Source organism: Shimia sp. R11_0 (assembly GCF_017744035.1).
Lineage (GTDB): Bacteria > Pseudomonadota > Alphaproteobacteria > Rhodobacterales > Rhodobacteraceae > Shimia > Shimia marina.
Genome location: NZ_JAGHQY010000010.1, coordinates 1 through 115343, shown reverse-complemented (window position 1 = coordinate 115343; position 115343 = coordinate 1). Strand labels below are relative to the sequence as shown.

103 protein-coding genes and 1 pseudogene (1 of these 104 running past the window's edge) are annotated in these 115343 nt (G+C 55.3%); 64 read left to right on the top strand and 40 right to left on the bottom strand.

The window, feature by feature from the left end; genetic code table 11:
- On the top strand, positions 1-1579 hold the 3' portion of the coding sequence (locus J7382_RS17915) for a TonB-dependent receptor (protein WP_209070356.1). It extends 410 nt beyond the left edge of the window; the window shows 1579 of its 1989 coding nt (coding positions 411-1989); its start codon lies beyond the left edge, outside the window; the stop codon is at positions 1577-1579.
- Positions 1580-1682: 103 nt separating this feature from the next.
- On the opposite strand, the gene J7382_RS17910 is transcribed toward J7382_RS17915, so the two are convergent.
- Positions 1683-2174, bottom strand: coding sequence for a MarR family winged helix-turn-helix transcriptional regulator (locus tag J7382_RS17910; protein ID WP_209070355.1), 492 nt, complete (start codon positions 2172-2174; stop codon positions 1683-1685).
- 306 nt (positions 2175-2480) lie between these two features.
- On the opposite strand from J7382_RS17910, the gene J7382_RS17905 reads away from it, so the two are divergent.
- The 4 genes from J7382_RS17905 to J7382_RS17890 are packed head-to-tail and all read left to right on the top strand — an operon-like array spanning position 2481 to position 6016.
- Positions 2481-3365: a siderophore ABC transporter substrate-binding protein gene (locus J7382_RS17905; RefSeq protein ID WP_209070354.1), complete on the top strand. Its 885-nt coding sequence runs from the start codon at positions 2481-2483 to the stop codon at positions 3363-3365.
- Between the two features lie 5 nt (positions 3366-3370).
- A complete protein-coding gene (locus J7382_RS17900; protein WP_209070380.1) occupies positions 3371-4333 on the top strand; it encodes an iron chelate uptake ABC transporter family permease subunit in 963 nt (320 codons plus the stop codon).
- The gene (locus J7382_RS17895; protein ID WP_209070353.1) at positions 4323-5267 is read left to right on the top strand and encodes an iron chelate uptake ABC transporter family permease subunit; all 945 of its coding nucleotides are present in this window, start codon (positions 4323-4325) and stop codon (positions 5265-5267) included. Before J7382_RS17900 ends, J7382_RS17895 begins: the two co-directional genes overlap by 11 nt.
- Positions 5264-6016: an ATP-binding cassette domain-containing protein gene (locus J7382_RS17890; protein ID WP_209070352.1), complete on the top strand. Its 753-nt coding sequence runs from the start codon at positions 5264-5266 to the stop codon at positions 6014-6016. Before J7382_RS17895 ends, J7382_RS17890 begins: the two co-directional genes overlap by 4 nt.
- Before the next feature lie 74 nt (positions 6017-6090).
- Here J7382_RS17890 and J7382_RS17885 read toward each other — a convergent pair whose 3' ends face one another.
- Entirely contained in the window at positions 6091-7032 is a 942-nt protein-coding gene (locus J7382_RS17885) for an AraC family transcriptional regulator (protein WP_209070351.1), read from the bottom strand.
- Positions 7033-7194: 162 nt separating this feature from the next.
- Here J7382_RS17885 and J7382_RS17880 point away from each other — a divergent pair, with 162 nt between their 5' ends.
- The 4 genes from J7382_RS17880 to bfr all read left to right on the top strand — a co-directional run bounded on the left by J7382_RS17880 (position 7195) and on the right by bfr (position 10469).
- Complete coding sequence (locus J7382_RS17880) at positions 7195-9165, top strand: TonB-dependent receptor (RefSeq protein ID WP_209070350.1); 1971 nt, start codon at positions 7195-7197, stop codon at positions 9163-9165.
- A gap of 407 nt (positions 9166-9572) precedes the next feature.
- On the top strand, positions 9573-9728 hold the full coding sequence (gene hemP, locus J7382_RS17875) for a hemin uptake protein HemP (RefSeq protein WP_083498985.1): 156 nt from the start codon (positions 9573-9575) through the stop codon (positions 9726-9728).
- 14 nt (positions 9729-9742) lie between these two features.
- Positions 9743-10009, top strand: a complete 267-nt coding sequence (locus J7382_RS17870; protein ID WP_209070349.1) for a (2Fe-2S)-binding protein — start codon at positions 9743-9745, stop codon at positions 10007-10009.
- Positions 9984-10469 (top strand): bacterioferritin, encoded by a 486-nt coding sequence (gene bfr / locus J7382_RS17865; RefSeq protein WP_058239368.1) that lies wholly within the window; start codon positions 9984-9986, stop codon positions 10467-10469. Before J7382_RS17870 ends, bfr begins: the two co-directional genes overlap by 26 nt.
- Before the next feature lie 62 nt (positions 10470-10531).
- Here the strand turns inward: bfr and J7382_RS17860 are convergent, their stop codons facing one another.
- Entirely contained in the window at positions 10532-11221 is a 690-nt protein-coding gene (locus tag J7382_RS17860) for a sulfotransferase family 2 domain-containing protein (RefSeq protein WP_058239367.1), read from the bottom strand.
- A gap of 747 nt (positions 11222-11968) precedes the next feature.
- Between J7382_RS17860 and J7382_RS17855 the strand changes: the two genes are divergently transcribed.
- The 11 genes from J7382_RS17855 (at position 11969) to J7382_RS17805 (ending at position 25576) form a co-directional block, all read left to right on the top strand.
- Positions 11969-13231: a capsular biosynthesis protein gene (locus tag J7382_RS17855; RefSeq protein ID WP_209070348.1), complete on the top strand. Its 1263-nt coding sequence runs from the start codon at positions 11969-11971 to the stop codon at positions 13229-13231.
- Positions 13232-13343: 112 nt separating this feature from the next.
- A complete protein-coding gene (locus J7382_RS17850; protein WP_209070347.1) occupies positions 13344-14360 on the top strand; it encodes a polysaccharide biosynthesis/export family protein in 1017 nt (338 codons plus the stop codon).
- A gap of 3 nt (positions 14361-14363) precedes the next feature.
- Positions 14364-15326: a KpsF/GutQ family sugar-phosphate isomerase gene (locus J7382_RS17845; protein ID WP_209070346.1), complete on the top strand. Its 963-nt coding sequence runs from the start codon at positions 14364-14366 to the stop codon at positions 15324-15326.
- 10 nt (positions 15327-15336) lie between these two features.
- Positions 15337-16119: a 3-deoxy-manno-octulosonate cytidylyltransferase gene (locus J7382_RS17840; protein WP_209070345.1), complete on the top strand. Its 783-nt coding sequence runs from the start codon at positions 15337-15339 to the stop codon at positions 16117-16119.
- Positions 16116-16937: a 3-deoxy-8-phosphooctulonate synthase gene (gene kdsA / locus J7382_RS17835; protein WP_209070344.1), complete on the top strand. Its 822-nt coding sequence runs from the start codon at positions 16116-16118 to the stop codon at positions 16935-16937. The genes J7382_RS17840 and kdsA overlap by 4 nt, the downstream gene beginning before the upstream one ends.
- Positions 16938-16951: 14 nt before the next feature.
- Positions 16952-20218 (top strand): HAD family hydrolase, encoded by a 3267-nt coding sequence (locus J7382_RS17830; RefSeq protein WP_209070343.1) that lies wholly within the window; start codon positions 16952-16954, stop codon positions 20216-20218.
- A gap of 9 nt (positions 20219-20227) precedes the next feature.
- The gene (locus tag J7382_RS17825; protein ID WP_209070342.1) at positions 20228-20998 is read left to right on the top strand and encodes a CatB-related O-acetyltransferase; all 771 of its coding nucleotides are present in this window, start codon (positions 20228-20230) and stop codon (positions 20996-20998) included.
- Positions 20998-22953, top strand: coding sequence for a capsular polysaccharide biosynthesis protein (locus tag J7382_RS17820; protein WP_209070341.1), 1956 nt, complete (start codon positions 20998-21000; stop codon positions 22951-22953). Before J7382_RS17825 ends, J7382_RS17820 begins: the two co-directional genes overlap by 1 nt.
- The gene (locus tag J7382_RS17815; protein WP_209070340.1) at positions 22950-24134 is read left to right on the top strand and encodes a hypothetical protein; all 1185 of its coding nucleotides are present in this window, start codon (positions 22950-22952) and stop codon (positions 24132-24134) included. The genes J7382_RS17820 and J7382_RS17815 overlap by 4 nt, the downstream gene beginning before the upstream one ends.
- 18 nt (positions 24135-24152) lie before the next feature.
- Positions 24153-24923, top strand: a complete 771-nt coding sequence (locus J7382_RS17810) for an ABC transporter permease (RefSeq protein WP_209070339.1) — start codon at positions 24153-24155, stop codon at positions 24921-24923.
- Complete coding sequence (locus tag J7382_RS17805; RefSeq protein WP_209070338.1) at positions 24920-25576, top strand: ABC transporter ATP-binding protein; 657 nt, start codon at positions 24920-24922, stop codon at positions 25574-25576. Before J7382_RS17810 ends, J7382_RS17805 begins: the two co-directional genes overlap by 4 nt.
- A gap of 52 nt (positions 25577-25628) precedes the next feature.
- Here J7382_RS17805 and J7382_RS17800 read toward each other — a convergent pair whose 3' ends face one another.
- Positions 25629-26528, bottom strand: coding sequence for a LysR family transcriptional regulator (locus J7382_RS17800; RefSeq protein ID WP_209070337.1), 900 nt, complete (start codon positions 26526-26528; stop codon positions 25629-25631).
- A 117-nt stretch (positions 26529-26645) separates the two neighbouring features.
- Here J7382_RS17800 and J7382_RS17795 point away from each other — a divergent pair, with 117 nt between their 5' ends.
- The 5 genes from J7382_RS17795 to J7382_RS17775 all read left to right on the top strand — a co-directional run bounded on the left by J7382_RS17795 (position 26646) and on the right by J7382_RS17775 (position 30913).
- Positions 26646-27266 carry a glutathione S-transferase gene (locus J7382_RS17795; RefSeq protein WP_209070336.1) on the top strand — a complete coding sequence of 207 codons (621 nt, stop codon included), beginning with the start codon at positions 26646-26648 and terminating at the stop codon, positions 27264-27266.
- A gap of 75 nt (positions 27267-27341) precedes the next feature.
- Positions 27342-28961, top strand: a complete 1620-nt coding sequence (locus J7382_RS17790; protein WP_209070335.1) for a pyridoxamine 5'-phosphate oxidase family protein — start codon at positions 27342-27344, stop codon at positions 28959-28961.
- Positions 28962-29081: 120 nt separating this feature from the next.
- Complete coding sequence (locus J7382_RS17785) at positions 29082-29594, top strand: YHS domain-containing (seleno)protein (protein ID WP_209070334.1); 513 nt, start codon at positions 29082-29084, stop codon at positions 29592-29594.
- 9 nt (positions 29595-29603) lie between these two features.
- Complete coding sequence (locus J7382_RS17780) at positions 29604-30068, top strand: rhodanese-like domain-containing protein (RefSeq protein WP_209070333.1); 465 nt, start codon at positions 29604-29606, stop codon at positions 30066-30068.
- Positions 30069-30073: 5 nt separating this feature from the next.
- Positions 30074-30913, top strand: a complete 840-nt coding sequence (locus J7382_RS17775; RefSeq protein WP_209070332.1) for a prolyl oligopeptidase family serine peptidase — start codon at positions 30074-30076, stop codon at positions 30911-30913.
- 17 nt (positions 30914-30930) lie between these two features.
- Here the strand turns inward: J7382_RS17775 and mdoH are convergent, their stop codons facing one another.
- The 7 genes from mdoH to J7382_RS17740 all read right to left on the bottom strand — a co-directional run bounded on the left by mdoH (position 30931) and on the right by J7382_RS17740 (position 41029).
- Complete coding sequence (gene mdoH, locus J7382_RS17770) at positions 30931-32808, bottom strand: glucans biosynthesis glucosyltransferase MdoH (RefSeq protein WP_209070331.1); 1878 nt, start codon at positions 32806-32808, stop codon at positions 30931-30933.
- Positions 32808-34313, bottom strand: coding sequence for a glucan biosynthesis protein G (locus tag J7382_RS17765; RefSeq protein WP_209070330.1), 1506 nt, complete (start codon positions 34311-34313; stop codon positions 32808-32810). Before J7382_RS17765 ends, mdoH begins: the two co-directional genes overlap by 1 nt.
- Positions 34300-35529: an OpgC domain-containing protein gene (locus J7382_RS17760; protein WP_209070329.1), complete on the bottom strand. Its 1230-nt coding sequence runs from the start codon at positions 35527-35529 to the stop codon at positions 34300-34302. Before J7382_RS17760 ends, J7382_RS17765 begins: the two co-directional genes overlap by 14 nt.
- Positions 35530-35655: 126 nt before the next feature.
- Positions 35656-37014 (bottom strand): tetratricopeptide repeat protein, encoded by a 1359-nt coding sequence (locus tag J7382_RS17755; RefSeq protein WP_348540048.1) that lies wholly within the window; start codon positions 37012-37014, stop codon positions 35656-35658.
- Between the two features lie 157 nt (positions 37015-37171).
- Complete coding sequence (locus J7382_RS17750; RefSeq protein WP_209070328.1) at positions 37172-38368, bottom strand: CoA transferase; 1197 nt, start codon at positions 38366-38368, stop codon at positions 37172-37174.
- On the bottom strand, positions 38355-39974 hold the full coding sequence (locus tag J7382_RS17745) for a thiamine pyrophosphate-binding protein (protein WP_247745094.1): 1620 nt from the start codon (positions 39972-39974) through the stop codon (positions 38355-38357). The genes J7382_RS17750 and J7382_RS17745 overlap by 14 nt, the downstream gene beginning before the upstream one ends.
- 143 nt (positions 39975-40117) lie before the next feature.
- Positions 40118-41029: a LysR substrate-binding domain-containing protein gene (locus J7382_RS17740; RefSeq protein ID WP_209070327.1), complete on the bottom strand. Its 912-nt coding sequence runs from the start codon at positions 41027-41029 to the stop codon at positions 40118-40120.
- A 76-nt stretch (positions 41030-41105) separates the two neighbouring features.
- Between J7382_RS17740 and J7382_RS17735 the strand changes: the two genes are divergently transcribed.
- From J7382_RS17735 to J7382_RS17725, 3 genes are read left to right on the top strand one after another with little or no spacing between them, the layout of a single operon-like run.
- A complete protein-coding gene (locus tag J7382_RS17735; RefSeq protein ID WP_247745093.1) occupies positions 41106-42641 on the top strand; it encodes a trimethylamine methyltransferase family protein in 1536 nt (511 codons plus the stop codon).
- Entirely contained in the window at positions 42628-43803 is a 1176-nt protein-coding gene (locus tag J7382_RS17730; protein ID WP_209070326.1) for a mandelate racemase/muconate lactonizing enzyme family protein, read from the top strand. The genes J7382_RS17735 and J7382_RS17730 overlap by 14 nt, the downstream gene beginning before the upstream one ends.
- A 9-nt stretch (positions 43804-43812) precedes the next feature.
- Positions 43813-46281, top strand: a complete 2469-nt coding sequence (locus J7382_RS17725) for an FAD-dependent oxidoreductase (RefSeq protein ID WP_209070325.1) — start codon at positions 43813-43815, stop codon at positions 46279-46281.
- Between the two features lie 180 nt (positions 46282-46461).
- Here J7382_RS17725 and J7382_RS17720 read toward each other — a convergent pair whose 3' ends face one another.
- From J7382_RS17720 to J7382_RS17700, 5 genes are read right to left on the bottom strand one after another with little or no spacing between them, the layout of a single operon-like run.
- Positions 46462-47925: an aldehyde dehydrogenase gene (locus J7382_RS17720; protein ID WP_209070324.1), complete on the bottom strand. Its 1464-nt coding sequence runs from the start codon at positions 47923-47925 to the stop codon at positions 46462-46464.
- A gap of 17 nt (positions 47926-47942) precedes the next feature.
- The gene (locus tag J7382_RS17715) at positions 47943-48980 is read right to left on the bottom strand and encodes an LLM class flavin-dependent oxidoreductase (protein WP_209070323.1); all 1038 of its coding nucleotides are present in this window, start codon (positions 48978-48980) and stop codon (positions 47943-47945) included.
- 3 nt (positions 48981-48983) lie between these two features.
- On the bottom strand, positions 48984-49898 hold the full coding sequence (locus tag J7382_RS20150) for a flavin reductase (RefSeq protein ID WP_209070322.1): 915 nt from the start codon (positions 49896-49898) through the stop codon (positions 48984-48986).
- The gene (locus tag J7382_RS17705) at positions 49891-50703 is read right to left on the bottom strand and encodes an alpha/beta hydrolase (RefSeq protein ID WP_209070321.1); all 813 of its coding nucleotides are present in this window, start codon (positions 50701-50703) and stop codon (positions 49891-49893) included. The genes J7382_RS20150 and J7382_RS17705 overlap by 8 nt, the downstream gene beginning before the upstream one ends.
- The gene (locus J7382_RS17700; protein WP_209070320.1) at positions 50675-51277 is read right to left on the bottom strand and encodes an amino acid synthesis family protein; all 603 of its coding nucleotides are present in this window, start codon (positions 51275-51277) and stop codon (positions 50675-50677) included. The genes J7382_RS17705 and J7382_RS17700 overlap by 29 nt, the downstream gene beginning before the upstream one ends.
- Before the next feature lie 106 nt (positions 51278-51383).
- Between J7382_RS17700 and J7382_RS17695 the strand changes: the two genes are divergently transcribed.
- The 3 genes from J7382_RS17695 to J7382_RS17685 are packed head-to-tail and all read left to right on the top strand — an operon-like array spanning position 51384 to position 52763.
- Positions 51384-52067 carry a GntR family transcriptional regulator gene (locus tag J7382_RS17695; protein WP_209070319.1) on the top strand — a complete coding sequence of 228 codons (684 nt, stop codon included), beginning with the start codon at positions 51384-51386 and terminating at the stop codon, positions 52065-52067.
- A gap of 1 nt (position 52068) precedes the next feature.
- Positions 52069-52356: a DUF1330 domain-containing protein gene (locus J7382_RS17690; protein WP_209070318.1), complete on the top strand. Its 288-nt coding sequence runs from the start codon at positions 52069-52071 to the stop codon at positions 52354-52356.
- A gap of 11 nt (positions 52357-52367) precedes the next feature.
- Positions 52368-52763, top strand: coding sequence for a carboxymuconolactone decarboxylase family protein (locus J7382_RS17685; RefSeq protein WP_209070317.1), 396 nt, complete (start codon positions 52368-52370; stop codon positions 52761-52763).
- Positions 52764-52884: 121 nt separating this feature from the next.
- Here J7382_RS17685 and iolG read toward each other — a convergent pair whose 3' ends face one another.
- A complete protein-coding gene (gene iolG / locus J7382_RS17680; RefSeq protein WP_209070316.1) occupies positions 52885-53874 on the bottom strand; it encodes an inositol 2-dehydrogenase in 990 nt (329 codons plus the stop codon).
- Between the two features lie 5 nt (positions 53875-53879).
- Positions 53880-55007, bottom strand: coding sequence for a Gfo/Idh/MocA family oxidoreductase (locus tag J7382_RS17675; protein ID WP_209070315.1), 1128 nt, complete (start codon positions 55005-55007; stop codon positions 53880-53882).
- Positions 55008-55098: 91 nt separating this feature from the next.
- Here J7382_RS17675 and J7382_RS17670 point away from each other — a divergent pair, with 91 nt between their 5' ends.
- The 8 genes from J7382_RS17670 (at position 55099) to iolB (ending at position 64516) form a co-directional block, all read left to right on the top strand.
- Complete coding sequence (locus J7382_RS17670; protein WP_209070314.1) at positions 55099-55914, top strand: MurR/RpiR family transcriptional regulator; 816 nt, start codon at positions 55099-55101, stop codon at positions 55912-55914.
- A 128-nt stretch (positions 55915-56042) separates the two neighbouring features.
- A complete protein-coding gene (locus J7382_RS17665; RefSeq protein WP_209070313.1) occupies positions 56043-56984 on the top strand; it encodes a sugar ABC transporter substrate-binding protein in 942 nt (313 codons plus the stop codon).
- Positions 56985-57077: 93 nt separating this feature from the next.
- Positions 57078-58199, top strand: coding sequence for an ABC transporter permease (locus tag J7382_RS17660; protein WP_058239342.1), 1122 nt, complete (start codon positions 57078-57080; stop codon positions 58197-58199).
- 12 nt (positions 58200-58211) lie between these two features.
- A complete protein-coding gene (locus J7382_RS17655) occupies positions 58212-59030 on the top strand; it encodes an ATP-binding cassette domain-containing protein (protein WP_209070312.1) in 819 nt (272 codons plus the stop codon).
- A gap of 10 nt (positions 59031-59040) precedes the next feature.
- Complete coding sequence (gene iolC, locus J7382_RS17650; protein WP_209070311.1) at positions 59041-60966, top strand: 5-dehydro-2-deoxygluconokinase; 1926 nt, start codon at positions 59041-59043, stop codon at positions 60964-60966.
- Positions 60963-62804: a 3D-(3,5/4)-trihydroxycyclohexane-1,2-dione acylhydrolase (decyclizing) gene (gene iolD / locus J7382_RS17645; RefSeq protein WP_209070310.1), complete on the top strand. Its 1842-nt coding sequence runs from the start codon at positions 60963-60965 to the stop codon at positions 62802-62804. The genes iolC and iolD overlap by 4 nt, the downstream gene beginning before the upstream one ends.
- 9 nt (positions 62805-62813) lie before the next feature.
- Positions 62814-63713, top strand: a complete 900-nt coding sequence (gene iolE / locus J7382_RS17640) for a myo-inosose-2 dehydratase (protein ID WP_209070309.1) — start codon at positions 62814-62816, stop codon at positions 63711-63713.
- Positions 63710-64516, top strand: a complete 807-nt coding sequence (gene iolB / locus J7382_RS17635) for a 5-deoxy-glucuronate isomerase (protein ID WP_209070308.1) — start codon at positions 63710-63712, stop codon at positions 64514-64516. Before iolE ends, iolB begins: the two co-directional genes overlap by 4 nt.
- A gap of 90 nt (positions 64517-64606) precedes the next feature.
- Here the strand turns inward: iolB and J7382_RS17630 are convergent, their stop codons facing one another.
- The 8 genes and pseudogenes from J7382_RS17630 to J7382_RS17590 all read right to left on the bottom strand — a co-directional run bounded on the left by J7382_RS17630 (position 64607) and on the right by J7382_RS17590 (position 71681).
- Positions 64607-65047, bottom strand: coding sequence for an SRPBCC family protein (locus J7382_RS17630; protein WP_209070307.1), 441 nt, complete (start codon positions 65045-65047; stop codon positions 64607-64609).
- Positions 65044-65907, bottom strand: a complete 864-nt coding sequence (locus tag J7382_RS17625) for a phosphoenolpyruvate hydrolase family protein (protein ID WP_209070306.1) — start codon at positions 65905-65907, stop codon at positions 65044-65046. Before J7382_RS17625 ends, J7382_RS17630 begins: the two co-directional genes overlap by 4 nt.
- 1 nt (position 65908) lies before the next feature.
- The gene (locus J7382_RS17620; protein ID WP_209070305.1) at positions 65909-67117 is read right to left on the bottom strand and encodes a Tm-1-like ATP-binding domain-containing protein; all 1209 of its coding nucleotides are present in this window, start codon (positions 67115-67117) and stop codon (positions 65909-65911) included.
- A gap of 11 nt (positions 67118-67128) precedes the next feature.
- The gene (locus J7382_RS17615) at positions 67129-67848 is read right to left on the bottom strand and encodes an ABC transporter ATP-binding protein (RefSeq protein ID WP_209070304.1); all 720 of its coding nucleotides are present in this window, start codon (positions 67846-67848) and stop codon (positions 67129-67131) included.
- Positions 67838-68611, bottom strand: a complete 774-nt coding sequence (locus tag J7382_RS17610) for an ABC transporter ATP-binding protein (protein ID WP_209070303.1) — start codon at positions 68609-68611, stop codon at positions 67838-67840. Before J7382_RS17610 ends, J7382_RS17615 begins: the two co-directional genes overlap by 11 nt.
- Positions 68602-69840 carry an ABC transporter substrate-binding protein gene (locus J7382_RS17605; RefSeq protein WP_209070302.1) on the bottom strand — a complete coding sequence of 413 codons (1239 nt, stop codon included), beginning with the start codon at positions 69838-69840 and terminating at the stop codon, positions 68602-68604. The genes J7382_RS17610 and J7382_RS17605 overlap by 10 nt, the downstream gene beginning before the upstream one ends.
- 13 nt (positions 69841-69853) lie before the next feature.
- Positions 69854-70716 (bottom strand): annotated as a pseudogene (locus tag J7382_RS20005) (branched-chain amino acid ABC transporter permease).
- A gap of 98 nt (positions 70717-70814) precedes the next feature.
- Complete coding sequence (locus J7382_RS17590) at positions 70815-71681, bottom strand: branched-chain amino acid ABC transporter permease (RefSeq protein WP_209070300.1); 867 nt, start codon at positions 71679-71681, stop codon at positions 70815-70817.
- Between the two features lie 189 nt (positions 71682-71870).
- Between J7382_RS17590 and J7382_RS17585 the strand changes: the two genes are divergently transcribed.
- A complete protein-coding gene (locus J7382_RS17585) occupies positions 71871-72512 on the top strand; it encodes a phosphoenolpyruvate hydrolase family protein (protein ID WP_209070299.1) in 642 nt (213 codons plus the stop codon).
- Positions 72509-74230 carry a phosphoenolpyruvate hydrolase family protein gene (locus J7382_RS17580; protein WP_209070298.1) on the top strand — a complete coding sequence of 574 codons (1722 nt, stop codon included), beginning with the start codon at positions 72509-72511 and terminating at the stop codon, positions 74228-74230. The genes J7382_RS17585 and J7382_RS17580 overlap by 4 nt, the downstream gene beginning before the upstream one ends.
- Before the next feature lie 258 nt (positions 74231-74488).
- On the opposite strand, the gene J7382_RS17575 is transcribed toward J7382_RS17580, so the two are convergent.
- On the bottom strand, positions 74489-75496 hold the full coding sequence (locus J7382_RS17575; protein WP_209070297.1) for an ester cyclase: 1008 nt from the start codon (positions 75494-75496) through the stop codon (positions 74489-74491).
- A gap of 183 nt (positions 75497-75679) precedes the next feature.
- On the opposite strand from J7382_RS17575, the gene J7382_RS17570 reads away from it, so the two are divergent.
- The 21 genes from J7382_RS17570 to J7382_RS17470 all read left to right on the top strand — a co-directional run bounded on the left by J7382_RS17570 (position 75680) and on the right by J7382_RS17470 (position 97358).
- Entirely contained in the window at positions 75680-76729 is a 1050-nt protein-coding gene (locus J7382_RS17570) for an ABC transporter ATP-binding protein (RefSeq protein ID WP_209070296.1), read from the top strand.
- A gap of 84 nt (positions 76730-76813) precedes the next feature.
- Positions 76814-78049: an extracellular solute-binding protein gene (locus J7382_RS17565; protein ID WP_209070295.1), complete on the top strand. Its 1236-nt coding sequence runs from the start codon at positions 76814-76816 to the stop codon at positions 78047-78049.
- 79 nt (positions 78050-78128) lie between these two features.
- Positions 78129-79157, top strand: coding sequence for a sugar ABC transporter permease (locus tag J7382_RS17560; RefSeq protein ID WP_209070294.1), 1029 nt, complete (start codon positions 78129-78131; stop codon positions 79155-79157).
- Positions 79157-80041 carry a carbohydrate ABC transporter permease gene (locus tag J7382_RS17555; RefSeq protein WP_209070293.1) on the top strand — a complete coding sequence of 295 codons (885 nt, stop codon included), beginning with the start codon at positions 79157-79159 and terminating at the stop codon, positions 80039-80041. Before J7382_RS17560 ends, J7382_RS17555 begins: the two co-directional genes overlap by 1 nt.
- 126 nt (positions 80042-80167) lie before the next feature.
- Positions 80168-80701, top strand: coding sequence for an ester cyclase (locus J7382_RS17550; protein WP_058239333.1), 534 nt, complete (start codon positions 80168-80170; stop codon positions 80699-80701).
- A gap of 78 nt (positions 80702-80779) precedes the next feature.
- Positions 80780-82111: a histidinol dehydrogenase gene (hisD, locus tag J7382_RS17545; RefSeq protein ID WP_209070292.1), complete on the top strand. Its 1332-nt coding sequence runs from the start codon at positions 80780-80782 to the stop codon at positions 82109-82111.
- 63 nt (positions 82112-82174) lie between these two features.
- Positions 82175-83224 (top strand): ester cyclase, encoded by a 1050-nt coding sequence (locus tag J7382_RS17540; RefSeq protein ID WP_209070291.1) that lies wholly within the window; start codon positions 82175-82177, stop codon positions 83222-83224.
- Positions 83224-83988, top strand: a complete 765-nt coding sequence (locus tag J7382_RS17535; RefSeq protein ID WP_209070290.1) for an SDR family oxidoreductase — start codon at positions 83224-83226, stop codon at positions 83986-83988. The genes J7382_RS17540 and J7382_RS17535 overlap by 1 nt, the downstream gene beginning before the upstream one ends.
- Positions 83985-85031, top strand: a complete 1047-nt coding sequence (locus tag J7382_RS17530) for a LacI family DNA-binding transcriptional regulator (RefSeq protein ID WP_247745097.1) — start codon at positions 83985-83987, stop codon at positions 85029-85031. The genes J7382_RS17535 and J7382_RS17530 overlap by 4 nt, the downstream gene beginning before the upstream one ends.
- Complete coding sequence (locus J7382_RS17525; protein WP_209070376.1) at positions 85031-86020, top strand: ester cyclase; 990 nt, start codon at positions 85031-85033, stop codon at positions 86018-86020. The genes J7382_RS17530 and J7382_RS17525 overlap by 1 nt, the downstream gene beginning before the upstream one ends.
- 216 nt (positions 86021-86236) lie before the next feature.
- Positions 86237-87196, top strand: coding sequence for a cupin (locus tag J7382_RS17520; RefSeq protein ID WP_209070288.1), 960 nt, complete (start codon positions 86237-86239; stop codon positions 87194-87196).
- A 184-nt stretch (positions 87197-87380) separates the two neighbouring features.
- Entirely contained in the window at positions 87381-88076 is a 696-nt protein-coding gene (locus tag J7382_RS17515) for an alpha/beta hydrolase (RefSeq protein ID WP_209070287.1), read from the top strand.
- Complete coding sequence (locus J7382_RS17510) at positions 88073-88768, top strand: RraA family protein (protein ID WP_209070286.1); 696 nt, start codon at positions 88073-88075, stop codon at positions 88766-88768. Before J7382_RS17515 ends, J7382_RS17510 begins: the two co-directional genes overlap by 4 nt.
- A 131-nt stretch (positions 88769-88899) precedes the next feature.
- Positions 88900-90054 (top strand): ABC transporter substrate-binding protein, encoded by a 1155-nt coding sequence (locus tag J7382_RS17505; protein ID WP_209070285.1) that lies wholly within the window; start codon positions 88900-88902, stop codon positions 90052-90054.
- A gap of 57 nt (positions 90055-90111) precedes the next feature.
- On the top strand, positions 90112-91173 hold the full coding sequence (locus J7382_RS17500) for an iron ABC transporter permease (protein WP_209070284.1): 1062 nt from the start codon (positions 90112-90114) through the stop codon (positions 91171-91173).
- Positions 91170-91943, top strand: coding sequence for an ABC transporter ATP-binding protein (locus J7382_RS17495; protein WP_209070283.1), 774 nt, complete (start codon positions 91170-91172; stop codon positions 91941-91943). Before J7382_RS17500 ends, J7382_RS17495 begins: the two co-directional genes overlap by 4 nt.
- Positions 91944-92336: 393 nt before the next feature.
- Positions 92337-93452 (top strand): ABC transporter ATP-binding protein, encoded by a 1116-nt coding sequence (locus J7382_RS17490; protein ID WP_209070282.1) that lies wholly within the window; start codon positions 92337-92339, stop codon positions 93450-93452.
- A complete protein-coding gene (locus J7382_RS17485; RefSeq protein WP_209070281.1) occupies positions 93452-94381 on the top strand; it encodes an ABC transporter permease in 930 nt (309 codons plus the stop codon). The genes J7382_RS17490 and J7382_RS17485 overlap by 1 nt, the downstream gene beginning before the upstream one ends.
- A 3-nt stretch (positions 94382-94384) precedes the next feature.
- Positions 94385-95194, top strand: a complete 810-nt coding sequence (locus J7382_RS17480; RefSeq protein WP_209070280.1) for an ABC transporter permease — start codon at positions 94385-94387, stop codon at positions 95192-95194.
- Positions 95195-95213: 19 nt separating this feature from the next.
- Complete coding sequence (locus J7382_RS17475) at positions 95214-96251, top strand: extracellular solute-binding protein (protein WP_209070279.1); 1038 nt, start codon at positions 95214-95216, stop codon at positions 96249-96251.
- 72 nt (positions 96252-96323) lie between these two features.
- The gene (locus J7382_RS17470) at positions 96324-97358 is read left to right on the top strand and encodes a histone deacetylase family protein (RefSeq protein ID WP_209070278.1); all 1035 of its coding nucleotides are present in this window, start codon (positions 96324-96326) and stop codon (positions 97356-97358) included.
- Here the strand turns inward: J7382_RS17470 and argE are convergent.
- The 7 genes from argE to J7382_RS17435 form a co-directional block, all read right to left on the bottom strand.
- The gene (argE, locus tag J7382_RS17465) at positions 97348-98496 is read right to left on the bottom strand and encodes an acetylornithine deacetylase (RefSeq protein ID WP_209070277.1); all 1149 of its coding nucleotides are present in this window, start codon (positions 98494-98496) and stop codon (positions 97348-97350) included. The two genes, J7382_RS17470 and argE, sit on opposite strands and share 11 nt — an antisense overlap.
- Before the next feature lie 123 nt (positions 98497-98619).
- On the bottom strand, positions 98620-99564 hold the full coding sequence (locus J7382_RS17460; RefSeq protein ID WP_209070276.1) for a LysR family transcriptional regulator: 945 nt from the start codon (positions 99562-99564) through the stop codon (positions 98620-98622).
- 24 nt (positions 99565-99588) lie between these two features.
- Positions 99589-101085, bottom strand: a complete 1497-nt coding sequence (locus J7382_RS17455) for an aldehyde dehydrogenase (protein ID WP_209070275.1) — start codon at positions 101083-101085, stop codon at positions 99589-99591.
- A gap of 15 nt (positions 101086-101100) precedes the next feature.
- Positions 101101-101775, bottom strand: coding sequence for a DUF1028 domain-containing protein (locus J7382_RS17450; protein WP_209070274.1), 675 nt, complete (start codon positions 101773-101775; stop codon positions 101101-101103).
- An 89-nt stretch (positions 101776-101864) separates the two neighbouring features.
- Positions 101865-102281, bottom strand: a complete 417-nt coding sequence (locus J7382_RS17445; protein WP_209070273.1) for a RidA family protein — start codon at positions 102279-102281, stop codon at positions 101865-101867.
- A 17-nt stretch (positions 102282-102298) separates the two neighbouring features.
- Positions 102299-103579, bottom strand: a complete 1281-nt coding sequence (locus tag J7382_RS17440; RefSeq protein WP_209070272.1) for an NAD(P)/FAD-dependent oxidoreductase — start codon at positions 103577-103579, stop codon at positions 102299-102301.
- 306 nt (positions 103580-103885) lie between these two features.
- Entirely contained in the window at positions 103886-104695 is an 810-nt protein-coding gene (locus J7382_RS17435; RefSeq protein ID WP_247745092.1) for a helix-turn-helix transcriptional regulator, read from the bottom strand.
- Between the two features lie 150 nt (positions 104696-104845).
- Between J7382_RS17435 and J7382_RS17430 the strand changes: the two genes are divergently transcribed.
- Positions 104846-106198, top strand: a complete 1353-nt coding sequence (locus J7382_RS17430) for an aminotransferase class III-fold pyridoxal phosphate-dependent enzyme (RefSeq protein WP_209070271.1) — start codon at positions 104846-104848, stop codon at positions 106196-106198.
- Between the two features lie 1718 nt (positions 106199-107916).
- Here J7382_RS17430 and J7382_RS17425 read toward each other — a convergent pair.
- The 3 genes from J7382_RS17425 to J7382_RS17415 all read right to left on the bottom strand — a co-directional run bounded on the left by J7382_RS17425 (position 107917) and on the right by J7382_RS17415 (position 110469).
- Complete coding sequence (locus J7382_RS17425) at positions 107917-108822, bottom strand: LysR family transcriptional regulator (RefSeq protein WP_209070270.1); 906 nt, start codon at positions 108820-108822, stop codon at positions 107917-107919.
- Between the two features lie 494 nt (positions 108823-109316).
- Entirely contained in the window at positions 109317-109694 is a 378-nt protein-coding gene (locus J7382_RS17420) for a hypothetical protein (RefSeq protein WP_209070269.1), read from the bottom strand.
- 361 nt (positions 109695-110055) lie between these two features.
- Positions 110056-110469 (bottom strand): hypothetical protein, encoded by a 414-nt coding sequence (locus J7382_RS17415; RefSeq protein WP_209070268.1) that lies wholly within the window; start codon positions 110467-110469, stop codon positions 110056-110058.
- Between the two features lie 336 nt (positions 110470-110805).
- Here J7382_RS17415 and J7382_RS20000 point away from each other — a divergent pair, with 336 nt between their 5' ends.
- Positions 110806-112491 carry a Hint domain-containing protein gene (locus tag J7382_RS20000; protein WP_247745091.1) on the top strand — a complete coding sequence of 562 codons (1686 nt, stop codon included), beginning with the start codon at positions 110806-110808 and terminating at the stop codon, positions 112489-112491.
- 310 nt (positions 112492-112801) lie between these two features.
- On the opposite strand, the gene J7382_RS17405 is transcribed toward J7382_RS20000, so the two are convergent.
- The 3 genes from J7382_RS17405 to J7382_RS17395 form a co-directional block, all read right to left on the bottom strand.
- A complete protein-coding gene (locus J7382_RS17405; protein ID WP_209070267.1) occupies positions 112802-113944 on the bottom strand; it encodes a Hint domain-containing protein in 1143 nt (380 codons plus the stop codon).
- A 313-nt stretch (positions 113945-114257) separates the two neighbouring features.
- Positions 114258-114662: a transposase gene (locus J7382_RS17400; RefSeq protein ID WP_247745090.1), complete on the bottom strand. Its 405-nt coding sequence runs from the start codon at positions 114660-114662 to the stop codon at positions 114258-114260.
- A 555-nt stretch (positions 114663-115217) separates the two neighbouring features.
- Positions 115218-115331, bottom strand: a complete 114-nt coding sequence (locus J7382_RS17395; protein WP_247745096.1) for a glutathionylspermidine synthase family protein — start codon at positions 115329-115331, stop codon at positions 115218-115220.
- Positions 115332-115343 lie beyond the last annotated feature (12 nt).

Sequence of the window (115343 nt, the reverse complement as noted above, 5' to 3'; positions counted from 1 at the left end):
CCGTGTGGATCCCGGTGTCGCTGCGGCAGACACCGGCCCCAATGCCGTCGCTGGCGCTGTGGTTATGGAAACTAAAGATGCGACAGATGTTGTCGCCGAGGGGCAAACTTTTGGCGGCGATCTGCGCTTGGGCTATGCAGACAACGGAAAAACATTCAATCGCGCCCTCACAGTAGGTGCCGTAGAGAACGGTTGGGAATTTTTGCTCTATGGCCGCTCTGCCACGGGGGAAAATTACGAGGACGGCTCTGGCACTGAAGTCACAGGATCAGAAGCCGATTTGCAAACTGGCCTCATAAAAATGGCCTACGAGAGCGACACAGGACATCGCATTGAAGCCTCAGCACAAGTTCTAAAGGACGACGCGCTCCGCAACAGATTGGCCAACTTTGGAAATGATGGCAGGGGCCTGGTTCGCTACAAGACAAAACGCAAGAATTACTCCGTTTCTTACTCGAGAGCAGATGGCCATGGTCTGTGGGATCCCGAAGCTGTTGTGGGCTATTCGGAGAGCTTCATCAATGCTCCGGTAAACGGCGATAGTGAAACGACATCTGGCACCTTGTCCGGCAAGCTACAGAACACTTTCCACCTTTCAGACACAGACACGATTGTGGTTGGATTAGACTTCTATGATCGCACAGGTGAGTTTAAATCTCCCCTATTGCCTCAACTTGGCTTGAACACTCTGGAAGAAAGCTCTCGAAACATCGGCTTGTTCGCACAGGCGCGTTTGGAACCATCTGACCGCTGGACAGTCTCCACGGGTGTTAGAGCCGACTTCCAGAGCTTCGAAAACAATGTCGGCTTCGAAGAAGACTTCAACGGCTTAAGCGGCAATGTGTCGGCCATATTTGCTGTGAATGACAATCTGGCTTTGCGTGGCGGGTACTCTAACGTCTTTGGCGGACTGCAAATCGAGGATGGGTATCAATTCTTCAATATGGTTCGAAATCCCTTTGTCCCTGTGCCTTGGGATTATTCAAACCTGGACGCATCTCGATCACAAAACGTCAACCTTGGCTTGGATTGGACCGCAGGAAGCTTCACAACTGGCGGTGAGCTTTTCTACACCGAAGTTACAGATGCGCGCGATCTTGATGAAAACTTCGACTTCTCCACTCAGGGCATCAACCTCTATGCATCATACAACTGGGACATGGGCGGCTTGCGTTTCACCTATTCCCATTCCGAAGCCGAGCGCGATGGCAACCAAGCACCCAGTGGGAATTTGACAGACTACGCGACGCCTCTCGGATCCATCATGGCGCTTGAAGTTCAGCATCGCCTGCCACAAGCCAACCTGCTTATTGGAGGTAGCCTAGACGTGGCACTCGACTATACGCCGGACTACACAAGCAACAATGGCGTCAAGAAACTTGACGGATATGAAGTGGTCAACTTGTTCGCTGAGTATTCACCTCCTGCTTGGGAAAACGTCACACTGCGCGGAGAAATCTTGAACCTCTTTGATCAAGACTACGCAGACCGGGCCACATATGGCGGTGACTACGAAGGGTTCAACCAACTCAAAGAACCAGGTCGGACGCTGGTTTTGCAAGCGGTCGCAAAATTCTAAGAAACGAAGAAACACCCCGCCTTCTTGGGCGGGGTGTTATTCTCAGCTGAAACCAAATCTTTGCAATTAAGCCAGTAAATACTTTACTGATAGCGCCAATGGATTACGGCAATAGGCGTAGAAGGGATCGCGCCAGATCATAGGCCTCATCCGTGTCCAATAAGGCCCCCATCTCTCTTTCAAGCGTGTCGATATACACCGGCCAAACCGCCTCCAACCGCGCAACACCCTCAGGTGTAAGAAACAAGACTTGCTTACGTCGACCGTCCGCAATGTATGTACGCCTCACCAACCCCGCCTTATCCATACGCGCAACCAATCGTGAAAGGGTGTACTGCGGCAATTGCAAAGCCGCTTCAATTTCGCCCATCAACTTGCCCGCTTCGCCGGCTTGGTGAATCTCCAGCAAAACTTCATACCAAACCGGAGCATCAAGCCCCTCAGCTTTCATCGCATGCGACAGTTTGAGGAGAAACTTTCGTTGGCTTTTGAGGAGGTAGAACCAAACACGGCTGTAGGCAACATTGGGAGATTCTTCCCCAAAAAACGCCTCATTGGACAATGATTGAAATTCCTCTGAGGACATACGGCTCATAATCCTAACGTCGCTGATTTTGAATTCTCGACTGGCTCTGTCAACGTCCATGAATTTCAGAAAACAAACAAAACCTCAACCACTGACAAGCGCGATAGATTGGGCGCCACTTCAGTCTCTCCAATACACTAACCACCTGTCCCAAAATAAACTATTTAGAACGCGCACCCAGACAGACCAACATTACGCATGCTCTTATGAAAAAGGGCAAATATGCTGGACTTAAGCAATGTCTCTCAGTAAGCAATCGATAAACATCTGCCCAGCCAATTCCAGCCAAGCAGCACATTTCAAAGGAGCATTTCTATGTTTCAGAAATTTGCAGCGGCGCTCTTGCTTAGCACATCCATGGCTCACGCCGCGGAAATAGAAACCTTCGCAGGCCCAGTTTCAACACCAGACAACCCTTCCACAATCGCGGTTTTGGATATCGCTGCAGTAGACACGCTCACAGCTTTGGGCGTCTCAATTGAGGGCGTCCCTGCAAATGTCTATGTGGACTATTTGAAAGAGCCGACCAAAGATGCCGCGCCGATCGGTAGCCTTTTCGAACCCGATTTCGAAGCAATCCACGCACTTCAGCCAGATCTGGTCATTGTTGGCGGCCGCTCATCACGACAGCGCGCGGCCGTTTCCGAATTGGCTCCCACCATTGATATGACGATCTGGGAAGATACTGTTGGGCAAGGCCTGGATCGCCTGAAAGCCTATGGCGACCTCTTTGGCAAAGAAGAGCAGGCCGCACAGCTTCGCACCGATTTTGAAGCAAAGCTTGCAGAGACCAAAGCCGCTCTCGACGGTCAGGGCAAAGCCCTCATTGTTTTGACGAATGGCCCCAAAGTTTCTGCATATGGTTCCGAAGGGCGTTTTGGCTGGCTTCACTCTGCACTGGACCTGCCAGAAGCTGTACAACAGGTTGAAAAAGCCACCCACGGTGAAGCGGTTTCCTTCGAGTTCATTCGTGATGCGAACCCGGATATTTTGATTGTCCTCGATCGCCTGGCCGCCATCGGTCAACCCGGCGAGAGTGCGGCAACCACGCTCGACAATCCATTGGTTGCAGAAACCAATGCATGGAAGAACGGCAAGGTAATCTACTTAAACTCTGGGGACATCTATATCGCGGGTGGGGGCATTCAATCGATGACACGCTCATTGGATTTGATCTTGGAAGCAATGAACCAAGGTTAAGATCGTTGCCAAGCAAACTAGCAATTTTGGCCCTGGCGGCTGGGACAATCGTTCTGGCCGTCACGTCTCTGTTTGTCGGCGTAATCTCCATGACGCCTTCAGAAGTTTGGAAAGACACAGACGCGCTGAAGTTGTTACTGGACAGTCGCTTCCCACGAACGGTCGCTGCCTTAATTGTGGGAGCGTCTTTATCCGTCTGCGGCCTGATTATGCAAATGCTCGTCAGGAACAGATTTGTCGAACCGATGACAACCGGAACAGGGCAAGGTGCTGCATTGGGCGTATTGGCCGCCACAGTGTTTTGGCCATCCGCGCCCATCATTGTCCAAATGTCGATCGCAACTATGACCGCGCTCGCAACCAGCGCGTTATTTCTGACAATTGTGCGCAGCCTTCCTCCGACACAACCGCTCTTAGTGCCACTGGTTGGAATGATATTTGGCGGGATCCTCGGCGCAGGTGTGACGTTTGTTGCATTTCAGAACGATATGCTTCAGTTCATCGATATTTGGCTCAATGGCGACTTTAGCGGAGTTCTCAGAGGGCGCTACGAACTGCTTTGGATCGCGGGCATTGTAGCCGCATTAGCATATCTGATTGCAGATCAGTTCGCTATCGTCGGGCTTGGGCGCGATGCAAGCGTAAACCTCGGCCTCAACTACGAACAAGTCATGACACTTGGCCTTATCATCATCGCCATCGTATCTGCACTGACTGTCATCACAATTGGCGCCATCCCCTTTGTGGGTCTCGTGGTACCCAATATCGTCAGCCGGAGGTTTGGCGACAACTTACGTGCCACCCTGCCAGTAACAGCTCTGGCCGGTGGCGCACTCGTTTTGTCAGCCGATATCATCGGACGCGTTGTGCGCTATCCGTTTGAAATTCCAGTAGGCACTATTTTAGGTGTGATCGGATCAGTCGTGTTCTTGTGGCTTTTGTACGCAGGGCCAAAACATGAAACATAGAGCCCTGCTCGTCTCTCTCTGCCTGCTCCTTCTCTGCGCTGTTCTGTTCATGACAATAGGCGCACGTGGAAACTGGGATTTTGTCCTGTGGTTTCGAGGACGAAAGCTTCTCGCGCTGCTTGTAGTCGGCACCGCTGTATCCACGTCTACCCTCCTTTTTCAAACAATCTCCCGAAATCACATTTTGACGCCTTCCATCATGGGCTTTGATGCACTGTTTGTCTTCATCCTGACCATTGCCGTCTTTGGTCTGGGGAGCGTCGGCTACAATGCGCTTCCGGCTGAACTGATCTTTTTGATCAATCTCTCTTTGATGATAGCTGCTTCAATGCTGTTGTTTGGCACCCTCCTAGGCCAACAGCGAGCTGATCTCATGAGACTGGTGCTCACCGGCATTATCTTCGGCGTACTTTTTCGCTCAATCACCTCACTTTTGACGCGCTTGATTGACCCCAATGAGTTTTTCACAATCCAAGTGAACTCCTTCGCTCGCTTCAATCACATCAATGTTTCCCTCCTTACCGTGGCTCTCGTTCTGACCTCTGCAACGCTTTTGGGATGCTGGAAGCTGCGCCGATCCATGGACGTTATGGCATTGGGTCATGAAATTGCGACGAGCCTCGGTGAGCCCGTAGCACGTCGTCAAAAACAAACGCTTGTACTTATTGCAGTGCTCGTTTCGGTCAGCACGGCATTTGTGGGTCCGATTGCCTTCTTGGGCTTGTTGGTAACGTCTCTTGCCAGATTGGTCGCACCGGACGAAAGCCACACAACGCTACTGCCACTTGCCGCGGCAATATCGGGCATCGTTCTGGTCGGTGGACAAACCATTCTCGAACGCGTTTTGGGCCTGTCCACACCGCTTTCCGTCATCATCGATTTTGTGGGCGGGCTACTGTTTCTCACCATGCTGCTCCGAAAGGGCTGGTCATGATTTCCATAAACAACTTGAACTACACAATCGGCTCCAGCCAAGTTCTCACCGACATCTCAGTTCGTATTCCCAAAGGCGGCATGACGGCGCTGATTGGTCCAAATGGCGCAGGAAAATCTACCCTATTGTCGCATATCGCACGACTGCTCCCTATTCAAAGGGGCCAGATCGAAGTGGACGATCTTGAAGTGGGCAAATGTGACGAACGCACACTTGCAAAACGTTTGGCCATCCTGCCGCAACAGGTGCATTTCGCAACACGCCTGACAGTACGCGATATGGTGACTTTTGGGCGGTATCCCCATAGTCAGGGACGCGTTACGGAAAGCGACAGAAAAATCGTCGCGCAGGCCTTGGAAGTTTTCGGTCTAACAGATTTGGAAGACAGGTTTTTAGACACGCTTTCCGGAGGTCAACGACACAAAGCGCATGTGGCTATGACTTATGCGCAGGATACGGATTATCTGCTGCTTGATGAACCGCTCAACAATTTGGACATAGCCGCTGCCCGCAACCTGATGACCCTGCTGAAAAACCTCGCAGATCATCGTGGCAAAACAATTGTCATCGTACTCCACGACATTAACTTTGCAGCACAATACGCGGATCATCTACTGGTCATGCAGAATGGGACGGTGGCTCAAGAGGGTCGACCAACCAACTTGATAACCGAAACGTTGCTTAAAGACGTTTTCGGCACCGACGCGCGCGTGGCACTGGTGGATGACACACCGGTGGTTCTGCCCTGAAACCTCTTTATAGGGCGTGTACACTGTTGCCTTGCTCGTCTTGCAACAGACTTGGCACCTGCGCCTATACGCGACTAGCTTTTACGAACCTCTGAAGGGGATAGAGCGAATGCTCTCCGAAAGGCTGTTGCAAAGTTTTCAGGGCTGGAAAATCCAGCCATGTCTGCGGCTTGAGCAACTGTAATACGTCCGTCGCACAGCGCATCATGTGCAACCTCCAATCGCAGACGTCGTAAATGCGCAAGCGGCGCGCACCCTCTGGCCTTGCGGATCAAACGCCTCAAGGTAGAAAGGCTAACCCCGCCAACCTGTGCAAACGCAGCCAAATCAGGCATGGGTCCAGGTTCGCGAGCCAACTCCTCAATTCGAAGTAATTGAGCCATCTCACGCTGCGTCAAAGCGGCCTCAAAACCTTGATCCGCGAGATGCTCAAATGCGCTGGCCACCAGCTCAAGAGCGGCAGCCTCCGTTTTCAAACGTTCAAAAGGTCGCCCAAAGCCACGACTGCCTGCTAACTTCTCCAACAACCCAATATCTTGCAAACCTGCGGTCCATTCTAATCGCTGCAGAACACCATTCATGAGATATCCTGTATTAGGCAATTTCAAACCATTAGAATCCAACCACGACTTGGAGAGCTGCACGCTCACCTTCCGTACATACTCCCCCGGGACAGACCGCCTTACGAAGCTCAATGGTTCTTCGGTCGAAGTCAAAACCATCTTCACAGGAAGTATTCCTGTGCGCCCCAATTCCATCGGCTGACCCGACAGCCATGCTTGCGTGCTACCTTCCAGAAAGCAGTGCAACACAGCACAGGGAACACGTTCCGTTTGGGTTTCAAACTCACCAATCGCTTTCGCGTTCAAGGTGTGTAACCCAAACCCATCTTGAAACTCGACGGCAGTTACCAACCCATCAAACACTTGTGCCGCAGGCCTGTCGACACGTCGAAACCACTCAAGTTTGTCGGCCACTTCAACACCATTGACCGTTGCTCTTCTCGCGTGCTGCATCTCAAGGCTCTTCTTGCAAAACATTCCGAGGAGCTCGCCCGACATCAAACTTGAACATTTGCCAAAGAGTTTTGGCTGTTGTGCAAAGGCCGCCGACTGGCATGGAAACAGACAGGAGTCTATTAATCCGAGTTAAATAGTCAACATAAAAGGGGCAATACCATGACATCGATGCCGATGCGTGCACTTCTGCTTGCGGGGACCGCGCTCGTGACGCCGCTGTTTTCCCAGACAGCTTTCGCTCAGGATATAGAAGATGACTTCAATCTTGGAGAAATCAGGATTGAGCAAGACGCAGCGCAGGAAGCTTTAGGCAATCTAACAATATCCGAAGAGGAAATTGAGCGCCGAAACCCTGCGAGCATACAAGATGTTTTTGATGGAGAGTCTGCTATCAACGCCAGTGGTGGACCTGCTATTGCCAAGAAAGTCTTCGTAAATGGTATCGAGGAAAGTCTTCTCAACGTAACGATTGATGGAGCGCGGCAAAACAAATCGGCATTCCACCATACGGGCAACGTGCTGATCGACCCCGGCCTACTAAAAGCTGTCGAGGTTTCATCAGGACTTGCCCCAGCAGATATCGGCCCCGGAGGCCTTGGCGGCACGCTTTCATACACGACGAAAGACCCAAGTGACCTGCTTGACGCGGACAAAAATTTTGGAGGCCGAATCTCCATTTCGGGAGGCGACAATGGCTTTGGCTTGCGCTCGACACTGTCTCTCTATGGCCAAACCGGAGGCTTTGAATACCTCCTGCACGGAGCCAGCCAAAACGGTTCCGACTACGCGGATGGGAATGGGAATAGCATTTTGGGAACAGGTGCCGACATCACAGATGTGATGGCGAAGGTCGCCTATACCACGAAAGGTGGACACCGCCTCTCTTTCACAGCTTCTGAAACCAAAGACACAGGAGACCGCTTGGGGCAGCAAGGTCCCGGACCGCTGTTTTTCATTCGTCCAGATTTCGGCGGGTTGAATGGCTTAAACAGCGTTCTTTTGCCAGCAGAGGCTCGGCGTACGTCCTACTCTGCGACTTATACAATCGAGGACGCCCAAGGGTGGTTCACCCCCTTCGTTCAACTCGCCTACAATGAACAAGAGATCACTGCGGGCAGCGGTACAGGCAAAAACACAAGCTTGAGCGGAACATTCAAGAATACCTTCCAACTCGGCAACGGCACATTGTCGGCCGGGCTCGACTTTTTTGACGAATCTGCGGAGGGCAGCACGGGCCCATACGGAGGGAAAGAAACAAACCGAAACGTCGGTCTTTTTGCCCAAGCTCGTCAAGACCTCTCCGCGCGCACCTCACTATCCTATGGCGCACGCATCGACATTCAGGACTTTGAGGGTGCGGATGGATCAACCTTCTCTGAAACAGGCATCAGCGCCAATGCCTCTGTGGATTACATTCTCACGGAGTCTTGGAGCCTCAACGCAGGTATTGCCTCAACCTTTGGCGGTTTCGCCCTTGGTGAGGCCATGATCATCAACCTATTCGAAGATCAGCCCTTTGGCGCTCCATGGGAATATTCAGGGTTCAAACCCGCTCGCAGCAACAGTGCCCGCCTCGGAGCGCGCTTTGAAAGAGGGGCCTGGGTCGCAAGTGGCGCAGTGTTCTATACAGAGATCAACGATCTCGCGGCAGTTTTGCCTAGCCGTGGAGCCCGAGGGGCACTCACGGACATCAAGACACAGGGTCTGGACGGCTCATTGGCCTATGTCTGGGACACAGGGTTTGCTCGGATGAACTATACTTATGCTGATGTCTCAGAACAGGGCGATACGATTTCATCGACAGCATACTATCGTGGACGGCCATTGGGTCATCTTGTTGCGCTCGAAACAGCGTGGCACCCCCGGAAGGAGTGGACCATTGGCGGGACCGCTGAAATTGCTCCTAAATACAGTGATGCAAACATGGAGAGTTACTCCGTCTTCAATGCCTATGCCGAATACATCCCACCTAGCATGGAGAACTTCCGTGTAAGGTTTGACGTGCGCAACTTGTTTGATGAAACCTATGTTGCCCGCACAAACGACTCAGCCGGGGACAGCGCAGGACGCCCGATCCCGTTAAATGAGCCGGGACGAACCCTTGCAATAACGGCGACCCTCTCGTTCTAAAACCAAAGCCATACCAAAATGAACGCTCACCAACGGTGAGCGTTCTCCAACGACCAGATGGACACAAGCGCTCTGCAAAGATCTGGTGCCCCGCCAAAAGAAACGCATTCTAAGTGTACAGCGGATCAAGCGTCGAAAGACACGCTACTCACCGCAAACGAACAACTTTGATGCGGCCAGGATCCTTTTTCACCAGATAATCCTGATCAAGGCTGAGCACTTCCTTTTGAGAAAATTTGCGCGCGGCGAAGTCGACAAAAAAACTCTGATTGACATATCTGACTATTTAAATCAGATAAATCTCATCCTTTCCGGCCGCATAGATAGAACGAGTCAGAATCACCCTTCGGGAAACCGCGCTCACGACAAGCAAGAAGGGTGTGACAGCAACCAAAACGGACACCACAATGACAGATCGCCCTTCCTCACCCTCTTCCAATGAGCCTCCTGTGCATGTCGCAGAGGAGCTTACCAATGGTGGCAATCTGGCACGCATCCGGCTTGATGAAGCGGAATACACTTTGAGGATAACCCGCCAAGGAAAGTTGATTTTGACCAAGTAAAAAAGGGCCGGGAAATGATCGTTTGCCATTGCACAAACATTACAGATCATGAAATCCACGCTGCGGTCGATTGGATGCGAGCGTCTGATCCCGCAGTGTTGATTACGCCTGGAAAAATCTATCACGCCCTTGGCAAAGCCGCTGACTGCGGCGGCTGCGTACCGTTGTTTCTCGACACGATGCGCAAAAATGCTAACCTCCCTGTGCCAGCGCAATTACAGAACCTGCGCAAGCAACAGAGTGAGGAGACACCCATTGAAAGGCGATCCACAGGTCATTGAGTACCTTAACAAATCTCTCAGACATGAGCTAACTGCCGTCAGTCAATATTGGCTACATTACCGACTTCAGGAAGACTGGGGTTTGGTGCATATGGCCAAGAAAAGTCGGGAAGAATCCATTGAAGAAATGGAGCATGCCGATAAGCTGATTGAGCGCATCATTTTTTTAGGTGGACACCCCAACCTTCAAAAGCTCGACCCATTGCGTATTGGCCAAACCCCCAAAGAGACGCTTGAATGCGATTTGGCTGCGGAGGAAAGCGCACGCGCTCTCTACATGGAAGCACGCAAATGCTGTCATGACGCAGGCGATTTTGTGTCCATGAAGCTTTTTGAAGATCTACTTGCGGATGAGGAAGGGCATATCGACTTCCTCGAGACGCAACTGGAGCTGTATGATCGTCTCGGCGCCGAGAACTACGCACAGCTCAATGCTGCCAAGATGGACGAAGCAGAGTAACCTCAGTTTTTTTGATCGGGGCCGCTTATCCATCGGCCCCGATCTTGTATACGCGAGCGACGTTAACCTGCCATTTTCGACCGTGTGACATCTGTATAGGGCGTCACATAGTCAAAGAGACGAACGTCGCGGGAAAATCTCTGAGCAACAATTTCATTGAATTCGCGAAGTTCAACCTCAGCGCGCAGCGGATCGGGGCTCAGAAAGTCGCCTATGTTGTCAGACACAACTTTGTTCACGTTCACCTTCTCGATTTTTCTCTGGGCCTCCGGGACATGTGCTTGAAACAGCGCCTGCGCCTTTCCCATCTCAGAAATGTCAAAGACATGCCGAGGCAGCAGCTTACCGTCACGGTAGATAAACCAGGATTGTTCACGTAGATGCACATCGAGATCGCGGTCTTTGTGTTGATCTATAAAGCGCACAAACTCGAGGAGCGTCGTATCTTTGGAAAGTCCTGCTTTCTCTAGCGGACCATGCAGGCGTCTGGAAATTTTATCTCTGTATACCGAGAACACTCTTTCCCAGGGGTTTCGAACCACCGTGAAGGTCAGGTAGCCAGACGTATTGAGCTTCAGAAATTCCTGATGCTTGATATACGGCCAAGTTACCTCTTGATGGATATTTCGATAAGCCTCCTTGGCCTCACTGGTCACAAAGGGCGCCAGAAATGTTTTGACCGAGGTGTTGCCGGACTTTGGTATCGCAAAATAGACAACCTTTTGTTTTTTCAGATGAACGATTTGAGTCATTCGACATTTTCCCAGCGAGATGAAGCGGCTCCAACGAAGTGCGATCTTACACAAAGCCAAATCCGCATTGGCAGATAATTTTACAGGACCAAGCCAAGCTAGAAGCGTCCATTATGAGGCAGTGCCTACGTCTGGACGCACTTGTTTTGATCGTCGTTGCCCACAAGTTATGGATCAATCTTAACCAACACGTTTACCCAACCAGATTCTTGCGAAATTGCCCGGAAAAAATGACTTCAATTTAGAGAAAAATCTTAAACATGCATTCACCAATAGCTAAAGCTTTTTAATTTCAATGGCTTTGCCATCAAGACTGCCCAACGCCAGGCCCAATTCTCCAAATAAAACAGCTCTAAATTTACCTAAACTGCATACTTTTTCTACGTTTTCGAACACGTTTAAGTTTTGCGCATCTTGCGCTGTAGTGGCTCACCCCCACCCAACAATCCATCGTAAGCATCTATAAACAATAAAGCTTCTGCCACCATGTGATTGCTAGCATGCAAAGGTCGCGCAATTGTTCTCCCTCCCAAGCGGGCGAGATAAGGGCCGCGCTGCAAGTGCACCCTTAACCGAAAATTATTGTGACTCACCCCTAAAACAGGTGTCGCCTCGTTCAGTGGCGCATCCTCGCTCTCCGCTCAAATCGTTTGGCACGGAAGCAAATCATACCTCGTCAGCAGGTAAGCTGGCGTGCCCTAGATTTGCGCAATTCGTTGACTCGGTTCAGAAGAAAAGACTGCAAAAGTGAAAGAATTCAACGCTGCAACATGGGCTGTAAAGCCCCCCCGGCTTCTCTTGCTGCAGGGACCAGTGGGACCTTTCTTTAAGGAACTTGCGCTGGAGCTGGAAAACCAGGGCGCCGAAGTTCAGCATATGGTTTTTGGACCACATGACAGCGCCTATACGGCCAGGTCCTGTGCTGTTGCTGCGGTATCTGACCTTACCGGTTTTCAAAAAGAGCTTACTCAAATCCTTAAGACCGGCATCGATGTCGTAGTCCTTTTTGGTTCAGAACGGCCCGCACACAAGATCGCGCGTCACATCGCAGACCTGACCAACACCCCTGTCGTGTGTTTTGAAGAGGGCTATATACGCCCCGGCTTCATCACATGTGAGTTTGGAGGCAACAACGCGTCTTCCCCGATTGCCAAATGGGATCTTTCAGAACTGGACCGGAGCCAAACGTCTCGCCGAAAAGGCACAAATTTTAAAGGGTTTTGGCCCATGGTCTGGTACGGTTTCAACGTCTATTTGCGCAGAGGTCTGTTCGCCAATCGGAGACAGCGCGAATATTTCCACCGGGAACTCCCTCTGACCTCGGAAGCCTTTCATTGGAGTCGAAACGTCTTTCGAAAATATGTGATCGGGCCAAGGCATCACGCTGTCCTCAGGTCTCTAACGCAAAAGCACTCTGGTAACATTTTTGTTGTCGCTTTGCAGGTCCCCTCCGATGCAAACATCCTCAAGGCGGCCAAAGGATGGAACACACCAAAACTGGTGGAACGCTCGATCGGCTCCTTTGCTCGGCACGCTCCCGCCACTGCGCAATTGGTTTTCAAGATACATCCAATGGCACGCGGGCACTCAAATGACCAAGAGTTGATCAACAAAACCGCACGTAAGCACGGCATTCAAGATCGCGTCAAAGTTGTGCACGAAGGCTCGATCGCTGAGTTGATGGGGCACACTTCCGGCATGCTGACCATCAATTCCACATCGGGCCTCAGTGCGCTGCACCACGGTGTGCCTGTTTTAGTGTTTGGGCAATCCATCTTTACCCATTCTCAACTGGTCTCCCTTTACCAATCAAATGAAGACATCGACCGATTCTGGACGGCAGGATTCACAGCGCCCGCTGAAGTGCGACAAGCGTTCCTGCACAAAATAGAGGAGAATTCTCTTGTGCCAGGCGACTTCTACGCTGCGAATGGACGGAAGCAAGCCGTCCTTCACTCAGCTAAGAAAATTCTCGAATCTGCACGCGTTCCGGAATTGGTTGGGGACTGAGCGCTGGTCTTACGCCGCCGCCTGCCTATTGCTTGGCACAACATTGACCGCATGTTCGACGCTTCCATCTGAAGGGCCGCACAACCGAGCGTTTGATACAGAAACCGGCTTTGTGGAAAACACGGCAAGCCCGATTTCTTTGGTCAACATCGATCAAAATGTTGTCGCCAAACTCGGTACCGCACCGGCATCTTCGGTCTACTCAAGATTGAACGTCACGAGCACAAAGCCATCCGTCCTTGCACGCGTTGGCGATGCAATTGCCATTCGCATCTGGGAAGCGCATCCCGACGGGTTGTTTTCCGCCTCTGGGGAAGATTCCAACATCATTGCTGCCACGGTGTCTCGCGACGGGGACATTTTTGTCCCCTATGCTGGCGACATTGGCGTCACCGGCTTGAGCGAAAAGCAAATCCGCGCGCGCATCTTGGATGAACTGAGCGGCAAAGCAAGCGACCCTCAAATCCAAGTCAATATCAAATCATCGCCTGCGAACTCCGTATCCATTACAGGCGGTGTGTCCAGACCGGGGCAGTATCCACTACAATCAGGAGAGCTGGAACTCTTGGATGCGATCTCCGTTGCCGGTGGCACCCACACGCCAAAACATGAAACCCGGATCTCCCTGCTGCGAAACGGCAAGACATACGAGCTGATGCTTTCAGATGTTTTTGCAGATCCGCGCAACAATGTTCCGATCCGCCCGGGGGATGTGCTCGAACTGAGCCACCTGCCCCGCACATACACCACATTTGGTGCCGTTCGCACCTCCGGCCAAGTCGAATTTCCGGCGGAGACTGTGACGTTGGAACAGGCACTGGCGCGTGCGGGCGGTCTCAATGGGATCACCGCAAACAACAAAAGCGTGTTTCTGTTCCGTTTTGAAAGCAGCAACCGTCTTGCCTCTGCGGGTCAAAAACACACCCAATCCAAAACCACACCGGCGATCTACCGCATAGATATGTCATCCCCGTCCGCCTTCTTCTGGGCGCGCGGCTTCGAAATTCAGGACAACGACGTTCTCTACGTCGCCACAGCGCCAGCTGCTGAACTGTCGAAATTCCTGTCCATGATCGTCAACCCACTCCTCGGCAACGCCGCATCTGTCAACGTCATCGCATCTGAGTAAACCATGAAATACGATAAACGCCTGCACGAAAAGTCGCTCTCACAAATCACCAATGATGTTCTGCGCAAAGAGGGCAATGCGCTCCTGCACTTTGCTACGACGCAAGATGACGCCATCGTCGAAGCCATTGATCTCATCTTGAGAAACGCAGGTCCGGTCATTGTCTCCGGGGTCGGCAAGAGTGGGCACATTGGCCAAAAAATTGCTGCGACCTTGAGATCGCTTGGGAAACCGGCCGCATTTCTGCATGCCTCTGAGGCCAGTCATGGCGATCTCGGCATCATTCAAAAAGACTCCACCGTGATGATTTTGTCCAACTCCGGCGAAACAACTGAGCTGTCCGATTTGATGCTCTATTGCCGTGCGTACAATCTTCCCGTGATCTCCATGACCTCCAACTGCAAAAGCACTTTGGCGAATTTCTCAGATGTGACGATCTGCTACGGCAAAACGCAAGAAGCCTGCATGAATGGTCTGGCTCCGACAACAAGCACCACCCTGTGCTTGGCGATCGGCGATGCGATTGCCGTAGGCGTGAGCTTCCGTCTGGGCATCGCACCGGAAGATTTCCGCCGCTGGCATCCCGGCGGCAAACTCGGCGCACGTATCAGCTTGGTATCCGACGTCATGCGCAAAGGCGCAGACATGCCTCTGGTCAATCCTGATGCCACAATCATGGAGTCACTGCTGGTTATGGCTGAAAAATCGGTTGGCAGCGTGATCATCTGCGAAGGCAACGATGTGCTCGGCATTGCAACAGATGGGGATGTGCGTCGCAACTTCGAAAAGCCCGCGACCAGTCATATTCGCGAAATTGCGACCGCATCGCCTGTGTACATTTCCAAGGATCTGACAGCCACAGAGGCCGCAGAGCATATGTCGCAACGTGGCATCACCTCCTGTATCGTGGGCACCTCGGGCGCCAATGTAGAGGGCTACCTGCACATCCACGACTGTATCTCTTGAGGCCAGCACGATGAAAACCTGCATCCTCATTCCAGCCCGCTATGCCTCAACGCGCTATCCAGGCAAACCTCTTGTCGCACTCACAGGCAAAGACGGCACATCTAAAACCTTGGTCCAGCGCAGTTGGGAACGGGCCTGCGCCGTCTCAGACGTTGAAGCGGTTTTTGTCACCACCGATGATGATCGCATTCGTGATCATGCACAGACCTTTGGTGCAGAGGTCATCATGACGTCAGAAAGCTGCGAAAACGGAACGGAACGCTGCGCTGAAGCCTATCAAAACCTCGGCCAATCGTTCGATCTGGTCGTGAATTTTCAGGGCGATGCCCCAATGACACCGGCATGGTTTGTAGAAGATCTGATCGCCGCAATGGCCACGCGCAGCGATGTGGATGTCGCAACCCCCGTTCTGCAATGCGATGCGGAAACCTACGCGCATTTCGTGCAAGATCGCAAAGAAGGGCGCGTCGGCGGCACCACTGCGGTCTTCGCAACCGACAAAACCGCGCTCTACTTCTCAAAAGAGGTGGTGCCCTACGCGGATGCAGACAAAGTCCAATCTCCGCATAGCTCCGTCTATCACCACGTTGGGCTCTACGCCTATCGCCCCTCAGCCCTCTTGAACTACCCGACCCTCACGCGCGGGCCGCTTGAAAGCCTCGAAGGCCTTGAGCAGCTTCGTTTTTTGGAGAACCGAAACACGATCCTATGCGTTCCAGTCGACAGCCACGGGCAGCTGTTCTGGGAACTCAACAATCCGATCGATGTACAGCGTATGGAAGAACATCTATGACCCCCTCAACCTTTGACATTGCTGGCATCCCTGTTGGCGGTTCAAATCCCTTCTTTGCAATCATCGGCCCTTGCCAGATCGAAAGCCTGGACCATGCTCTCTATACGGCAGAGCACATTGCCAAGATTTCGGAACGCGCTGGCGTGCCGTTCATCTATAAATCCAGCTTTGATAAGGCCAACCGCTCCTCATACAAAACCGCGCGAGGCGTGGGCCTCGAAGAAGGGCTGCGCATTCTTGAAACCGTGGGTAAAACCTTCAACTGTGGCCTTCTGACAGACGTTCATGATGCAACGCAATGTGCGACAGTAGCCGAGGTTGTGGACGTCTTACAAATCCCAGCCTTTCTGTGCCGCCAAACAGACCTCCTGCTGGCGGCAGGGAACACCGGAGCGGCCATTAACGTGAAAAAAGGTCAGTTCCTAGCGCCCTGGGACATGGGCAATGTCGCAGAGAAACTGAAATCCACCGGCAACAAGCGCGTGATGCTTTGCGACCGCGGCACGTCGTTTGGCTACAACACGCTGGTATCGGACTTCCGCGGTTTGCCAATCATGGCCGAAACCGGCTGCCCTGTTGTGTTTGATGCAACTCATTCCGTGCAACAACCCGGGGGGCAAGGCACCACATCCGGCGGGGAGCGCCGTTTTGTACCCGCACTGGCACGCGCGGCAGTCGCAGTTGGGATCAATGGCCTCTTCATCGAAGCCCATGAAGATCCAGACAACGCGCCCTCTGACGGCCCCAACATGGTGCCTCTGAGCGAGCTTGAGGAGCTGCTCAAAACCCTTGTCCGTATTCAAGACGCTGTAAATTAACCGGAGGCCATCACATGACAACCAAATCCCGCATTCTGGTCTGCAGCGACCCACTGATGACCAAATCCTCCGAACAAGCCTCCAACAATCGTTGGCTGCTTGATCTTCTGCAGCGTCCAATTGAACGTGCAACAGGGATCAAACCACAGAGTTTCCTTTCGCAGGATACGGAAGGCGACGGTCTCATCCGAACGAAGTTTTTCGATCTGAGTGGCATTGAGAGCGATTCAGCGGCGACCCAATTCTGGTTCAATTCGGAAGCGGTCACCCAGAAGTCTTTGGACTATCTGGGACAACACTTGAAACAAAGCGATTTGGTTGTCGGCTACGAACTCTCAGAACAGACACGTGCACTGCTGAACCGGTTAAGCGTACCCTATGTTGACATGTGGCTACACCAGATCCGTTTCATGGATGACGTTCTGTTTGGCTTCAACTCCAACAATCCTGGCATCCGTGGCAAACTCTTCAATTTCGATCTGCCAGAAGACCAAATGTATCTCTACGCAGATCGCGTGCGCATTCAGACCTACCGCGGCTGGCGTCGTGTGGAAGCCGACCTGCTGGAAAACTCTGCACTCTTCGTTGGGCAGATGCTGAACGACAAATCGGTCTGTGCCAACGGTAAGATGCTGAACCTGCTCGACTTCAAAGAGCGCGTAGAAGACGTCGCTCAGAAATACTCGCGCATCTACTATGCCCGCCATCCCTATCTGAGCGAAGGTGATGAAGAAATCCTGCGGTTCGTCGAACGGCACCCAAATATCGAACTTACCGATATTCCGTCGTATCGGATGCTCTCCAATCCGAACCTCGCCCATGTGTTTGGTGTGTCTTCCTCCGTGATCCAGGAAGCAAAGTACTTCGGCAAAAGCACAGAGTATCTTTTCAAACCGGCGCTCACCTACGGTGACAAGGCGGCCCCAGAAAGCTACGCCACCGTCTTTCAGGAGTTTGTCTCACCACATTTCTGGGCGGATATCCTGTCTCCAATCATGCTGACACAGGACAGCCCCAAAGTTCTGTTTCAGGATCCAAAAGATAAGATCCGCGATATGCTCGGGTTCTATTGGTCGTATGCGGACATCGACAAAACGGAACATACCCGCCAACGCGTAAACCACTCCCTCCGTCCGGCATCACCAAAAAAGCCACAGCACTTGGTACAGCCTGCAAAAACATGGAAAGCTCCAGAGGGCTTCTATCAAACCGACGCTCAAATCGACGCTTTGAATGCCAAGATCGATGCGCATTCAGTTATCTCATTTGACATCTTTGATACGCTGATCGAACGGACGGTGAATTGGCCGGGTGATCTGCACCCCATCATGGCGCTGCAGACACCGCAAATCACCGGTGGAAAAATCGAAGATTTCCTCGCAGCACGTCGCGAAGCGCGCAATCTGGCATTGGACAAAGCCAATGGCGAAGAAGTCCTGCTCAAAGACCGCTATCAAGCCATGGCCCACCACTACGGCCTGACACCAGAACAGGGCGAAGAGCTGCACCAGCTTGAACTGAAACTAGAACTTGAGGTCTGCAAACCTCGCTTCGCAGGCGTTCAGGCACTGGAACGGGCTGTAAAATCCGGAAAGCGCGTGATCCTGGTTTCGGACATCTTCTTTGAACGGGATTTCATTCTCGCACTGCTCAAGAGCTGCGGCATCACGGGCTATGATCGCATCTACCTCTCTTCTGAGGAGGGCGTTTTGAAACAAACCGGGCGCCTGTTTGATGTGGTTCTCAAAGAAGAAGGCGTGAAGCCTAAGAAAATCCTGCACCTCGGCGACAATGTGAAGTCTGACATTGAAATGGGCCTGACCCGCGATCTGTCCGTCTTTCACCTGCCTGAAAAACGCGTCATCGCCGAACGGTCCAGCCCTGCCATCTGTGCGATGAAACATATCTCTGATGCGGATACGCGCAGCCTCGTGACAGGGCTCGCATCCCGGCGTTTCACCCAATCAGCCCTGCCTGAATTCCCCGGCAACAGCGGTGGCAAGACCGACTTCCTCGGCTACGGAATCGCAGGACCAATGTTCTGGGGATTTGCCCGCTGGATTGCTGAAAATGCCCGATCTCAAGGTTTGACCGACCTCTACTTCCTGGCCCGAGACGGCGACATCGCCAAACGCTGCTATGACATCATCACCCAAGATGATCCCAATGCACCTCGGTCACACTATGTGCTGGCCTCCCGCCGTGCCGTCAACGTTGCGCGCATCCACAGCAAAGAGGACATTCTCCACAATCTGGAAACGAACTTCACGCCCTGCTCTTTTGAGACACTTCTGATGAACCGTTTTGGTGTTGAAGCAGAGCTGATTGATGAGGCCGTATTTAAGCGGTTTGGCTATGACAGCATGCATGACAAAGCCAATCGCAACACTCATCGCGACCGCGTTCTGGGGCTTGTGACATCTGATGAGGTCAGCGCGCTGATCCTCAAAAATGCTGCCAAAGAGCGGGAGCTTTTGATGGCAAACTACCGTGCACATGGTCTGGATGATCCAACGCGGAAAATCGGCTTCATCGACATTGGCCATTCCGGCACATTGCAATCTGCGATTTGCAAGATCATGGGCATTGCCAATTCCGTTGGCTACTACTTCGCCACCAAGGATGACATTGACGCAAACCTTGGTCCAAATCACAACTCCCATGGCTACGTCGTTGACCGCATCGATCACAAGGACGCAGGCCACCCCTATCAGAAGCACATTCTGATGTTCGAGCTGCTGTTTCAGAACAAGGATGGCTCCTTCCTCTGCTTCTCCGATGACACAGGCCGCGTTGTGCCCCAATTTATCGACTTGCCAAGCGAACAGCCCCGCATCGAGTTCATCAAGACTGTGCATGCCGGTGTCTTGGAGTTTGTACGCGACATGGAAAAGGCCTGCGCCGCGCTCTCACTCAAACCTCAGCTTACGGGCTCTGAAGCCATCCTACCCTACAGCCAGATGCTCAAGGCCCCATGGCCCGCAGATGTGGCCCTCTTTGATCAGATCGGGTTTGAAAACAAATACAGCGCGCGTGACATTCGCTGGATCATTGCACCAGAAGGGGACGACAGTGCGCCATCACTTTGGGTGGAAGGCGGCGAAGCCATTCGCAAACCTCTGCCCCCTCGCGCAAGCTCCGCCATTTCCATCCCGGTTGAGTTCATCACGCCTTTCATTCGTTCCGAACGCCTCAACAGAAAACTGCGCCGTGACCCGGAAGCTTTCTTTGCAGACAGCAAAAAGCCACTGGTCCGCATGGTCGGTAAATTTGTTTCCTAAGGCCCTGCCATGCTGATGCACCAAAAAAAAGCACTTGAAGAAATCGGTGCCACCATGAAATCCCCCAATGCCGAAATACACTTCGGCGTTGGGAAGATGTCCGAAATTCGCTTTGAATACGGCGCTTCCCTCAGCGCAGGTCGGTTCGACGTTCAGGAAATAGGGGCCTATTCCTATGCTGGCGGCGGCACAACCATAATGCGCAACGTCGGTCGCATCGGGCGCTTCTGCTCAATCGCACCAAATCTGACAACCGGCGTTGAAGAGCGCCCAACGGATTTCATCTCCAGTCATCGCGTGCTGCAAGGACTCGCGGTCAACCATCTCGACGAAGCAAAAGACTTTCTGGAACGCAACGCTGCCGCATTGGAAAAATCCCAAACCCTCTACAAAGAGCGCTTGGGCGATGACGCCAATAAAATCACAATCGGCAATGATGTCTGGATTGGCGAGGGCGCGTTCATTCGGCGCGGAGTGACGATCGGCGATGGGGCAATCATCGCGGGCCGCAGCGTTGTTGTGGGCGATGTCGCACCTTATGAAATCGTCGGCGGTGTCGCTGCAAAACCAATCCGCACGCGCTTTGCCCCCGCAATAGTCAGCAAACTGATCGAGCTTAAGTGGTGGCTCTACGGCCTGCCTGCTTTGGAAGGCACAGACTTCACTGATATCGAGACCGCCTGTGACCAGATTGCGCATAACATCACTTCCAACAACCTGCCCCTGTGGCGGCCGGCGGCAAAAACCGTCCTGACAGATGGCACGATGGTGGACAGCTAATGACCTCCCGCAGACAGCTTCTGAACACGTATTTCCCCGAACATACAGGGAAGATTGCTGGCTGGGGCGCAAAGCCCTCTGCGACACGTGCACGTTTTTTTGCCGCCCTCACCAAACGGCAAGCTGTCTTTCTCGAGGACGGTTTTCTTCGGTCCTTCGGACGTGATGACGCACCGCTTTCCCTTCTGTGTGATACCTGTGGCATCTACTATGATGCGCGCCGCCCAAGTACCCTTGAAAAGCTGATTGCCCAAACGCTGACAGATTCTGAGCGTGCCCGCGCCGAACGGGTGGCCCGGCTGTGGCGCCAACATGACGTGTCAAAATACAACCACCTGCCAGAGTGGGAGCACCGCAGCACCGCACCCTATGTGTTGTTGTTTGATCAGGTCGCAGGCGACAAATCCATCTCTTGTGGCCTCGCCTCGCCAGCGTCCTTCCGGAAGATGTTCGAAGACGCCCAGCGCGAACATCCGGGCAAACAACTCCTCATCAAGACCCACCCTGATGTGGTCAGCAAAAGCAAAAAAGGTCATTTTGACCTCGACGCGCTCGCTCTGCTGGAAAACGTCACCGTCATCGCCGACGCGGTCCACCCCGTTGCCATGATCAAAGGTGCTGATGCCGTCTATACTGTGACCTCCCAAACGGGATTTGAGGCTTTGCTGCATGGTGTCCCGGTGCGCACCTATGGCCTGCCTTTTTATGCGGGCTGGGGCCTCACCGAAGATCGGGCCTCACAGGATACCCCAGATGTGGCAGAGGCCCTGTCGCGGCGTCAGCCGGTCCCCTTCGCCTCACTCGTGCACGCCGCGCTGATTGCCTATCCCGCCTACCGTGATCCAACGTCTGGGCAGGTCATCAGCCCCGAAGAGGCGATCTCTCAGGTGGGGGCCGCGCGCAAACGCGTCGCCATGCGTGGTACAGCCGTCCACGCACTAGGGTTTTCACTTTGGAAAAAACCCATTTTGCGCCGCTTCATGCATCCTGCACAGGTCACATTTCACGAGACAGCAGCCACTGTACCAGAGGGAGCAAAAGTGGTGCTTTGGGGCGCGCATGACGCTTCCAGCCTGCCGTCCAATACCCGTATCATGCGACTGGAAGACGGTTTCATTCGGTCCAAAGGACTGGGGGCTGATCTCAACGCACCCGGCTCGTGGATCCTTGATGATCTGGGGATCTATTTCGACAGCACACAGCCGTCGCGTCTTGAGCACATATTGCAGCATCAATGCGTGTCGCCTGATGACATCACAGAGGCCCGCGCCGTACGAGATAAGGTCCTGAGCAAGGGCATCACCAAATACAATCTGCATGGACGAGAGTGGCAGCGTCCCTCTACGGCAAAACGCGTCCTGCTTGTACCCGGGCAAGTGGAAAGCGATGCCTCAATCCGGCTGGGCTCACCTGTCATCAAAAGCAATCTCGCACTCGTCAAAGCCGTGCGTGCGGCCAACCCTGATGCCTATGTGCTCTATAAACCGCATCCTGATGTGGAAAGTGGCCACCGCAGTCGCGGCGCCTCAGAAGACGACATTCCGGCATTTTGTGATGAGATCCTGACGCAAGGCAGCATTGCAGCCCTCTTTGATCAGGTGGATGAAGTGCACACGATGACGTCCCTTTCTGGCTTTGAGGCCCTCATGAGAGGGCTCAAAGTCACTTGTTATGGGCAACCCTTCTATTCTGGCTGGGGCTTGACCACAGACATTCATCCGCAAAGTCGGCGCACACGAACCCGCAACTTAGATGAACTGGTCTATGCCGCGCTGATCGCCTACCCGGATTACATGAGCCTGAAATCAGGCACCCCCACCTCGGCGCAGAACGCGATCGAGGAAATCGCCAGCTACAAACCCAGTCGGCTCCGCAGCAACCCGCTGCGGCGCAAACTGACGCGCGCGCTGGCACTTCTCGCTGAAAAAAAGCGAACGAAAGGTTGGGCCACATGAAAATGGACAAAGAGCCGCTGAAACCGGCACAGCTCAAACCAGAAGACATCCTCAAGGGGCGCGAACTTCCGGCCTCCATGACCCCAAAGCGCAAGCGCCCAATTGGCGTCCTTGTGTCCTTTGTGTTGCTGGCCGTCCTACCGGGCTTGTTGGCAATCTATTATTTTGCAGCTGTGGCATCTGATCGCTATGCAGCCGGTGCAGGGTTTTCCGTGCGTTCCATGGAACAGCAAGGGGGTCTTGACGTTTTGGGCGGGCTGACCGGCATGGCCGCGAGTGGCTCAACAATGGCAGACACCTATGTGGTGATCTCTTTCCTCACCAGCCGCAGCCTTGTGGAAAAACTAGAGGCCGATGTCGGTCTGCGGGCACTTTACGCCAGCGACCTGGCAGATCCGATTTACCGCATTGATCCTGCGATCTCCATTGAAGGCCTTGTGGATCACTGGGAACGCCGCATCACCGTCAACCATGATACGAGCTCGGGCATCGTTGAATTTGAAATTGATGCCTACACCGCTGAGGATGCCAAGGTCCTTGCAGACCGCGTGCTGTTTTACGTGGCACAGCTGGTCAATGAACTCTCCGAAAAGGCCCGTGGCGATGCGCTGTTCTCAGCACGCAATGAAGCTGAACGCGCTGAAGAAAAGCTCGCAGAGCTTATGCTCAAACTGCAGTCTTTCCGCAGCACAAACGGCGACATCGACCCAGCCAGTACCGCCGGCGCCCATGTAGAACTGATCGCGGCCTTGGAAGGCGAACTTGCTTCCGTGAACGCGCGTATTGACGTGGCACTGCGCGACATGAATGAGAATGCACCTTCGGTCCTGCGCCTCAAAAGTCAGGCCGACGCCCTTCAGGCGCAGATAGACGCACGCAACAACCTCAACTCTGGCGCACTCGATATTCGCTCGCGCGTGCTCAGTGAGTACGAAACGCTGCAGGTCGAAAAGACCTTCGCTCAGCAGGCCTATGCCTCCGCTATGACATCGCTTGAAACGGCGCGCATGAATGCGGACGCGCGTCAGCGTTACCTCGCCACCTTTGATGCCCCCTTCCTGCCCCAAGAAGCCATCTATCCCCAGCGGGTGATGAACAGCATCCTGTTTTGCATTGGCTTTATGGTACTCTGGGCGATTTCAACCCTGTTGTTCTACACCGTCCGCGATCATGTTCAGTAAAGTCAGCGGTCCCTATTCATGAAGACTCTGCTGCTCCATATCCGAATTCTGGCAACCTTGGTGCTAAGAGAGACACGCGCATCTTTCGGCACCTCCAGCGTTGGCTATCTCTGGGCCATCGTCACACCCGCCATGTCTGTCGGGCTTCTGGTATTCATCTTTTCACTCGTCGATCGGCAACCCCCGTTTGGCACCTCTTTGGCGGTCTTCTTCGCCACTGGCATCCTAACCATTGAGTTCTTCAACAAGCTCTCAAACACTTTGCTGACCTCCTTTTCCGCCAATCGCGCTTTGTTGAATTATCCGCTGATCAAAGAGGCCGATACGCTCTATGCGCGCACGCTCCTGATCTCCGCAACATATGTGATGATCATGCTGATCTTCTTCGGCTCCCTGTTCTTCGCCGATGCCGGGGTCATGCCGCAGAACCCGCATATGGTGTTTCAGGCATTTGCCGCCACGATGCTTCTGGGATTTGCCATTGGCACACTGAATGCCGTGATCGCATCGCTTTGGCACAGCTGGCCACAAATTGAGAAAGTGCTCACAAGGCCGCTGATCTTTGTGTCCGGGGTCTTCTACCTGCCAAGCCGCCTTCCGACCGAAGCGCAAAACGTGCTCTACTGGAACCCGGTACTGCACTGCGTGGAATGGTTCCGCGAAGGCTTCTACGGCAACTACAACTCTGCGATTTTTGATCCCAACTACCCAATCGCCGTCTCTCTGGGCATCCTGCTCTTTGGTCTTGCCGGTGAACGTTTCACGCGCAAATCGCGGAGCATGGCATGATTGAACTGAACTGCGTCTCCAAAGGTTACAAACTCAAAGGCGTGCGTAAGCAAATTCTGGACAAGGCCAGCATTCGTATTCCCCGCGATCAAAACATCGCCATTCTGGGCCGCAACGGCGCAGGCAAGTCCACGCTCATGCGCGTCATCGCAGGCGTCGAACTTCCGGATAGCGGGCAAGTCATTCGCTCATCGAAAGTCTCATGGCCTCTGGGTTTTAAAGGCGGCTTCAACAGCACCATGACAGGCGTGGAAAACATCAAATTTGTGTCCCGCCTCTATGGGCACGACTCCCGAGCAGTCATTGACTATGTTGCCGATTTTTCCGAACTCGGGAAATCTCTGAAACTCCCAGTGAAAACCTATTCCAACGGCATGAAGGCACGCTTGGCATTCGGCCTGTCCATGGCAATCGATTTTGACACATATCTGATAGACGAAATAACGGCCGTAGGCGATCAGAGCTTCAAGCGCAAAAGCAAAGCGGTGTTTGATGAAAAGCTCTCCGGCCGCCAGATCATCATGATCTCTCATTCCATGCAGACCATTCGTAAGTATTGCTCCGCTGGCCTCTTCCTGGAGGGAGGAAAACTCTACTACTACGACAACATCGAAGAGATCATTCGAGACTATAAACTGATGTTGGCCCAGTAGCAGATCCGGCGCTGCTCTGCGCCTAAGCAGCACCGCCCGAAAACCAAAGCCGTCATTCACCTGCGTTCCCGATGTCCGGATCCTGCGCAAGGTGATCAATCAGGGCACGCACCCGTGTGGTAAGCCGCCGATTTTGCGGAAACAACGCGGCCACGACATAGGGTGTCACACGGTTTTCTGCAAAGAGTTCCACCAACGCGCCCGACCGCAACGCTTCACTGATCGTGTAGGCAGGACATCGTGCGATGCCCGCGCCCGCCCGCGCCAATTGCGCCGAAGCTGCGGGCGCATTTGCGTGAAACCGCCCCGTGATCGGCACAGAAACGTCTTCTCCGTCAAGTTTGAAGGTCCAACTGCTGGGCTCTCGCAATCCCCCGTGCAGAATGCACTCATGCGCGGTCAGCGCACGCGGTGACTCCGGCTGCCCTTGTCTCGCCAAATATGCAGGCGACGCGCAGACAATCAACGGCATCTTCCCAAGCTGACGTATCTTAAGCGCGCTGTCCCGCATCGGGCCGATACGGACCGCAAGATCAAATCCTTCTTCCACAATAGAGACACGCCGATCCGAGAGGCTGAGATCAATTTCCACCTCCGGATGTTTCAGCCCGAACTCTGCCAAAGAGGGCGCAAGTCGCGACGCGCCAAACCCGGTGGGCGCAGAAACACGGATGGCACCACTCAAGGATGTTTGCGTTCTGCGGATGACCTCTTCCATCTCATCAAAACCATCCAGAAGAGGTTCGCACATCGCGAGATAAGTCGCCCCTGCATCCGTCAAAACAACGCTGCGCGTGGTGCGGTTGAGCAGCTGAACCCCTAAGGCCTCCTCAAGGTCCGCTACATATTTGCTCACCAGCCGCGCCGATTTTCCCAGCCGTTCACCCGCCCGCGTAAAAGAGGCATTTTGCGCCACCAAGGCAAATGCCCGCATTCGATCAATTTTATCCATGAGATAATTACGCCCCCTGAGGGCTTAGTGTTTCCTCAAATACGTTAATTATCACAAGTCTCTGCAGGACGTAAATATCGGCGCAGATCGAAACCTAAACATTGCAGGAGCCCTTTCATGTCTCAACCCGTCCGCATTCATCACTTCCCCAAATCAGGCCACGCGCATCGTGCTTTGGTCTTCGCCAAACTCGCAGGCGTCCCGCATGAAACCGTGTATGTTGATCTGGCTGCCGGGGCGCATAAGACCCCAGAATTTCTGAAACTTAATCCCAACGGTCAGGTCCCGGTTCTGGAAGATGGCGACATTGTCATCGCAGATTCAAACGCCATTCTGGTCTACCTCGCCCGCACATACGCCCCGCAATGGCTGCCAGGCGACGCCGTCAGCGAGGCCAAAGTTCAACAGTGGCTGACACTGGCTGCAGGGGAAATTGCCTTTGGATCCGCCGCCGCACGACTAATCACCGTATTTGGTGCGCCGCTGGACACAGACTTCACGGCAACGGTTGCAACCAAAGCGATGCAAAAACTCGAACGAGGTCTGGAAGGGCACAATTGGCTTGTCGATGACCAGCCCACAATTGCCGATGTGGCCGCCTATTCCTACACCGCCCACGCGCCCGAGGGGAACATCTCGCTCGACCCCTATCCAAATATTCGCGCATGGATCGCACGGTTTGAAGCTCTTGATGGCTTCGAGGCCATGCCCTCCACCCCAGTCGGCCTCCTCGCCTAACCACATTTTATCGGAAACGCAGGGCCGTCTGCGTTTCCACACGCTTTGCCATTCCCCCAATAGGAACACAGGTCCATGTCACATGTTGAAATGCCATTTCATACGGGCGAGCTGACGGCTCAGCAACGTGCAGGCGCAGGCAATGTCGCTGAGTGGGCCGCGCCATACATCCGCGACCATATGCCGGATCAGCACCGCACGTTTTATCAGGATCAACCCTTTTTGGTCGCCGCTTCCAGTGATGCAGACGGCCACATCTGGACAACTATCATCGAAGGCCAAGATGGCTTCATCCAATCCCCAGACGCCCAAACGCTCCTGCTCAATGCTGAATTGAGCCGCCATGACCCTTTGGCACAGGCCCTGTCTGAACAGGCCGATATCGGAGTGGTTGGAATTGAGCTGGCCACGAGACGACGCAACAGGCTCAGCGGCCGAACCCAAAAAACGGCGCAGGGCTTGGAAATTAAAATCCGCCAATCCTTCGGAAACTGTCCCCAATACATCAGCGCGCGCGATTGGTGGCGTGCGCCCCAGAATAATGAAGGCGCACCACTTCGCACCCCGCACCTCAACGCAGACCAAATTGCGCGCATCGCAGTCGCAGACACGCTTTTCATTGGCTCCGGTCAACGCGGGGCGCAGGAACATGCCTCCAATGGGTTTGACGCCTCTCATCGCGGCGGCGCTCCCGGGTTCACGCGGATTGTCAGCCCAAGCCACCTGCGTATCCCGGATTATTCCGGCAATAATTTCTTCAACACGATTGGCAATATTCTCAAAAACCCCAAGATTGGCCTGCTGTTTGTCGATTTTGCAACAGGAGGGCTGCTGCACGTAACTGGGCGCGCCAAAATTGATTGGTCCCCCGATGACACATGGGGCTCCGACGTGCTGCGCATCATTGATGTCACCATCGAGCAGGTCATTGACCGCCCCTCAACTCTCGCGTTGAGATGGTCCAAACATCCGGAGCAGGCACGCCAGCTAAAAGTGGCCCAAAAGGTGGAAGAAGCCGCAGGCGTGACATCTTTCTACCTGTCAGCAACAGATCAGCAGCCCCTCCCAGATTTCAAAGCAGGACAACATCTCCCCATCTCTGTCGCCATTCCCTCACAAGGTGCCAAATTGCACCGTACATACTCCCTGTCAGGCAAATCAGGCGCAGATCAGTTTAGGATTACGGTCAAGAGAGAGCCCAATGGCCTCGTCTCACGGCATCTGCATGATGTAATCACTGTAGGCGATATACTCGAAGCGCGGCTTCCTTCCGGCGATTTCATCGCACCGGAGGGGGCAACACCATTGGTCCTTGTCAGCGCCGGCGTCGGCCTGACCCCCATGCTCTCCATGCTGCATGACGCCACAAGTCATCCTACCGCACGCCCTGTCTGGTTTGTACATGGCACACGCAATGGCCAACATCATGCACTGCGCCAAGACGTCGACAGGCTGATCACAACGGCACCCCAAGCCACCAAACAGATTTTCTACAGCGCCCCATCGCCTTTGGACCAACAGGGCCGAGACTTCGACATTAAAGGCAGGATCACAGCAACGCACCTTCTGGCTCTCAATGCCGGACCAAGGGCAGATTATATGCTCTGCGGCCCTGTTGAATTTATGTCGGAATTGACGTCAGGTCTGAAAGCCGCAGGCATTGCTGAAAAGCACATTCACTTTGAAACGTTTTAGCCGGCTCACTTGCCCCTCGGTAAGTTACATTTCGTTCACTACTTTTTGCATTTCGGTGAAAAGACAAAACACGCGATGGCATGATAGCGTAATCGAGACATTTAACAGCAGGACAACACCATGAAATCATATGTTTTCGCCGCCGCTTTGGCATTGATGGGCTCCCCTTTGTTGGCTGGCCCTCAGTTTGTAGACAAAAACGACTTCGCCGTTTCAGGCTATGACGTCGTGGCATACCGTTCGCTGGATCAAGCTCCTGTGGGACAGTCTCAGCCCGCCGCGATCCCGGGCCGCGCCGATATCACAGCCGAGTACAATGGCGCCGTGTTTGCCTTTGCAACTGAGAAAAATAAGAAGAAATTTCTCAAAGATCCGGCATACTACGCACCGCAATATGATGGGCACTGCGCTTACGGTGTTGCCAAGGGCGGCAAAGTTCCGGGAAACCCAAATCTGTGGCGGATTGTTGACGACAAACTCTACCTCAACATCACCAAAAACGTCGTTGGCTTCTGGGAAGAGGACATTCCCGGCAACCTGACACTGTCCGAGAAAAACTGGATCTCCATCGAATCCAACGCGGCATCGACCAATGCCATCCCCGGCTTCAGCACGCCAGCGCCACTCAAGTAAGGCCATAAAGTGAATACGTCCAACACGCGCCGGGTCCTCACCCGGCGCAACTTTTTGACACTTGGCGGCGCGGCTGCAGTGACAGCCACAGCCGTTTTCCTCGCTTGGCCAACTGAGGCCACAAGCCAGCGCCTCACGGTGGAAGACACCCACCAAAAAGCCGCAAAGGGTGAGATTGTTCTGATTGATATCCGCCGTCCCGACGAATGGGCGCGCAGCGGTGTTCCCGAACATGCCATCCCAATTGACATGCGGCGCAAAGACTTCTTTGAAGCCGCGACAGCTGCGGCGAAAGGCAAACCCATCGCATTGATCTGCGCACGCGGGGTCCGATCCCGGCGCGTCTATCAGAATTTTCACGCGTCCGGTCTGACAAACGTTTTTGACGTGCCCGAAGGCATGTTAGGCTCTTCCGCCGGGCCGGGCTGGCTGAGCAAGGGCCTGCCAACTGTGACATACGACATAGATAGGTGACCACAGTGATAAAACGCTTGCTCGCCGTCAGCGCAATTGGCGTTCTTGGGGCCTCTCCCGTTTTGGCAGGCTGCGGTGCAGATAGCGCGGCCTGCACCCTCAATGACCGTATTTATGACATCGAACTCCCGGAAACTCCGGCTGCGGGCAACCCGGCGGTGATTTTCATGCATGGCTATGGCGGATCTGGGAAAGGCCTCACGCAAAACCGCGCGCTCGTAAAAAGTGTATTGGAACGCGGCTATGCCTTTGTGGCCCCGACTGGCTTGCCCATGGGCGAAGGTCGGCGCGGATTCCGATGGGCTTTCCGAGGCCCGGAGCAAGCCCAAGAAATCAACTTCCTCAAGACCCTGAAACAAGACCTCGCTGATCGATTTGACATCTCAAGCGACCAGGTTCTTCTCTCCGGCTTTTCCAATGGTGCCTTCATGACCGTCTATACGGCCTGCGAGACACCTGATGCTTTCGCCGCCTATGCCGCAGTCGCTGGAGGCTTCTGGCGACCTCACCCACAACGCTGCGCTGCGCCGGTCAATCTTCATATGACACACGGCTGGGTGGATCCTGTTGTCCCACTTGAAGGCCGCATTCTTCGTGGCATATCACGCGATGACCCCAATGCCCTTATTCAAGGAGACATTTTCCAAACACTGGAAATCTTTCGCGAAGCAGGAGAGTGCACCCGCAACCGGCCTGATGAATTTTCGGTATCCGGCAGCTATCAAATTCGCGGTTGGACAGAGTGTAGCGCTGACACCACAATTCAATTTGCCCTGCACCCCGGAGGCCATCGGGTGCCATCCGGTTGGGCCGATCTCGCAATCGACTGGTTTGAAACGCGCTGAACAGTGCGGCTACGTGCCTACTCTGCCGCCGCAACCGGGGCTTGCTTCAACTGCTTCTCCACCTCCGAACGCGCTTCCTGTGCACGTGCCCAAATCGGCGGCACGTGGAGCGATTGCGGCGTGTTCAGGCGTCCGGACTTAAAGCGCAGCTGACTGATATTGAGCCCGCTCAAGGCAGAAAGCGGCACAGAAAAGGCCAGGCTGATCGCGATAGGTGACAACCAGACAGAAATGCCCCCCCCAAGAATACCCACAGCGAGCAAAATTCCGAGTACGGTTTCAATCCAGTGAAACCGCAACAGGGAGCGCAGAGCAAACCGTTTCGCCGTCCTGCGCTGGGGTGCCCACGTGACAGGCCGCCCTAACAAGATGCGCGCAACCGCCATGCTTTGCTGAATCATCATGATGGGCGCATAAAGCACAGATGCCACGACCTCCAACAACACGCCTCCTAACAGGGCCCGAGATCCCCCAAACCGGCGCCTGATCCGGCGCACCGACATAATCATGGTGGTGGCAACGAGCTTCGGAAGCAGCAAAATCCCGTACATAAACAATAAGAAAGACACCGCCTGCGAGGTATTCATCTCAGGCCACAAAGGATAGAGCGGATTTTGCTCCGAAAAGTATCCTTCCGGTGTCATGTCGGTCAGTCCCAAAGCCGACCAAACCACCAACAGAAACAACCAAGCCGGGGACATCAGATAGCCCAGCGCACCAAAGAACAAATGCAGCCGCGACACCGGATGAAACCCTTTGGTCCGCAACAGCTTCAGATGTTGCATATTGCCCTGACACCAGCGCCTGTCCCGAATAATGTAGTCCACAAGCGTGGCTGGCGTTTCTTCAAAGCTCCCTCTCACAGGCAGAAACCGCACCGCCCACCCGGCACGGCGCAACAATCCAGCTTCGACAAAATCATGTGACAGGATCATCTGCTCACGTCCGCGCCAGGTCTTGAGATAGGGCAAGCCAGCAGAACCCGCAAATGCTCTTGTACGGATGATCGCATTATGGCCCCAATAGTTGGCTTCATTTTCCGTCCAAAGAGCCAACCCTTCGGCCAAAAGCCACCCATAAGTAGCCGAGGAAAATTGCTGTACACGCCCATAAAAGCTTTCCGCACCAATCAACGAAGGGAAAGATTGAATAAGCCCGGCAGACGAGTCACGGCGCAGCGCTTCTGTGAGTTCTATGATCGCGCGCCCACTCATCAGACTGTCCGCATCCAGAACAAGCATCGCATCATAGCCCGCCCCCCAGCCGCGAATCCACTGGGCCAGATTCCCAGTCTTCTTATCGACGTTTTCAGCACGGCGGCGATAGTGCAGACCAACATTTTCGGGGCACACACTGCGCAACCATTGAAACGCACGCCACTCTTGTTCCGCGATCTCTTCTCCTCTGGAATCAGAGAGAATAAACAATGAAAACCTGTTGTCAGAATGCAAGCGACTGATGTCCGCCAACATGGCGGCTGCATTGCCAAAAACATCCTTCGGGCTTTCATTATAAATCGGCACCAACAGCGCGGTCGTGAGTGCAGGCGCGTCCGTTGATTGGTTTTGCACCAGCCCATTGCCGCGTGCCCTGCGCATGACCGCCGCAGCCACCGAGGCCACATTTAAGGCAATCCACGCAAAGGTCGCCCCGATGATGACCAGCAAAACAAGCTCAAGCCAATGCATCCCATTTTGCGCAAAAAAGCCGGAGAGCAGCAGGATCAGGCACAGAGTGCCTGCCATCGTTCCCCCAAACACCATCACGCGCCAAAAGAGAGGTGAGCGAAAATCCGCAGACGTCTCTGCGTGAAGCGCCGCCCGCAAGTCCTGTATATGAAAATCCAGAGGTGCCGGGGCGGGCATATCCCTGCGCTGCTCGGTTTGATCCAACATCACTTGGTCCACCGATAGAGCCATGTTTCCGAAAGAGGCTCAGTCCCTGACCGAAGCTGAACACGGAACTCCGCGACCGTGGCGTCGCCGGGCTCAAAGGTGAAGGCCAAACGGGGGCCACCGGTGTCCGGGTTGCGTTGCACAACCCCCTGCGTCACCTCTCCCGCACTGCTGCGGACAATCCGGTCGATTGTGCCAAAGTCTTCTGGGAAGCGTGCGTCCGCCTCAAAATCAATGGCAAAGACAATGCCGCGCTCAAATCCCTTCCCCGCGCGCGTGTTCAGAACTTTTGGAAGGTCCGGTACACCCGGCGTTGTCTCAGGCCCCCAATAGAGGTCGTAAGAAAACACCGGTGCATCCCCCGGTTTCAAAGGGGTGGCGGGCCGCCAATAGGCTACAATATTGTCATAGATCTCTCGATCCGTGGGGATTTCAACCAGCGCTACGTGGCCACGCCCCCAATCCTCACGCGGTTTCACCCAAAGACCGGGGCGCCGATGATAGAGCGCCTCAAGGTCGTGGAAATCGGAAAATCTGTCGGCCCGCTGCATAAGGCCAAAACCACGCGGATTGTTGTCCTGAAAGCCACTCACCTGAAGCGCTTTGGGATTGGCCAGCGGACGCCAAATCGTTTCCCCTGCCCCATTGAGCATCAGGAGGCCATCGCTGTCATGCACCGCAGGGCGAAAATCCGAAAACCGATCACGGTTGGTTTCATCAAATTGAAACATGGACGTCAGCGGGGCAATGCCCACATGCTGCATCTCTTGGCGGGGGAACAAACGGGCAGTCACCCCCATATGCAGCGTCTCACCCGGCGTGATCTCAAACGTGTAAAGCCCCGCAACCGAGGGGCTGTCCATTTGAGCATGCACCAATGTCGTATTCTGCCCCGGTTCTGGAGCTTGCACCCAAAACGCACGAAAATCCGGAAACTCTTCCCCAGAAGGCTCTGCCGTATCAATGGCCAGCCCACGTGCGGAAAGGCCATAGATCTGCCCGGTGCCGATCGCGCGAAAATAACTTGCCCCTTGGAAGACAGCAAATTCCGTATGAATATCCGCCCGCTCCAAAGGCCCGCGCAATCTCAGACCGGAATACCCCATGCCAGCGGTTGGCAAGTCTGGAAAATCATCCGTACGATCAAAGGCTTCAATCTCAAACGGAACCCGCTGTGCAATATTGTCCTTTACAACATGCACATCTACGGGCCGCGGAAAATACAGACCCGCCGGAAAGACATCCAACCGCAGTGGCACATCGGTGCCTTCCCAAACAGCGTTGCGCGGATCAAACCAAATTTTCCGGTACTCATCATACGACAGTGTCTGCCAGGCGTCCGGCACAGCTGGCATAGGCGTATAAGCCGCCTCGGCCAGCGCCTTGGTTTGCGCAATCAGCTCTGCCAAATCAAAAGGCTTGGATGCCCCCAAAGACAACGGATCGGCCCATGCTGGGCTTGCGGCAAGCGCGGCAAGGCCCGTCAGAAACTCACGCCGACGCATGCTGCACCTCTTTGGCTTTTTTGACTTTCCAAGGGTGCGTTTTGAACCATCCCGCACCATAAGCAACAGCGACGATCAAAGTCGCTCCCAACAAGTTAACCCACAACATGGTCCACGGCGTCCGCCCAATAACATCCAACATCATTCCCAAAACCCGCGCAATCAGCATTGACGCGGTAAACACTGCAAGGCTCTGCTGGCCTACTTTCATAATGATCGCCAGCATGACGGTCCAGACACGAGCGAGGAAACCGGCCTGTTGCGGCGGTAAAATGCGCACGCCACGTTCCCCCACCGCGACCCATGCAAGATAGGCGGTTGCCAAGAAATGCACGTACCGCAGCGCGCCAAAATCGGATTTGTTGATCAAAACGGCCCAATCACTGCGCCACGCTTGAATCTCCGGGCTCACACCAATGATACGGAAGTAGGCAAATGGGAGCGTTACCAGCACAACCGCCACAGCGATCACGATCAACCACCGATGAACGGGCGGCTTTGGAAGCCAGCCTGCCATCAAGGCAAAGCCGGTAAAGAAGATCAGCTGCCAGCCGAAGGGATTAAAAAACCATTGCCGATCCGACCAGGGCTCGGCGCCAAACCCAAAATCCCAAATCTGCGTACAAAACCAGAGCGCAACAGAAGCTGCCATCGCAAGCGCCACATGCACATTTTTCAACGCAATGATCACAGGCATCATCAACAACACGACCATATACATGGGCAAAATATCGAAATAATTTGGCACCCAGCGCAATGTCATGAAACTCAGTAGGACATTGGGGTTACTCCACTTTTCGCTCTCTGCAAAAAGCGCCCAAAGGTTCAGTTGCCCCCAGTAATTGCGCGTCGTGACATCCAGTTCGGTCATGTAAATTGTCACCGCAAGAGTGGCAAAGAACAGACCAATATGCGCCCAATAAACTTGCCAAACGCGGAAAAGCACACGTGCCGTTCCCAGCAACCATCCGGCCCGATCAAAGGTCGCGCCAAAGGCAATGGCAGAGGCCATTCCAGAACAAAACACAAATGTCTCTGTCGCATCAGAGAAACCAAACCGCGCAGGAATCCAAAGGGTCAACCAGTTTCCGGGTGTGTGTGCGATCAAGATAATGAACATTGCGATGCCGCGAAAAAAGTCGAGGCGTGGATCACGTTGTCCTGGTTGTCTTTGGACAGCTGGCGCAGAAGATAGGGCGATATCGGCAGTGGTCATATGTTCATCTTTAAGGTTTGCGATCTGTGCTTTGGGTCTTACCTGTCGTAGGGCAAAGCTGAAACGATGACGCTTGGTATACTGTTCCGCCCGAACCCTCCATATGACCTTGTTCAGCCACGTCTTTTATTGTGCAGGCACTTTCATGGTGTCGCCCATCTCAGAGATCTGCAGATACCGGGTTTCCGCAAAACGGTCTTGCTTGCCGCCACGCAAAGCGGTGCGCTCGTCAAGAATACGGCGTACTTTCTCCACATGGCCTGCGCGCAGGCCTGCGTCGATTGTAATCCGCTCAAAAACATCACGCTGCGCATGGGACCCCCCAATCAGCGCCATCCGCGGGCGCGCCGCTTCCAGATTGCGGAAGGCCGTTTCATACCGACCTTCCCCGAAAGCCGCCAAACCACTGGCTGCCGCGGTACCTGGATCCACAACAATCGCATCCGCTTCATTGCCCTGAGTGTCTTGTGTATTGCGCATGCGCCCAATCATACGTCCGCGCGCAGTGTCCCGGCTTTCCCCAGCGAGTGCGAGCATGTAGTGGAGATCAGCAAAAACAAGACATCCGTCTTCCGTCCGATTTTCGGCCAGTTCAGCAATCTCTTCCCAGCGATTGCCCACCGTATGGCCTTCCAGCTCAAGACGCATGAGCAGAGAGGTGGCATTGGAGATGTCGCGATAGTCATCCGTGCGGTCAATACGCACTTTCTGGTCGTAGAGCGCAAGCGCCTCATCGGGCTGCCCAAGATCAAGATGCAAAAGCGCCTTGTGCCACCACACATGATATCTGAAGTTGTTACAATGTGCCCAACCGGCCTCATTCTCGGACAAAAGCTTGATACCGCGCGCGCTGTCCGCCGTCATATCGTAGACATGCGCAACCGCATGCAGCCCCCATGCATCGTCTGATGCCAGCGACAACCCCTCAAGTCCTGCGGCCTCGGCCTGCTGATAGGCCCCTGTTTCTTCCATTGCGAAGGACAAACAGCCAAGCAGGTACCCCCGCAGCGGATGGTCAGCGCCATGCGCTGGCAGCACACGCTCGATAGAGCGCCGCATGCCTTGGCTATCGCCCAACATGAAGCGAATGCCGTGCCCAAGCTTTGCAGTGAGCGTATCTTCGGGGGAGTGCGCCAAAACACCTTCAAGAATCTGTACCGATTGTGAAGGACGCCCAGACAACCACAAGCCCAATGCCTTCACCCACGCCTGCTCCCGCGCTGAAACCGGGCGTGCCTGAATGGATGCAACCGCATCACGATGGGCCTCATGTGCGATGTCAACCAACTCCCGTCGCGCCAACATCAGCAACGCGAAACCTTTCACCGCCAGCGCCATGGCGCACTGAGGGTCTTTTGCGAGGACAGTATTTAGATGCTCGGGCGTAGATGCACCATGTGCCAGAAAGCCGAGAATAACACCATTCCAGTCCTCCAATGCAGATGGGTCCGATAGGGTTATATCTCCAAAACACAGGTCTTTCACGGGCGACACCTCTTCCAAAAGTTACTCGATACATACCAAGAATTTCGGCCCCATGAAGCCGAACAGAGATGAGCCAACAAGAACGTGAAGCGGACAAACTATTCCGTGATATCAACGGCTCTAATGTTTCAAACCCTGCTGGATTTTCTACTTTTCGTCAGAGATCAGGCAAGAAATCGCGCGTGACCTGTAACGTGTGCTGCCCAAAATGTGGAGGCGCCTTCCGATACTGCACTGGCGTGCGCGAAAATTTCAAGGGGTTGCCCAACACCGGCACTCTGCTCGCCTGCGAATCTGCATCAGGAATATGCACAACCGCCCCACGCGCCTGCGCCTGATCCGATCCCAGCGCCTGCCGCACGGTCTGAATAGGCCCTGCTGGCACCTTTGCAGCGGCCATTTTCTCAAGCAGGTCATCACGCTTCATCTTTGCCAACAGGGGATCAATCTTGGTTTTGAGCAGCTCTCGATGCTCCAAGCGACTTTGATTGGTGGTAAACCGGGGGTCCTCTGACAGCTCTGACGCACCAATAATCTCGGCAAAGCGCCCGAACTGGCTGTCATTGCCCACGGCGATAATCGCATGCCCATCTGATAAGGTCACAACATCATAAGGCACGATGTTGGGGTGTGCATTACCACGACGGGCCGGGTCCTTGCCGGACACGAGAAAATTCGTGCCTTCATTGATCAACCAGGCCATTTGCGCGTCCACAAGGCTCAGGTCTATATGCTGACCCTCGCCGGTTTTGTCCCGATGACGCAAAGCGGCCAGGATGCCAATCGTGGCGTACATTCCACACATGACATCTGCGATCCCAACACCGACCTTCATTGGGCGCCCATCCGGCTCTCCGGTCAGCGACATGATGCCGCCATAGCCCTGCGCCATCAAATCATAGCCCGGCACGTCCCGATTGGGGCCATTCTGTCCAAAACCCGAAATCGAACAATAGACCAGATCAGGCCGATCCTTCAGTACAGTCGCATGGTCGAGACCAAATTTCTCCAAACCGCCCGGTTTATAGTTTTCGATCACAACGTCTGCTTTTGCCGCGAGCGCTTTGACCAGTCGCACACCTTCCTCGGTCGCAAGGTCCGCAGCAACCGACATCTTGTTGCGATTGGCCGCCACAAAATAGGCCGAGAGATCTGTCTCCCCCCCCTTTGTGTCCTTCACATAGTTCGGCCCCCAGCTGCGCGTGTCATCCCCACCGGTTTTTGGGTTTTCAATCTTGTAGATCGTTGCGCCTAGATCTCCAAGCATCTGAGTGGCGGTAGGGCCGGCCAAAATCCTGCTCAGATCCAAAACGACCAATCCCGCAAGGGCCTGCGGCGTATCAGAGGCGTCCATCATAGGCCCCCTTTTCAATAACAGCGGCAATCACAGTGAACCGATCTGACGTGACCGCATCCTGCAGCGCTGCGCGCAGGGCGTCGCGATCCCTCACCGTCACACCGCCCCCCCCAAGTGCGCGCCCCAGCGCCGCAAAATCATGCTGCACAAAATCCACGCCTGCATTGGACAGCTGCCGCTCGCGCTGTTTCTTTTCAATCAACGCAAGCGAGGCGTCGACAAAGACGACAAAAATAGTCTTGAGCTTCAGTTCCGCAGCTGTTGCAAGTTCCCCAGCAACCATCAAAAAGCCAGCATCTCCGGAGAAGGACACCGAAACACGCTCAGGCTCCGCCAGTGACATGCCCATGGCCAGCGGCACCGCGCATCCCATCGTACAAAGCCCGGAAGATTGCACCAGACCGCGCGGCTCATAACACTCCCACATTTGGCTCAGCAAAATACGATGTGCCCCGCTGTCCGCACTCGCCACGGTATCGCGTGGCAAGACTTGCCGGCAGGTATCCATCACCGCAGCAGGCCCCCAGTTTTCACCCCGTGGGAAGGCCGCATCCAAAGCCGCTTTTGCGGCGTCAATTTCTCCACCAGCCCAGCGCAGGGCATGATCAGAAGGCGACACCGCCGCGAGAGCCTCCAGCGCAGCAGCAATATCCACCAACGCGGTTTGCGTCGCATGGTGCATGTAATGCGTATTTGCCACCGTGGTCAGCTCGATGACCTTCTGCGCGACAGGATCCCAAGGGTTTTTCCACCCAACCCGCATCTCAATCGGATCATACCCCACAGCCAAAACCACATCCGCCTGATGCAGGATAGGCAAAAGCAAAGCGTCGGCCTTTGGCGAAAGCCCAGCGCCCCCAAGTGCCAAAGGATGATCTTCCGGCACCACTCCTTTTGCCTTGTAAGTTGTGATGACGGGAATGTTCTGCTGCTCGGCAAAACGCTTTACGGCCTGCGCAGCGCGCGCCTCGATCGCATCAACGCCCACCACCATCACAGGACGCTGCGCAGCACTCAAGTCTGTGGCCATCTGCTTCAAAACCGCCGCCGCAGGCACAACCGGATCATGGGCCGCCCGCAAGGGGGCACCCCGCGTCTCCACCAGAGTATCCGCCGCGCTGATCGGGACATCAATGTGAACAGGGCCGGGCTGCGGATCCATGGCCAGATTGACCGCCTTATCGGCAATCACCTGCGCCGCATCGGGCACGAAGGTAAAACTGTGTTTGGTAATCGGGCGGAAGACCTGCGGTTGATCGAGCACCTGATGGGTATAGGTCTCCGCTTCGCCGGCATCCACGGCACCGGTCAAGACAATCAATGGCACACGATCTTGTCGTGCATTCTCAACAACATTGATACCGTTCAGCGCGCCAGGGCCCACAGTGGCAACAAGAATACCCGGCACGCCTGTGCGGTGGTAAACGCCTTCTGCCATAAATCCTGCAGCGTTCTCGTGCTTGGCCAAAACAAACGTAATGCCCGCTTTTTCGAGCGCATCCACCAAGGTGAGCACCTCGCCTCCCGGCATACCAAAAGCATGGCGACACCCCGCAGCATAAAGCCGCTGTGCCAATACATCTGCTGCACGAACCTGAGCCAAAGAACTACCTCCTGTTAAGTCACGCCAGCCATACGGGCTGCACTCATCGTACTCAATCGCACTCAATGTAACCCGCGTCACATTTTCGCGAGAGTGTCCTCAATGCTTGTGTTTGATCGAAGAAAAATACACGTAGCATCCACTCAATATACGTGACCGGCATTGTCCAAAACCCAATCCCTGACTTTTTGAGCATCGGCTGAAAGTGGCTTTTTTTTCGACCAGACAAGATAAAATCCCTTGCCTGTGGTCCATGACCATTCCTGCCGGGCAGCCAAAATACCCTGACCAACAAGCCGATCCGTCAAATGCTTCCAACCAAAAGCAATCCCTTCGCCCGCCATGGCCGCTTGCAGAACCAATGCATAGTCATTCAGACGCAAGCCCGTTTTAGGCACTCCAGATTTGACTGAGAAATTCTCAAACCAATCGGTCCAACTGGGACGTTGCCGTATGGGTTCTTCCAAATGCACGAACCTTTGGCCAAGAAGAGCGGAGACGTCACCACAAGTCGAAACTTCTTTCATGACCCCTGGTGATGCCACCGGATAAATAACTTCTCTAGAAATAAAAGCGCTCTCGTATTCCGGCCAGACTCCATTCCCCAAACGCACCGCAAGGCTTATGTTTTCCGCATCTATGTCAGGTTCGCGATCACTGGATTGCAATCGCAAATCAACTCCGGGGTGGTGTTTCTGCAATTCAGCCAGGCGCGGCATAATCCAATAATTGTTAAAAGCCGTCGACGCACTTAGCGTGACATATCCGGCCTGACTGAGTTGTTGAATAGATGCAACCGACAGGGCGAGATGTTCAAAACTGCGCGTTACATCAGACAAAAGCCGCTGCCCCGCGCCCGTCAGCACAACTTGCCGATGCTTGCGCGTAAAAAGCGCAGTCCCCAACCCTTCTTCAAGGCGTCGGATAGACACGCTCACAGCCGGTTGCTGCACGTTTAGTTCCTGCGCAGCCTTGGTAAAGGACTGCAGTCTTGCAGCCGCCTCAAAGACAACCAAATGTCTGGGCGAGCCAAGTTGTTTCCAGAGCTCTTGCATAAATTCAGATTATGCAAAGCATATATATTTTCAAGCGTCACAGGCAAATTTTGAATCGTTAGTAATGAAGCTCAATATGGAGAAGAGCATCATGGCGCGGCGCACACGAAAGTCTCGATCACGCGATTCAGAAACCAGTCGAATCCTTACATCCCCGTACATTCAGCGCAAACTGGCATTTTTCGACCCACTCAACGAAGAAGACCTTGTGCGTCTGGAGGCGCAAGTTGATTGGCTTCTGCAAGATGTCGGCATTGCTTTTCGCGATGACGCCGAAGCGCTAAACTTGTGGCGGCGAGAAGGTGCACGCGTAGAGGGCGATCTCGTGCGTGCTGATGCCAAGTGGATACGCTCTTTGTGCACAAAAGCCCCCCGCGAATTTACGCAAATTGCGCGGAATCCAGACCGTTCTGTCACCATCGGGGGCACCAATCAGGTCTTTGCGCCTGTCTATGGATCACCGTTTGTCCGCGATCTAGAACGGGGACGCCGTTACGGTGACATGGCTTCGTTCGAAGAACTGGTGAAACTCACCTACATGCATCCAAACCTGCACCATGGCGGCTTTGTCACCTGTGAGCCCACCGACGTGCCTGTGTCCAAGCGCCATTTTGACATGCTGATGGCACATATCACGCTCAGTGACAAACCGCACTTGGGCGCCATAACGGAAATGAGCCGCGCTCAAGACAGTATGGACATGATGGACATCATTTTTGGTAGCGATTTTGTGGATGCAAATTGCGTGATAATGGCCAATATCAATACCAACTCTCCACTCTTGGTGGACCGCGTGGTGACAGAGGCCATTCGCGTATACGCAGCACGTGGACAAGGTGTCATCACGGTTCCCTTCATTCTGACAGGCGCCATGGGGCCTGTATCTACAGCGGCGGCCGTTGCTCAGGCCATGGCCGAAGTCATGATCGTCTGTGCCTATACACAGCTGATACGGCCGGGCGCCCCTTTCGTGATGGGCAACTTCCTATCGTCAATGTCTCTGAAAACCGGCGCGCCAACTTTTGGCATGCCGGAACCCGTCATCTCAAACTACGCAATCGGACAGTTGGCGCGCCGGATCGGACTACCCTTGAGGTGCGGAGGCTCACTCACGGCTTCAAAAATAGAAGACAGCCAGTCTGCCTATGAAAGCGCCGACTCTATGCATTCCACGATGTTGGCAGGGGCGAACTATGTTCTGCACGCTGCGGGTTGGCTCGAAGGTGGCTTGGTGACTGGCTACGAAAAGCTTGTCATGGACGCAGATCGCCTCGGCTCCTATCAAAAAATATTGGGCCAGGGATTGGATACCTGTGACGAAAGTTTTGCCAGAGATGCCTACGGCGAAGTTGAAGCTGGCGGCCACTTTCTAGGGACAGCACACACCATGCGACACTATCAAACCGCATTTTATGAGCCAAAGCTCTCTGACAGCGAAAACATTGAAAACTGGGAAGAGCGCGGCTCCAAAGATATGCGAACCCGAGCCTGCGAACGCTGGAAGCAAATGCTAACCGATTATCAGAAACCGGAATTGGACGAAGCAAAACGCGAAGAACTTGAAGCCTATGTCGCCATGCGCAAAGAGGTTATTCCTGATGCTTGGTATTAAGATCACTGGCTTGCGGGCGACACCGGTGAACATACCTCTGGAAAAACCCATGTGGTGGACTGGCGGCTACTATCCGGGCACCTCAAAGACCATCATTGAAGTCGAGACAGATCAGGGCATCGTCGGACTGGGCGAAGCGCCTTCAATCGACGTATTGGAAAGTATCCGCGCGATGGGGGAGCGCCTGATTGGCGCCGACCCGCTGGATGTCGCCACCTGTGAAAGCCTCTGCGTGCCACCTTGGCAAATCGTACAGAACACGGATGATAGCTCTGTCGTAAAAGCATTTGGCGCCATTGAAATCGCTCTCTGGGACATCCGTGGCAAAGTCGCCGGTGAGCCGCTTTACCGCCTGCTCGGGGGGGCCGTGCGCAAGGAAATCCCCTTCACCGAATACTTCGGTTATCGTGTTGGCGGAGAGACAGAACCACAAGAAGTCGCGAATTACTGCGCGCGCATGTCCGAAGAGCATGGCTCGACCATGTTCGAAGGCAAACTGATCTTGGGCGAGCCTGAGCTGGAGATCGATACCGTCAAAGCACTACGCGAAACGCTGGGCCGCAAGGCAATGCTGCGCCTGGACAGCAATATGCAATATTCCCTACCCACAGCTTTCCGTCTTTTCCGCGAAATCGAGCCGTACAACATACGCAATTATGAAGACCCCGTTGCAACATTCGAAGAAATGGCAGAGCTAAGGCGCCACTTCACCATTCCAATTTCAACTCATACGCCGGATATCCGCAAAGCTGTGGCCACGCGCGGGCCTGCCTACATCGTCACAAACTTTGCCGTTTTGGGCGGCATTGCACGCGCTGTTCGTTTTATCGGAGCCTGTGAGGCGATGGGCATTGGGTTTTGGTGTTATTCTGGCGATGCTGGCATCACAACCGCTGGATACTTACACATGTCAGCCGCCATGCCGTGGATTTCAGAACCCAGTCAATCGCTCTTCCGTTGGCAAATCGGAGATGTGATCGAAGGCGGCCCTTTCCAACAAAAAAACGATGTGATCGCCGTACCCGAAGGGCCTGGCTTAGGTGTGTCTCTGGATCGTGAGGCGCTGAACCACTGGCACAATCATTTGGTCCAAAACGGACCACTTGATCATTTCTATGACCCCGCAATGCCCGGCCGTTTCCGCCGGCTGCCCCTGAACTGAGGAACAATTATGCCTGAGATTCAAAAAGACGAGAGCACTGGAACCAAAAAACTGCCCTCCCACGCCAAAGTTGTGGTGATTGGCGGCGGTGTTGTCGGCTGTTCTATTCTATTCCATCTTGCCAAATTCGGCTGGAAAGACGCTGTCTTATTAGAACGAAATGAGCTGACTTCCGGTTCAAGCTGGCACGCAGCAGGCCAAATTCACACCATCAGTTCAGATCCCAATATCTCTCGCCTGCAGTCTTACACCATTGATTTGTATAAAGAGATCGAAGAGACCTCTGGTCACTCTGTCGGTCTTCATATCACGGGGGGCTTCTACGCAGCCTCGACCAAAGAATGGTACGACTATCTCAAACGCGAACGCTCAAAAGCCCGCTATATGGGACTGCATCAAGAATTTATTTCCCCTTCCGAATTGGTCGAACGCCACCCGCTTATTGACCCAAAGCACTATCATGCAGCCCTTTGGGACGAGCAGGACGGCGATGTGGATCCATCCGGAGCGACCTATGCTTTTGCCAAATCTGCCCGTCACCATGGCGCACAATACTTCACACATTGTGGCGTCACCGCCATGAAACAACGCACAGACGGAAGCTGGGATTTGACCACTCCCAAAGGTACGATCAACGCAGAGCATGTTGTGAACTGTGGCGGCCTTTGGGCACGTGAAGTTGGCAGCATGTCAGGCATCCATCTGCCGGTACAGCCGATGGAACACCACTATCTGATCACAGAAACCATTCCTGAGATCGCGGACCGTATGAACAGCATGGGAGAAGTTGGCCGCTTGCCTGCAGGCATCGACTATGAAGCGAACATCTATTTTCGTCAGGAGCGTCAAGGCATGCTTCTTGGCACCTATGAGCCAAAATCCACTCCCTGGAAGATCGAAGGCACGCCTTGGGACTTTGGGCACGAACTGCTGCAACCGGATCTCGACCGCATTGCAGACCGCCTGGAAATGTCGTTTGAACGCATCCCAGCCATCGGAAATGCCGGGATCAAGGACATGATCAACGGTCCGTTCACCTTCGGCCCCGATGGCAACCCAATGATCGGCCCTGTGCCGGGCATGAAAAACTACTGGGTCGCGGTTGGTGTCATGGCTGGTTTCTGCCAAGGGGGCGGCGTGGGCCTGACCATGGCGGAATGGATGATTGATGGAGAGCCCTCCATCGACGTATGGGCGATGGATGTTGCCCGCTTTGGCGAATTCGCGACCCCAGACTGGGGAACCATCAAATCAGCGGAAAACTATGAACGCCGCTTTGTCATGACTTTCCCGAACGAAACCCTGCCCAAAGGTCGCCTGCAAAAAACCACAGCGCTCTACGACAGGCTGGTGGCGAAAGGCGCGGTTATGGACCAGGGCTTTGGCTTAGAAAACGCACAGTGGTTTGCAAATAGCGATCAAGACGCTCACGAGGAGCCCACCTTTGAGCGCAACCGATCCTTTGACTATGTAGCGCGCGAGGTGAAGGCCGTTCAAAGCGCCGTTGGTGGCATAGAGATCGCAAATTTTGCGAAACACGAATTTAAAGGTGCGGGCGCGCGCGCTTATTTGGATCGCACATTGGCTGGCTACATTCCCAAGCCGGGTCGCCTAACGCTCACTCCGATGCTGACGGAGAAAGGTCGCCTCTACGGTGACCTCACCGTTGCATGTCTGGCCGAAGATCACTTCATCCTATTTGGCTCAGGCGCAATGCAGGAGGCACACCGCCGTTGGTTCGAGAAGGACCTGCCTGAGAGTGTCGCCTATCAAAACGTCTCTGACGACTGGCATGGCGTCGCCTTGTCCGGGCCGAAATCACGTGAATTGCTATCCCGCATCACCCGTGAGAATGTCAGCGCCGCTGCCTTCGAATTCCGGGATCTACGCCAAACCTTTGTCGCTGGCGTTCCCGTCATAGTGAACCGGATCTCGTTTTCAGGCGAACTGGGCTACGAGATCTACTGCAAACCGCAGTATCTGCTGCGCCTCGCAGAATCGATCGAAGAGGCTGGCGCGGATCTCGGCTACCGCTGGTATGGCGCGCGCGCGCTCATGTCATTGCGCCTAGAGAAGGGGTGGGGTGTCTGGACCACCGATTTTCGCCCCGATTTCAACGCTCTTGAGAGCGGCATGGAGGCGTTTATCAACTGGAAAAAGAACTTCGTCGGCAAGGCTGCCACACTGAAGCTGCGCGAGGAAAAGGTAAAGCGGAAGTTGGTGACCATGATCATTGACGTTGATGGCATCGACGTCTCCGGCGATGAAGCCATTCTCAAAGAGGGTGAAGCCGTGGGCTACATAAGCTCTGGCGGCTATGGCCACCGCGTCGGAAAATCGATGGCCATGGGCTATGTCTCAACCGAACACGCAGCCCCCGGAAACACGCTTGAAGTCGAAATACTGGGCACTTTATTTGAAGCGCAAATTCTGGGTGCGCCGGCATATGATGCCGATGGTGCAAGGATGCGCAGCTAAAGCAGCAAGCTCTATGCTGAAACACTCCAAGGTAAAAGAAGCGGCAACCATCAGAATCGTGGAGCCCTGTCAGTTCCCACTTCTGATTGAGCCCGCCTGTTTTACCTTGGAGCAAGACTTGAGCTTCACCGCGATGTTCGCCGCGACACAACCGTCTAGCGACCGTCACACAAAAAAGTGTCAACGCATAACAAATGGATCTGGAATTGGTTCGTCGCTCGTTCGCAACCAAACCGTTTTGACCTTGGTATAATCCAAAGCGGCCTGCAAACCGCCTTCACGGCCATGTCCGGAGAGGCCATGACCTCCAAAAGGAGCTATAGGGCTCACTGCGCGATAGGTATTGACCCAAACGACACCGGAACGGATCGCCCGGATCATACGATGCGCGCGCGTCAAGTTTTGTGTAAAAACACCAGAAGCAAGGCCGAACTGTGTCTTGTTCGCAAGCTCAACCGCTTCCGCCTCAGTCTCAAAACACACAACAGAAAGCACAGGCCCGAAAAACTCTTGCGTCAGACTATCGGCATGTCGCGCGTCAGAACAATCTAGGATCGTAGGGGGAAAGTAATAGCCATCACCTTCCAAGGGCGCCCCACCCGTTATCAGTGACGCCCCCTGCGCAAGGGATCGCTCTATCAAAAGCAAAGCCGTCTCACGCTGGCGTTCCGTGCACAGCGGGCCAACCTCAGTCGCCATATCATTGGGCGCCCCGATGACCACCGCCTCGGCTTTTTCTTTGATTCGCGCCAGAAATACATCCTTGATGGACGCCTGCACCAGCAACCGAGACCCTGCAACACAGCTCTGCCCTGTTGCCGCAAAGATACCAGACACCTGCGCGTTGACGGCGCTGTCGATGTCCGCGTCTTCGAACACGATGAAAGGGGATTTCCCGCCCAACTCAAGAGATGTTGACGCTAGGTTTTCCGCAGAGTTTCGCACAATATGGCGCGCGGTCTCTGGACCGCCGGTAAAGGCGACATGCACCACTTTGGGATGGCTCGTCAGCGTTGCCCCGACTTCAGCTCCGCCTGTGATGACGTTCAAAACGCCCTTGGGAAATCCAGCCTGATCAAAAATCCTGGCAAACTCCAACAGAGGCGCCGGGCCTTCTTCGGAAGCTTTCAAGACAACCGTGCATCCCGCCGCCAACGCCGGGCCAATTTTGACCGCCGACAAAAACAATTGGGAATTCCAAGGCACGATGGCAGCCACTACGCCAATGGGTTCGCGCCGCAACCACACTTCCATATCCGGTTTGTCGATGGGCAGATGTGCGCCCTCGATCTTATCAGCAAGCCCCGCGTAATAGCGGTAATATTCAGCAACATAGGCAATCTGGGCAGAGGTTTCTCGAATGATCTTACCCGTGTCCTTTGTTTCAAGCTCTGCCAGCCGCTCTGCGTTTTCACCAATCAAATCCGCCAAGCGATACAACAGCTTTCCGCGTTGCGTTGGCAGCATCCCGGCCCATTCCGCATCAAAAAAAGCGCGTTCCGCCGCATCAACTGCTTCGTTTACGCCCTCCAAGCCCGCATCAGGCATTCGCGCCCAAACAGAGCCCGTAGAGGGGTCCAAACTGTCAAACTGCCTCACACCATCCGAAAACCGTCCAGCGATATAGTGTTGAAACTCCTGCATATCACATACCCCTGATTTTACTGAAACGCTGGCATAACGTCTTTGATGAACCGCTCAAGCGAGGCCTTCTTCCGTTCAAAGCTCATGGAACTATCAATCCAGAAAGAATACTCATCATAGCCCAATGCTTCAGACTTTCGGATACGCTCGATGACAGTGTCAGCCGTACCAACCACAAGATTCTTCAACATGCCTTCGGCAGAGTAGAAGGGGTGGCTGGCAATATCGGCATCGCTCAAAGGCGCAATCAGCCCCTGTGCGATCTCCCGTTCATTTTTGAACCAAGCTCCGAAATAGTTGAAGAACCGGTTCAATTCTGCTGCTCCTTTTTGTGCGTCCTCTGCATCCTGTGCAACATAGGTATGGCGCAACAGCATAATTTTGGGCCGCTGAATATCTGGGAACTTTGCACAGGCATCATTGAATTTCCCCATAAGGCTTTCAACTTCATCATCGCCATTCCACAGGGGGGTGACCTGCACATTGCAACCGTTTTGAACCGCGAACTCATGACTATTAGGGTCGCGTGCGGCCACCCAGATCGGCGGGCCATCCTGCTGCAATGGCTGTGGCGCAGAGGTTGTTTTTGGAAAGCTGTGAAATTCTCCCTCGTGGGCATAGTCACCCGCCCAGAGTTTTTGCACTGCGGGCACCAGCTCACGCATACGCTGCCCTGCCTCCCACGCATCCATGCCAGGCATGAGACGTTCATATTCAAAGCTGTAAGCGCCACGTGCGATACCAAGCTCCAGGCGCCCATCAGTGATGATGTCGGTCATCGCGGCCTCTCCAGCCAGACGAATAGGATGCCAAAATGGCGCGATGACAGTGCCCGTCCCAAGCCGCACATTTTTGGTATGCCGCGCCAAGTCCACAAGGTTTATAAATGGGTTAGGCGCAATGGTGAAGTTCATGCCATGATGTTCACCTGTCCAGATCGCATGCATGCCACCGTCGTCGGCAATTTTGCACAACTCCAGAAACTCACTGTACAGTTGCTTCTGGTCCTGATCCGGCGTGATACGCTCCATATGGGCAAAAAGCGAAAACTTCATAGCTTAGCTCCCTGATGCCAGTGAGCGCACTTCGCCACTGACCTGATTTCCGTAGTAGACACCAAAGTTCCCCATGCGACTTTCGCTGGCGAAACGCGCCAACATCGTACAGACGGCCGGATCCGTGATGCTCATCAAAGTTGTCTCGGAAAGTTCTGTAAACATGCCTGAGAGCGCCCCATCCTGTGCGGCCTGACACAGGAACGATATGTGTTGCGTCTCCCGAGCCGCATCCTCGTACACCGAGTAAATAAAACCGGGCTCTGCCACGACGCCAGAGGTGCTGATCAGCCGTTTCAAAGCCGCGGAGGCCCCCTCCTTGCCCACTTTCACCTCGGGTACTCCCAACTGCCCCTTGTCATTTGCGACAAGGAGCACCTTCCCCTCATGCGCAATCAGTGCGGACACAAATAGCTCACCGGATTTCAGCGCTTCCGCCTGCACAGTCGGGGCGACATAGGCCCCACGCGCATAGCCCAGCCCCGGGTGCGTGGCGTTTTCAAAAGCTTCCACTTTACCGATCAGGATCAAATGGTCGCCAGCTTCAACGCGCTGAAACATTGCGCAATCAAACCAGGCAGACACCCCTTCAAACACCGGCGATCCTTGCGGGCCTCGCTGCCAGGAAACCGACGCAAAGCGATCTTCAACCGGGCGCGCAAAGGTGTTTGAAACGTCCTTTTGGCTTTCGGACAGAACATTCACAGCGAAGCCTCCTGCCTCGTTGAAAACGTCATAATTGCGCGACGCATTTGCCAAACAAACAAGCACCAAAGGAGGATCAAGCGACACAGAGGTAAAGGAATTCGCCGTAAATCCAACGGGAGTTCCGTCCTGTTGGCAGGTGGTCACGACGGTCACACCCGTCATGAAGGCCCCAAATGCATCGCGCAAGGCGCGCGCGTCGATCTCAGTCATTGTCTCCTCCGCTCACAGACAAAGAAAGCCAGTCCAGCAGGATCTCATTTACCTGCTCCGGCGCGGTCAAGTTCAGCATGTGCCGATGACCGTCGAGCACAATTGCACGACCGTTTTGAACCGCACCGGCCATAACTCGCGACATCTCCGGGCTGGAATTCACGTCCCCATCCCCGGTCAGCGTCAACACTGGGCAGGCGATCTCTCCAAAGCGATCTGCAAAAATCGCGTCTCCACAAGCAAAGGCACTGTATGCGGTGGCATATCCATCTATGTTCACCTCAGACAACCAACCGGCAACCTGCGCAGAGGCCGCTTGATCGTTCACCCCGTCGCCAAACCAGCGCGCCAAAGGGGTCTCTAAATCAAACGCGCCTTCCCTAATCTGATTGGCACGCGCCATAACAGCGGCACGCGCGTCCACTGAGCGACGGAAAACACCGTTCAGCAAAGCCAAGCGCCGCACTTTTTTCGGGTGCAAAACCGCCAAACCACTAGCGACAAGCGCTCCCATGGAATGCCCTGCAAGGTTTACCGCCCCCAGATCTAAAGCGTCTAAGACGGCCGCCAACCAGCTTACAAATTCAGGAAGCTTTGCGCTGGAAGGCAAAGGCGCACTGCCACCATGCCCGGGCATATCAAGCGCAATCACATGGTGGCTTTTTGCCAAAGTGGCGATCTGAGGCTCCCAAGCCGCAGATTGCATACCGACACCATGTAGCAAGACGACAGGCTCCCCCGATCCTGCAACTGAGAGCGCAACCTCCCCGTAAGGCTCAGACAGCTGCAGGGTTGTCGACGTCATGCCCAAGTTCCTTCAAATCCTGATATCGGTCTCCAATTCGATGATGCGGGCGCCCACCGATAGACGCACCCAGAGCAATCACAATTTCATCAGGCGCTGGCGCATCTGCAACTTGCGTCTGAATTGTCAGGTAGTGGCTCCGCTTGCCGCCATCGTGCTTGTCCATAAGCGGAATTTGCAGAGAGGCATTCGCGGGACCCCGTGTATTCGTGAACGACAAATAAGATTTTGCACCAACCGCATTGCGATAGAAGTTTCCAAACTGCAGTGTGTGGATCAGCGCAGAGCCATGCTCAACTTCCCCATTCACTCCGACAATCGCAGATTTGCCGTACCCCTCCACTTTGTCGCCGCCGCCAGCGGCATCAAGGATCATGTCAGTTAAGAGGGAACCCAGCTCCGGCGCGCATTGCGAAATACCAGGCTTCAAATCCTCTACGAAGCCCATACCCGCCCATGGATTTTTGATAACGGCAATTGCTGCGATCATTTTCAAAGGCGTCTCAACAACCTTTCCCCCTTCAATAAGGGTGTTTTCAACAAACAGGAGGGTTTTGCGGATTTCGGCAGGCATACAGATATTTTCCCCTCAACGATTCTCATACCGTACTATGGTATACCAGAATACAGTAAGTCAATCAGACCTTGTCACACAAACATGGCACTGCTATTTCAACCCCATGATGAAAACTGCCCTCTCCAAAATTGAACAGCCGCCAGCCACGCTGCGTGACATGGTTCAAGACCGTATGCGCGAAGCCATAATCGAGGGGCACTTCAAACCCGGCGAACGGTTGGTGGAGCGCCCACTGTGTGAGCAACTTGGCGTCAGCCGTACAGTTATCCGCGAAACCATTCGCTACCTCGAAGCCGAGGGGCTCGTTGACATTCTCCCGGGGCGCGGCCCCATCGTGGCCACAATGGACTGGGAGGATGCCAGACAAATCTACGAAATCCGACGCATGCTGGAGACCGCTGCAGCGCGTACTTGCGCACAAAAAATCACACCAGAGAGAGCACAGAGACTTAAGACGGCGCTATCCAATCTGAAGCAGGGCATCACAGACAAAACTCCCGGCACACTGTTTCGCGCCACCGCGGAATTTTATTCAGAGATCTTTGAGGGTGCGGGCCACCATATCGCTTGGGAAATTGTGCAACGTTTGAATGGACGCATCAGCCGACTGCGCATGCTGACTCTGAGTACGACCGAACGCGCGCGCCCAGGTCCAGAGCATATGAAAGCGATCTGCGAAGCCATCATCTCCGGAGATGCCGATGCCGCAGAGGCCGCAGTTCATGCGCATCTGAACGACACAACCAAGATCGCTGAAAACGCGCTTGCAGCAGAAAAAGACCGCTGAGATGCCGAAAGCCTATTGGATCGCCAATGTAACAGTCACTGACCCTGACGCCTATCGAAGTTATCAAGAGATCGCCCCGGAGGCCTTTGTTGCTTTTGGCGCACGCTTTCTGGCACGCGGAGAGGCTGAAACTCTGGAAGGGACAGATTGGGAGAGACGGGTGATCATTGAATTTGACAGCATGGAAGCCGCCCGCGCCTGTTACGAGTCAGAACTGTACCGTGCCGCCCGCGCCAAAAGAAGCGACGCCTGCACAGCAGATATTGCACTCATCGCTGCGCTGGATTGAAAGGACCTCACATGACAGATCGCTTTGATACAGGATTGGAAAAACGAAAGGCCACATTGGGGGCGGACTATGTGGAACGTAATCTCGCCGCGGCAGATGAATTCAATCGCCCCTTTCAAGAGGCCATGACAGAATGGTGCTGGGGCTTTGGCTGGGGCGATGATGCGATTGATGCCAAAACACGATCCCTGATGAACCTCTCGATGATCGGCGCATTGGGCAAAATGCACGAGTGGGAGCTTCATCTGCACGGGGCCATCTCAAACGGTTGCACAATGGAGGAAATTCGCGCTGCCATTCACGTCATCGCCATCTATTGCGGCGTACCACAAGGCGTTGAGTGCTTTCGCATTGCCCGAAAGGCTCTTGAAGACCACGATCTCCTCCCCACTCCAACAGACAAATAATTCGCCAAAACGCACAGGCGAAATGGCAAGGCCAGCATCACAAAACCGAAAAAAGGGATGCCTTGCGGCATCCCTTTTCTTTGGACCAGTATCAACATATCTCAGCTTATTTGGTGCAACCTCAAAGCGTGACAGCTGCGCCCCTTTCAACAGACTGCAACGCAGCATCAGCCAAACGCAGTGCATCCAAGCCATCCCTGCCATCCGGTGACATAGGCTCACCGCTATTCAGGGCAGAAATGAACGCATTCAACTCTGCCGCATAAGCATCAATGTAACGCGTCATGAAAAAGTCATGCAGCGGTGGGCGTGTATATCCATCCGCCGTGGCCACCTCAATGCTGACTGGCCTCTGATTTTCCGCCTGCACCATCCCCTTTGAGCCATGCACCTCAATGCGCTGATCATACCCATAGGTCGCCCGGCGCGAATTGAGGATCGTGGCCTGCTTGCCAGACGCGGTCGTCAGCACCACCGTTGCCGTGTCATAGTCCCCCAGCTCCCGAATACTGGGATCCACCAAAGCCGAAGCCGTGGCATAGACCTGCACAATCTCCTCGCCCAACAAAAAGCGGGCCATGTCAAAATCATGAATGGTCATGTCACGGAAAATACCACCTGACACGCCAATGTATTCATGCGGCGGCAGACCAGGATCGCGGGAGGTAATGGTGACCTGCTCCACATCACCAATCTCGCCACTATCGATGGCCGCCTTCAAAGCACCAAAATGCGGATCAAACCGACGATTGAAGCCAATCATCAATTTGGCATCCGTCTCCGAAACAGTCTCCAAACAGGCCCGCACACGCGCTGCGCTCAGATCTACGGGCTTTTCGCAGAAGATCGCCTTGCCAGTTTTGGCAAAGCGTTCAATGAGATCCGCGTGGGTGTCGGTCGGGGTACAGATGATCACCGCCTCCACATCAGACGCCGCTTCAATGGCATCAATGCTGCGCACCTCAGCGCCGTAGCCCTCGGCCAATGCCTGCGCTGCTGCATCATACAGATCCATCACCGCAACCAGCTTGGCCTGAGGGTTGCCCCCCACCGCCCGCGCGTGGACCTGCCCGATACGCCCAGCTCCCAGAATTGCAATACGCAATGTCATGTCCCTTATCCTCCAATCGTGATGCGCGTGCCTGTCCGTGCACTTTCCGCAATGGCGTGGATGACCTTCTCGAACTCCAGTGCCGCCGTGAAATCCGGGTAAGCAGCGCGACTTTCGTCAATTGCCCCCAAGAGTTCCGCCGCCTCGATCACCTTCAAATCGTTGAAGCCAAGCTGATGACCCGCCGCCGGACAGAAGTTCCCGTAGGGCGCATGTTCCGGCCCTGCCAGAATGGTTTTGAACCCTTGCTGCGCCTTGGGGCCACTGTTTTCATAGAGCTGGAGCTCATTCATCCGCTCCTGATCAAAGCAGATCATCCCCTTGGAGCCATGCACCTCAAACGCAAGCCGGTTCTTGCGCCCCCAGGCGGAGCGCGATGTGGAAAGAGACCCCTGCACCCCATTGGCAAAACGCACCAATGCGCTGGCGGTGTCTTCGTTTTCAACCTCACCATGCCCCGATCCATCCGGCATGGGGCGCGCGGCATGTACGGTTTGCATATCCCCAATAAGGCTCTCAATCGGCCCCAACAGACCATAGGCCATAGACACCAAATGGCAGCCGAGATCGCCAAGCGTTCCGAGACCGGCATCTTCAATGCGCGCACGCCACGTCCATGGCAGACCGGGATCGGCCTGATAGTCTTCATCCACCCAACCACGGAAGTGCACAGGCGTGCCAATCACCCCCCCTGCAATCAGCTCCTGCGCCAGCTTGAAAACCGGGTTCTTGACATAGTTATAGCCCGTCAGGGTCACCACTCCCGCCGCACGCGCCGCAGCTTCCATCTCGGTCGCATCTTCAAGCGTCAGCGCCATTGGCTTTTCGCACCACACATGTTTGCCCGCCGCAATCAACTCAAGCGCCATCTCCTTGTGAAGCTTATTGGGCGTGGTCACCGAAACAATGTTTATCTCTGGATCAGTCAACAGACTCCGCCAGTCATCGCTGGCCGCCTCAAAGCCAAATTGCGCTGCCATTTCCTCCGCCTTGGCAAACGGAGTATCACACAAGGTCTTCAAACGGACAGGAGGCAACCCGCCCATCACTGCATGCACATTCCGATAGGCCAAAGCATGTGTCTTGCCCATATAGCCCGTACCAATGAGGCCAATACCAAGTGAACCGCTCATCTGTGATTCCCCCCTCCAAGAGTATGGAATAAAAATTCCATATCGGCTATCGTCGCACAAAGCCATTCTGTCAAGACCTACGGGAGCCAATATGCAAAACCCAGCCGCGCCACAAAATGTCGAGATGTTTCATCAGCGCCTGCGCGATGTCTCAGACAGCCTCCCAAAACGGATGCGGCAATGTGCAGAGTACTTATCAGCGCACTCTGATCGCATCGCGTTTTGTACGGTGGCAGAGCTTGCAGCCGCAGCTCAGGTTCAACCTTCCGCGATGATGCGCTTCTGTCAGGTCATGGGATTTCGCGGCTATACAGAGATGCAAAAGCTCTTCAAAGACTCCGTATCCACGGGATTTCCCGACTATGAAAGTCGCCTGTCCGCTTTGCGAGAAAGCGGCGCAGGCAGCCCCTCCGCGCTCTTGGCAGAGTTTGTCGACGCCGGTCGCCTTTCTCTTGAAAACCTGACCAACACCATTGATGCCCGAAGCCTCGACGCCGCTGTAAACCAGCTCAGCAAGGCCAATATGATCCATGTTGTCGGGTTGCGGCGGGCCTTTCCAGTGGCCTCTTATCTGGTCTATGCTTTCGAAAAAATGCAAATACCAGCGATGCTTCACGATGGCACGGGAAAGCTCAACCATCAGCACGCCATACGCCCTGGCGATGCGCTGATCGCAATCACCTTCGCGCCTTATTCCGAAGATACCGTGTCCTTGGCCACACATTGCGCCCAACAAAACATTCCTGTTGTGGCCATAACAGACACTTTGATCAGCCCGATCCAACTTCAAGGTGTCTTACCATTGTGTGTCTCAGAGGTAGACTTCGGAGCCTTTCGGTCCCTGTCAGCGACCCTGAGCCTTGCAATCACATTGGCGGTCTCCATCGGTGCGGAGAAAAATACATAATGTAGAATTTCATGTTGGATTTTTCTCAAAATAGAATGTATGTTCCATTTTGTGGCGCGTAGGACAGTGAGTCGCGTCACAATTGCTACATGGGCCAACAGGCCCGTGAATGTCATTGGGAGGACATCATGAAGAAACTTTTGACCACCGTCGCGGCGGCAGCCGTCTGCACGCTTGGCGCTCTGGCACCGGCAGCCGCCGAAGGCGAGAAATACGTTCTTGTCAGCCACGCACCGGACAGCGACAGCTGGTGGAACACGATCAAGAACGGTCTGGCACTCGCAGGTGAGCACATGGACGTGGAGGTGGAGTATCGCAATCCGCCAACCGGCGACCTTGCCGATATGGCACGTATCATTGAGCAAGCTGCGGCCTCTTCCCCTGATGGGATCATCACCACACTGGCGGACTACGATGTTCTGTCCGGCCCGATTCAAGCCGCGATCGACTCTGGTGTTGACGTGATCATCATGAACTCCGGCTCCCCTGATCAGGCGCGCGAACTGGGTGCGCTGATGTATGTGGGTCAGCCGGAATATGATGCGGGCTATGCGGCGGGCTTGCGTGCAAAGGGTGATGGCATTGGCTCTTTCCTCTGTGTGAACCACTACATCTCCAACCCGGCCTCAACCGAACGCTGCCAGGGCTTTGCGGATGGTCTGGGCGTAGATCTCGGCAACCAGATGATCGACTCCGGTCAGGACCCGTCTGAAATCAAAAACAAAGTACAGGCCTATCTGTCTGCCAATCCAGAAACCGATGCCATCCTGACACTGGGCCCAACATCTGCAGACCCAACTCTGCTGGCTCTGGAAGAAGACGGTTTGAGCGGCGAAATTTACTTCGGCACGTTTGATCTTGGCGAAGAAATTGTGAAGGGCATCAAATCCGGCGCCATCAAATGGGGCATCGACCAACAACCCTTCTTGCAGGCCTATCTGCCAGTGGTTGTGATGACCAACTACCACCGTTTTGGCGTTCTGCCTGGCAATAACATCAACTCCGGCCCCGGCTTCGTAACCGTCGATGGTCTGGAAATGGTGGAAAAATTCGCTGGCGAATACCGCTAACTATTTCCTCCCGCAGGGCGGCCGGAGCAATTTGGCCGCCCTCATTCCATCTGAAATCCTGACGAACCTCGAAAAGGACCCGTGAGGCACCCTATGTCAAATGCACAAACACAATCCGCGACGGATGAGCGGATCAAATCCCGCTCCAAGTTTCGCGAAGCGCTGATCCGCCCAGAGCTGGGTGGGATCGTTGGTACAGTCGCTGTTTTTGTCTTCTTCGCGCTGTTTGCTTTCGACAGCGGCATGTTCACCTCTAAAGGGGTGCTGAACTGGAGTCAGGTTTCCGCCCAGTTCATGATCATCGCGGTCGGCGCCTGCCTGCTGATGATCGCCGGAGAATTTGACCTCTCCGTGGGCTCCATGATCGGCTTTGCCGGCATGATGATCGCGATCTTTTCGGTCACCCTGGGCTGGCCTGTCTGGATGGCCATTCTTGTCACATTTGCAATCTGCCTCGCGCTTGGCGCGCTCAACGGCTTCATTGTGATCCGCACAGGCTTGCCAAGCTTTATTGTGACACTCGCATTTCTGTTCATCTTGCGCGGGTTCACCATCTATTTCCCGCAAACAATTGAACGCAAAACCATCATTGGTGGCGTCAAAGACGCGGCAGAAGGCGACTGGCTGGCTTTCCTGTTTGGCGGCAAAATTCTTACAGGCTTCTTTTCATGGCTCGGCGACATCGGTTTGATTGAGACCTTTTCGCGCGGCTCTCGTGAAGGCCAACCCATTGTTGACGGTGTACCAATGCTGATCGTCTGGGCGCTGGTCCTCGTTGTGTTTGGCCATGTGCTGCTCACCAAGACCAAATTTGGCAACTGGATCTTTGCCGCAGGCGGCGATGCCGAAGCGGCACGCAACTCAGGTGTGCCCGTGAACCGCGTCAAGATCCTGATGTTCATGTTCACCGCCTTCTGCGCAACGGTTTTTGCCACATGTCAGGTCATGGAGTTTGGCTCCGCAGGCTCCGACCGCGGCCTATTGAAAGAATTTGAAGCAATCATCGCCGTTGTGATTGGTGGGGCGCTTCTCACAGGGGGCTACGGCTCCGTTCTGGGCGCAGCCTTAGGCGCGCTGATCTTCGGCGTGGTGCAGCAAGGCCTGTTCTTTGCTGGCGTCGAAAGCTCGCTGTTCCGGGTGTTCTTGGGCCTGATCCTGCTCGCGGCCGTGATTTTGAACACCTACATCCGCCGCATGATCACCGGCGAACGCTAAGGGGAAATTGAGATGACTGAAGATACCACTTTCCACCACGGTGATCCGGCGCCCAGCAAGCCGCTCATCGAGATGAAGAACATCCAGAAACACTTCGGCTCTGTGATTGCTTTGGCAGGCGTCTCTGTGAATGTCTATCCGGGGGAATGCCATTGCCTTCTGGGCGACAACGGCGCGGGCAAATCCACCTTCATCAAAACCATGTCCGGGGTACACAAACCCACATCTGGTGAAATCCTCTTTGAGGGCATGCCCATGAGCTTTGATGATCCACGAGATGCCATTGCAGCCGGGATCGCCACCGTACACCAACATCTCGCGATGATCCCTTTGATGTCGGTCAGCCGCAACTTCTTTATGGGCAACGAACCCGTCAAAAAAATCGCGGGCATCCCCTTCTTTGATCATGACTATGCCAACAAAGTCACGATGGATGAGATGCGCAAAATGGGCATCAACCTGCGCGGTCCGGATCAGGCTGTGGGCACATTGTCGGGTGGGGAACGTCAAACCGTAGCCATTGCCCGCGCGGTGCATTTTGGGGCGAAAGTGCTGATCTTGGATGAGCCAACATCGGCCCTCGGCGTGCGCCAGACCGCCAATGTGCTCGCGACCATCGACAAGGTGCGCAAACAGGGCATCGGCGTTGTCTTCATTACCCACAACGTGCGCCATGCCATGGCTGTTGGCGATCGTTTTACGGTGCTCAACCGTGGCCAGACACTGGGCACAGCCAAACGCGGCGAAATCACTCAAGAAGAGTTGCAGGATCTGATGGCAGGCGGTCAGGAACTCGCAACCCTCGAAGGCAGCCTCGACGGGACCGTCTAAGGACATGAACATGCAGAAATCTCTCGATATCATCACCATCGGTCGCGCGGGTGTGGATCTCTACGGCAGTCAAATCGGCGGCCGCCTTGAAGACATGGGCTCCTTTGAAAAATACATTGGCGGCTCCCCCACCAATATCGCAGCGGGCACCGCGCGGCTTGGCCTCAAGTCAGGCCTGATCAGCCGCGTTGGTGATGAGCACATGGGCCGCTTCATCCGCGAAGAGCTGATCCGCGAAGGCGTGGATGTGCGCGGAGTTGCCACCGATCCGGAGCGTCTGACCGCGCTGGTGATCCTTGGCATCCGGGATGAAGAACAGTTTCCCCTGATCTTTTATCGAGAGAACTGCGCAGACATGGCCCTCTGCGAAGCGGACATCGACGAGGCGCTGATCGCAGACAGCCGGGCGGTGGTGGCCACTGGCACCCACCTGTCCCACCCGCAAACTGCCGCCGCCGTGATCAAAGCACTGGAGCTGGCGCGCAAACATGGCGGGCGCCGCGCGCTGGACATCGACTATCGCCCCAACCTCTGGGGCGTGGCCGGGCATGGCGATGGCGAAAGCCGCTTTGTCGAAAGCGCAGCTGTTACAGCAAAATTACAATCCACCCTGCATCACTTTGACCTGATTGTCGGCACCGAAGAAGAATTCCACATTGCCGGTGGCTCGACCGACACCATCGAAGCCCTGCGCGCGGTGCGCGCGGTTTCCAAGGCCACACTGGTCTGCAAACGCGGCCCCATGGGCGCGGTGGCCTTTGAAGGTGATATCCCGGACAGTCTTGATGATGGACAGAGCGGTCCTGGCTTCCCGATCGAAGTCTTCAACGTTCTGGGCGCGGGGGATGGGTTCATGTCGGGCCTGCTCAAAGGCTGGATGGAAGAGGCTGACTGGCCCACGGCTCTGACCTATGCCAACGCCTGCGGCGCGCTGGCGGTCAGCCGTCATGGCTGCACCCCGGCCTACCCTTCGCAGGAAGAACTGGCGTTTTTCCTCAAACGCGGTGTGATCCAACCAGATTTGCGCAACGACAAAGCTCTGGAGCAAATCCACTGGGCCACCAACCGCAAGGGCGACTGGTCCACCATGCGGGTCTTCGCCTTTGACCATCGTATCCAATTGGAAGAGATGCCCGGCTACACGCCAGAAAAAGGCAGCCAGTTCAAAGAACTGTGCCTTGAGGCCGCACAAAACGTACAAGCCGGCCAATCCGGCTACGGCATTCTGTGTGACAACCGCATCGGCAAGACCGCTCTGCACAAAGCCAGCGGGTCAGGTCTTTGGATCGGCCGCCCAACCGAGTGGCCGGGATCGCGCCCTCTGACACTCGAGCCTGAACTTGGCAGTGACTGCGGCGCGCTGAAATCCTGGCCTCGGGAAAATGTCGTAAAAGTCCTGTGCTTCTGCCATCCCGACGATGATGCCGAAACATGGGCACAACAGGACGCGACCGTTCTGCGACTCTACGAAGCCGCGCGTCGCAATGGTCTGGAATTCCTTCTCGAAGTCATCCCTTCCAAAGTCGGCACAGTAGACGAAGACACAACGCCATGGGTGATCCAGCATTTCTACGATCTGGGCATCTATCCAGACTGGTGGAAATTGGAGCCTTTGACCTCCGATGCCGCATGGGGCAAGGCAGTGGCGGCCATCACCCGCAATGATCCACACACCCGCGGAATCGTCGTCTTGGGACTTGACGCTCCAGAAGCGGATCTGGCCGCGAGCTTCCGCCTTGCAGCCAGCTACGATTTGGTCAAAGGCTTTGCTGTGGGCCGCACCATTTTCGCAGAGGCCGCCCGCGCCTGGATGCTGGGCACTCTCAGCGATGCAGAAGCCATCGCCGACATGAGCACCAAGTTCAGTCGCTTGGCCTCCATCTGGGATGACGCCCGCGCAGGGGCCCAGAGTGACGCAGAGGGAGACGCACAATGACAAAGACAATCCGACTGACCGCAGCGCAGGCCATGGTGAAATGGCTCTCTGTTCAAATGACACCAGACGGAGAACGCTTTGTAGAAGGCGCATGGAGCATTTTTGGGCACGGCAACGTCGCTGGCCTCGGCGAAGCCCTCTATGCGGCGGGCGACAGCTTTCCAACATGGCGCGGCCAGAATGAACAGACCATGGCCCATGCCGCCATTGCCTATGCCAAGGCGCATAAACGCCGCCGCGTGCAGGCCGTGACCAGCTCCATTGGCCCCGGCGCGACCAATATGGTCACCGCCGCGGCCCTTGCCCATGTGAACCGCCTGCCAGTTCTGTTTATTCCCGGCGATGTTTTTGCCAACCGCCGCCCCGATCCCGTGCTGCAACAGGTGGAGGATTTTGACGACGGCACCGTGTCGGCCAATGACTGTTTTCGCGCAGTCAGCCGCTACTTCGATCGCATCACACGCCCCGAACAATTGCTGACAGCCCTGCCTCGCGCCCTGCGCACCATGACAGACCCCGCCAACTGTGGCCCGGTGACCCTGTCTTTCTGTCAGGATGTACAGGCCGAGGCCTATGACTATCCGGAAAGCTTCTTTGCACCCAAAATCTGGCATATCCGCCGCCCCGCGCCTGACGCACGTGAATTGGCAGAGGTCGCAGAGCTGATCAAAGCCGCTAAAAATCCCGTCCTGCTCTGCGGCGGTGGCGTGATCTACTCAGGCGCCGAAGAAACGCTTGCAGATTTTGCCACCAAACACGGCATTCCCGTGATTGAAACACAGGCCGGCAAATCGGCCCTCGCACAATCCCATGCGATGAACTTTGGTGCCTCGGGCGTGGATGGATCGGCGGCGGCAAATGCCCTGTCGGTGGATGCAGATCTGGTGATTGGCGTTGGCACACGGTTTCAGGATTTCACCACCGGCAGCTGGGCACTGTTCCAAAACCCCACGCGCAAACTCGTCTCCATCAACGTGCATGGCTATGACGCTGACAAACACGGCGCGACCCCGCTTGTGGGGGATGCCAAAATCACTCTGGAAGCTCTGTCTGAAAAACTGGCAGATCATCACAGCGGCGCATTTGACGCCCAATCGCGTCTGGATTGGCTGGCGGCCGTAGATCGCCACTGCGCCGATCGCAATGGCGGCGCAGGCTACCGCCCGCTGGATGCCGAGGTCATTGGCGCCGTGCAACGCACCTCCTCAGAAAACACCATTGCGATGTGCGCCGCAGGTACCATGCCCGGCGCTCTCAAACTGTTGTGGCAACCTTCACAGGGCGGCTATCACATGGAATACGGCTACAGCTGCATGGGCTATGAAATCGCCGGTGCCATGGGCCTGAAACTGGCGCAGCCAGAGCGGGATGTTGTCTGTTTCGTCGGAGATGGCTCCTACATGATGGCCAACTCCGAGCTGGCCACAGCCGTCATGCGTCGTGTGCCCTTCACCGTGGTGCTGACGGACAACCGAGGCTATGGCTGTATCAACCGCCTGCAAATGCACACCGGCAACGAGCGGTTTAACAACCTTTACGCCGACTGCCGCATCGAAGTGCAGCCCGAAATCGACTACGTGGCCCATGCCGCCTCCATGGGGGCCCAAGCGCTCAAAGCCACAAGCATTGCGGATCTTGAGACCAAACTGGTCGAGGCCAAATCTTCACCGATCCCAACCGTGATCGTGATCGAAACCGATCCGATGCAGGGCCCCGGCGAGGCTGGTGGCGGCTTCTGGTGGGACGTGGCTGTGCCGGAAGTGGCCGCAAGTGAAAAACTCCAAAAAGCCCGCGCAGCCTATGAAGCCGCGATGGCAGACCAGAACCTTGTGAATTGAGGCACCGACATGATCCTTTTTGGCACCAATCCCATCGCTTGGGCAAACGACGACGATCAGACCCTTGGCGCGCATATCCCCACCGAACAGATCCTGCGTGAGGCGGGTGACATAGGCTTTGACGGGATCGAAAACGGCCACCGTTGGCCGCAGGACGATCCAGAAGCGTTGAAGCAGCTGCTGGGCGGGCATGGTCTGAAATTTGTTTCCGGCTGGCACTCTCTGAACCTGCTGGCACAGTCGGTGGCAGAAGAGAAAGCTGCAATCCAGCCACATCTGGACAAGCTCAAGCACAATGGCTGCAAGGTCGCGATTGTCTGTGAAACATCCAATTCGGTTCAGGGGCTGGACGTTCCTGTGAATGACGCGCCAGTTTTGAGCGCGGATGAGATGCAAGCCTTTGGCGCCAAGGTGGAAGAGATCGCGCAATATTGCGCGGATCAGGGCATTGCACTGGTCTATCACCACCATATGGGCACCGTGGTGGAAACGCCGGAAGAAATTGACGCCTTCATGGCCGCAACCGGCCCCGCCACCAAACTGTTGTTTGATGCAGGCCACGCATACTTTGGCAGCAACGGACAAGATCCTGCGCCCATTCTGGCCAAATACGCTGACCGCATGCACCACTTCCACGCCAAAAACGTGCGCCCTGCTGTGATGAAAGAGGTGCGTGAAAAAGGCCTGTCCTTCATGGATGGTGTGCGCGCAGGTGTCTTTACCGTTCCGGGCGACAGCGAAGGTGGCGTGGATTTCACACCTCTTCTCGGCACGCTGAAGGACACGGGCTATGATGGCTGGATCGTGATTGAGGCCGAGCAAGACCCAGAAGTGCGCAACCCGTTTGAATATCAGTCTCTGGGCCTTAAAACCCTGAAAGAGATCGCAGCAAAGGTGGATCTGTCATGAGTGACCTTCTACGCAAGCCCTTTGGCAATCACGGTAAGGTCCACGACATCACCCCGGCCAGCGCCGGCTGGCGCTATGTCGGCTTTGGCCTTTATAAACTGCGTCCGGGAGAAACCGCTGCGGAGCTCACAGGCGACCGAGAGGTCATCTTGGTGATGGTCGAAGGCAAGGCCGCAATCCATGCCGCCGATCAGGACTGGGGCGTGCTAGGCGAGCGAATGAATGTCTTTGAGAAGACGCCCCCGCATTGCCTTTATGTGCCCAATGGCTCTGACTGGAAGGCCACGGCCGAAACTGACTGCACAATCGCAGTCTGCACCGCCCCTGGGAAATCCGGCCACGAAGCACGTCGCATCGGCCCGGATGGCATCCAGCTCACCGAGCGTGGCAAAGGCACCAACACGCGCTACATCAATAACATCGCGATGGAAGCAGAAGACTATGCCGACAGCCTGTTGGTGACAGAGGTCTTCACCCCGGCCGGACATTGGTCCTCTTTCCCAAGCCACCGTCACGACGAAGATGACTTCCCCCGCATCACCTACCTCGAAGAAACCTACTATCATCGCCTGAATCCGTCAGATGGCTTTGGCATTCAGCGTGTCTACACCGATGATGGGCAGCTCGATGAGACCATGGCCGTGAGCGATGGGGACGTGGTGCTTGTGCCGCGTGGGCATCATCCCTGTGGTGCGCCCTATGGGTTTGAGATGTATTATCTCAATGTCATGGCAGGCCCCTTGCGCAAATGGCGCTTTGTCGCTGCGCCGGAGGTGGAGTGGATCATGGAACGGGATGCGTGATCCCCAAAGTACCTTCAGCACTTGGGAAGGCCTTTTCAGGCCCTCCCATTCAACGCGCAAGCAATACCCATTCTGAGCGCATCCGCTTTCCTACGAAAAGCTTTGCTCCAAGGCGCGAAAACCACCCAAGAAAACATCGTTTTCCACAAAACTGTGCCAATGCGCCGTCTGTCCATCGCCCGCTTCAAACTCCGCCCACCATTCGGCGAACGTTTCGTTGCGATCTGTGATGGCGGAGACTTTCATGGTGGCGACATAGTTCACAAAAGGCAGCGGCCCATTGGGCAGCATATCATAGGTCAACGACCGCTCTACATTGGAGATCGCGAGCAGGGTTTCCCGAATACGCCCCGATCCATCTGTGAGGGCGAAATTGCGCACGCAGCCCACCTCACCGGCATTGAAACCTTCCTCGATACGGCTGTCGGTGGCGGCAGGATGCCAGCTTGGCAACCCATTGAAATCGCGCACGCGAGCCCAGACTTGATCGACGGGCACGGCGATGATTGTGGACGCGTAGGCTTTGATCATTGGGCGGCTCCTTCTGCTATGTGCGCGCCACGGCGCAGATTTCCAAAACTTGCGGTCTGCGCGGCAATCGCGCGTTCAGTTGGCAAACGCTCCATAGAGGACGCGCCATAAAAGCCGTGGCAGTCCGGGCAGAGATCAAGAAACTTCTGCGCGTCGTCCGGCTCGGCCAGTGGGCCACCATGACAGATGAAAATCAAGTCATCCCGGTGAGCGCGGGCGGCTGCCGCCCATTCCTCATAGAGGCGCGCACATTCTGCGATGTCGGGCGCGCTATCCCCGGCCCCGATGGACCCGCCAGTGGTCAACCCAAAGTGGGCGACAATCACATCGGCCCCGGCTTTGGCCATGGCGGCGGCATTTTCGGCGCTGAACACATAAGGTGTGGTCAAAAGATCGCGTTCATGTGCCTTGGCGATCATCTCCACCTCTTTGTCATAAGACATGCCGGTGGCTTCCAGCTCGCGCCGGAACCGGCCATCAATGATGCCAACGGTGGGAAAATTCTGCACACCGGCGAACCCCATCGCGGCGAGATCATCCAGAAACTTGTCCATGATGCAGAACGGATCTGTCGCGTTGACGCCAGCAAGCACGGGCACGTTCTCTACGACGGGCAGCACCTCCCGCCCCATGTCCATCACGATTTCATTGGCGTTGCCGTAAGACATGTAACCCGCGAGCGAGCCGCGTCCGGCCATGCGGTAGCGGCCAGAGTTGTAAATCACGATCAGGTCGATACCGCCCGCTTCTTCGCATTTTGCGGAAAGTCCGGTGCCGGCGCCGCCACCCACGATGACTTTGTCTGCGGCGATCTTGGCCCGAAGGCGCTGAAGGATGTCTGCGCGTCCTGTGACTGCCATCTTAGGTTCCTTTTTCATTGTAGATTTCGTTGAACTCAGCGATTGCAGCCTTGGCAAAGGCCGGATCGTTGATGTGCATTTCGAGGTCGATCAATCGACGATTTTTGGTCTGTTTTACGGTGGAGCGCAGTGCCTGAAACAACGCGTCATTGGCGTGGGGGTCGTAAAACGGGCCGCCTTCAATATCCAAAGCGGACACCCCCTTGAGCGGCAGCAAGAAACGCACTGGCCCTTCGCAGGCATTGAGTTTTTTGCCGATCCACGTGCCAATTTGCGCCGCTTCTTCGGCATTGGCACGCATGAGCGTCACCTGCGCGTTGTGATGATAGAGCGTGCGGTCTTTGAACTGAGGCGGCACGCTTTCTGGCCCCCAGAAGTTCGCCATATCCAAAGCGCCACAGGAGCCCACATAGGGCAGCTTACTGCGCGCGATGCTGTCAAGGCGCCCCTCCCCTGCACTGAGGAAACCGCCCACAATCAGGTCACAGATTTCCGTGGTGGTGATGTCGAGCACCCCGACCACATCGCCCTGATCAACAAGCTGTTCCATCGAGCGGCCGCCGCTGCCGGTGGCGTGAAACACCAGACAATCAAACTGATCAGACAGCTCTTCTGTGATGGCCTGCACGGCGGGGGTGGTGACACCAAACATCGAGAGCACCACGGCAGGGCGATCATCGGGTGCTTCGGGCACCGGGTTTGCCATCATGCCCGCCAGAGCGTGAGCGGCGTTGCCCAGCAGTTTGCGCGATACACGGTTGAGGCCGGACACGTCGGTCACAGGGTGGAACATATTCACATCAGAGGCGCCGACATAGGCAGACACATCGCCTGAGGCGAGCGTAGACACCAGAACCTTTGGCACGCCAATCGCCAGAGCCTGCATCGCTGGCGCGATGATGGCCGAGCCGCCAGACCCGCCAAGGCCAATAATGCCACCCAGGTCAGACCGCCCACCGACAAAGGCGGTTAGTGCGCGGGCCATTTCGGTCACAGCAGCGCCGCGATCATTGACAAATACCGCTGCGGGGCCTTCCGGGTGGCAGGCGGCGACACTGGCGGCGGTCACATCCACGCCGCTGTCCCCGCCTTTGGTGCCGACATTGACCAGCACGGTTTCCAGCCCGGTTGCGGCGATGAGATCGCGCACATAGGCCAGCTCTGGACCCTTTGTGTCCGCGGTGCCAATCACATAAGCTTTCTTCGTCATAAGCTCCTCCCTCAGCCTGCCTGACCCGGCTCTAGACCAAGATGTCGTTTCTGCATCGCTGTGTCTGCCTCGAGCGCTTCAGCGCTCATGCGTTCCACAACTTCGCCCCCCACCATGATCGCCACATCCTGCACGGCAGCCAATGCGGCGTGCATGTTTTGCTCAACCAGCATCACCGCGATGCCTTCGCGCGCAATCAAGGCAATCAGATCAATCACATCGGACACAATCGCGGGTGCGAGACCCTCTGTGGGTTCGTCCATCACGATAAGCTTGGGATTGAGTAGGAGCGCGCGCCCAATCGCGAGCATCTGCTGCTCCCCGCCAGAGAGGCGGTCCCCTAGATTGCGGCGGCGCTCTTTCAGGCGGGGAAAGGTTTCATAAACCCGATCAACCGACCAGTCCCCACCCCGACGCTCTACAATTCTGAGGTGCTCTTCTACCGTGAGGGAGCGAAACACCCGCCGCCCCTGCGGCACATAGCCGATGCCCAGCTGCGCGCGCTTTTCTGGCGCGAGCCCCGTGAGCGCAACCCCATCAAACCAGATTTCACCTGCGGCATGGGCATGCAGCCCCATGATGGCATTGCACAGGCTGGTTTTGCCCATACCATTGCGCCCCAGAATGCCCAGCGGGCGTGTGCCCACGGTGAGATCCACCCCATGCAGCACGTGGCTGGAACCATAGCGCAAATCCAGCCTTTCAATTTTTAGCAACCCATCAGTGGCCATGAGCCCCTCCGATATAGACGCGATGCACCTCTTCGTTTTGCATGATGTCGTTGGGAGACCCTTCTGCGAGCAGGCGGCCATTGTAGAGCACAGAGACGCTTTCAGAAGTTTGCAGCGCGATTTCCATGTCATGCTCAATCAACACGACAGTGACGTCTTTGGGCAAAGACATGAGCAAGGCGCTGAGTTTGGGGCGCTCTGCCGGGGACAGCCCAGCAGCGGGCTCATCCAGAAGCAAGATTTTGGGGTCTTCCGCCAAAGCAATGCCAATTTCGAGCTGGCGCCTTTGACCGTGGCTCAACTCCGAAACTTCCCGCTCCAACACATCGGTGACACCTGCCACCTCTGCCAAGCGCTCCGCCTCTGTCAGGCGCGCATCATTGTGGCGCAACGGCAGCACCTGCCGCCAGCCGCCCCGCACGCCTGCGACCGCAAGAAACAGGGTTTCGCGCACGGTGAGCCCATTGAACAGATGCGCGTGCTGATAGGTGCGGCGCACCCCGCGTTGAATGCGTTTGTTGATCGGCTCGCGCGTGACGTTGGTGCCAAACAGCGAAATGGTTCCGGCCGTGGCCTGCGTGTCGCCTGTCAGCACATTGAACAGGCTGGTTTTGCCCGCGCCATTCGGCCCAAGGATCGCCCGCCGTTCGCCGGGCTGCACAGTCAGGTTGATGTCCTGAACCGCCCAGAAGCCGCCAAAGCGTTTGCCGATGCCCCGGACCTCCAGGGCATTGGCGTTGGTATGTGTCTGACTTATGGGCACGAAGGGTTGTCCCGGCTGACAGGTCCAGAGGCCAGGAAAGTGGCTTCGTCTTGACCCAAGAGCTGATCCACATCGCGCACCACTTTGACAACTCGGTTGCCAAGCGAGCCGTCTTCACGCTCATAGACCTCGGTCACAAAGTTATCGACGATGCCGTTACGGTTCTTGTCCAGACGCATGGTGCCGCCTGTTGGCGTCACAAAGGTCAGATCCGTAAGCGCCGCGCGGAAGGCCGCCTGATCGTTTGACAGATCGCCATCCACTGCGTCCAGCGCCAGCATCGCAGCTTTTGCGCTCATGTAATAATGATGCGCAAAGATAGACGGTGCAGAGAAACCATCTGGGAAGGCCTCTGTGTAGCTTGCGGAAAAGGCGCTCCACTCTTGACCGTCATAGTCGCTCACTGTTGGCGTGCCAGCTGGCGCGCCGACAAGCAGTTTCTTGAACGGGCCTTTGGAGTCCAGAATGGATTGGTCGATGGTGATGGAGCCGCCAATAATCGGCTTGTCACCGCCGGCCTGACTGTATTGCGTGAGGAAGTTGACCGCGTCTGCGCCGCCCAGCGCCACAAAGATCGCATCCACGTCCTGCGGGATTGAATAGACCACGGAGGAGTAGTCTTTGTTGCCGATTGGGGTCCAGAATTTCTCTGGCACCTTGCCGCCTGCGGAGCAGAATTCGGTCATAAAGCCCAGAACTTGCGTGTAGGGGAAGGAGTAATCTTCCGCGATCACGGCGACGGATTTGTAGCCCATGTCGTTATAGGCATAATCGCCCACCCCCACCATCCACTGTGCGCCATCGCCGCCAAAGCGGAAGAAGTTGTCAGAACTGTCGCGCAGCGTGGTGTCCTGCGCTGCTGACGAGCCATTCAGGAAGGTCACAGCCGGATAGGATTTGGACAGATCGCGCAGCGCGAGCCCTTCGGAGCCTGACAATGGCCCCACAATCATATCCACCCCATCCTGCTCAATGAGCTTGCGGGCGGCATTCACCGCGCTATCCGGGCTGGCGTCTGAGGACATGGTGATGACTTCGACTTTGTTGCCATCAACCTCTCCGCCCACTTCAAGCACCGCCAGCTCCGCGCCACGGATCCCATCCTGGCCAAGCGCGGCAAACGCGCCTTCGAGAATGGAGATCACGCCGATTTTGACCTCCTCGGCAGAGGCTGGCACTGACATTGCGCTGAGCGCAAGCACCGAAGCCGCTAATTTGAGCTTATTCATTCTAGGTTCCTCCCTATGAGTTTGCTCGTACAGATGATTTGGATTTCGCGTCAGGGCTGCGCAGGCGGGCGATCCAGTCCGCGCCAAGCTGATGCAGCCCGCCCGGTGCCACCACCACGATCAGCAGCAGCACACAACCGATCAGCGTGTTGAAGCGTTCCCGGTCGATCAGATCGACGGCGAAGGTGTCCAGCAGCACAAAGACCACTGCGCCAACAAAGGCCCCTGCTGGATGGCGCAACCCGCCAATGACAGAGATGATCAGGATGTCGATGATCGGGCCAAGCCCCACCGAAAAGGACGAGATCCGCTCCTGATACCAGACATTGAGAATGCCCCCTGCCCCGGCCAGAAAGCCTGAGCAATCGGAGTGGTGACAGAGATGCCCAGCGCCAGCACGCGGCCCGGCGCATCGCGCACCGCCTGAATCGTGAGCCCCAGAGGGGAGCGCACAAAGCCACTGACCAGCGCCAGAGCCAAACCGGCTGTCGCGAGCGACAGAAGATAGAGGGGCAGCGGATCGCGCAGACTGATCCCGGCGATCTCTGGCGCGCGCACACCGGAAAAGCCTGTCCAGCCGTTAAAGAACGTGTAGTTCTGTCGGGTGAAGTAGAAGAAGGCCACGCCAATCGCCAGCGTGATCATGATGGCATAGATGCCACGTGAGCGTCGTGCAATCAGCCCGACAACTGCGCCGGACACCGTGGCAAGCGCCAAGGCGATGGGGATTGTGACCCAGAACGGCAGCGGCACGCCCAGCCCAACGGTGTTGGGACCAAAATAGGCCACCGTGTAGCCCGCCACCCCAGCCATGGTGGCTTGCGCAAAGGAGACCACGCCCAGATAGGTGGCCAGAAAACTGAGGCTCAAAGCCATGACGCCGAGGATCAGCGCGCGGGTGGCGACCTGTGTCAGCCAGAAATCATTGAGCAGCAGCGGCAGCGCCAGAAGCGGCAGAAGGATGAAAGAGGATCTCATTGTTCAGCCTTTCCAAGCAGGCCCTGCGGACGCACCGCGAGCACAAGCACCATGATTGCGAAGGTGAAAACCACGCCATAGGTCGGCGCGTAGGCGAGGCCGTATTGCTCAGCCAGACCCACCAGCAGCGCACCAAGGGCAGCGCCGCCGATCGAGCCCATGCCGCCAACGATGACCACCACCAGCGAAGACAGCAGGAACTGAAGATCCGTGCCCGGTGCGATGGAGAGCGCGCTTGCTGCGACAACTCCGGCCATTCCCGCAAGCATGCCACCGAGGGCGAAGACGAGCACAAAGATACGGCCAATCGGGTAACCAAGCGCGCGCAGCATGTCCTGATCATCCACACCGGCGCGGATCACAGCGCCAAAGCGGGTGCGTTGGATCAGGAACCAGAGTGCAAGACCGGTGACCAGTGCAAAGGCCATAAGCGCGAGGCGAATGTTGGCATAGCCCACACCAAGGATCGGCAATCTCTGCCCACCTGCCAGCGCCTCTGGCAGCGCGACCTGATAGGTCAGGCCGCCCCAGTACCACAGCATAAGATCGGCCATGATGATGGAAATCGCGATCGAGGCGAGGGTTTGGCGCAGCTCATCACCCTGCATCCACCCCAGAACCCCGGCCTGCACCAGTGCCCCGGCCAGCGCCGCAGACAGCCCCCCGCCCAGCACGCCAAGCCCCCAAGAGCCGGTGACATCGACAATGCTGTAGCCAACATAGCCACCAAGCAGCAGCAGCGCGCCATGGGCCATATTGACCGTGCGCATCAGGCCAAAGATCAAACTAAAACCGCTGGCCGCCAAAAAGTAGAGCGCAGCGAGTGTCAGCCCATTGAGGGTGACAATAAGAAATAGAGTCATGTTTCCTCCCGTTGAGAAAGAAACTGACAGAGACTCGCTGCCTGACAAAGAAAAGCCGCCAACCGAGAAGAAATTTAAAAATGTTAAATAACAAAAACTTAAGGCCAACCCCCCTTAGATCAAACGCGCACTATCGGAAAATTGCAGAATATACTTCTCATTTTCGGAATTTCCTTCTTATATGGCACTATGAAATCACTTACCCTATCAGGTCGCGCGCCTCTCGATACGCCGAACAACAACCGGATTTTCTGCCCCACACTCGCAGGCCTCTCTGCCTCTCAGGCCGATCTAGGTTTTTTAATGCCGCGACTGGATCACAACCGCGCCGTACGCGAAACCGCAAGGCAAGGCGCTTGGGCGGCCGTTCTGGCCAGCGATCCCTTTGGCTCAGAAATCGCATTATTCTCTCGCCTTCAGGAACTGGGATACAGCGGGATCATCAATTGGCCATCTTCCATTTTGCTTGAAGGCAATCTGCGCCAATCCATGTCAACAATTCCTGCATCCCCAGCCTTTGAGTATGACTTCCTCGCACGCGCGAAGGCCGCCGGTCTGGAAACCATGGCATTCTTTCTGTCACTGGAGCAGGCAAGGCTTGCGCTACAGGCAGGACTAGATCACCTTATCCTGCATCCAGGATTGCTCAGTGTCGAAGACTCGGAAAGCGGCGCACTTGTGCTGCGATCGCTGCAAACGCTGCTTGATACCCTTAAAATCGAAGATGAGCGCACGACAATTTACGCATACACATCTAGCTGGCATGAACGCCTCATTCCTCTCAGCACACTCTCTGTTGACGGTGTCATTTGGTATGAGGATCACGGATGAGCCGACAGAAAACAGACTTCCTCTTTGCCGCCGTTGTAGGCTCAGGATTGACAGCGAAAGCAGCAGACAAAGCTGGCGCCGACTATCTTCTTGCCTTGAACGCCGGACGCTTCCGTGTGCAAGGCGCATCCTCCCTCACCAGTTTTCTGCCGGTCCGCGCGGCCAATGACTGGGTGATCGAGTTTGCAGAACGGGAGATGCTGGGCCGTTGCAATGCGCCAATCTATGCGGGATTTTCCGTCAGCGACCCAAATCTTGATATTGCAGCGTTGGTTGCGCGCACCAAGAGCCTAGGCTTTTCTGGAGTGTGCAACTTTCCCTCTACCACCTTGATAGATGGCAGACTCGGTGCCCTCCTGGAAAGAGAGGGCTTGGGTCTTGCACGCGAACTGACGCTTGTTCAAGAGGCCAGCAAAGCAGGTCTGGGCAGCTTCGCCTACGTGCACAACAATGCACAAGCACGCAAAATGGTAGAGGCCGGTGCAACAGCGATTTGCGTCAATGTTGGCTTCACCAGCGGTGGCACTGGGGTGACCACACATCTCACCCTTGAGACCGCTGCCGCTCAGATCGAGCGCGTTTTGGAAGGCGTTCCTGCGTCGGTGGACAAACTATGCCACGGCGGCCCAATCACATCTCCCGAAGAGGCACTGGCCATTACGCGAATATGCGGGGTTCAGGGCTTTGTCGCCGGATCCACATTGGATCGCTTGCCAGTGGAGCAAACGCTGAGCGAAGTGACAAAGGGCTTCACAGCCATTCCAAGCCTGTCGCGGATTGAGCCAAGCACACCAACCACACAGCATGATTTGGTAGGCTCGTCCATGGCCATGCAAATCATCCGTAAGGAGCTGGACGATCTCGCCCATGAAGATGTGCCTGTGTTGCTGATTGGCGAAACCGGCACAGGCAAAAGCAGAGCCGCCCTGCGGCTGCATGAAGCGGGCATGGCAGCCCGTCGTCAGCCTGTCGTCGTGGACTGCCCTGCTCTGAATGGCCAAGAAGGCGCTCTTCATCTCTTGGGCAAAGCTCCGGGTGCATTTGGCGGCGGCGGCACTCAGCGGGGCGCCCTTGAACTTGCCTCCTCCAGCTCGATTATCTTCGACGAAATCTCAGCTCTTCCCAGAGACCTTCAAGGGAAACTCTTGAAGTTTACCGATGAAAAAACCATCCAGAGGATAGGCGACCACAGTCTGCGGCGCATAGATACGCGCATCATCGCAACAAATGCGCAAGACCTCCTAGATTGCACAGAAGAGCAGGATTTTCGAAAGGATCTGTATTACCGCATATCCGGACATGAAATTGCCCTGCCCGCGCTTCGGGAGCGGGTGGACGATATTCCCGAACTAGCCCTACATTTGGGGCAGCAACTCAGCGGTGATGTTCCCAGATTTTCCAATGCAGCGATGCGCATGCTTCTGGAGCATGACTGGCCCGGCAACGTCCGAGAACTTTCCTACGCCGTAAAACGCGCCATCCGCCGCGCTGAAGGCGGTACAATCGATCTAAAAGCCATAGATTTCCTGCGCAAAAAACAAGCCACCTCCCCCCTCAAGCTGCCCGAAGCACCCGCAATGGCCAATACATCGGAACAAGAATGGATCGCAGCAGCACTTGCACGAAACGGCTTCAGACGCGCCCAAACTGCGGAGGAGCTCGGCATGACGACACGCACTTTGTACAATAAAATAAAAAAATACCGGCTTCAGACCTGAACCCGCATTCCACGCACGCTTGTGCAAACTATGGATCTAGAGGGTGATGGCACGTCGACTTACGCCAAAGCACTCGCACGAGATATTCACACGCCTTCACGGGTTCATTTCATGCGCTGCGCCATTGCGCGTGAAACAATGGCGCATCAATATCCGGCTGCAGGAAGACAAGCTCATGACCTTGCACCTTGCAGGGAAGCAACTATCCATGCATTTCAGCGATCACTTTGGCTTCACGAGGTGAATTCGCACACCGCGTTAATCAACGCGACCTATCCCATTGGTTCGTGCCAGAATATCCACACCCTGCTGTTTCCAAAAATGCAGCAGATCTATAAAAACCCAGTTCTCCGCCAGCTTATCGCCCTCGCGGCGATAGATGTCGATCACACGAAACTCCCCCGCTTTGCCGGTCGCTGGCATCCCCATAAACCCGCCACTTGGTACGGCGGTGAAATTGGGCCAGCCAAAGAAGCCGCCATAATGCCCTTCCGCCATGCGACAGATGTGATTGGTCTTGGAGCGCTCGGTAAAGCCCGCCCGAAAAGGCCCGGAATGTTGCTTGGCATAGCGTTCAATGGTGTAGGTCGCACCAATGCCCGTTGGGCCCCACCAGATCATGTCGTCATGCCAGGTCAGCGCCAGTTCTTCTTCCAGCGGCAGCGGATTGTCCCACTGCCCCAAATCGCCAATCATTGCTTCAATTGCCGCCAGCGTCTTGGCGCCTTCCTCTGCTGGTTGCGCCTCATACAGCAACCCGTCATGGGTCATCGGCCCCGGCTGCACCAGTTGCGCCGCTGTCTGCTCCGGGAAAGGCTGCAAACCCGTCTGCACCATCAGATGCGGGATATCAAAATACATCGCTGTCTCAACAATCTTGCCGCCCTGCACCCGATGAAAGGCGCAATAGCGCAGAAAGGCCATCTTGCCAGTCGCAGGAATGCCCAGCCACGGCCGATCAAACAGCCCCATCAGATGCCCCATTGAGCTCACCCAGACATCGCCCTGATCGTCAAACCGATTCTGCGCCGCAAAAAAGATGTCCATCCGCCGCTGCATCCGTGTCAGGCTCTGACGCAGCGGTGTCCAGAATTGTGCACCCACGGCGCACGCGCCACGGATCTCGTCAAACGGGTGAAATCCGCGCCACAGCAAATCAGAATCACAGTGCTTTGCCATCACTTCGGCCATGCTATCGGCTTCTGCGGCATCCAGATCAGCATAAAATGCCCGAATAATGTGCTTGGCGCTTTGAACATCACTCATGTGATTTTCCCATATTAGACATAAATTTAATCCGCATCTCACAACGCGATTTTCGGAGGCGTTCAAGACATTTTTGCATACGTATGCAAAAATGTCTTGCCAAAACCGACGTGACATTACTACCATTTTGCAAACGTATGCAAAACGCATCTGGATCAACCAAATGCTGCTCGGGGGACCAAAATGGCGGAAATTCAGCTTCGCAATGTAGGCAAGCGCTGGGGCACTTTCGTGGGTGTTCACAACTTCGACCTCACCATCGCCGACAAGGAGTTCCTCGTCCTTCTGGGGCCATCTGGATGTGGCAAGACCACCACCATGCGCATGATCGCCGGGCTAGAGGATGTCAGCGAAGGGGAGATCCGCATTGACGACACCGTGGTCAATGAGCTGGAGCCCAAAGACCGCGATGTGGCCATGGTGTTTCAAAGCTACGCGCTTTACCCAAACATGAACGTCTATGAGAACATCCGCTTCCCATTGAAGGTGCGCGGCATTGATCCGGCCACCCATCATGAGCGCGTCATGCAGGCCGCAGAGCGCGTGGAACTGGGTGAATTTCTACACCGCAAACCGGCAGAGCTCTCTGGCGGTCAACGTCAGCGCGTCGCACTGGCGCGCGCGATTGTGCGCAAGCCCAAAGTCTTCCTGATGGATGAACCGCTCTCCAATCTGGATGCCAAGCTGCGGGTCTCCACCCGCGCCCAGATCAAAAACCTAAGCCACGATCTTCAGGCCACCACCATCTATGTGACCCATGACCAGATCGAAGCGATGACATTGGCCGACCGCGTTGTGGTGATGAAAAAAGGCGTGGTACAGCAGGTTGGCTCGCCCACTGAAATCTACGACAGCCCCGCCAATACTTTTGTCGCGAGCTTCATCGGCTCCCCGGCGATGAACCTGATGGATGGCGAGATTACCGGCGGCGTGTTCCGAGCGCCAAATGTCGAAATTCCGGGCATTAATGCCCCTGATGGCCCGCTGACCCTCGGCTTCCGCGCAGAGGATGCAGCTGTTGCCGAAGGCAAAGGCCAGATCACCGCCCCAATCTACACGCTGGAGCTTCTTGGCGATGCCACGATGATCTCCGTGCGCGTCGGGGATGCACTGGTTTCCGTGAAAGCTGACAAGACCTACCGCGCCGAAATCGGCGATCTGGTCTCTCTCAGCATCCCGACTGAAATCTGCCACCTCTTCAATGCAGAAGATGGCGCAAGACTGGGATCTTAACCCAGCATTCTGCCTTCGCATGTGCGGCGGCCAAGGCCAACCGGGGTGAACAGTACCCCTTTGACCCAACACAGGGAGACACATATGTCTATGATGAAACTTTCAATGCTCGGTGCAGCAGCCGTGTTCATGGGAACAACCGCTTATGCGGGCTGTGGCGTAGCATCTGGCACCGTCAATATTCTGGGCAATGATTTTGCCGCCATTCAGGCCGTTGCCGCAGGCGCAAAAGAATGCGCAGACAGCGGTGTGACCGTTGAGAGCAACCTCAACAAAGACTATCGCGATCTGCAAGTCGCTGCACTGACCGCCAATCCGGCGCAATACTCCACAGTTGTCACCACCAACGCTGGCATCGTGCCGCTGATCGGCGAAGGCCTGATCCGCCCGCTGGATGATCTAATCGCAAAACACGGCCAGAATATCTCCAAGAACCAGTTGATCACTGTCGACGGCAAAGTGATGGCGGTGGCCTTCATGGCCAACGCCCAGCACCTGTTTGTGCGCACAGACATCCTTGAGAAAGCCGGCGTCGACGTACCCACCACCTATGAAGATGTTGTGGCCGCAAGCGCAGCGATCAAAGCAGCCGGCCTGATGGAACACCCCTTCGCCACCACCAGCCAGACCGGCTGGAACCTCGGCGAAGAGTTTGTGAACATGTACCTCGGCTTTGGCGGGGAGTTCTTCAAGCCCGGCACCGCAGAGCCGAATGTGAACAACGAAACCGGCGTGGCCGCGCTCAACATGCTCAAAGCGCTGACCGAGCAATCCAACCCGGATTTCCTCACCTTTGACTCCAACGCGGTTCAGGCCTCCTGGGAAGCCGGTGAGCTGGCGATGGCTCATCTCTGGGGCTCTCGTGGCACAGGCATTCTGGACGCAGAAGGCTCCACCGATGACGTGGTCAGCAACACTGTACTTGTTTCCTCCCCGACGGTTGGCGGCGGCAGCACCCCGGCGTCCTCTTTGTGGTGGGATGGCTTTACCATCGCCGCAAATATCAGCGATGAAGACGCCGAAGCCAGCTTTGTTGCCATGCTCAACGGCATCAGCCCAGCCAACGTGAAAGCCAACAACGACGCGGCCGTCTGGCTGATCGAAGGCTATCAGCCCTCTGCGGCCTCTGCCGGTGTTCTGGCAACCGCCACGGGTGGCACAAAGCCTTATCCGATGATCCCTTTCATGGGTCTGATGCACTCCGCCCTCGGCGCGGAACTCTCCGAGTTTCTGCAAGGCTCTGAATCTGCTGAGCAGGCTCTGGCTGATGTAGAGGCCGCCTATGTCTCTGCCGCCAAAGAAAAAGGCTTCCTTAAGTAAGAAGCCAACCCTTGGCAGAACCGGACCACTCCCCCTGGTTCTGCCGCCCATTGGCCCTTCGTGAACAGGACGATCTGACATGCGCCATAAAACCTTCCTCTGGTTCATTCTACCCAGCCTTGCCGCAATGACCCTCTTCATTGCGCTCCCACTGGTGTCAGTGGTTGTCCAGTCCATGTATATCGAACATGAGCAGGTCCTTGTGGTGACTGAAAACTGCGGCCCCTTTGGCTGCACGCAGGAAAGCGCTGTCGATACTGAGGCCACCGCCAAATTACGCGCCGAACAGCCACTCGGGCGGTTTGCGGGCCTGTCCACCTATTTTGACCGTGGTCATCTCGCTTCAGCAGAAATTGCCAAAGCCTGGACCAACCGCGAAAGCCTCGGAGGCTTCTGCGCAGAGCTCTACAATCTGCCGTTTTACAAGGCGCTCGCCTTCACCCTCACCTATACGTTTTTGGTGACACCGCTGGTGATCGTGCTTGGCCTACTGATCGCGCTTGGGGTGAACCGCCTAACGCCCGCCCTCAAAGGCCCAACCATTTTTGTCTCCCTGCTGCCGATGATCATCACGCCACTGATCGGCTCGCTGATCCTATTCTGGATGATCGACGCCCAAGGGGTGATCGGCAAATCGTTGCAATGGATCTTTGACGATCCGGAACTCTCGCTGAAAGCCTCCCCACCACTCACATGGATCACCCTCATCGTCTACGGCATCTGGAGCGGCGCACCCTTTGCCTTTGTGGTCTTCTACGCAGGGCTTCAGACCGTGAACAGCGACTCCCTTGAGGCCGCCATGATCGACGGGGCCACCAAATGGCAACAGATCCGCTATGTGGTGATCCCCCATCTGATGCCGCTGGCAGTGTTTATCTCGCTGATGCAGCTGATGGACAATTTCAGGGTGTTTGAACCGGTGGTTGGCTTCTCGGCCCAAGCCAATGCACCCTCGCTCTCCTACATCATCTTTGCGGATATGCGCAGCGACATCACTCGTTTCAACTCCGCCGCTGCCACCTCGGTGCTGACCGTGATCGGGGTTACGATCCTGCTTGCCCCCGTCCTGGTGCGCACATGGCGCGACTTCAAAGGAAAGGCTGTCTGATGTCCTCCACAATTGCAAACCGCTCCTCCCGCAGCCTGATTGTGATCTCCTCAGCCTTTGTGCTGCTCTGGGTGATTGTCGCCTCCTTCCCCTTCCTCTGGACCCTCTGGGGCTCCTTCAAAGTGCAGGGGGATTTTTTCTCCAAAGCGGACTGGACCCAAGCCCTCACCGGCACCCGCACGCTGATCGAAACCGGCGGCACCTTCACCGGCAAAGGCTATGAAGGTGCTTGGGTGCAGGAAGAGTTCTGGCGCGCGGCGATCAACACTTTCATCATTGTGTTCTTCACCGTTACCATCTCGCTGACCTTTGGCACCTTGGGCGGCTACGCGCTGGCGCGCTCCGGTCACAACTATTCCTTCTGGCTTTTGATGATCGCGCTGGTGTTTCGCGCCATGCCCCACATCACGCTGGTTTCAGGCTACCTGCTGCCGTTCTTTGAATGGAACCTCTGGGGCCATATCCCCACCGCGATCATCGTGCTTGTCGCCATCAACCAGCCCTTCACGCTCTGGATGCTGCACTCCTTCTTTCTGAACATCCCCAAGGATCTGGATGAAAGCGCCAAAGTCGACGGCTGCAACCAGTTTCAGGCCTTCCGCCATGTGATCATCCCGGTGATGTGGCCCGGCGTGATCACCACCGGTCTGTTCTCTTTCCTGCTGGCCTATAATGACTTCTCGGTCACCTCGATGCTGCTCAGCGAAGAGAACCGCACCATGGTGCCTGCGATCTACGGCTTCCTTGGCTCCACACAGGAAGAGGGCAATGTGATGTTTGCGGTTGCCTCCGTGGTCTCCGCCACCGCGCCGCTCTTTGTGCTGGTGATGTTCTTCCAGCGCCAGATTGTTTCGGGCCTGACCGCTGGCGCGGTCAAAGGATGAGCTCTTGCGCACGCCATAACGCCATGTCGCGCCATCCGGCGCTCAACAGGATGCCGCGGGATTTTCTGAGCGGGGTGCCTTGCGCCCCTCTCACACCACACACCGCATTTTACTAGGAGATAGACCATGAAAGGTTCTCGCCCCGAACAAGCCGTTCTGACCCGTGACACGGATATGAGCAAAACCGAAGACACCCGCCGCGTGATCGAAACCATGGTGGATGGTCTCAATGACCACCGCATTGACGACATCGGCGAATTCTTCACCCAGGGCTTCCGCTGGATGGGCAATCAGGGCTGCGGCACCAAAACCGGCCTCAAGGAATTTCAGGACAACTGGCAGCGCCCGTTCCAGGCGGCGTTTTCCGACAAAACCTGCATTGATGAGGCACGTCTGTACATGGGCGAATGGGCCGCGGCCTTTGGCCGTCAGGAAGCCACCCACTCCGGTGAATTCCTCGGCATTGCCCCCACCGGCAAACGCGTCGAAATCCGCTATATGGATTTCTGGAAGGTTGTGGACGGCAAGATTGTCGACAACTGGGTGAATGTGGATTTCGCCCATGTGGCTGCCCAGCTGGGTGTCGACATTTTCAACGGCGAAGGCTGGGAAGCCTATGACCGCGGCGAAAAAGAAGCGCCCCGTCCAGAGGCAAAATAAACCATGTCCCGGGCGCAAGTCCGGGGCCCCACTCTATGAATGAGGCCCCGCGTAATCTGCGGGGCGGGAGACAGTGAGATGACCATCGAGTATCTGAAACGCGGCAAAGACCAAGCGGAACGCGCCGAAGATGATGCCAAAACCCGCGCCGTGGTCGAAGCCACGCTCAAAGACATTGAAACCCGCGGCGACGCCGCCGTGCGGGAGCTGTCTGAGAAATTTGACAACTATTCCCCGGCCTCTTTCCGCCTGAGCCAGGAAGAGATCGACGCGCTGATCGCCTCTTTGACCGAGCGTGAGCTGGCCGACATCAAATTTGCCCAAGAACAAGTGCGCAACTTTGCGCAGGCCCAGCGGGACTCGATGCTGGACATCGAAGTGGAAACCATGCCCGGCGTGATCCTCGGCCATAAAAACATCCCGGTGCAATCCGTGGGCTGCTATGTGCCCGGCGGCAAATTCCCTATGGTGGCGTCGGCGCATATGTCCGTGGCCACCGCCTCTGTTGCTGGCGTGCCGCGCATCATCGCCTGCACCCCGCCGTTTCAGGGCAAGCCCAACGCCGCCGTGATTGCCGCCATGCATCTGGGCGGTGCCCATGAGATCTATGTGATGGGCGGCATTCAGGCGATTGGCGCCATGGCGATCGGCACAGAGACCATTGATCCGGTGCATATGCTGGTTGGCCCCGGCAACGCTTTTGTGGCCGAAGCCAAGCGCCAGCTCTTTGGCCGCGTCGGCATCGACCTTTTTGCTGGTCCAACCGAGACCATGGTGATTGCGGATGAAACCGCCGCCGACGCCGAACTCTGCGCCACCGACCTGCTGGGTCAGGCGGAGCACGGCTATAACAGCCCCTGTGTGCTGCTCACCAACAGCAAGAAGCTGGCCGAAGAGACCCTTGTGGAGATCGAACGTATCCTGCAGATCCTGCCCACCGCCGACACCGCGCGCGTGAGCTGGGATGAATACGGCGAGGTGATCGTCTGTGACACCTATGAGGAGATGCTGGAAGTGGCCGATGACATCGCCTCTGAGCATGTACAGGTGATGACCGACCGCGACGATTGGTTCCTTGAGAACATGACCTGCTACGGCGCGCTGTTCCTGGGCGCACGCACCAATGTCTCCAACGGGGATAAGGTGATCGGCACCAACCATACGCTGCCCACCAAGAAGGCGGGGCGTTATACTGGCGGTCTTTGGGTAGGAAAATACCTGAAAACCCACAGCTATCAGAAGGTCACCACAGATGAGGCCGCCACGCTGATCGGCGAATATGGCTCCCGCCTCTGTATGCTCGAAGGGTTTGTCGGCCATGCAGAGCAATGCAATGTGCGCGTGCGCCGCTATGGCGGTATCAACGTGCCCTATGGCACCGGCGCGCCTTATCGTGACGCCGCTGAGTGACGCGGCTTGGGATCTGAGGGGCCATCCCCTCAGATCCCACTAGATATCTTGAGCAAGAGGAAAATGGACAGACACACCCGGCATAAAGCGACGATCAAGGCGTTTCGTGAGGCGGCTTATGATTTTGAGGCGGCTGCGGTGCAGAATGCTTTGGAGCAGCTTTGTGCGCCGGATGTGGAGGTTCACCTGTGCCACCCGTTTGGGGATCTGACCGGACCGGAGGCTCTTTATGAGCGCGCCTTTGCGCCGCTGTTTGCAGCGGTGCCCGATCTGGAGCGGCGTGATTTCATTGTCATGGCGGGCGCAGATGCTTTGGGACAGGATTGGGTTGGCTGTGGCGGCCATTATACCGGGGTGTTTGCCGCCCCATGGCTTGATATCCCGCCCACCGGCCATCAGATCGCAATGCGCTACCACGAGTTTTTCCGCTTTGAGGACGGCAAAGTGGTGGAGATACAGGCCATCTGGGACATTCCCGAGGTGATGATGCAGGGCGGTGTGTGGCCCATGGCGCCCTCGCTGGGGCGTGAATGGCGCGTGCCCGGCCCGGCCACCTCTGATGGCATTGTGCCAGGACCCTATGATGCAGAGCAAAGCGCGCAGAGCTGCCAGCTGATCCTCGATATGCTCACGGCTTTGGTGAAACACCCCAAAGACCCCGACCCGCGCGTGATGGAACTTGACCGCTTCTGGCATCCCCGCATGAGCTGGTATGGCCCTGCGGGCATCGGCACCGCGCGCGGCATTTCCGGCTTTCGGAACTGGCATCAGATCCCGTTTCTGAATGCCATGCCAGATCGCGGCCAGCATGAGGATGAAATCACCCACCATTTCTTTGGCGACGGTCAATATGCAGCCGTCACCGGCTGGCCCAATATGATGCAAAGCCTCAGCGCCGATGGCTGGATGGGGATCGCGCCCTCCGGCAAAAAGATCAGCCTGCGCAGCCTCGATTTCTGGCGCGTGGAGGGCGACAAGATCCGTGAAAACTGGGTGCTTGTCGATCTGCTCGACGTTTATCGCCAATTGGGTGTTGATGTCTTTGCCCGCTTGCGGGAATTCAACAAAGCGCGCAGCCTTGCGCGCCTGACACTGCCAGATGGAATGACCTGATGACCCAACTGCCCCGCACCCCGTCCTTTTCCCTTGCAGGCAAGACCGCGCTTGTCACCGGAGCCTCCTCCGGCATCGGTCAGGGCTGCGCCGTGGCGCTGGCTGAGGCAGGCGCGCATGTGGTCTGCGCCGCACGCGGCGTAGACAAGCTCAACGACACCGTCACAGCACTCACCGAAGCGGGCCACAGTGCCGAGGCACTGTCGCTGGATCAAAACGATCTTGAGGCGCTTGCCCCCGTGATGGCGGAACGCGCCTTTGATGTGGTCGTGAACTCCGCCGGTCTCGCGCGCCACGGCCCCGCGATGGAGACCACACCGGAAGACTACGACGCCGTTATGGGGCTGAACCTGCGGTCGGCCTATTTCCTCTCGGCCTATGCTGCCAAAGCGATGATCGCGGCAGGCAAACCCGGCTCGATCATTCACATTTCCAGTCAAATGGGCCACGTGGGCGGCATCGACCGGGCGGTCTATTGCGCCTCCAAACACGGGCTTGAGGGCATGGTCAAAGCCATGGCCATCGAATGGGGGCCAGCCAAAATCCGCATCAACACCGTCTGCCCGACCTTCATCCGCACACCACTCACGCAATCGACCTTTGACAACCCGGAACGCGCCGCCTGGATCAAAGAGAAAATCAAACTGGGGCGCATTGGGGACGTGGAGGACATCATGGGCGCTGTCCTCTATCTCGCCACGGATGCCTCCGCATTGGTCACCGGCACCTCCATGCTGATCGACGGCGGCTGGACGGCAGACTGATGGCGGAGAAAGTCACATCCCTGCAAGTGGCGGAGCGCGCTGGTGTCAGCCAATCCGCAGTCAGCCGCGTCTTCACCCCCGGTGCCTCGGTGAGCCAGAAAACCGTGGACAAAGTGCGCAAGGCGGCTGAGGAGCTGGGCTACCGCCCCAATGTGCTCGCCCGTGCCATGGTCTCCGGCAAAAGCCGCATCATTGGCCTCGTTGTCGCCTATCTGGACAATTACTTTTACCCCGAAACGCTGGAAATCCTCTCCAACGCACTGCAAGAACAGGGCTATCATGTGCTGGTTTTCATGGCCTCGCACACCGCAGGTCCCATTGATGATGTGGTACAGGAAATTCTTGATTATCAAGTGGATGGAATCGTCACCGCCTCTGTCGCCATGTCCTCCAAACTGTCGCAGAAGTGCATTCAGGCCAATGTGCCCGTGGTCCATTTCAACCGATTTGAAAAAACACAGGGCGTGAGCTCCGTCACCTCGGATAACTTCGCTGGCGGACGTGAACTGGCGCAGTTTCTCGTCGCTGGCGGCCACCAGAAAATCGCTTATATCGCTGGGTGGGAAGGCGCCTCCACACAGCGTGACCGTGAGGCCGGATTCCGCGCTGGCTTGGAAGAGCTGGGCCAGAGCCTCTTTGCCCGTGGCTGTGGCGAGTTTGATACCGACCATGCCCGCGCCGCCGCCAACGCCATGTTCAACGTGCCTGCTGAAGACCGCCCCGACGCGGTGTTCGTCGCCAATGACCACATGGCCTTCACAGTGATGGACGAGCTGCGCTACGGCCTCGACCTCAAGATCCCAGAGGATGTCTCGGTTGTCGGCTTTGACGATGTGCCCCCCGCCGCCTGGCGCGCCTATGGCCTCACCACCATGCGCCAACGCGCCAATTTGATGGTGGCAGAAACCGTAGATGCTTTGCTTGCCCACATTGAAAACCCCACCACCGCAGCGCCCCGTCAGGTCGCCATCACGACCCCATTGATCGTGCGCAGCTCTGCCCGCCTGCCTGTCGAATGGCCCCAAGAAGAAAGACAAGGATGATGCACGGCTTTTCCAATAAGTTCACAGATTTTCCGCACTACATCATCGGCATCACCAAAGAGATTTGGGAAGATCGCGGTCTCTCAACCCTGCATGAGTACTATGCGCCGGATGTGGCGGTGCGCATGCCGGGGTCCGTGTCGCGCGGCAACGCGGGCGTGATTGGCGCGACCATGGCAACGCTCGCAGAATTCCCTGATCGCACGTTGCTGGGTGAAGATGTGATCTGGTCCGGCACCCCGGAGGAGGGCATGCTCTCCAGCCACCGGATTATGTCCACCGCGACCCATCTGGGCGATGGTGTCTTTGGCAAGGCCACCGGCACCAAGCTCACCTACCGCATTCTGGCCGATTGCCACGCCAAAAATAACGCCATCGACGATGAATGGCTGATCCGGGACAACGGCGCGGTGGTGCGCCAGATGGGCTGGGACCCGAAAGACTTCGCCCGCGATCTGATTGCCCGCGAAGGCGGCCCTGAAGCCTGCGTGAAACCTTTCACCCCGGCCAATGACATCGACGGCCCTTACAAAGGCAGCGGCAATGACAACCCATGGGGCCAACGCCACGCCGATCTGCTGACCTCGATGATGGATGCCGACATGGCGGCGATCAAACGCAATTATGATCGCGCCGTGCAATCTGAATACCCCGGCGGAGCCACTGGCCACAGCTTTGATCCAGTCGAACGCTTCTGGATGTCGCTGCGCGCCTCCATGCCGTCCGCCACATTCACCATTCACCACCAGATCGGCCGCGACGATCCCAACATGCCGCCCCGCTCCGCGATCCGCTGGAGCCTGCACGGCACACATGACGGCTGGGGCAGCCTTGGTGCCCCCACGGGGGCCGAGCTCTATGTGCTCGGCATCAGCCACGCCGAATGGGGTGAGTTGATCGGCGGCGACATCCGCCTGCGCCGCGAATGGACCCTGTTTGACGAAACCGCGATCTGGAAACAGATCCTGCTGCATACCGGCGAACTATAAGGCGCGTTTGGTGCAGGGTAAAAACTCATATCTCAACGCCACACAGGCGGCGCGGCGCTTTCATGCACACCGCGCCTCTCTGCGCGCCCGGCGTCTGAACAACCGTCCTCCCGGAGTGCGCGCCCCGTCCCGGCCTTGAGCCGGGACCGCGCCCTCTCAAACGCCTCCGCCCGATCGATCATCTGGGTGCGGGGCTCAAACACACGGAGACACATTATGAGCACCATCCAATCCCGCATCGTCCGCTACGGCGAGCTGCAACCCTGCAAAACTGCCTTCATCGACGCCCACACACCGGGCTCTGATCAGAAAGAGAACTTCACCATCGTCGGTGGCGGTGTCTCGGAATCCCCAGATCAGCACGTCCATATCACCGACAAGATCGGCTTCAACATCGGCGCGGCAGGCCAGCCGCCCAAATGCCGCAACTCCCTGCACAGCCACACCACCGCCGAGGTGTTTTTTGTGGCCAAAGGCCGCTGGCGCTTTTTCTGGGGCCGCTATGGTACCGCCGGTGAATTCATCGCCGAAGAAGGCGACATCTTCAACATTCCCACCGGCATCTTCCGGGGGTTTGAAAACGTCGGTCAGGACTACGGCATGATCATGTCGATCCTTGGCGGCGACGATGCGGGCGGCGGCGTAACATGGGCCCCCCAGGTGATCGAGGACGCACAAGCCCACGGCCTGATGCTGGGCGACAACGGCGTGCTCTATGACAGCAAGAAAGGGCAGGAGCTCCCCCACAATGTGCGCGCCATGCCGCTGCTGTCTGAGGAAGAACTGAAAGCCTACCCCGAAGTGCCGGTTGAGGATGTGGTCGGCAAATATGTCGCCCGTTATTGGGATCTGATGGCGCTTGGGTCAAAGAAACCTGCCAAGGTGATTGGCGAGGATGCCATGATCAAGGACAAGCCCGGCTTTGAGGTGGATTTCCTCACCCGTGGCTCAGCCGTCACCGAGCAGGTCAAAACCGAGCAGCCCGTGGTGCTGATGCCTGCCAGCGGCCACTGGCGCATCAAGATTGATGACGTAGAGGTCACCCTCTCCGCCGGGGACACCGCTCTGACCATGCCGGGCGAAAGCTACAGCGCCGCGCCCTCCATGACAGGTGAGGCCGGGCTTTACCGTATCACCGCCACCAACGACCCCGCCGGGGCGACTTGGGTCGGTTAACGAAAGGACTTGCGCGGCGCAACGGTCGCCACGCAACAGCCGCAAAAGTTAACAGCGAGATGCCGAAAATGACACCTCCGCAATACAGACGCGATACCGACGCAATACAGACAGGTGGTTTTGGCACAATGCGCAAGTGTTTAACGCACCGCCCTCCCCGTGCGCTTTAGAAGGACTGTCGCCAATGACACCCATCGTTTTCTTGCCCGGCATGATGTGTGATGCTCGGCTATTTGCCCCCCAAATTGCCGCCCTGTCAGCGCGCCGCATGGTGTCTGTCGCGCCCATTGGCGGCTTTGCCACCATGACCGAACTGGCGCAGGATGTGCTGCAAGACGCCCCCCCTCGCTTTGCCCTCGCCGGCCTCAGCATGGGCGGCATTCTTGCCATGGAAGTGACCCGTCTTGCGCCGGAACGCATCGCCGGGCTGGCCCTGATGGACACCAACCCTCTTGCCGAACTGGAGGCTGTGAAAGCCAAACGCGGCCCGCAGATCGAGATGGTGCAAAACGGTCAGCTGCGCGATGTGATGCGCGATCAGATGATCCCGAACTATCTGGCAGAAGGGTCCGATGCCGCCACGCTGGAGCTGATCTGCGAAGACATGGCCCTTGCGCTTGGTGATGAGGTTTTCATCAATCAATCCATCGCCTTACGTGATCGCCCAGATCAAAGTGACACCCTGAAATCCTACCGCGCCCCCGCGCTGGTGCTCTGCGGCAAAGAGGATCGCCTCTGCCCCATCGCACGCCATGAGCTCATGCATGATCTGCTGCCCAACAGCACCCTGAACATCCTGCCCGACGCTGGCCATTTACCGACGTTGGAACAGCCCGAAGCCACCACCGCCGCGCTCAAAGAATGGTTGGACCTCCTATGACCCCCTCCCTGCTCAAACTCCTGAAATCTGTCGATACACCAACGGTCTGTAACGCCATTGAGGTGGCACAGGGCCAACGCGGTTTTGCCCAATTCACCCGTGGCACCATGCTCTGCTCCGCCCCCGAAGAAGGTGCTATGGTCGGTTACGCCCGCACCGCCAAAATTGCCGCGCAGGAGCCCTCACAAGAGGCACCGGAAGTGATCCGCGCCCGCCGCATGGCCTATTACAAACACATGTCAGAAGGCCCCTCCCCCCGTGTCACCGTGGTCGAAGATCTCGATTATCCCAACGCGGTTGGCGCATTTTGGGGAGAGATAAACACCACTGTTCACAAGGGCTTAGGCGTATCCGGCGCGCTGACTAATGGCGTGATGCGCGACCTTGGAGATCTGCCAGAAGGCTTCCCGGTGGTCGCAGGCTCCATCGGCCCCAGCCACGCCTTTGTGCATGTGCGCGAGGTCGGCACCCCGATTGAGGTTTTTGGCATGACGGTGAAAGACGGCGATCTGATCCACGCCGATCGCCACGGCGCGCTGGTTATTCCTGAAGATGTCGTTCCCATGCTGGAAGCCGCCATCCTCAAACTGCTTGAAACCGAAAAACTGGTTCTGGAACCCGCCCGCAAGGAAGGCTTTGATTTTGAAAAGTTTGAAGCGGCATGGCAAGCCTTTGAAGCGGCCCGCACATAGACAGGCAGCAAAGACCGTAGATCGTATCAGTCTCATACATTGCAGCGCGCTAATCATTTGACAAATTTAGTCAACTATTATTAATTGCGCATGCGAGCGGCATCTGCTGCCGCTGAAATAAGGAGAGACCTATGACCGTCAAAAATCTGACGCGGGGTCTTTGCTCCGCTGCCGCAGCACTCACGCTTTCTTTTGCGTCCGCCACGATCGCCCTTGCAGAGACCATCAAAGTGACCGACATCGCTGGCCGCGTTGTCGAAGTCGAGAAGAACCCATCTAAAGTTGTGATCGGCGAAGGCCGCATGATCTATTCGATCGCACTTCTGGACCAAGAAAATCCATTTGCGCGTGTCGTCGGCTGGAAAGACGACATGATCAACTATGACCCAGATGCTTACCGCAAGTATCTGGCCGCTTATCCCGAGATCAAGAACCTCCCCAGCTTTGGCAGCCCCTATGCCGATGAGTGGAATCTTGAGGCGGTTATTTCTCTTGGCACCGAAGTGGTGTTCATGAACCTCGGCAACCTGCTCAAGGCGCAGGAAAGCGGCATTATCGAAAAATTGGAAGAGGCGGGTGTGGCCACCGTCTTTGTGGACTTCCGCCAAGATCCAACCGCAAACTCTATCCCCAGCATCCAGCTGATGGGGCGAATTTTTGACAAACGGGATCAGGCTGACGCTTTCTCCGATTTCTATCAGCAGCAAACCAAGCTGATCTATTCCCGCGTGTCGCAGATCCCGGTCGAAGATCGCCCGATTGTCTTTATCGAAAACGCGGCTGGCTATAACCCGTCCAAGTGTTGCACCACTTATGGCGCGGCCAATCTCGGGCGTTTGGTGGATCTGGCCGGCGGGCGCAATTGGGGGTCAATGAAATTCCCAGGCTTCAAAACCAAAGTCAGCCTTGAAGCGCTGTTTGCGGATGACCCTGCTGTGATCATCGGCACCGGGGCAAACTGGTCTGAAGCCAATCCAGACACCATCGCAGTTCTGTTCGGTTATGAGGCGGATGAAGCCACCGTTCAAGACCGCCTTGCAGGTCTTGCGACACGCGAAGGCTGGCCAGAGCTGTCTGCGGTGAAAAACGGTCGTTTCCACTCCGTCTATCATCAGTTCTATAATAGCCCTTACCACTTTGTAGCGATGCAGGCCTTTGCCAAATGGGCACATCCAGAGCTGTTTGCCGATGTAGATCCAGAGGCAACCATGAAAGAGCTGCATGAGAAGTTCCTGCCGATTGAATACTCCGGCGTTTTCTGGGGCACGCTGAACTCTGGTATGTAACACCGCCAAAAATTCGGTCCCGCCTAGGTGGGACCGAACATCTTTAAGGTATTCCCCATGACAATCGATATAAACGTCGCAGAGATGCGACGGTCCTATGCGTCCCAAACCGCGCGGCGCTACGGCATGATCTTCGTCGTTGCCGCCATCCTTCTGCTGAGCTTTCTGGTAGATATCGCAACCGGGCCGGGAAACTACAGCCTATCAACGGTGTGGCAGGTTCTGACAGATCCGCTTTCGCACGGCGTGCGGCTCAAGGTGATTGTGTGGGATTATCGCCTGCCGGTAGCCATCACCGCCGTGATTGTTGGAGCATTGCTGGCTGTGGCTGGCGCGCAGATGCAGACAATTTTGAACAACCCGCTTGCCGAGCCATTTACCCTAGGGGTCTCGGCTGCCGCCTCCTTTGGTGCCTCACTGGCGATTGTTTTGGGCTTCAGCATCATACCCGCCGTCGGCCCATTGCTGGTCTCCATCAATGCCTTTGTCTTTGCCCTGCTCACCTGTGGGTTTATCCTGTTGGCCACCCGGCTGAAGGGTATCGGATCAGAAACCATGATCCTGTTTGGCATTGCGATTTTTTTCACCTTTTCGGCGCTTTTGGCGCTGATGCAATATATGGCCTCCGAAGATCAGATCGCGCGCATTGTGTTTTGGATGATGGGCTCGCTTGGCCGTGCCAGCTGGGAAAAGATCAGCATTGGCGTTTTACTGCTTGGCCTGGCAATTCCCTTCAGCCTGCTGCGCACATGGCCCATGACCGCGCTGCGCATGGGCGAGGCCACCGCAGAGAGCATGGGGGTGGATGTGGCGCGCCTGCGGATTGAGATGCTGATCTGTGTGTCACTTCTGGCGGCCACGGCGGTTTCCTTTGTTGGCACGGTGGGGTTTGTCGGGCTGGTCGGCCCGCATATCGCGCGGCTTCTTGTTGGCGAGGATCAGCGGTTTTTTGTACCCCTTTCAGCATTGGTTGGCGCGGTTGTGCTGTCACTGACCTCGGTGATTTCCAAATCCATCACACCGGGCATCATCTATCCCATTGGCATCATCACCTCATTGATCGGCGTACCCGTGTTTATCTCGATCATTCTCGGAACACGGCGAGAGAAACTGTCATGACCCTAAATATCGAGAGCTTAAAAGCAGGCTACGGCCGCGTCGAAATTCTACATGACGTCTCCGTTCCCAATCTGAAAGGTGGTGAATTTATCGGTTTGATTGGGCCAAATGCCTCCGGTAAATCTACGCTTTTTAAAACGCTGGCCGGATTAATCACGCCAACTGCCGGGCAGATCAGCTTAAACGGAAACGACATTGCCGGGATGAGCCGGAGCGACCGCGCACAGAAGGTCGCCTATATGCCGCAGGCCTTTGGCTGCAATGCGTTGCTGACAGTATTTGAAAGCGTTTTGCTGGCGTTGAAACAAACCAGCGGCTGGCGGGTAAAATCTGACAATCTTGATCGGGTGGCCGAAACACTTCACGCCCTGAAACTTGCCCATCTGTCAGACCGCGGCATCGCGGATTTGAGCGGAGGTCAGGCGCAGATGGTTTCTGTTGCGCAAACAATTGTACGTGCTCCGGATGTCATCTTGCTGGATGAACCGACCAGTGCCCTGGATTTGCATCACCAGCTGTCCATCATGACATCAATCCGCGGCGAAATGCTACGTCGCAAGCCAATTGTCATCGCAGCTCTACATGATCTGAACCTTGCGGCGAAATTCTGTGACCGGCTGGTGTTGTTGCGCGATGGGGTGATCCTTGCGGATGGTCCACCAGAGCAGATCCTCGCGCTGCCAGAGATTGGCGAAGCTTACCGCGTGAAAACCGATCTGGAACGCACCGAGCGCGGCGCGCTTTATGTAGATGCCAGGTTGCCCGCGTGACCATTGCGCGGATTGCGACATCTATACGAGACACTTCAGATAGACATCTGTCTGCGCGATATGGGCCGGGCCCACGGTCAAAAATACAACGGCATAGAAGACAGAGATACAATGACCGCTGCTTAACGCAGCAGATCTAACTGTGGAGGTGCCTTTGTTTTCTCAAGCTGAGCGGTGGATCAATTCGGATCGACAATTTGCCTTTTTTAAACTGCCCGAATTGGACCCATTGGTGTTTAAGTCCACAAAAGCGCCACGCGGAGTGAATGACAAAAAATCCACTTAATAAACTGATATTAAACGCAAAAATCAGTACTTAGGTTGTACCTAAGATAAAGTGAGGAAGTCCGTTCTTAGACAGGTGGCGGCGCCCGGATATACCCATGGTAGAACATGCGGCACCTCAGGGAGGCCAAATTGGCTGAGAATAAACAGATCGCAATCGATGTAAGAGACGCGGTCAAACGTTATGGAGACTTCACCGCGCTCAAGACGATCTCACTGTCCATTCTGGACAATGAGTTTTTCACGCTTCTGGGACCATCCGGTTGCGGCAAAACCACCTTGCTACGCATGATCGCCGGATTTGAGGCTGTGACCGAAGGGGCAATCTACCTCTTTGGTGATGAAATCGCGAACCTGCCCCCAAACAAACGCCCCGTGAACACGGTTTTCCAGAACTATGCGCTCTTTCCGCATATGACTATTCTGGACAATGTAGCTTTTGGCTTGGAAATGCGGGGCAAATCAAAGTCCGAAGCCCGCACTAAGGCTGGTGAGATGCTGGAACTTGTACAGCTTTCCCAATTCTCTGCCCGTAAGCCTAGCCAACTCTCAGGGGGCCAACAGCAACGAGTTGCGCTCGCCCGCGCGCTTGCCCCGCAGCCTAAAGTCCTACTGCTGGATGAGCCACTGTCGGCGTTGGATTTGAAGCTACGCAAGGCAATGCAGCTTGAACTAAAACACTTGCAGCGCGAAACCGGGATCACCTTCATCTTTGTGACACACGATCAGGAAGAAGCCCTGACCATGTCCGACCGTATCGCGGTCATGTCAGCTGGTGAGTTGCAGCAACTGGGATCGCCGACTGATATCTACGAACAGCCGCACAATATGTTTGTGGCGGATTTCATTGGCGAGACCAATTTGCTGGAAGTCTCAGTTGATGCGATTAACGCTGACAGGGCCGTCTGTCACTTAGGGGGTGGGCACGAATTGACCTGCAATGCCGTTCATGGGATCGGCATCGGATCCAAAGTGCATATGTCGATTCGGCCTGAGCGCCTTTTTATGTCGGAAGATCCGGCTGAAAGTGAGAGCCTCAAAGGGCGGGTCAAAGAAAATATCTTTGTCGGAACAGACATCACCACCATCGTTGATCTGCAAGATGGTCCCGACTTCTTTGTGCGTACCTCCAACTCGGATCGTGGCAACAAACGTATTTTTGAACCGGGCACTGAGATGTACGTCAATATGGAGCGGGGGGCCGGGCGCCTCCTGGTCGACTGATGGCGGCGGGTGCGGCAAGCGGCGGTAGCGTTTCAACCGATACCTATAAAGAAGAACGCACATGGCTGCTGCTCCCGGCATGGGTCACACTCTGTATCCTTGTGCTGGCGCCAGTGATCATGATGCTGATCTACTCCTTTCTGACAAAGGAGTTTCGAGGCGGCGTGATATGGGAGTTCTCCCTGTCCGCCTATGACCAGTTCTTTTTTGATCGTGGCCTTTTCGGAGATGAAGCCCCACAGATCGAATGGACATACATCACGATCTTCTGGCGCTCAATCTGGCAGGCGGGTGCGGCCACATTGCTCAGCCTCATGATCGGTTTCCCCACAGCCTATTTCATCGCGACACGACCAGCGAGGATGCGGCCGGTTTGGGTGTTCTTGATCACCATCCCCTATTGGGTGAACCTGTTGATCCGCACAGTCTCCATGAAATTTCTTTTGAGAGATCAGGGGCCTTTGAATGATTTTCTCATTCATACCGGTCTGATCGACAGCCCACTACACATCGTCAACACCAACTTTGCCGTGCAACTGGGGCTGTTCTATTCCTATCTGCCCTTCATGGTGCTGCCGATTTATGCAGCGGTCGAGCGCTATAACTTTTCCCTCTCAGAAGCCGCTGCTGACCTCTACGCCTCAAAAGCAACCACACTTCGGCGCATCCTGCTTCCTGCCATCAAACCTGGCGTCTTTGCAGGCTGCATTCTGGTCTTTGTACCTTCCATGGGATCATTTTTGGCACCCGACCTGCTGGGCGGAGCCAAGAACTTCATGATCGGCTCGCTGATCGAAGAACAGTTCAAGGGCAATGCAGGCAATTGGCCCTTCGGCGCAGCGGCCTCAATGATTTTGCTGAGCATGGTTTTGATCATCCTCATGTTCTCGGCGCGTCAACAAGCAAAAGCAGACAAGGCCGAGAGCTAACCCATGACAAGCAAGCAATTCGACATAAAGTCTTACACAGGCTTCAAGGCGATCACTCTGCTATGTTTGGTGATCCTTTATGCCCCGTTGGTTGTCGTTACAATTTATAGCTTCAACGCCTCACAATCCCTGACCAATTGGGAAGGCCTATCATTGCGTTGGTATGTGGATATCTTCTCCGGGCCAGAAAGTGCGAAGTTCAAAACCGCCGCATGGAACAGCTTTGTCATTGCGATCATTGCCGCCACGACCGCCACAGCCATCGCCACTCTGGCTGCGACGGGCATGGTGCGCGGCGGACGCTTCCGACTACGTCCCGTATCTTTTGGATTGATCAGCCTGCCACTGATGGTGCCCGAGATCGTCTTGGCGGTTGCGACCCTGATATTTTTCAATGCGATTGGGTTTCAGCGCGGCCTCCTAACCATCCTGCTCGCCCATATCGCGTTTTGTATCCCTTTTGCCTACCTGCCGATTTCGGCGCGAATGCAGGGCATTGAAGACAGCTATGAGCAGGCCGCACTTGATCTCTACGCGACCAAGCGACAAGCCTTCACCAAGATCCTTATGCCCCTCATGATGCCGGGAATTATTTCAGGTTTCCTCCTGGCCTTCATCGTGAGCCTTGATGACTTCATCATCACCAACTTCGTGAAAGGTGCAGGAGTCGAGACACTTCCAACGGCAATCTTCGGATCGGTCAAACAAGGCATCAAACCAAACATCATGGCCATTTCGACCCTTTTGCTGAGCCTGTCTATCGTAATGGTCACCATCAGCTATTTCGTCAGTAAATCCGACAACACAAAATAACCAACAGATGGAGACATACATGAAAAATATGATGAAAAGCGGTGTCGCCGCGTTAGCCCTGACCATTGGTGCCAATGCGGCAACTGCCGAAGGCGAACTGGTTCTGTACCACTGGTTTGAATACATGCCACAAGAATTGCTGGACAAGTTCACAGCTGAGACCGGCATCACGGTCACCATGGACACCTATGACTCCAACGAAGCGATGCTGGCTTCCCTGAAAGCAGGCGGCATCGGGACATATGACGTATCGGTTCCCGGCGACTACATGGTGGCGATCATGGCCAGCGAAGGTATGCTGGACACCATTGCTGAGGGTGAGCTGAAGAACAAAGGTAATATCTCACCGGACTGGGCTGATCCAAGCTTTGACCCCGGTCGCGCCTCGTCGATCCCGTATCAGTGGGGCTCAACCAGCTTTGCGGTAAATCGCGACGCCTATGATGGTGACATTCAGACCACCGATATTCTGTTCAACCCACCGGCCGAGCTACAAGGACGCATCAATGTGCTGGATAGCCAAGGCGAGGTGATGGCACTCGCTGCCATTCACATGGGCATTCCACAATGCTCCACGGATCGTGAGCAGTTAAAAGCCCTCAACGCAATGCTACAAGGAGCCAAGCAGCACTGGGCCTCGTTCAACTCAGATACCGCCAAAGAGGTTCTGGTCTCCGGCGATGCGGATGTCGGCATGATTTATGATGGATTTGCCGCCAAAGCCCGTCAGGAAAAGGCATCCGTGGAATATGCCTTTCCCACACAGGGCTACGTGGCGTGGATGGACAGTGTCGTCCTCTTGAAAGACGCACCAAACCGGGAAAGTGCCTTGAAGTTTATGGACTTTCTTTTGGAGCCTGAAAATATCGCAGCTGTGTCCAATTTTGCACGCTACAACAATGGCCTGACCGGAACATCTGAGTTCCTGGATCCCAATCTGCTGGCGCAACCTGAAAACAATCCTCCGGAAACTGCAGGACCCGGCGTCTTCATCGAGGTTTGTGACGAACAAACGCAAGCGGTCTATGACAAAATCTGGACTGAACTGAAGAAATAATCAGATCCATTTGACACGGGCCATGCCAAATGCGTGGCCCGCTTTTTATAAATTTGAGACACTGGGCTGGCCATGGAAACCATCTTTTCGGAACAACACCGGCTGCGGGACGCCAACACCGAGTTCTTTGGCGGAGAGTTGATCGCCCCACATGAAAAACCCAGCCGCGCCGAATACGTGCTGGATCGCGTCAAAAACCGACGATTGGGAAAGATATCAGCCCCCCAAGATTTTGGGCTAGCTCCGATCCACGCCATCCACGACGCTGGGTTTGTTCGTTTTTTGCAAACGATCTGGGAGGAATGGACCGCCGAGGGGTTCAAAGGCGAGGCCATGCCTACCGCCCTGCCCGTTCGGCGCATGGCCCAGACCTGCCCGAATTTTGTCGAGGGAAAGCTGGGCTTTTACGCCAATTCTGTCGAAACCAGCCTGACCCAAGGTACGTGGCAGGCCGCCTATGCCAGCGCTCAAGTGGCGCTCACAGGCGCGAGCCGTTTGCAGACGGGGTCTTCAGCTGTGTTTTCCCTGTGCCGCCCCCCAGGTCACCATGCCTTTTCTGACAGCTATGGCGGCTTCTGTTTTCTGAACAACGCCGCCATTGCCGCTCAGTCGATGCTGGACAACGGCGCAAAGCGGGTGGCTATTTTGGATGTCGATTTCCACCACGGCAACGGCACTCAAGACATTTTCTATGATCGGAACGACGTGCTGTTCGTCTCCCTGCATGGCGATCCAATGGAGACGTTTCCCTACTTTTTGGGCCACGCGGATGAAACTGGAATAGGTGTCGGCGAGGACTATAATTTGAACATCCCGATGCCTGCGGGCACCCCCTTTGAAATCTGGCGTGAGGCACTGCAAATCGGACTGGAGAAGGTGCGAAACTTCGGCGCGGAGGCCCTGATCATTTCGCTGGGCGTGGACACGTTCGAAAACGATCCCATCAGCTTTTTCAAACTCATGTCTGATGACTTTCTGACAATGGGCGAAGACATTGCAAAAATGGGGATGCCCACACAATTCGTGATGGAGGGCGGCTATGATGTTGAAGAAATCGGTGTCAACGCTGTGAATGTTCTGGAAGGGTTTGAGCAGATCACCGGCTGAGATCTTGCAAAATACGATCCATCATCACATCACAGGCGTTGAGTTGGGCCTGTTCAATATACTCATCAGCCTTATGCCCCTGACCTTCCATTGAACCGGGCCCACAAACAACTGTGGGAATGCCCAACGCACTGAAAAATCCTGCTTCAGTGCCAAAGGCAACCTTGGTGGTAGCGGCGCTCTGCGAAAGCTTCTGAGCATATGGGACAATGCCATCCGTTTCCGCGACATCCAGCCCCGGGTAGGCATTGTATTGCTCGACCTCGACGCTGGCTCCAGAACAGAGCGACTGATAACGCGCGCTCACTTTGCCCGCCGCCTCTTGAATGCGTGCAAGTATGTCTTTGCCCAAATCCGAAACAAGATGGCGATACTCAAAAGTCAGTTCAGCAGTATCAGGAATGATGTTCAGCGCGCGCCCCCCCGACATCATCCCCACATGAAACGTCGAATAAGGCACTGAATAAGCCAGATCTCTGTTCCCATTTGAGGCATAAAAATCTTGCAAAGCACGCAGTTCAGACAGGAAATCATTTGCCAGATGCAGCGCATTCACAAATTTCGGTGCCAATGCCGAATGCCCGCTTTGGCCGTGACAAACCGCTCGTAGCGCAGCTTTGCCTTTGTGCCCGATGGCCACCTGCATCTCGGTCGGCTCACCGACAAAACACGCCTTTGGCTGCCCAAGCATTGGCACAAGGCGCTCTAGCATACGCTGCAAACCAACGCAGCCAATCTCCTCATCATAGGACAGGGCAATCTTTATCGGCTCCCGCAACGCGACATCGACCGCACGGTCTGCCATCGCCAGAACCGACGCCACATAGCCTTTCATATCTGTGGTGCCACGCCCATAGAAACGATCCCCGTCGCGGGTCAGTCGAAACGGATCCCTCGTCCAATTTTGCCCCTCAACGGGGACAACATCGGTATGAGCAGACAGCAGGATGCCATCTCCTTTAGGGCCTTTTTGAGCATAAAGCCCTGCCTTTTCCCCTACGGGATCTTCAATGCGGTGAACCTCAAAACCCCGCACTTTGAGAAAGGTCTCAATATAGGCCACAAGATCGAGATTAGAGGTCTCGCTGACCGTGTCATATGCGATCAGCCTGTCAAGGATATCCAGAGTGGCGGACATTGAAATACACCCTATTTGCGGGACCACCCACGCAGGGCGGGATAGGTTGAGCCAATCCTACATCACGATACAGAGACTTAAATCTGGGAATGTCAAAGCCTGGCTTAGGAGATCACTAAGACCTTAAAGCATACGATCATTCATAGCATACAGCCCCGGGAGCGTTCCTGACCGAACAGCCTTCGCACAGTGATAGACAAAGGTTTTGAGCGTATTGGTCTCATTCTCCGCACGCGCGCGCAGCAGCCCAAGGCGCATTGGGCGTACATCACCAGACAAAGGCACGCAGATCAGTTTTTTACCATCCGGTGAGAGGGTATTTAAAGGTCGGATATTAGCGATTGAAAATCCGTAACCATTTGCAACCAAAGAGCGCATCACGGACATGTCAGCCGTGCGTTCTGCAATGTTGGGTTTGAAATCGGTGTCTCCAAAAAACGACAAAAAGTACTCAGCACTGAATGGCAAATCCAACAAAACCATAGGGCTGTCTCGCAGGTCGGAAATCGTCAACTCGCTACGCTCCGCCAAGGCATGATCCTCCCCCAGAAGCACATAGGGAGGAAGGTCGTGTAGTGGCTGAAATTCGAGATCGGACGGAATATCCAGATCATATGTCAGCGCCACATCCAAATCTGCCCTGCGCAATTGGCTGAAAATATCGGCTTGATTGAGCTCACGTTGCTCAATCCGCACCTCGGGGTAGCATTGCTCGAAATCCCGCCGCAGCCCCGGCAAGACGATCTGCGCAAAAGTCACCAGGCACCCAACGGAGAGGATCCCTTGAACCTTACCTGTGATTTCACCGGCCAGTGTTGCTAGCAGTTCGGCTTCACGCAGCACAATTTCTGTACGCTCAATGAATTTATGCCCGGCTTTGGTCAGTGTAAGCCCTCGCGCATGTTCTCGCACAAAAAGCGTGACCCCAAATTCAACCTCCAACTGGGCAATTGCCGCCGAAATGGACGGGGACGACACATTAAGCTGCTCACTGGCAGCAGCGATGCTGCCCGCCCTTCCAACGGCTACAAAATACTCAAGTTGTCGCAGCGTATATCTGAAAGGCAAAGGCGCATCCCCGTCATCTTAGGCTCAAGCCTTATACTTAATCCAAGTGGTCTTCAGCGCAGTATATTTTTCAAGAGAGTGCAATGACAAATCGCGCCCAAAGCCGGACTGTTTCATGCCGCCAAATGGGGTCATTGCGGACAGTGCATCCACCGTATTGACTGAGACCGTGCCAGCCATAAGTTTGTCAGACACGCGACACGCGCGAGACAGATTGTCCGTCCAGACCGATGCTGCCAGCCCATAGATCGAGTCATTGGCCATCGTCACCGCCTGTTCTTCAGTGTCAAAGGGGATGATCGACAAAACAGGGCCAAAAATCTCGTCTCGTGCGAGTGGATCGTCATGCGCCACATCATCAAAGATGGTTGGCTGCACAAAGCATCCTTTGCCATCCACGGTGACCCGCTCGCCACCAGCCACCAGAGTGGCAGAGCTCTTCCCATCCTCAACAAAGCGCATGATGTTCTGGGTCTGCTTTTCATCAACAATGGCACCCATTGAAGATGCTGGATCCAAAGGATCCCCCGGTTGGGTCGCCTGTGCCCGCGCAATCAACTTCTCAACAAATGCCTCTTTGATTGAACGCTCCACATATAGCCGTGAATTGGCCGAACAGACCTCCCCCTGATTGAAGAAGATACCAAAGGCAGCCATATCTGCGGCGGCATCCAGATCCTCGCAATCCGCGAATACCAAGTTAGGACTTTTGCCTCCCGTTTCTGGCCAGACCTGTTTCAGGTTGGATTGCCCTGAGTATTGCATGAACATCTTGCCTATGGCCGTCGACCCCGTAAAGGCGAGACAATCCACATCCATATGCAATCCAAGCGCTTTGCCGGCGGTCTCACCAAAACCGGGCAACACGTTGAAAACCCCATCAGGAACGCCCGCCTCAGCGGCCAGCTCAGCGAGGCGCAAAGCGGACAAAGGTGACTGTTCTGCGGGCTTCAAAACCACCGAATTGCCTGCGGCCAAGGCAGCGGCAGCCTTCCATGTGGCCATGTCCAGTGGGAAATTCCAAGGCGTTACCGCTCCAACAACCCCCAGAGGCACACGGCTGACCAAGGCTAAATCACCGGGTCCGGTTGGGGCCGCCTCGTCATAGACCTTATCAATCGCCTCGGCGTACCACTGAAAGAAATGCGCTGATCCGGGGGCGTCGATGGTGGCGGCGTCCTTCACCAGTTTGCCCATGTCCAGACTATCCAGCAGCGCCATTTCTTCCAGATTTTCACGAATGAGATCGGCCAGCTTGAGCATCACTGCTTTACGGTCGCCAGGTGCCATGCGCGACCAGCGTCCGTCCTCAAACGCAGTACGCGCAGCTAAAACAGCGCGATCAATGTCAACCGCATCACATTCCGCCACGGACGTTAGCACAGCGCCAGTTGCTGGGTTGATACTATCAAGAGTTTTGCCCGAGGCCGCATCGACAAATTTGCCATTGATGAAAGCTTGCCCGCGAAACGAGAGCGCATTGGCACGGTTTTGCCAATCTTCGTATGTGTAATCCAACATCGATTTTTTCCCTGATTACTCGTCGCCCGGCACGCCGTAAGACGGCGCTTCGCGCGGGTCGAGAGCACGCTGTGTGTAGGCGTCTAATTGTGGTTTGTAGATGTCCCACGCTGCGGAGATCGCTTCGATTGGGCAGTCTGCAGTCCAATCACAGCGCAGATCGACCACCGGCCAGCTGACTTTGTCGACGATCTTCATGCCCGCCGAATGGATCGGGCCAGCCTCGCCGCCCTCTGACAGCCCGGCGCGCATAGCTGCAATCAACCGATCCCCAATGTGCCCTTTGGCGGACAAGAAACCATCGACGATGGCCTGTGGCACGCAGTCATTGTCCAGAAGATTGCCACCAGAAGCGACATTTTTCGCCTGTGCCTGCGTCCAGATACCAAGGCTGTTCGGGCCAGAATGGATGGCCACGCCCCCTGTTGCATCCACCGCAAGCACCTGCCGATATTCGATAAACTTCGCCTGTTCTTTTATGACATCAATGGCGTCCGACGCAGACTTACCTTGTTCCATCAAATCAAGCGTCAACGGGCCTAAACTAGGATCGGTCACGTTTTGCGACGCCACGGCCCCAACCCCAGCGCGTGCAAATGAACAGCGCGCGGCGACAGCAGGCGAAGAAGATGAAATCGCCACGCCAAACATCCCTGTATCAGCACAGCGAGCCACCAGAGAAAAAGTCATCATACTCTCCTTGAAGCGAATTACCGGACGGCACCATTTTGGGAAGGCCTAAAGGCGCTCTCCGGCATGTTCCATTGATCCGGCAAGGATCAATCCGGAATGACAGCGGTACCGTCGATTTCAACCAGCCACTCTGGGCGTGCGAGGGCTTGAACAACCAAGCCTGTGGAAACCGGGTGTACGCCTTTAATGTATTCACCCATCGTACGATAAACCGCTTCGCGGTGGCGAACATCGGTGATGTAGACAACAACTTTGACCAGATGCTCCATCGAGCCGCCACATTCTTCGATCAGCTGCTTGATGTTTTGCATGACCTTATGTGTCTGTGTGACGGGATCATTGCTGTCGATATTGACCGCGTCATCCAAGTTTTGTGGGCACTGACCGCGTAGATAAACGGTTTTGCCACCTTGAGTGACAACAGCCTGACACAGATCGTTGTCGAGGTTCTGCTCCGGATAGGTCGCAGCGGTGTTAAATTTGCGAATGCGAGTATGCGCCATTTTAAAGTCCTGTGTGTTTACCCAGCTGCAGCAGGCGTAATGATGGCCGCCTCGCCCTTGTAGTCAGCGTATGCGCGCTGAATCGCGATCTGATCGGCCACATATTTCGCATCGTGCCACACCCCCCAAATGAAGGTAGAGCCGCGACGTGACTGCCATGGCAAGCCAAGGAAGTAGATGTCAGGCACAATCGAGACCCCGCGCGTGTGGATCGGGGCCCCTTTGGCGTCAAAAGCCTCCGCTTTGATCCAGCTAAAGTCCTGCCGGAACCCGGTGGCCCAGATGATGGTAGAAATGCCCTCTTTGGCAAAATCAAGTGAGGTCAGCGGATGAGTAAGGCAGTCCGGATCAGCAAAAGCTGCGCGCGCTTCTGGCTCTTCTGGCAGATCCAGCCCCATGCGTTCCACATAGGCATCCGCCATGTTCAGCATCTCAAGATAGTTGGCATCCCCGGCCGCAATGTTTTTCTGTAGATCATCGGCAAAACTAAGCACACCGTTTGCAAAGCTCTGTGTCATGCCGGTTAGAGTAACGCCCTCATTGCCCAAACGGCGGAAATCCATAGTTTGCCCACCATGCGCACCACTGACCGAAATGGTGACATGCTCTGTGCCTGGCTTCTGCGCCGCCATGTCCCATAGTCCAAGAACCCCAAGCCACCAGACATTGTCACGACTGCGGTAGCGACGTGGAGGGCGGTCATGCGGACCAACCGACAAAAAGACCCTGCGGCCAGCGCGGTTCAATTCATCCGCAATCTGAGCTCCAGACGACCCCGCTCCAACAACCATTACAGCCCCATCAGGCAGCTGTTCCGGGTTCTTGTAATAGAAGGAGTGAAGTTGCGTGATACCCGCGGTTTGGGGCACAATCTGCGGGACAACAGGATGTTGAAATGCGCCCGTGGCGGCAACGATACGTTTGGCGTGAATCTCGCCCGCCGATGTTTCTACTCTGAAGCCACCTTTCCCAGGCATCCGTTCCGCGTTCAGCGCCTCCACACCCTCGCGAATTGGCGCTTTGATCATTTCTGCATAGTCGACCAAATAGTCGGCAACGCGATCTTTGGTGACAAAGGCATCGGGATCATCGCCTGCAAACTCAAGACTGGGAAAGCGGTCATGCCAACATGGCCCATTTGCCACCAAAGCATCCCAGCGACCTGTACGCCACGCTTCGGCGGTACGGCGCTTCTCCAGAATGATATGGGGCACATTGTTGTTGCCGAGGTGCTCGCTGAGCGCGATACCCGCCTGTCCACCGCCAACAACCAGCGTATCCGTTTTCTCGATGGCCATGTGTCGCTTTCCTATCTCTGCGCCTTAAACTGGCCCGAACAGGCCAAAACTCTCATGTGTTTTGTGCTGCTTTCTGGCCACCAGGTCGCAATCCGGAAATCACCTTGCGCGCTCACACCCCGGACTTTGGCGCACGATCCTTGACACGACCAAAATTCACGTATTGGCCGGTTCGAATTGACGTTTCAGGTGCCATGACAGCACGCTTTGCATGTTTCGCTGCTAAGGTTTCACAAGTTCGGACCGAGCAAAACTATTGTCTAGCTTAGAGCTAATTAGGCTATGGCTAAGCAGCTTAGAGCCGCCTCAATGTCCGGCGGGCGGCGCACTTTCAGACAGATAAGGCGCCACGAGATAATACAGCTCGCCCTGTGAGGAAATCCGGCATCTGCGATAAAGTTGCTTGCGCAGCACCTTCACCGTCTGGGAGCTGATCCCCAATGTCAGGCCAATGGAAATCGAAGAGTGCCCCTGCAAAATCAAGAGCGCGACCTGGGCTTGCCGCGGACTAAGATTGACCTCCTGATCGACCGACATCCTCTGCCGGAGCTTTTCAATCACGTCTTCTGGCTCTCGTTGATCTTCGTGAGACAGGCCAGACCAATGTGCTTTAACCAAAGCGCTCACCACTGGGGCGATACTTTTGGCTGTCATGTAGTCTTTTGATGAGAACCGCGATGCAGTGGTCGCATCTCGCCCAATACACACCGTAACGGAGTTGCCAGATGGAAGCTTGACGAAAAAAGCCATCTCGTCTGTCAAAGTCGTGTTCGCATAGTAAGACTTGAAATACTCGTTTCGCTGAAACTGATCTGGCGCCACATCGGCCAGCCTGTAAACACCATCCACAGCGTTTTTTTGGTGCAACCCATAGAACGGGTCCAGCAAATAGGCACCTTTAACATAGTGGCTGTCGATACGTTCAAAAACGCGACTATCGCGTGCATGCGTCATCAAGACCTGCGGCCCACTACTCTGGAAAAATGCGATGATCGCAATATTGTCAAAGGAACACGTCGCTTTCAGCCAATCGTGCAGCGTTTCAGCAAAACTCTCTGCCCCAACCGCCAAAATTGCAGTGGCCAGAGCGTCTGATACCTGGCTGGACATCATCATGGCATACCCCCTTGGGGGTATATACCCCCCTCAAATCATCAAAGTAACTTATTTTGCAAAACTAGGTGGTATGCAATGCTGAGCTCGTCGGCCCCGACTGGCCCGACCCGCTTTCTGGCAAAGCAGCGTCTTAACACAATAGGAAAGCCGATGGCCAAAGACACAAACGACATTCTTGCACAGGACGCGCATTTAATTCAGTCCTTCGCAGACCTGAACGCACTCAAGCAACAAGGTGCCCGCACCGTGATCTCCCGCGCAAAGGGGGCCTATGTATACGATAGCGATGGCACCGAGCTGATTGACGGAATTGGGGGTCTCTGGTGTGTCAATATCGGCCATGGCAACGCGGAAGTCATTGCAGCGATCACAGAGCAGCTACAGACGCTGGATTATTACTCCACCTTCTACAACTTTACCCATCCGGCTGCCGCTGCACTGGCAGAGAAAATCGCCCAACTCGCACCCGGACACCTGAATGCCGTGCATTTCGGAAATTCCGGCTCAGTGGCCAATGACAGCGCCATTCGCATGCTACACCACTACAACATCCGCAAAGGCAAGCCGAACAAGAAGCTGGTCCTGTCCCGCCACGGCGCTTATCACGGCTCCACTCACCTTGCGATGGCGATGACGACCCCCGGCTATTCTGAAGGGTGGCACGCGGCCAGCGATCTTGTGCACCACCTGCGGTCACCACACTATTGGCGTGAAGGTGGGGAGATGACCGAAGCCGAGTTTCTCGACGCGCTGATGGACGATCTGGAGCAAAGCATTGAGCGTATTGGTGCAGAAAACATCTGCGCCTTCATCGCTGAACCCATCCAAGGTGCTGGTGGTGTTGTGACAGCGCCAGCAGGCTATCACAAACGCGCATGGGACGTCTGTCAGGCCAACGACATCAAATATATCGCCGATGAGGTCGTGACAGCCTTTGGACGCCTTGGCCATTTCTTTGCCTCAGAAGATGTCTTTGGCATGGTGCCAGATATCATTACCACCGCCAAAGGCCTGACATCAGGCTATCAACCCCTGTCTGCAACCATCGTGTCTGATGAGATCCACGACGTGATCTCCGGCCCGGATGGAATGTTCCTGCACGGGATGACCTATTCAGGCCACCCCGCCGCCGCAGCTGCAGGTCTGGCCAATATCGCCATTATGGAACGCGAAGGTATACCAGAGCGTGTGCAGACCACTGGTAAGCAGTTTGAGAACAATCTGCGTGGCCTGATGGATATCGAACTCGTGGGGGAGGTGCGCGGAAGCCATTTCATGATGGGCATCGAGTTTGTTAAGGACCGCGCAACCAAGGCAAGCCATGCAGAAGAGGCGCAGGTTGGTCTCAAGGTGGCGCGTGCCTGCCAGAAACGTGGCCTGATTGCCCGCCCGCTTGGCAATGTATTGATCCTGTCTCCGACCCTGATCATGGATGCCCCGATGATTGATCAAATCGAAAGCATCCTGCGCGACGCAATCACCGAAGTCGCTGCCGGTCTCTAAACCAAACCTGCCCGGGGGCTGTTTTGCCCCCGTGGACACAAAACAGCCCGCCATAAGGCGCCATGAAGCGCCTGGCGCCCTGGGCACGAAATGTGAGCAACGCTCTACCGCAATACCCAGCCTCCCAGCCTCGAGGCGCGCTCCCAATACATTCAGGGCGCTAAAATCCGCCACGAAAGCGCTCCACATCAAGCTGGAAACGCCCGACCACATTCGGAAAGTAAGCGTTTCCAAAGCAATCACCTGGAGCGATGCAAAACGCAAACCGTCCACCAAACCTATTCTGGCACCTAAAGATCACGTCAGTTTTTGGAACTGTTGTGCCGCAAAATGGAATTTCAGGTTTTAGAATGGCGCGCTTCAACAACATGTGAAAATGGACCGCTATAGCATTTGGTTCATGCGCCTTCTTGAAAAGTTCTCATTGCCGAGCTCAGCGCGTCCTGACCCTGTCCAGCAACGCAACGAATAGCATTCAGTCGCAGGCATGAATCCTATGCAGCTACGTAATTAAAGAATGGCAACGTTTGGAGTGCGCAATATGCAGGGTATCAATATCGTTAAGTACAGTGTTTTTTTAGCAGCGGGTCTTGCTGGCTGTGTCCCTTCCCCGCGCGGCTATGAAAGCGACCCAGTCGTTGTGCAGACGGATCAGGGTCCGGTGACCTGCCAGCTGTACACACAGGAAATCACAGTTTGGGATCGCTCGATCAATCGCCCTGATAGCATGTCGGTCGCTCAAGCGGACCAAATTTGCCTTAACGAGGGCAAGCGAAACAAGACCAAATAATCGCGCACTTTAGAAGGCGATGACCTGACCAGAGCGTCAGATTGTCATCGCCTGAGCAACGCATTCAATACAGAGGATTACAAGATGCCTGCGCAATTTGAGCGCTGCCCAAACGCATCCTGTCGCGGATGGTTCATCGTGTCAGAACAGAGCAAAACAACCGAAGTCTCACGAGGTGTTTTTGGCAGCCGACTTCCCGAACCTGTCAACTGCCCGCATTGCGGAGAAACCGCCAGACAAGCACGAACCAGCGGGTGGTGGGATACCACGGCACTCTCAGACACAGAATGCGCCGCCATGGAGCAAAAAGCAGCACATACAGGCTAGGCTTTGAATATGGCCAGAAGACCAAAGGGCCTCTTCGATTTGAGCCGCCACCGACGCTTTCCCCAAGTCTGTTTCTTTCAAAATTTGGACCACTGATCCCAATTCATGATTGGATAGGCAAAATCAGTTTACCAAATTGGGGTGCTTTTTTATCTTTAAGCCCAAGCAAGTACTCGAAAACCGTGTGGTAGGCGAGGCGTGCTTTACAAGTCGATGCTCTTTTGGCACGAGGACGAACTCAACAATGATCGTTGGAAATCTTTTTATATCTTCGGCTATCGCATTATTTTTCGCGATATTGATCATGATTTTGGGGGCTACTCCACTTGAGATGGTGGTCGCTTATACACTGAGCGGGGCGGTCAGCTTCTTGGGTATACTGGCGCTAGTACACAGATAGTACGCTCACTCTCTGCTTGCCGGCTGGATCACTCCACTGCATCTCGGGAACCCAGGTCTGATATCTCTGAGATGTTAAAGCATGATGTTTTGGTTGCAGCGTAGCAACGCACATCCTGCTCGCCCCCCCTCAACACCTTGATCAATAACATGAAAGCCTGCGCTCAAGGTGTTAGGAGGGAAGACCGAGCTGCCAATCGGCCTATGTACCGTGTTCCTTGAGCACTTTCTGCCAAATCAACTCCAACGCAGAGAACGCAGCCCCATCTTGTCGCGCGACGCATAAATTCCAAGTCATCGCCTCGACAATTTTAAGCTCAACAAGCGCACCCGTCTTGACGTAGGTACAGAAGTCCTCCGCCATCCCCCCACATATCAAATTGGAGCGCGCAGAAATATCAGCCACCATGGAGGCATCATCGCTTTCGACCTGAGGCATTTGTAATGCCCGACGTGACGCTTCTGCGGTCCCCCCCAAAAGAGCTGTAAACTGTTTGCGCCAATAACTTGGCATGCCAGCTGTACCAATAGGGTACATGAGAACATCACGAAGCTGCAATTGCGTTTTTGAAACCAGAGGGTGGTCAGGTTTGCCCCAGAACGAAGCATTGCGCTTTTTCAGCATCTTGACTTCCAAATTGCTCAGATCTGGAGTGTGCGTCAAATCACATATAGCTATATCCAACGCCCCTGCTCTCAGTTCTTCAAGCGGTTCCTTGGCAGAACTCACATTCACTTTTGCGCGCAACTCCGGCTTTAATTTCAGCAATTCTGCTAACAACGGCGCCACGATTGTCCGCGCCGCCAAAGGCCCACATCCGATATTTATGACATCCGGACCCGAGTGGCGCAGTCTTTCTGCACCCGCTTCAAACTGTCCTGTGGCTTCACTCAGATTCTCAAGCAGCGTAATAAAGGTGCGCCCAGCCGACGTCAGAGTAACACCAGCCCCTCTCCGCTCAAACAACCTCTGCCCTGCATATTCCTCTGCTTGCCGAATATAGCGTGAAAAACTACTCGCAGATGCTCCCATAATCTCCGCAGCAACACGAAAACTACCATGTTTTGCGAGCGTCCGAGCGGCGTTTGCAGCCTTAGTGTCAATCAATGTGGCCCTCTTATTCAATGTTCAGTGTAACGTCGTGTAGTAATCGTCAATCATTTGACGCCATGTCTTGATAACAACCGCGGCTCTTTCCTCAAATAATTAGGCTATTGCACGAAAGTACTGGGAAAATCAGTCGCTCGACATCATTGGCTTCGGACGTCAGCGAAAGGCGCGTATCCGGATGCGCCGACATGAGGCGTTGTTGAAAAATCTGAGTGCAATCACCCCGTTAAATGGTTTTTACTGCGGCGGAGCAATGTCCGAAGCGTGCACGAAAGGCAAGGTTATATGCACCCGCACCAAAAACTGGCACGCGCGAACCTAAAACTGGGTGGAAGGTTGAAATCGATGTTGGCGCAAAGGTCCAGCAAGCCTGACAGCTTCATCTTTCAACGGGATAATGCAGGACTATTGAGGAAGTTACATGACTGACGCAGTGCTGCCCCTCACCGGCGCACGCCGGGTATTCGGTGCACAGCCGCGCCGCCTAAGATTTAGTAGGCTCTTTCGTAAACAATATCATGCAGCTCACGTTGGAAGGCCAGCTCTTCATCGCGGGGCAGAGACCCAGGGCCGCTCTCCTCTTTCAATGCCGTAGTTTCTGCCTGTGCAAAAAAGTTTTCACAGTCGTCACCCAAGGCTGCCCCATCGAAATAATCATAGAGCCACTCCCAGGCCTTCGCATGCAGCCGCCGCTTGATTCGGCGCCATGGGGCGTCCTTCTTGGCGGATATCTCTAGTGTGGCGATCATCGCCCGCGCACCCAGATCACCAAAGGCGTAGTGAATCTTCACCTCTGCGCTCAGAGTATTGTCTTCTTCGTTCCGGGCTTGCTGGAGGATCTCAACATTGGTGACTTCAATTTTTTCCACGACTAAGATCCCATACAAAAATAAAATTTGGTCCTGCCCGAGGGGTCCTGAACAATTCTGAAACGATGCCGCACGCCCGCTCCTGTTTATGGCCCCAAAGGGTCACAGCTCAGAACTGAGCTCAATCAAAACAGCGCAATCTTCCATGGAATGGTACGCGGTCGGTCAATATGTGAATGTATTGGAAAGGTGTCCTTGTCGGTCAGGCCACTTAGCCGAGGCGCCACCTCGCCAGAACGCCACACCCCCTAAGGCTGCGGTCTGAATAGAGCTGAACGGAGCAGAGCACCGGCGGCGCGTATGCCCTCGCTCCCCCCTTTTTATCGGGAGCGGATCAAGCCTACGACCGTGTTTGAAGACCCTAGAACTGAGGGCGGGGCGTTGGAAAGGGCCACTGCGCCTCAGGATCAATATGCGCCGCGTGCAACAGAGCCTGCATGCGTTTGACAATCCCCACGCTGGGAACAGCACTGTTTGAGTCCGCGTCAATCTGACGAAGCGTGGCCGCCGCCTCAAATGCCAATTGCGCGGCAACGGCAATCGTCCAGAACTGCTGTTCCAGCGTCATCTCTTCGATGAAATTACCCCAAGCTTGGCGCGGCAGCGATGTGAGTTCAAGGGCGTCTTCACGGCTGTGGATTCTCCATTCAGCCAGAAATTGAAGCGCATCCTCAGAGGAGCACGGCAAGATACCTGAAAACCGGTCTACGTCCAAGTGCGCACGGAGCTCACATCCGATGTCGTGGGCCATTTGGGGGGACATATCAGCAACCATACGATTTCCTTACCTGCACTTCAGCGACCACCTTACGCGGCATAGGTATAATAAAAATAAATGCAGTATCCGATATGTGTTTTTGTTCTAAATTGGAAGTGCGCGACGACGTTCATGCTGTGTTAATTTTGAACATCCTCATCAAATCCGCGATTAAGGCACACGGAGCCGCTTTGCTCCCATATTGGCTCTGACACCACCGGTTAACGAATTCTTATCCCACATTTTGGCACGCACCTCCCACTTCACGCCCTCTGGCGGGATTCCTGTGGCGAAATAACACTTGGCCTGAAAAACTTTCCACGGGGCATTTTAGGAAGGGAGCCAAGTATTTCAATGGCACATATCGTTATCAACACGCCGGGTACCTACTCTGTAAACGGCGGTGACACAGTCGAAATTGACGCATCCGTTGCGTCTATCGTGACCTTGACTGGCTCAGCCAGCCCAAGCAACCCGGCCATTGTGACTGTAACATCAGATGTGCCAACGGATTTTGCGTTTTCCATCGATAACGTTAGTACAGTAGTAAACATCGCAACCGTCGGTGATGGCTCTGGCGATGGAATCTCTCTCACTGCGAGATACGCAAACAACATCGACCAATCAAACATTCTAAATGTTGGTGACGGAGCGCACGTACAATATGTTCAATATGCAGAATCCAATCGCGGAACAGATTTTGAACTCAATTCAGGAGACGATGTCTCTTGGGGTGAAAGTGCCACTGCTACTCGTACCGTAGTCGACTACCTCCCGAAGGGGCGTTTTGGAAACTCATTGCGGGTCGACATGGGGGAAGATAACGTCGTCGATGGGACCCGAATTTTTTTCGGTAGCACGTCAGATAACATCGACTATGTTGACTGGAATGGGGCAACCATCAACGCTGAAATTGTTCACCTGTCAGGCGCACAGGAAGCGGGGCGGGTCAATCGAGACGGCACAAATGACGGCGAGGTCTATGCCGATAACATCACAGTTACGGGAGACACAATCTATGCCTCCGGCGCACAGAGCAGTGAAGTATTCCTCCGCGGACTGACCCACAATCCGCACGTTGGAGGTCATGGGCGTGTCTCCATGGTCGCCCTTTTCCCGGAGCAAAGAAGCCCCAATGTACGGGAGGTTTTGCACTTTGGTGGCGATCTGACCTCAGACGATAGCGCCTATGAAATCATAGGCAACAATCAGAATTCCCTTCTGGATTTTCAGTATATAGATGAAGCTCAAAAGCAGGAATTTATCGATGCTTTCGTGGCGGCCGGGGGAACGTATGACCCTACAACAGAAACCTTTGGCCCTGCGACCGGCCTGACATGGCAGATTAGCCAACGGGATACAGACGGTGGCATGCAGGAGTTTACGTGGTGGACTGAGGTGTCCCTGACACCTTTAGCGCCAGTGTGCTTCTGCGCTGGCACGATGATCAAAACCATCCGGGGGGAGGTCGCCATCGAAAACCTGCGTGTGGATGACATGGTGCTGACCATGGACGCGGGCTATCAGCCCATCCGCTGGATCGGTTCGCGCAAACTGTCATCCTCGCTCTTGAACAGTTTCCCCAAACTGCGCCCGATCCGCATTCTCGCAGGCGCGATGGGGCAAAACATGCCAGAGCGTGACCTGCTGGTCTCCCGCCAGCATCGGATGCTGGTGAAATCCCGCATCTCCGAACGCATGTTTGAAAGCCCCGAGGTGTTGATCCCGGCCATCAAACTCTGCGCCATGCCGGGCATCTATGTGGATGTTGAGGTCGAAGAGGTCGAATACTTCCATATGCTCTTTGACACCCATCAGGTGGTCTACGCCAATGGCAGCCCCTCAGAGAGCCTCTATACCGGCACCGAGGCGCTCAAGGCGCTCAGCCCAGAGGCCAGAGAAGAGATCACAACCCTGTTCCCGGAAATCTGCGCGCCCGATTTTGTACCGACCGCAGCCCGAGAAATCCCAAGTGGCAAACGGCAAAAGAAGCTTTTGGAAAGACATCTGAAATCAGCGAAACACCAATTGATCGCTTGAAACAACACAAGGGCATAGCGATGCCCCAAAGCGCAAAGAAAGACACTCACGGAAAAACGCACCCGATACATCATCCCCTAAGAGTTCGGGCGTTTGTTTGGATGTGCTGGCCGCCTGCCTCACATTCATGCACCTGATCACAAATGGCACCTTGGTGTCATGCCGCTCTAGCACCGGGATTGCCATAGCCTAGGCAAACCGGTTTGTGATCAGTTTCTGGGGCAGAGACCTATTTACTTAGGCTCTGCCCCCTTTTTTATCCGCAGGCTCATCAAAGCCCAAACCTAAATGGCCCGTGACTTCACCTTATTTACAACCACATTCCAGCAGCGCGTCGGCGGTCGCTCTGGCACTGTTGCAACGGCAAACCTTGCGCCACATGCTGAGCAATCACCGCCTTCTGCTGCTTGTTATCAGGAACAAAATGCGCGGTCTGAGGGTCGGTCGTGGCCTTTGCCAACTCCGGGAACACCGCATATATTTCATCGCGACTTGCAGATGTCAGCGCCTGCAGCGCCTGTGGACCAGGAAACAGACTTTCCGCCTGCGCGCCTTCGGCACAGAGGATTTTATGCTCTTCAAACAGGATGTGGAAATAGTCGATCGAACTGAGGCGTTCATCCACGTAAACATCTGGCAAGGCCGTGAGCTTGATGGCGGGAATCAACACGTTGCGCGATCCCGTGACCTGTTCTGCGATATCGGAAGACACAACAATCCGATGTTGACGGGACACCACCAGGTCGCGCTCTGGCAGGCCACTGCCCATCGCGCCCGCACCAATCCGTACCGGGTAAAGCTTGGGATTTTGCTGTAGCTCACCCTGTTGGACATGGCGCGCCCCAATCCACCGTATCTTACATATCTCACCGGTCGCCGTGCGGAGCAGATCACCAATTTTCAAAGTTTCCACGGGAACAGCCCCCTGCGCCGTGTCAATCAGTGTTCCTTTGGCGAAACAGATCACAGCCCTGTTCGGGGTGATCGGCCCGTCGATACGATTGCCAGACCGATCAAATTGGATAGAGCCTTGCCCTGAGACTGCGGGGATGTTCTGCGACACAGCTCCGGCAGCGGGGCCGCCGTTGGCTGTGATGTTCTGGACCCCGCCACCGATGTCATAAAAGGACAGAACCGGGGAGGGTAAGCTGATGTCCAACAGCGCGATTGCCTCACTCTCGTTGAGCGCGCTTCCGATCGGCGCAATGGCATCTGGGTCTGTGACCCGGATGTTGACGCGATAAATGAAATGCCCGTTGTCAGGATCAATTGCCGGTGTGAGCGTATTCAGAGCAACACTGCCGCGAAAAGCCCCATTGGACTCGTAGGCCGCAAACACAAAATCGCCTGCGCGAAGCTGTTCTGTCGGTGAAAGGGCGATCTCAACATATTCGGAAACCGAAAGACTTTCGGCAAGTGTATTGATGTAATGGATTTCTGATATCCACGCCATGAGAGGTTCTTCCTGTAAAGGCGCGCCCGCTTGGTCGACCAAACGTCGCTGCGATGATGGTTACTCAAAACTCCCGCTCATTTCGGTGTATGACCGGGGATCAGAACCATCTGAACTCTCTGGGTTCACTCATGGGTTCAAGCATAACGCCTAGACAATTGAGGCAAATGGAAGGCGCGCGCCAAAAAGTGGGATCAAGCGCGCCATAGGGCCCGGCACTAGGGGCGGGACCCATGGATTTCAGTGCAAGATCGTGCTGGGACTGTTGTATTAATCTGCTGAGGCCGGGTTGGCGCGTTCGAATGCCTCAGGATCAAGCAGCCTCAAAGAGTCCCGCGATGAACGGAATCTCCTCAAGGACACATGCTTGTTTGTTGTGGATGTGACCGCGTCTGACGGTTGGTATTGTTTCAATGCCACTGAGAGTTGCCTTGGCTGATCGCAAGGATCGAAAGCTTTGACGGGATCCGAACAGCCGTTTCAGAGCCGCATGATCACTCTCAATCAAATTGTTTCGCCATTTTCGGTCGATGTGCCGAATGCTGTCGAAGTGTGGATCACAACGGCGATTGATTTCGCGAATGACGCGCCGATAGGCCGGGGCCTTCTCAGTCACGATTGTTATCGGCCGGTGCAATCGGGCCCGCTCAATTGCTTTGTTCAGAAAGGTATTTGCGGCTTTCGCATCCCCTCGTGCAATGAAGCGGAAGTCAACCATCTGGCCGTTGGCGTCGACAGCGTGCCAGAGATAGCGTCACTTTCCACCGAAGCGAATGTAGGTCTCGTCAACGTGCAAGTCGACGCTGACGCGGCGCAGATATTTTCAGTGCGTTTCGTCAACTCCGGGTCAAACTTCTGACCCCATCGAAACAGCCTGCGGGAGCAGAATGGAGATGTTGGGTCAGGTTATGACGCAAAGGTCGAAGTCCTGCGAGGTCAACAGGTGTGGGGCGACACATAGCTTTGCCATTGCCCCGCCGCTAAGCCATTGAATTTGTGTCTACAGTTTTCGCCAAGCCGCACTATTTTTGCCTTTTACGACTCAAAGGTTTTCCATCACGTCGCAATAGACCGATAGCCGACATTACTCTCAAGTGCGAAGAAAGTCTGAAAAGAGCCCAGAGTGCAAAATGCTGCGTCTCGCATGAATGGTTGCGAGGCGCAGATTGCAGACACTGATGATTTCAAGGACGACCCATAGCTGATATTGGCAAAAAACTCGTCCAAAGGCCGATCTACAACCCAAAGCGGACATGGTACCATTGTGCCGTTGTCATGCCTGAATAAAATGTGGCACAAACCGGGACAAATCCTGCGTTACTTCGGAACTGTCCTCGCGGACGCACAGCCCACAGGCATTGTCGCCTATCACCCACGACCCAATCATCATGTGGTCCGC

Bases quoted from the DNA above. Each gene is read 5' to 3' on its own strand.
- argE (WP_209070277.1), bottom strand. From the start codon at position 98,496: ATGTCCGCCACTCTGGATATCCTTGACAGGCTGATCGCATATGACACG.
- J7382_RS17895 (WP_209070353.1), top strand. From the start codon at position 4,323: ATGAAACATAGAGCCCTGCTCGTCTCTCTCTGCCTGCTCCTTCTCTGC.
- J7382_RS17910 (WP_209070355.1), bottom strand. From the start codon at position 2,174: ATGAGCCGTATGTCCTCAGAGGAATTTCAATCATTGTCCAATGAGGCG.
- J7382_RS17505 (WP_209070285.1), top strand. From the start codon at position 88,900: ATGACCGTCAAAAATCTGACGCGGGGTCTTTGCTCCGCTGCCGCAGCA.
- J7382_RS17870 (WP_209070349.1), top strand. From the start codon at position 9,743: ATGATCGTTTGCCATTGCACAAACATTACAGATCATGAAATCCACGCT.
- J7382_RS17560 (WP_209070294.1), top strand. From the start codon at position 78,129: ATGCGCCATAAAACCTTCCTCTGGTTCATTCTACCCAGCCTTGCCGCA.
- J7382_RS17480 (WP_209070280.1), top strand. From the start codon at position 94,385: ATGACAAGCAAGCAATTCGACATAAAGTCTTACACAGGCTTCAAGGCG.
- J7382_RS17665 (WP_209070313.1), top strand. From the start codon at position 56,043: ATGAAGAAACTTTTGACCACCGTCGCGGCGGCAGCCGTCTGCACGCTT.
- J7382_RS17845 (WP_209070346.1), top strand. From the start codon at position 14,364: ATGAAATACGATAAACGCCTGCACGAAAAGTCGCTCTCACAAATCACC.
- J7382_RS20150 (WP_209070322.1), bottom strand. From the start codon at position 49,898: ATGACTGAGATCGACGCGCGCGCCTTGCGCGATGCATTTGGGGCCTTC.
- J7382_RS17880 (WP_209070350.1), top strand. From the start codon at position 7,195: ATGACATCGATGCCGATGCGTGCACTTCTGCTTGCGGGGACCGCGCTC.
- J7382_RS17785 (WP_209070334.1), top strand. From the start codon at position 29,082: ATGAAATCATATGTTTTCGCCGCCGCTTTGGCATTGATGGGCTCCCCT.
- kdsA (WP_209070344.1), top strand. From the start codon at position 16,116: ATGACCCCCTCAACCTTTGACATTGCTGGCATCCCTGTTGGCGGTTCA.
- J7382_RS17440 (WP_209070272.1), bottom strand. From the start codon at position 103,579: ATGGCCATCGAGAAAACGGATACGCTGGTTGTTGGCGGTGGACAGGCG.
- J7382_RS17620 (WP_209070305.1), bottom strand. From the start codon at position 67,117: ATGACGAAGAAAGCTTATGTGATTGGCACCGCGGACACAAAGGGTCCA.
- J7382_RS17700 (WP_209070320.1), bottom strand. From the start codon at position 51,277: ATGCCTGCCGAAATCCGCAAAACCCTCCTGTTTGTTGAAAACACCCTT.
- J7382_RS17860 (WP_058239367.1), bottom strand. From the start codon at position 11,221: ATGACTCAAATCGTTCATCTGAAAAAACAAAAGGTTGTCTATTTTGCG.
- J7382_RS17815 (WP_209070340.1), top strand. From the start codon at position 22,950: ATGAAAATGGACAAAGAGCCGCTGAAACCGGCACAGCTCAAACCAGAA.
- J7382_RS17540 (WP_209070291.1), top strand. From the start codon at position 82,175: ATGGACAGACACACCCGGCATAAAGCGACGATCAAGGCGTTTCGTGAG.
- J7382_RS17840 (WP_209070345.1), top strand. From the start codon at position 15,337: ATGAAAACCTGCATCCTCATTCCAGCCCGCTATGCCTCAACGCGCTAT.
- J7382_RS17690 (WP_209070318.1), top strand. From the start codon at position 52,069: ATGCCGAAAGCCTATTGGATCGCCAATGTAACAGTCACTGACCCTGAC.
- J7382_RS17485 (WP_209070281.1), top strand. From the start codon at position 93,452: ATGGCGGCGGGTGCGGCAAGCGGCGGTAGCGTTTCAACCGATACCTAT.
- J7382_RS17520 (WP_209070288.1), top strand. From the start codon at position 86,237: ATGAGCACCATCCAATCCCGCATCGTCCGCTACGGCGAGCTGCAACCC.
- J7382_RS17565 (WP_209070295.1), top strand. From the start codon at position 76,814: ATGTCTATGATGAAACTTTCAATGCTCGGTGCAGCAGCCGTGTTCATG.
- J7382_RS17630 (WP_209070307.1), bottom strand. From the start codon at position 65,047: ATGATCAAAGCCTACGCGTCCACAATCATCGCCGTGCCCGTCGATCAA.
- J7382_RS17695 (WP_209070319.1), top strand. From the start codon at position 51,384: ATGATGAAAACTGCCCTCTCCAAAATTGAACAGCCGCCAGCCACGCTG.
- J7382_RS17685 (WP_209070317.1), top strand. From the start codon at position 52,368: ATGACAGATCGCTTTGATACAGGATTGGAAAAACGAAAGGCCACATTG.
- J7382_RS17495 (WP_209070283.1), top strand. From the start codon at position 91,170: ATGACCCTAAATATCGAGAGCTTAAAAGCAGGCTACGGCCGCGTCGAA.
- J7382_RS17510 (WP_209070286.1), top strand. From the start codon at position 88,073: ATGACCCCCTCCCTGCTCAAACTCCTGAAATCTGTCGATACACCAACG.
- J7382_RS17890 (WP_209070352.1), top strand. From the start codon at position 5,264: ATGATTTCCATAAACAACTTGAACTACACAATCGGCTCCAGCCAAGTT.
- J7382_RS17570 (WP_209070296.1), top strand. From the start codon at position 75,680: ATGGCGGAAATTCAGCTTCGCAATGTAGGCAAGCGCTGGGGCACTTTC.
- J7382_RS17715 (WP_209070323.1), bottom strand. From the start codon at position 48,980: ATGAAGTTTTCGCTTTTTGCCCATATGGAGCGTATCACGCCGGATCAG.
- J7382_RS17885 (WP_209070351.1), bottom strand. From the start codon at position 7,032: ATGCAGCACGCGAGAAGAGCAACGGTCAATGGTGTTGAAGTGGCCGAC.
- J7382_RS17470 (WP_209070278.1), top strand. From the start codon at position 96,324: ATGGAAACCATCTTTTCGGAACAACACCGGCTGCGGGACGCCAACACC.
- J7382_RS17705 (WP_209070321.1), bottom strand. From the start codon at position 50,703: ATGACGTCGACAACCCTGCAGCTGTCTGAGCCTTACGGGGAGGTTGCG.
- J7382_RS17585 (WP_209070299.1), top strand. From the start codon at position 71,871: ATGAAATCACTTACCCTATCAGGTCGCGCGCCTCTCGATACGCCGAAC.
- J7382_RS17675 (WP_209070315.1), bottom strand. From the start codon at position 55,007: ATGAGCGGTTCACTTGGTATTGGCCTCATTGGTACGGGCTATATGGGC.
- hemP (WP_083498985.1), top strand. From the start codon at position 9,573: ATGACAGATCGCCCTTCCTCACCCTCTTCCAATGAGCCTCCTGTGCAT.
- J7382_RS20000 (WP_247745091.1), top strand. From the start codon at position 110,806: ATGGCACATATCGTTATCAACACGCCGGGTACCTACTCTGTAAACGGC.
- J7382_RS17500 (WP_209070284.1), top strand. From the start codon at position 90,112: ATGACAATCGATATAAACGTCGCAGAGATGCGACGGTCCTATGCGTCC.
- J7382_RS17555 (WP_209070293.1), top strand. From the start codon at position 79,157: ATGTCCTCCACAATTGCAAACCGCTCCTCCCGCAGCCTGATTGTGATC.
- J7382_RS17515 (WP_209070287.1), top strand. From the start codon at position 87,381: ATGACACCCATCGTTTTCTTGCCCGGCATGATGTGTGATGCTCGGCTA.
- mdoH (WP_209070331.1), bottom strand. From the start codon at position 32,808: ATGTTGGATCAAACCGAGCAGCGCAGGGATATGCCCGCCCCGGCACCT.
- J7382_RS17490 (WP_209070282.1), top strand. From the start codon at position 92,337: ATGCGGCACCTCAGGGAGGCCAAATTGGCTGAGAATAAACAGATCGCA.
- J7382_RS17550 (WP_058239333.1), top strand. From the start codon at position 80,168: ATGAAAGGTTCTCGCCCCGAACAAGCCGTTCTGACCCGTGACACGGAT.
- iolB (WP_209070308.1), top strand. From the start codon at position 63,710: ATGAGTGACCTTCTACGCAAGCCCTTTGGCAATCACGGTAAGGTCCAC.
- iolC (WP_209070311.1), top strand. From the start codon at position 59,041: ATGCAGAAATCTCTCGATATCATCACCATCGGTCGCGCGGGTGTGGAT.
- iolE (WP_209070309.1), top strand. From the start codon at position 62,814: ATGATCCTTTTTGGCACCAATCCCATCGCTTGGGCAAACGACGACGAT.
- J7382_RS17450 (WP_209070274.1), bottom strand. From the start codon at position 101,775: ATGACTTTTTCTCTGGTGGCTCGCTGTGCTGATACAGGGATGTTTGGC.
- J7382_RS17820 (WP_209070341.1), top strand. From the start codon at position 20,998: ATGACCTCCCGCAGACAGCTTCTGAACACGTATTTCCCCGAACATACA.
- J7382_RS17475 (WP_209070279.1), top strand. From the start codon at position 95,214: ATGAAAAATATGATGAAAAGCGGTGTCGCCGCGTTAGCCCTGACCATT.
- J7382_RS17535 (WP_209070290.1), top strand. From the start codon at position 83,224: ATGACCCAACTGCCCCGCACCCCGTCCTTTTCCCTTGCAGGCAAGACC.
- iolG (WP_209070316.1), bottom strand. From the start codon at position 53,874: ATGACATTGCGTATTGCAATTCTGGGAGCTGGGCGTATCGGGCAGGTC.
- J7382_RS17605 (WP_209070302.1), bottom strand. From the start codon at position 69,840: ATGAATAAGCTCAAATTAGCGGCTTCGGTGCTTGCGCTCAGCGCAATG.
- J7382_RS17800 (WP_209070337.1), bottom strand. From the start codon at position 26,528: ATGGATAAAATTGATCGAATGCGGGCATTTGCCTTGGTGGCGCAAAAT.
- J7382_RS17795 (WP_209070336.1), top strand. From the start codon at position 26,646: ATGTCTCAACCCGTCCGCATTCATCACTTCCCCAAATCAGGCCACGCG.
- J7382_RS17765 (WP_209070330.1), bottom strand. From the start codon at position 34,313: ATGCGTCGGCGTGAGTTTCTGACGGGCCTTGCCGCGCTTGCCGCAAGC.
- J7382_RS17790 (WP_209070335.1), top strand. From the start codon at position 27,342: ATGTCACATGTTGAAATGCCATTTCATACGGGCGAGCTGACGGCTCAG.
- iolD (WP_209070310.1), top strand. From the start codon at position 60,963: ATGACAAAGACAATCCGACTGACCGCAGCGCAGGCCATGGTGAAATGG.
- J7382_RS17625 (WP_209070306.1), bottom strand. From the start codon at position 65,907: ATGGCAGTCACAGGACGCGCAGACATCCTTCAGCGCCTTCGGGCCAAG.
- J7382_RS17400 (WP_247745090.1), bottom strand. From the start codon at position 114,662: ATGGTTGACTTCCGCTTCATTGCACGAGGGGATGCGAAAGCCGCAAAT.
- J7382_RS17805 (WP_209070338.1), top strand. From the start codon at position 24,920: ATGATTGAACTGAACTGCGTCTCCAAAGGTTACAAACTCAAAGGCGTG.
- J7382_RS17575 (WP_209070297.1), bottom strand. From the start codon at position 75,496: ATGAGTGATGTTCAAAGCGCCAAGCACATTATTCGGGCATTTTATGCT.
- J7382_RS17825 (WP_209070342.1), top strand. From the start codon at position 20,228: ATGCTGATGCACCAAAAAAAAGCACTTGAAGAAATCGGTGCCACCATG.
- J7382_RS17415 (WP_209070268.1), bottom strand. From the start codon at position 110,469: ATGGTTGCTGATATGTCCCCCCAAATGGCCCACGACATCGGATGTGAG.
- J7382_RS17830 (WP_209070343.1), top strand. From the start codon at position 16,952: ATGACAACCAAATCCCGCATTCTGGTCTGCAGCGACCCACTGATGACC.
- J7382_RS17580 (WP_209070298.1), top strand. From the start codon at position 72,509: ATGAGCCGACAGAAAACAGACTTCCTCTTTGCCGCCGTTGTAGGCTCA.
- J7382_RS17905 (WP_209070354.1), top strand. From the start codon at position 2,481: ATGTTTCAGAAATTTGCAGCGGCGCTCTTGCTTAGCACATCCATGGCT.
- J7382_RS17455 (WP_209070275.1), bottom strand. From the start codon at position 101,085: ATGTTGGATTACACATACGAAGATTGGCAAAACCGTGCCAATGCGCTC.
- J7382_RS17740 (WP_209070327.1), bottom strand. From the start codon at position 41,029: ATGCAAGAGCTCTGGAAACAACTTGGCTCGCCCAGACATTTGGTTGTC.
- J7382_RS17750 (WP_209070328.1), bottom strand. From the start codon at position 38,368: ATGGACGCCTCTGATACGCCGCAGGCCCTTGCGGGATTGGTCGTTTTG.
- J7382_RS17735 (WP_247745093.1), top strand. From the start codon at position 41,106: ATGGAGAAGAGCATCATGGCGCGGCGCACACGAAAGTCTCGATCACGC.
- J7382_RS17430 (WP_209070271.1), top strand. From the start codon at position 104,846: ATGGCCAAAGACACAAACGACATTCTTGCACAGGACGCGCATTTAATT.
- J7382_RS17660 (WP_058239342.1), top strand. From the start codon at position 57,078: ATGTCAAATGCACAAACACAATCCGCGACGGATGAGCGGATCAAATCC.
- J7382_RS17395 (WP_247745096.1), bottom strand. From the start codon at position 115,331: ATGATTGGGTCGTGGGTGATAGGCGACAATGCCTGTGGGCTGTGCGTC.
- J7382_RS17590 (WP_209070300.1), bottom strand. From the start codon at position 71,681: ATGACTCTATTTCTTATTGTCACCCTCAATGGGCTGACACTCGCTGCG.
- J7382_RS17670 (WP_209070314.1), top strand. From the start codon at position 55,099: ATGCAAAACCCAGCCGCGCCACAAAATGTCGAGATGTTTCATCAGCGC.
- J7382_RS17615 (WP_209070304.1), bottom strand. From the start codon at position 67,848: ATGGCCACTGATGGGTTGCTAAAAATTGAAAGGCTGGATTTGCGCTAT.
- J7382_RS17730 (WP_209070326.1), top strand. From the start codon at position 42,628: ATGCTTGGTATTAAGATCACTGGCTTGCGGGCGACACCGGTGAACATA.
- hisD (WP_209070292.1), top strand. From the start codon at position 80,780: ATGACCATCGAGTATCTGAAACGCGGCAAAGACCAAGCGGAACGCGCC.
- J7382_RS17445 (WP_209070273.1), bottom strand. From the start codon at position 102,281: ATGGCGCATACTCGCATTCGCAAATTTAACACCGCTGCGACCTATCCG.
- J7382_RS17525 (WP_209070376.1), top strand. From the start codon at position 85,031: ATGCACGGCTTTTCCAATAAGTTCACAGATTTTCCGCACTACATCATC.
- J7382_RS17760 (WP_209070329.1), bottom strand. From the start codon at position 35,529: ATGACCACTGCCGATATCGCCCTATCTTCTGCGCCAGCTGTCCAAAGA.
- J7382_RS17725 (WP_209070325.1), top strand. From the start codon at position 43,813: ATGCCTGAGATTCAAAAAGACGAGAGCACTGGAACCAAAAAACTGCCC.
- J7382_RS17720 (WP_209070324.1), bottom strand. From the start codon at position 47,925: ATGCAGGAGTTTCAACACTATATCGCTGGACGGTTTTCGGATGGTGTG.
- J7382_RS17810 (WP_209070339.1), top strand. From the start codon at position 24,153: ATGAAGACTCTGCTGCTCCATATCCGAATTCTGGCAACCTTGGTGCTA.
- J7382_RS17405 (WP_209070267.1), bottom strand. From the start codon at position 113,944: ATGGCGTGGATATCAGAAATCCATTACATCAATACACTTGCCGAAAGT.
- J7382_RS17435 (WP_247745092.1), bottom strand. From the start codon at position 104,695: ATGATGATGTCCAGCCAGGTATCAGACGCTCTGGCCACTGCAATTTTG.
- J7382_RS17655 (WP_209070312.1), top strand. From the start codon at position 58,212: ATGACTGAAGATACCACTTTCCACCACGGTGATCCGGCGCCCAGCAAG.